The sequence below is a fragment of the Methylobacterium sp. D54C genome (assembly GCF_053345595.1).
This window is the reverse complement of record NZ_JBKFAK010000005.1, coordinates 109,549-222,285: the sequence shown is the minus strand read 5'-3', so window position 1 is coordinate 222,285 and position 112,737 is coordinate 109,549. Positions and strand designations below refer to the sequence as shown.

At 71.2% G+C, this 112,737-nt stretch carries 102 protein-coding genes and 3 tRNA genes (2 of these 105 cut by a window edge); 65 read left to right on the top strand and 40 right to left on the bottom strand.

Features of this window, described 5'->3' with window-relative positions:
- Window positions 1-1,991: the 3' portion of a methionine synthase gene (metH, locus tag ACLBYB_RS14455; protein ID WP_447699174.1), read on the top strand. Its footprint begins 1,762 nt before the window's first position; the window shows 1,991 of its 3,753 coding nt (coding positions 1,763-3,753); its start codon lies beyond the left edge, outside the window; it ends in the stop codon at window positions 1,989-1,991.
- Window positions 1,992-2,125: 134 nt separating this feature from the next.
- Here the strand turns inward: metH and ACLBYB_RS14450 are convergent, their stop codons facing one another.
- The 4 genes from ACLBYB_RS14450 to ACLBYB_RS14435 all read right to left on the bottom strand — a co-directional run bounded on the left by ACLBYB_RS14450 (window position 2,126) and on the right by ACLBYB_RS14435 (window position 7,037).
- The gene (locus tag ACLBYB_RS14450) at window positions 2,126-3,130 is read right to left on the bottom strand and encodes an SMP-30/gluconolactonase/LRE family protein (protein WP_447699173.1); all 1,005 of its coding nucleotides are present in this window, start codon (window positions 3,128-3,130) and stop codon (window positions 2,126-2,128) included.
- Window positions 3,131-3,181: 51 nt separating this feature from the next.
- Window positions 3,182-4,912 (bottom strand): L-arabinonate dehydratase, encoded by a 1,731-nt coding sequence (gene araD, locus ACLBYB_RS14445; RefSeq protein ID WP_447699172.1) that lies wholly within the window; start codon window positions 4,910-4,912, stop codon window positions 3,182-3,184.
- A 16-nt stretch (window positions 4,913-4,928) separates the two neighbouring features.
- Entirely contained in the window at window positions 4,929-6,236 is a 1,308-nt protein-coding gene (locus ACLBYB_RS14440; protein WP_447699171.1) for an MFS transporter, read from the bottom strand.
- 81 nt (window positions 6,237-6,317) lie between these two features.
- Window positions 6,318-7,037 (bottom strand): ribonuclease activity regulator RraA, encoded by a 720-nt coding sequence (locus ACLBYB_RS14435; protein ID WP_012319094.1) that lies wholly within the window; start codon window positions 7,035-7,037, stop codon window positions 6,318-6,320.
- 192 nt (window positions 7,038-7,229) lie between these two features.
- On the opposite strand from ACLBYB_RS14435, the gene ACLBYB_RS14430 reads away from it, so the two are divergent.
- From ACLBYB_RS14430 to ACLBYB_RS14405, 6 genes are all read left to right on the top strand, one after another.
- Window positions 7,230-7,931, top strand: a complete 702-nt coding sequence (locus ACLBYB_RS14430) for a GntR family transcriptional regulator (RefSeq protein WP_244526943.1) — start codon at window positions 7,230-7,232, stop codon at window positions 7,929-7,931.
- 129 nt (window positions 7,932-8,060) lie between these two features.
- The gene (locus ACLBYB_RS14425; protein ID WP_447699170.1) at window positions 8,061-9,731 is read left to right on the top strand and encodes a thiamine pyrophosphate-binding protein; all 1,671 of its coding nucleotides are present in this window, start codon (window positions 8,061-8,063) and stop codon (window positions 9,729-9,731) included.
- Window positions 9,732-9,790: 59 nt separating this feature from the next.
- Complete coding sequence (locus tag ACLBYB_RS14420; protein ID WP_447699169.1) at window positions 9,791-11,368, top strand: aldehyde dehydrogenase (NADP(+)); 1,578 nt, start codon at window positions 9,791-9,793, stop codon at window positions 11,366-11,368.
- Between the two features lie 82 nt (window positions 11,369-11,450).
- Window positions 11,451-11,525, top strand: a tRNA-Gln gene (locus ACLBYB_RS14415).
- A gap of 319 nt (window positions 11,526-11,844) precedes the next feature.
- Window positions 11,845-12,045, top strand: a complete 201-nt coding sequence (locus ACLBYB_RS14410) for a hypothetical protein (protein ID WP_056532440.1) — start codon at window positions 11,845-11,847, stop codon at window positions 12,043-12,045.
- A gap of 58 nt (window positions 12,046-12,103) precedes the next feature.
- Entirely contained in the window at window positions 12,104-12,652 is a 549-nt protein-coding gene (locus ACLBYB_RS14405; RefSeq protein ID WP_447699168.1) for a metal-dependent phosphohydrolase, read from the top strand.
- Between the two features lie 53 nt (window positions 12,653-12,705).
- On the opposite strand, the gene ACLBYB_RS14400 is transcribed toward ACLBYB_RS14405, so the two are convergent.
- Window positions 12,706-12,945 carry a hypothetical protein gene (locus ACLBYB_RS14400; RefSeq protein WP_447699167.1) on the bottom strand — a complete coding sequence of 80 codons (240 nt, stop codon included), beginning with the start codon at window positions 12,943-12,945 and terminating at the stop codon, window positions 12,706-12,708.
- 878 nt (window positions 12,946-13,823) lie between these two features.
- Between ACLBYB_RS14400 and ybaL the strand changes: the two genes are divergently transcribed.
- The gene (gene ybaL, locus ACLBYB_RS14395) at window positions 13,824-15,698 is read left to right on the top strand and encodes a YbaL family putative K(+) efflux transporter (protein WP_056532444.1); all 1,875 of its coding nucleotides are present in this window, start codon (window positions 13,824-13,826) and stop codon (window positions 15,696-15,698) included.
- 79 nt (window positions 15,699-15,777) lie between these two features.
- Here ybaL and ACLBYB_RS14390 read toward each other — a convergent pair whose 3' ends face one another.
- Together ACLBYB_RS14390 and ACLBYB_RS14385 are read right to left on the bottom strand one after the other, a co-directional pair.
- Window positions 15,778-16,956: a DUF1624 domain-containing protein gene (locus ACLBYB_RS14390; RefSeq protein ID WP_447699166.1), complete on the bottom strand. Its 1,179-nt coding sequence runs from the start codon at window positions 16,954-16,956 to the stop codon at window positions 15,778-15,780.
- Between the two features lie 375 nt (window positions 16,957-17,331).
- The gene (locus ACLBYB_RS14385) at window positions 17,332-18,237 is read right to left on the bottom strand and encodes a cupin domain-containing protein (RefSeq protein WP_447699165.1); all 906 of its coding nucleotides are present in this window, start codon (window positions 18,235-18,237) and stop codon (window positions 17,332-17,334) included.
- A gap of 96 nt (window positions 18,238-18,333) precedes the next feature.
- Here ACLBYB_RS14385 and ACLBYB_RS14380 point away from each other — a divergent pair, with 96 nt between their 5' ends.
- Entirely contained in the window at window positions 18,334-19,080 is a 747-nt protein-coding gene (locus tag ACLBYB_RS14380; protein WP_447681175.1) for an SDR family oxidoreductase, read from the top strand.
- An 86-nt stretch (window positions 19,081-19,166) separates the two neighbouring features.
- Here the strand turns inward: ACLBYB_RS14380 and ACLBYB_RS14375 are convergent, their stop codons facing one another.
- The 4 genes from ACLBYB_RS14375 to ACLBYB_RS14360 all read right to left on the bottom strand — a co-directional run bounded on the left by ACLBYB_RS14375 (window position 19,167) and on the right by ACLBYB_RS14360 (window position 26,668).
- Window positions 19,167-22,208 (bottom strand): PAS domain-containing protein, encoded by a 3,042-nt coding sequence (locus tag ACLBYB_RS14375; protein ID WP_447699164.1) that lies wholly within the window; start codon window positions 22,206-22,208, stop codon window positions 19,167-19,169.
- 208 nt (window positions 22,209-22,416) lie between these two features.
- Window positions 22,417-24,879 (bottom strand): two-component system VirA-like sensor kinase, encoded by a 2,463-nt coding sequence (locus ACLBYB_RS14370; protein WP_447699163.1) that lies wholly within the window; start codon window positions 24,877-24,879, stop codon window positions 22,417-22,419.
- A complete protein-coding gene (locus ACLBYB_RS14365) occupies window positions 24,876-25,904 on the bottom strand; it encodes a cytochrome-c peroxidase (protein ID WP_447699162.1) in 1,029 nt (342 codons plus the stop codon). The genes ACLBYB_RS14370 and ACLBYB_RS14365 overlap by 4 nt, the downstream gene beginning before the upstream one ends.
- Before the next feature lie 2 nt (window positions 25,905-25,906).
- Window positions 25,907-26,668 carry a response regulator gene (locus tag ACLBYB_RS14360; RefSeq protein ID WP_042669822.1) on the bottom strand — a complete coding sequence of 254 codons (762 nt, stop codon included), beginning with the start codon at window positions 26,666-26,668 and terminating at the stop codon, window positions 25,907-25,909.
- Window positions 26,669-27,042: 374 nt separating this feature from the next.
- On the opposite strand from ACLBYB_RS14360, the gene ACLBYB_RS14355 reads away from it, so the two are divergent.
- From ACLBYB_RS14355 to ACLBYB_RS14340, 4 genes are all read left to right on the top strand, one after another.
- Window positions 27,043-27,345, top strand: coding sequence for a hypothetical protein (locus ACLBYB_RS14355; RefSeq protein ID WP_447699161.1), 303 nt, complete (start codon window positions 27,043-27,045; stop codon window positions 27,343-27,345).
- 110 nt (window positions 27,346-27,455) lie between these two features.
- A complete protein-coding gene (locus ACLBYB_RS14350) occupies window positions 27,456-28,739 on the top strand; it encodes a glycosyltransferase (RefSeq protein ID WP_447699160.1) in 1,284 nt (427 codons plus the stop codon).
- The gene (locus ACLBYB_RS14345) at window positions 28,730-29,983 is read left to right on the top strand and encodes a multidrug effflux MFS transporter (RefSeq protein WP_447699159.1); all 1,254 of its coding nucleotides are present in this window, start codon (window positions 28,730-28,732) and stop codon (window positions 29,981-29,983) included. Before ACLBYB_RS14350 ends, ACLBYB_RS14345 begins: the two co-directional genes overlap by 10 nt.
- On the top strand, window positions 29,980-30,837 hold the full coding sequence (locus ACLBYB_RS14340) for an alpha/beta fold hydrolase (RefSeq protein ID WP_447699158.1): 858 nt from the start codon (window positions 29,980-29,982) through the stop codon (window positions 30,835-30,837). The genes ACLBYB_RS14345 and ACLBYB_RS14340 overlap by 4 nt, the downstream gene beginning before the upstream one ends.
- An 82-nt stretch (window positions 30,838-30,919) precedes the next feature.
- On the opposite strand, the gene ACLBYB_RS14335 is transcribed toward ACLBYB_RS14340, so the two are convergent.
- Window positions 30,920-31,159: a hypothetical protein gene (locus tag ACLBYB_RS14335; RefSeq protein WP_056532465.1), complete on the bottom strand. Its 240-nt coding sequence runs from the start codon at window positions 31,157-31,159 to the stop codon at window positions 30,920-30,922.
- A 244-nt stretch (window positions 31,160-31,403) separates the two neighbouring features.
- On the opposite strand from ACLBYB_RS14335, the gene ACLBYB_RS14330 reads away from it, so the two are divergent.
- From ACLBYB_RS14330 to ACLBYB_RS14315, 4 genes are all read left to right on the top strand, one after another.
- A complete protein-coding gene (locus ACLBYB_RS14330; RefSeq protein ID WP_447699157.1) occupies window positions 31,404-32,666 on the top strand; it encodes a cytochrome P450 in 1,263 nt (420 codons plus the stop codon).
- A 308-nt stretch (window positions 32,667-32,974) separates the two neighbouring features.
- Entirely contained in the window at window positions 32,975-34,276 is a 1,302-nt protein-coding gene (locus ACLBYB_RS14325) for a glycosyltransferase (protein WP_447699156.1), read from the top strand.
- Window positions 34,277-34,588: 312 nt separating this feature from the next.
- On the top strand, window positions 34,589-34,834 hold the full coding sequence (locus ACLBYB_RS14320) for a hypothetical protein (protein WP_042669809.1): 246 nt from the start codon (window positions 34,589-34,591) through the stop codon (window positions 34,832-34,834).
- A gap of 8 nt (window positions 34,835-34,842) precedes the next feature.
- Complete coding sequence (locus ACLBYB_RS14315) at window positions 34,843-35,799, top strand: adenylate/guanylate cyclase domain-containing protein (RefSeq protein WP_447699155.1); 957 nt, start codon at window positions 34,843-34,845, stop codon at window positions 35,797-35,799.
- Between the two features lie 63 nt (window positions 35,800-35,862).
- On the opposite strand, the gene ACLBYB_RS14310 is transcribed toward ACLBYB_RS14315, so the two are convergent.
- Window positions 35,863-37,467: an ATP-binding cassette domain-containing protein gene (locus ACLBYB_RS14310; protein WP_447699154.1), complete on the bottom strand. Its 1,605-nt coding sequence runs from the start codon at window positions 37,465-37,467 to the stop codon at window positions 35,863-35,865.
- A 237-nt stretch (window positions 37,468-37,704) separates the two neighbouring features.
- Here ACLBYB_RS14310 and ACLBYB_RS14305 point away from each other — a divergent pair, with 237 nt between their 5' ends.
- From ACLBYB_RS14305 to ACLBYB_RS14270, 8 genes are all read left to right on the top strand, one after another.
- Window positions 37,705-38,454 (top strand): SDR family oxidoreductase, encoded by a 750-nt coding sequence (locus ACLBYB_RS14305; RefSeq protein WP_447699153.1) that lies wholly within the window; start codon window positions 37,705-37,707, stop codon window positions 38,452-38,454.
- Between the two features lie 62 nt (window positions 38,455-38,516).
- A complete protein-coding gene (locus ACLBYB_RS14300) occupies window positions 38,517-39,455 on the top strand; it encodes a sigma-70 family RNA polymerase sigma factor (protein WP_447699152.1) in 939 nt (312 codons plus the stop codon).
- 86 nt (window positions 39,456-39,541) lie between these two features.
- The gene (locus ACLBYB_RS14295) at window positions 39,542-40,039 is read left to right on the top strand and encodes a peptide deformylase (protein WP_447699151.1); all 498 of its coding nucleotides are present in this window, start codon (window positions 39,542-39,544) and stop codon (window positions 40,037-40,039) included.
- Between the two features lie 129 nt (window positions 40,040-40,168).
- Window positions 40,169-40,936 (top strand): FkbM family methyltransferase, encoded by a 768-nt coding sequence (locus tag ACLBYB_RS14290; RefSeq protein ID WP_020092203.1) that lies wholly within the window; start codon window positions 40,169-40,171, stop codon window positions 40,934-40,936.
- 202 nt (window positions 40,937-41,138) lie between these two features.
- Window positions 41,139-42,257, top strand: a complete 1,119-nt coding sequence (locus tag ACLBYB_RS14285; protein WP_447699208.1) for a sensor histidine kinase — start codon at window positions 41,139-41,141, stop codon at window positions 42,255-42,257.
- Window positions 42,254-42,712: a response regulator gene (locus ACLBYB_RS14280; RefSeq protein ID WP_447699150.1), complete on the top strand. Its 459-nt coding sequence runs from the start codon at window positions 42,254-42,256 to the stop codon at window positions 42,710-42,712. The genes ACLBYB_RS14285 and ACLBYB_RS14280 overlap by 4 nt, the downstream gene beginning before the upstream one ends.
- 67 nt (window positions 42,713-42,779) lie before the next feature.
- Complete coding sequence (locus ACLBYB_RS14275; RefSeq protein WP_447699149.1) at window positions 42,780-42,974, top strand: helix-hairpin-helix domain-containing protein; 195 nt, start codon at window positions 42,780-42,782, stop codon at window positions 42,972-42,974.
- Window positions 42,975-43,280: 306 nt separating this feature from the next.
- Window positions 43,281-44,525, top strand: a complete 1,245-nt coding sequence (locus tag ACLBYB_RS14270; RefSeq protein WP_020092207.1) for a capsule polysaccharide transporter — start codon at window positions 43,281-43,283, stop codon at window positions 44,523-44,525.
- Window positions 44,526-44,786: 261 nt separating this feature from the next.
- Here ACLBYB_RS14270 and ACLBYB_RS14265 read toward each other — a convergent pair whose 3' ends face one another.
- The 3 genes from ACLBYB_RS14265 to ACLBYB_RS14255 form a co-directional block, all read right to left on the bottom strand.
- Window positions 44,787-47,510 carry an ATP-binding protein gene (locus ACLBYB_RS14265; RefSeq protein ID WP_447699148.1) on the bottom strand — a complete coding sequence of 908 codons (2,724 nt, stop codon included), beginning with the start codon at window positions 47,508-47,510 and terminating at the stop codon, window positions 44,787-44,789.
- Between the two features lie 85 nt (window positions 47,511-47,595).
- Window positions 47,596-48,633: an HD-GYP domain-containing protein gene (locus ACLBYB_RS14260; RefSeq protein ID WP_020092209.1), complete on the bottom strand. Its 1,038-nt coding sequence runs from the start codon at window positions 48,631-48,633 to the stop codon at window positions 47,596-47,598.
- Window positions 48,634-48,686: 53 nt separating this feature from the next.
- A complete protein-coding gene (locus ACLBYB_RS14255) occupies window positions 48,687-50,078 on the bottom strand; it encodes a TadE/TadG family type IV pilus assembly protein (protein WP_447699147.1) in 1,392 nt (463 codons plus the stop codon).
- 427 nt (window positions 50,079-50,505) lie between these two features.
- On the opposite strand from ACLBYB_RS14255, the gene ACLBYB_RS14250 reads away from it, so the two are divergent.
- Window positions 50,506-51,117, top strand: a complete 612-nt coding sequence (locus tag ACLBYB_RS14250) for a TadE/TadG family type IV pilus assembly protein (protein ID WP_447699146.1) — start codon at window positions 50,506-50,508, stop codon at window positions 51,115-51,117.
- The gene (locus ACLBYB_RS14245; RefSeq protein WP_056532499.1) at window positions 51,111-51,698 is read left to right on the top strand and encodes a TadE/TadG family type IV pilus assembly protein; all 588 of its coding nucleotides are present in this window, start codon (window positions 51,111-51,113) and stop codon (window positions 51,696-51,698) included. The genes ACLBYB_RS14250 and ACLBYB_RS14245 overlap by 7 nt, the downstream gene beginning before the upstream one ends.
- An 88-nt stretch (window positions 51,699-51,786) precedes the next feature.
- Here the strand turns inward: ACLBYB_RS14245 and ACLBYB_RS14240 are convergent, their stop codons facing one another.
- Window positions 51,787-52,008, bottom strand: coding sequence for a hypothetical protein (locus tag ACLBYB_RS14240; protein WP_020092213.1), 222 nt, complete (start codon window positions 52,006-52,008; stop codon window positions 51,787-51,789).
- Between the two features lie 467 nt (window positions 52,009-52,475).
- Here ACLBYB_RS14240 and ACLBYB_RS14235 point away from each other — a divergent pair, with 467 nt between their 5' ends.
- Window positions 52,476-52,631: a hypothetical protein gene (locus ACLBYB_RS14235; RefSeq protein ID WP_447699145.1), complete on the top strand. Its 156-nt coding sequence runs from the start codon at window positions 52,476-52,478 to the stop codon at window positions 52,629-52,631.
- Window positions 52,632-52,691: 60 nt separating this feature from the next.
- On the opposite strand, the gene ACLBYB_RS14230 is transcribed toward ACLBYB_RS14235, so the two are convergent.
- Complete coding sequence (locus ACLBYB_RS14230) at window positions 52,692-53,087, bottom strand: energy transducer TonB (RefSeq protein ID WP_447699144.1); 396 nt, start codon at window positions 53,085-53,087, stop codon at window positions 52,692-52,694.
- 87 nt (window positions 53,088-53,174) lie between these two features.
- Window positions 53,175-53,924 carry a sigma-70 family RNA polymerase sigma factor gene (locus tag ACLBYB_RS14225; protein ID WP_447699143.1) on the bottom strand — a complete coding sequence of 250 codons (750 nt, stop codon included), beginning with the start codon at window positions 53,922-53,924 and terminating at the stop codon, window positions 53,175-53,177.
- Window positions 53,925-54,223: 299 nt separating this feature from the next.
- Here ACLBYB_RS14225 and ACLBYB_RS14220 point away from each other — a divergent pair, with 299 nt between their 5' ends.
- Window positions 54,224-54,469, top strand: coding sequence for a hypothetical protein (locus ACLBYB_RS14220; protein ID WP_020092217.1), 246 nt, complete (start codon window positions 54,224-54,226; stop codon window positions 54,467-54,469).
- Between the two features lie 37 nt (window positions 54,470-54,506).
- Here the strand turns inward: ACLBYB_RS14220 and ACLBYB_RS14215 are convergent, their stop codons facing one another.
- From ACLBYB_RS14215 to ACLBYB_RS14205, 3 genes are all read right to left on the bottom strand, one after another.
- Window positions 54,507-54,839 carry a metal-sensitive transcriptional regulator gene (locus ACLBYB_RS14215; protein ID WP_447699142.1) on the bottom strand — a complete coding sequence of 111 codons (333 nt, stop codon included), beginning with the start codon at window positions 54,837-54,839 and terminating at the stop codon, window positions 54,507-54,509.
- A gap of 73 nt (window positions 54,840-54,912) precedes the next feature.
- Window positions 54,913-55,770: a manganese catalase family protein gene (locus ACLBYB_RS14210; protein ID WP_020092219.1), complete on the bottom strand. Its 858-nt coding sequence runs from the start codon at window positions 55,768-55,770 to the stop codon at window positions 54,913-54,915.
- Window positions 55,771-56,191: 421 nt separating this feature from the next.
- A complete protein-coding gene (locus ACLBYB_RS14205; protein WP_020092220.1) occupies window positions 56,192-56,473 on the bottom strand; it encodes a hypothetical protein in 282 nt (93 codons plus the stop codon).
- A gap of 327 nt (window positions 56,474-56,800) precedes the next feature.
- Between ACLBYB_RS14205 and ACLBYB_RS14200 the strand changes: the two genes are divergently transcribed.
- The gene (locus tag ACLBYB_RS14200; RefSeq protein WP_447699141.1) at window positions 56,801-58,000 is read left to right on the top strand and encodes a tyrosine-type recombinase/integrase; all 1,200 of its coding nucleotides are present in this window, start codon (window positions 56,801-56,803) and stop codon (window positions 57,998-58,000) included.
- Window positions 58,001-58,447: 447 nt separating this feature from the next.
- On the opposite strand, the gene ACLBYB_RS14195 is transcribed toward ACLBYB_RS14200, so the two are convergent.
- The 3 genes from ACLBYB_RS14195 to ACLBYB_RS14185 form a co-directional block, all read right to left on the bottom strand.
- Window positions 58,448-59,737 carry a hypothetical protein gene (locus ACLBYB_RS14195; protein ID WP_447699140.1) on the bottom strand — a complete coding sequence of 430 codons (1,290 nt, stop codon included), beginning with the start codon at window positions 59,735-59,737 and terminating at the stop codon, window positions 58,448-58,450.
- A 180-nt stretch (window positions 59,738-59,917) separates the two neighbouring features.
- Complete coding sequence (locus ACLBYB_RS14190) at window positions 59,918-60,154, bottom strand: hypothetical protein (RefSeq protein ID WP_447699139.1); 237 nt, start codon at window positions 60,152-60,154, stop codon at window positions 59,918-59,920.
- Window positions 60,155-60,791: 637 nt separating this feature from the next.
- A complete protein-coding gene (locus ACLBYB_RS14185; protein WP_447699138.1) occupies window positions 60,792-61,463 on the bottom strand; it encodes a recombinase family protein in 672 nt (223 codons plus the stop codon).
- Between the two features lie 127 nt (window positions 61,464-61,590).
- Here ACLBYB_RS14185 and ACLBYB_RS14180 point away from each other — a divergent pair, with 127 nt between their 5' ends.
- A complete protein-coding gene (locus ACLBYB_RS14180) occupies window positions 61,591-61,863 on the top strand; it encodes a hypothetical protein (RefSeq protein ID WP_447699137.1) in 273 nt (90 codons plus the stop codon).
- A gap of 292 nt (window positions 61,864-62,155) precedes the next feature.
- Here the strand turns inward: ACLBYB_RS14180 and ACLBYB_RS14175 are convergent, their stop codons facing one another.
- A complete protein-coding gene (locus ACLBYB_RS14175; protein WP_447699136.1) occupies window positions 62,156-62,326 on the bottom strand; it encodes a hypothetical protein in 171 nt (56 codons plus the stop codon).
- Between the two features lie 288 nt (window positions 62,327-62,614).
- Here ACLBYB_RS14175 and ACLBYB_RS14170 point away from each other — a divergent pair, with 288 nt between their 5' ends.
- The 5 genes from ACLBYB_RS14170 to ACLBYB_RS14150 all read left to right on the top strand — a co-directional run bounded on the left by ACLBYB_RS14170 (window position 62,615) and on the right by ACLBYB_RS14150 (window position 65,847).
- The gene (locus tag ACLBYB_RS14170) at window positions 62,615-63,070 is read left to right on the top strand and encodes a hypothetical protein (RefSeq protein ID WP_447699135.1); all 456 of its coding nucleotides are present in this window, start codon (window positions 62,615-62,617) and stop codon (window positions 63,068-63,070) included.
- A gap of 364 nt (window positions 63,071-63,434) precedes the next feature.
- Window positions 63,435-64,346 carry a helix-turn-helix domain-containing protein gene (locus tag ACLBYB_RS14165; protein ID WP_447699134.1) on the top strand — a complete coding sequence of 304 codons (912 nt, stop codon included), beginning with the start codon at window positions 63,435-63,437 and terminating at the stop codon, window positions 64,344-64,346.
- A gap of 441 nt (window positions 64,347-64,787) precedes the next feature.
- Entirely contained in the window at window positions 64,788-64,970 is a 183-nt protein-coding gene (locus tag ACLBYB_RS14160; protein ID WP_447699133.1) for a hypothetical protein, read from the top strand.
- 95 nt (window positions 64,971-65,065) lie between these two features.
- Window positions 65,066-65,431: a hypothetical protein gene (locus ACLBYB_RS14155; RefSeq protein WP_447699132.1), complete on the top strand. Its 366-nt coding sequence runs from the start codon at window positions 65,066-65,068 to the stop codon at window positions 65,429-65,431.
- Window positions 65,428-65,847, top strand: coding sequence for a hypothetical protein (locus ACLBYB_RS14150; protein WP_447699131.1), 420 nt, complete (start codon window positions 65,428-65,430; stop codon window positions 65,845-65,847). Before ACLBYB_RS14155 ends, ACLBYB_RS14150 begins: the two co-directional genes overlap by 4 nt.
- A gap of 196 nt (window positions 65,848-66,043) precedes the next feature.
- Here the strand turns inward: ACLBYB_RS14150 and ACLBYB_RS14145 are convergent.
- From ACLBYB_RS14145 to ACLBYB_RS14130, 4 genes are all read right to left on the bottom strand, one after another.
- A tRNA-Thr gene (locus ACLBYB_RS14145) sits at window positions 66,044-66,118 on the bottom strand.
- Between the two features lie 102 nt (window positions 66,119-66,220).
- Window positions 66,221-66,655 (bottom strand): NUDIX hydrolase, encoded by a 435-nt coding sequence (locus tag ACLBYB_RS14140; protein ID WP_020092221.1) that lies wholly within the window; start codon window positions 66,653-66,655, stop codon window positions 66,221-66,223.
- Between the two features lie 226 nt (window positions 66,656-66,881).
- Window positions 66,882-68,546, bottom strand: a complete 1,665-nt coding sequence (locus tag ACLBYB_RS14135; protein ID WP_447699130.1) for a heme biosynthesis HemY N-terminal domain-containing protein — start codon at window positions 68,544-68,546, stop codon at window positions 66,882-66,884.
- Window positions 68,547-68,671: 125 nt separating this feature from the next.
- Window positions 68,672-70,585 (bottom strand): translation initiation factor 2, encoded by a 1,914-nt coding sequence (locus ACLBYB_RS14130; protein ID WP_447699129.1) that lies wholly within the window; start codon window positions 70,583-70,585, stop codon window positions 68,672-68,674.
- Here ACLBYB_RS14130 and ACLBYB_RS14125 point away from each other — a divergent pair.
- Window positions 70,575-70,964 carry a hypothetical protein gene (locus ACLBYB_RS14125; RefSeq protein ID WP_447699128.1) on the top strand — a complete coding sequence of 130 codons (390 nt, stop codon included), beginning with the start codon at window positions 70,575-70,577 and terminating at the stop codon, window positions 70,962-70,964. The two genes, ACLBYB_RS14130 and ACLBYB_RS14125, sit on opposite strands and share 11 nt — an antisense overlap.
- Here ACLBYB_RS14125 and ACLBYB_RS14120 read toward each other — a convergent pair.
- The 5 genes from ACLBYB_RS14120 to ACLBYB_RS14100 all read right to left on the bottom strand — a co-directional run bounded on the left by ACLBYB_RS14120 (window position 70,961) and on the right by ACLBYB_RS14100 (window position 75,544).
- Window positions 70,961-71,668, bottom strand: a complete 708-nt coding sequence (locus tag ACLBYB_RS14120) for a uroporphyrinogen-III synthase (protein ID WP_091977256.1) — start codon at window positions 71,666-71,668, stop codon at window positions 70,961-70,963. The genes ACLBYB_RS14125 and ACLBYB_RS14120 overlap by 4 nt on opposite strands.
- Before the next feature lie 3 nt (window positions 71,669-71,671).
- Window positions 71,672-72,547: an aldose 1-epimerase family protein gene (locus ACLBYB_RS14115; RefSeq protein ID WP_447699127.1), complete on the bottom strand. Its 876-nt coding sequence runs from the start codon at window positions 72,545-72,547 to the stop codon at window positions 71,672-71,674.
- 76 nt (window positions 72,548-72,623) lie between these two features.
- Window positions 72,624-74,375, bottom strand: a complete 1,752-nt coding sequence (locus ACLBYB_RS14110; RefSeq protein ID WP_447699126.1) for an ABC transporter ATP-binding protein — start codon at window positions 74,373-74,375, stop codon at window positions 72,624-72,626.
- Between the two features lie 79 nt (window positions 74,376-74,454).
- Window positions 74,455-74,832: a hypothetical protein gene (locus ACLBYB_RS14105; protein WP_447699125.1), complete on the bottom strand. Its 378-nt coding sequence runs from the start codon at window positions 74,830-74,832 to the stop codon at window positions 74,455-74,457.
- A 25-nt stretch (window positions 74,833-74,857) separates the two neighbouring features.
- Window positions 74,858-75,544, bottom strand: coding sequence for a DNA-binding protein (locus ACLBYB_RS14100; RefSeq protein WP_447699124.1), 687 nt, complete (start codon window positions 75,542-75,544; stop codon window positions 74,858-74,860).
- 291 nt (window positions 75,545-75,835) lie between these two features.
- Here ACLBYB_RS14100 and ACLBYB_RS14095 point away from each other — a divergent pair, with 291 nt between their 5' ends.
- Window positions 75,836-76,501 (top strand): response regulator transcription factor, encoded by a 666-nt coding sequence (locus ACLBYB_RS14095; protein ID WP_043381882.1) that lies wholly within the window; start codon window positions 75,836-75,838, stop codon window positions 76,499-76,501.
- A complete protein-coding gene (locus ACLBYB_RS14090) occupies window positions 76,501-77,826 on the top strand; it encodes a sensor histidine kinase (RefSeq protein ID WP_447699123.1) in 1,326 nt (441 codons plus the stop codon). The genes ACLBYB_RS14095 and ACLBYB_RS14090 overlap by 1 nt, the downstream gene beginning before the upstream one ends.
- Window positions 77,827-77,835: 9 nt before the next feature.
- Here ACLBYB_RS14090 and ACLBYB_RS14085 read toward each other — a convergent pair whose 3' ends face one another.
- A complete protein-coding gene (locus tag ACLBYB_RS14085; RefSeq protein ID WP_091977247.1) occupies window positions 77,836-79,227 on the bottom strand; it encodes an aminotransferase-like domain-containing protein in 1,392 nt (463 codons plus the stop codon).
- A 210-nt stretch (window positions 79,228-79,437) separates the two neighbouring features.
- Here ACLBYB_RS14085 and ACLBYB_RS14080 point away from each other — a divergent pair, with 210 nt between their 5' ends.
- Together ACLBYB_RS14080 and ACLBYB_RS14075 are read left to right on the top strand one after the other, a co-directional pair.
- Window positions 79,438-79,677, top strand: a complete 240-nt coding sequence (locus ACLBYB_RS14080) for a DUF1127 domain-containing protein (protein ID WP_447699122.1) — start codon at window positions 79,438-79,440, stop codon at window positions 79,675-79,677.
- Between the two features lie 40 nt (window positions 79,678-79,717).
- Entirely contained in the window at window positions 79,718-80,620 is a 903-nt protein-coding gene (locus tag ACLBYB_RS14075) for an EamA family transporter (protein ID WP_447699121.1), read from the top strand.
- 101 nt (window positions 80,621-80,721) lie between these two features.
- Here the strand turns inward: ACLBYB_RS14075 and ACLBYB_RS14070 are convergent.
- Window positions 80,722-80,798 (bottom strand) — tRNA-Asp (locus ACLBYB_RS14070).
- A 383-nt stretch (window positions 80,799-81,181) separates the two neighbouring features.
- Here ACLBYB_RS14070 and ACLBYB_RS14065 point away from each other — a divergent pair.
- From ACLBYB_RS14065 to ACLBYB_RS13960, 22 genes are all read left to right on the top strand, one after another.
- The gene (locus ACLBYB_RS14065; protein WP_007560754.1) at window positions 81,182-81,547 is read left to right on the top strand and encodes an NADH-quinone oxidoreductase subunit A; all 366 of its coding nucleotides are present in this window, start codon (window positions 81,182-81,184) and stop codon (window positions 81,545-81,547) included.
- Window positions 81,548-81,589: 42 nt separating this feature from the next.
- A complete protein-coding gene (locus ACLBYB_RS14060; protein WP_010686017.1) occupies window positions 81,590-82,177 on the top strand; it encodes a NuoB/complex I 20 kDa subunit family protein in 588 nt (195 codons plus the stop codon).
- 9 nt (window positions 82,178-82,186) lie between these two features.
- The gene (locus tag ACLBYB_RS14055; RefSeq protein WP_056532537.1) at window positions 82,187-82,834 is read left to right on the top strand and encodes an NADH-quinone oxidoreductase subunit C; all 648 of its coding nucleotides are present in this window, start codon (window positions 82,187-82,189) and stop codon (window positions 82,832-82,834) included.
- A gap of 16 nt (window positions 82,835-82,850) precedes the next feature.
- Window positions 82,851-84,041 (top strand): NADH-quinone oxidoreductase subunit D, encoded by a 1,191-nt coding sequence (locus ACLBYB_RS14050; RefSeq protein ID WP_020092237.1) that lies wholly within the window; start codon window positions 82,851-82,853, stop codon window positions 84,039-84,041.
- A 10-nt stretch (window positions 84,042-84,051) separates the two neighbouring features.
- Window positions 84,052-85,413 (top strand): NADH-quinone oxidoreductase subunit NuoE, encoded by a 1,362-nt coding sequence (gene nuoE / locus ACLBYB_RS14045; protein ID WP_100252288.1) that lies wholly within the window; start codon window positions 84,052-84,054, stop codon window positions 85,411-85,413.
- Window positions 85,414-85,422: 9 nt separating this feature from the next.
- Window positions 85,423-86,724 carry an NADH-quinone oxidoreductase subunit NuoF gene (gene nuoF / locus ACLBYB_RS14040; protein WP_447699120.1) on the top strand — a complete coding sequence of 434 codons (1,302 nt, stop codon included), beginning with the start codon at window positions 85,423-85,425 and terminating at the stop codon, window positions 86,722-86,724.
- A 192-nt stretch (window positions 86,725-86,916) separates the two neighbouring features.
- On the top strand, window positions 86,917-88,998 hold the full coding sequence (nuoG, locus tag ACLBYB_RS14035; protein WP_447699119.1) for an NADH-quinone oxidoreductase subunit NuoG: 2,082 nt from the start codon (window positions 86,917-86,919) through the stop codon (window positions 88,996-88,998).
- Window positions 88,999-89,011: 13 nt separating this feature from the next.
- Complete coding sequence (nuoH, locus tag ACLBYB_RS14030; RefSeq protein ID WP_020092240.1) at window positions 89,012-90,034, top strand: NADH-quinone oxidoreductase subunit NuoH; 1,023 nt, start codon at window positions 89,012-89,014, stop codon at window positions 90,032-90,034.
- Window positions 90,035-90,061: 27 nt separating this feature from the next.
- Window positions 90,062-90,550, top strand: a complete 489-nt coding sequence (gene nuoI, locus ACLBYB_RS14025) for an NADH-quinone oxidoreductase subunit NuoI (RefSeq protein ID WP_007560744.1) — start codon at window positions 90,062-90,064, stop codon at window positions 90,548-90,550.
- 222 nt (window positions 90,551-90,772) lie between these two features.
- Complete coding sequence (locus ACLBYB_RS14020) at window positions 90,773-91,393, top strand: NADH-quinone oxidoreductase subunit J (protein ID WP_020092241.1); 621 nt, start codon at window positions 90,773-90,775, stop codon at window positions 91,391-91,393.
- 34 nt (window positions 91,394-91,427) lie between these two features.
- Window positions 91,428-91,733, top strand: a complete 306-nt coding sequence (gene nuoK, locus ACLBYB_RS14015) for an NADH-quinone oxidoreductase subunit NuoK (protein WP_010686008.1) — start codon at window positions 91,428-91,430, stop codon at window positions 91,731-91,733.
- An 82-nt stretch (window positions 91,734-91,815) separates the two neighbouring features.
- Window positions 91,816-93,939 (top strand): NADH-quinone oxidoreductase subunit L, encoded by a 2,124-nt coding sequence (gene nuoL / locus ACLBYB_RS14010; protein WP_091977237.1) that lies wholly within the window; start codon window positions 91,816-91,818, stop codon window positions 93,937-93,939.
- Between the two features lies 1 nt (window position 93,940).
- Window positions 93,941-95,461 carry an NADH-quinone oxidoreductase subunit M gene (locus ACLBYB_RS14005; protein WP_020092243.1) on the top strand — a complete coding sequence of 507 codons (1,521 nt, stop codon included), beginning with the start codon at window positions 93,941-93,943 and terminating at the stop codon, window positions 95,459-95,461.
- A 10-nt stretch (window positions 95,462-95,471) separates the two neighbouring features.
- Window positions 95,472-96,917, top strand: a complete 1,446-nt coding sequence (gene nuoN / locus ACLBYB_RS14000; protein WP_056532553.1) for an NADH-quinone oxidoreductase subunit NuoN — start codon at window positions 95,472-95,474, stop codon at window positions 96,915-96,917.
- Window positions 96,918-96,924: 7 nt separating this feature from the next.
- Window positions 96,925-97,728 carry a biotin--[acetyl-CoA-carboxylase] ligase gene (locus ACLBYB_RS13995; RefSeq protein WP_091680288.1) on the top strand — a complete coding sequence of 268 codons (804 nt, stop codon included), beginning with the start codon at window positions 96,925-96,927 and terminating at the stop codon, window positions 97,726-97,728.
- A gap of 16 nt (window positions 97,729-97,744) precedes the next feature.
- Entirely contained in the window at window positions 97,745-99,418 is a 1,674-nt protein-coding gene (locus ACLBYB_RS13990) for a ribonuclease J (RefSeq protein ID WP_012319023.1), read from the top strand.
- Window positions 99,419-99,690: 272 nt separating this feature from the next.
- A complete protein-coding gene (mce, locus tag ACLBYB_RS13985; protein ID WP_020092246.1) occupies window positions 99,691-100,095 on the top strand; it encodes a methylmalonyl-CoA epimerase in 405 nt (134 codons plus the stop codon).
- Between the two features lie 5 nt (window positions 100,096-100,100).
- Complete coding sequence (locus ACLBYB_RS13980) at window positions 100,101-100,427, top strand: DUF1467 family protein (RefSeq protein WP_020092247.1); 327 nt, start codon at window positions 100,101-100,103, stop codon at window positions 100,425-100,427.
- Window positions 100,428-100,934: 507 nt separating this feature from the next.
- The gene (proS, locus tag ACLBYB_RS13975; protein ID WP_447699118.1) at window positions 100,935-102,260 is read left to right on the top strand and encodes a proline--tRNA ligase; all 1,326 of its coding nucleotides are present in this window, start codon (window positions 100,935-100,937) and stop codon (window positions 102,258-102,260) included.
- Between the two features lie 9 nt (window positions 102,261-102,269).
- On the top strand, window positions 102,270-103,580 hold the full coding sequence (locus tag ACLBYB_RS13970) for a lipoprotein-releasing ABC transporter permease subunit (protein WP_091680286.1): 1,311 nt from the start codon (window positions 102,270-102,272) through the stop codon (window positions 103,578-103,580).
- A gap of 13 nt (window positions 103,581-103,593) precedes the next feature.
- Window positions 103,594-104,307, top strand: coding sequence for an ABC transporter ATP-binding protein (locus ACLBYB_RS13965; RefSeq protein ID WP_020092250.1), 714 nt, complete (start codon window positions 103,594-103,596; stop codon window positions 104,305-104,307).
- 299 nt (window positions 104,308-104,606) lie between these two features.
- Window positions 104,607-104,867 carry a hypothetical protein gene (locus ACLBYB_RS13960; protein ID WP_020092251.1) on the top strand — a complete coding sequence of 87 codons (261 nt, stop codon included), beginning with the start codon at window positions 104,607-104,609 and terminating at the stop codon, window positions 104,865-104,867.
- A gap of 174 nt (window positions 104,868-105,041) precedes the next feature.
- Here the strand turns inward: ACLBYB_RS13960 and ACLBYB_RS13955 are convergent, their stop codons facing one another.
- Window positions 105,042-106,310: a glycosyltransferase gene (locus tag ACLBYB_RS13955; protein WP_100252281.1), complete on the bottom strand. Its 1,269-nt coding sequence runs from the start codon at window positions 106,308-106,310 to the stop codon at window positions 105,042-105,044.
- A gap of 539 nt (window positions 106,311-106,849) precedes the next feature.
- Here ACLBYB_RS13955 and dnaE point away from each other — a divergent pair.
- Window positions 106,850-110,368 carry a DNA polymerase III subunit alpha gene (gene dnaE / locus ACLBYB_RS13950; protein ID WP_447699117.1) on the top strand — a complete coding sequence of 1,173 codons (3,519 nt, stop codon included), beginning with the start codon at window positions 106,850-106,852 and terminating at the stop codon, window positions 110,366-110,368.
- A 193-nt stretch (window positions 110,369-110,561) separates the two neighbouring features.
- Here dnaE and ACLBYB_RS13945 read toward each other — a convergent pair whose 3' ends face one another.
- Window positions 110,562-111,236: a L,D-transpeptidase gene (locus tag ACLBYB_RS13945; RefSeq protein WP_447699116.1), complete on the bottom strand. Its 675-nt coding sequence runs from the start codon at window positions 111,234-111,236 to the stop codon at window positions 110,562-110,564.
- 101 nt (window positions 111,237-111,337) lie between these two features.
- Here ACLBYB_RS13945 and ACLBYB_RS13940 point away from each other — a divergent pair, with 101 nt between their 5' ends.
- Window positions 111,338-112,249, top strand: coding sequence for a LysR family transcriptional regulator (locus ACLBYB_RS13940; protein ID WP_447699115.1), 912 nt, complete (start codon window positions 111,338-111,340; stop codon window positions 112,247-112,249).
- Window positions 112,250-112,313: 64 nt separating this feature from the next.
- Here the strand turns inward: ACLBYB_RS13940 and ACLBYB_RS13935 are convergent, their stop codons facing one another.
- A protein-coding gene (locus tag ACLBYB_RS13935) for a hypothetical protein (protein ID WP_447699114.1) crosses the window boundary here: on the bottom strand, window positions 112,314-112,737 show its 3' portion. It continues 200 nt past the right edge of the window; only the last 424 of its 624 coding nucleotides appear in the window; its start codon lies off the right edge, out of view — the gene reads right to left on this strand; it ends in the stop codon at window positions 112,314-112,316.

The window sequence follows — 112,737 nt, the reverse complement described above, 5'->3', positions numbered from 1 at the left end:
CGGTGTTCCTGTTCCACTGCATCAAGGCCGGCATGGACATGGGCATCGTCAATGCCGGCCAGCTCGCCGTCTACGACGAGATCCCGGCGGAGCTGCGCGAGCTGTGCGAGGACGTCGTCCTCAACCGCCGCGAGGATTCCACCGAGCGCCTGCTGGAGGCCGCCGAGCGCTTCAAGACCGGCGCCTCGGCCCAGGCCAAGACCGCCGACCTGACCTGGCGCGAGGCTCCGGTCGAGAAGCGGATCGAGCACGCGCTGGTCAACGGCATCACCGAGTACATCGTGGCCGACACCGAGGAGGCGCGGGCCTCAGCCGAGCGCCCGCTCCACGTCATCGAGGGCCCGCTGATGGCCGGCATGAACGTGGTCGGCGACCTGTTCGGCTCCGGCAAGATGTTCCTGCCGCAGGTGGTGAAGTCCGCCCGCGTGATGAAGCAGGCGGTCGCTTATCTCGAACCGTTCATGGAGGAGGAGAAGCGCGCCAACGGCGGCGACGGCAAGCGCCAGGCCGCCGGCAAGGTGCTGATGGCGACCGTGAAGGGCGACGTCCACGATATCGGCAAGAACATCGTCGGCGTCGTGCTGGCCTGCAACAACTACGAGATCATCGATCTCGGCGTGATGGTGCCGGCTGCCAAGATCCTGGAGACCGCCAAGACCGAGAAGGTCGACATCGTCGGCCTGTCGGGCCTGATCACCCCGTCGCTCGACGAGATGGTCCATGTGGCCGGCGAGATGGAGCGCGAGGGGCTCGACGTGCCGCTGCTGATCGGCGGTGCCACCACGAGCCGCGTCCACACGGCGGTGAAGATCCACCCGGCCTACGCCAAGGGGCAGGCGGTCTACGTCACCGACGCGAGCCGCGCGGTCGGCGTGGTGTCGAGCCTGATCTCGAAGGAGACCCGTGGGAAGACGATCGAGAAGGTCCGGGCCGAGTACGCCAAGGTGGCGGACGCCCACAGGCGCTCGGAGGCCGACAAGCAGCGGCTGCCCCTCGCGAAGGCGCGGACCAACGCCTTCAAGATCGACTGGTCGGGCTACAAGCCGGCCAAGCCGACCTTCACCGGCACGAGGGTCTACGGCTCCTACGAGGTCGCCGACCTCGTGCCCTACATCGACTGGACGCCGTTCCTGCAGACCTACGAGTTCAAGGGCCGCTTCCCGGCGATCCTGGACGATCCCGAGCAGGGCCCGGCCGCCCGCGCCCTCTACGAGGACGCTCAGGAGATGCTGAAGCAGATCGTGGAGGAGCGCTGGTTCAACCCGAAGGCGGTGATCGGCTTCTGGCCGGCCAACAGCGTCGGCGACGACATCGCGCTCTACACCGGCGAGAGCCGGTCGGAGCGGCTCGCCACCTTCCACGGCCTGCGCCAGCAGCTCTCGAAGCGCGACGGGCGGTCGAACACCTGCCTGTCGGACTTCGTGGCCCCGGCCGAGACCGGCATCGCCGACTATGTCGGCGGCTTCGTGGTCACCGCCGGCCTGGAGGAGGTGCGGATCGCCGAGCGGTTCGAGCGGGCGAACGACGATTACCGGGCGATCCTCGTGAAGGCGCTCGCCGACCGCATCGCCGAGGCCTTCGCCGAGCGGATGCACGAGCGGGTGCGCAAGGAGTTCTGGGGCTACGCGTCCGACGAGGCCTACGGGCCCGAGGAGCTGGTGCTGGAGAAGTACGACGGCATCCGTCCGGCCCCGGGCTACCCGGCCCAGCCCGACCACACCGAGAAGACCACCCTGTTCGACCTGCTGAAGGCGGAGAGCCGGATCGGCGTGAGGCTCACCGAGTCCTACGCGATGTGGCCGGGTTCGTCGGTGTCGGGGATCTACATCGCCCACCCGGAGGCGCACTATTTCGGCGTCGCCAAGGTGGAGCGGGATCAGGTCGAGGATTACGCCGCCCGCAAGGGGATGGATGTCCGCGACGTCGAGCGCTGGCTCGGCCCGATCCTGAACTACGATCCGGCGCGGTACATGCCGCAGGCGGCGGAGTAGGGGCGGGGCACCACCGTCATCGCGAGCGCAGCGAAGCGAAGCGACCCAGGGCATCGCGACATCGGTCGGCCTGACGCCCCTGGATTGCTTCGCTCCGCAAGGACGGCAGGGCGGCGCGAGCCGCCCATCCAACCTCAGCAGGTCCCCGCACCCCGCGTGTTCACGTACAGTGAATAGACCGAGTGCGTGGACGTCATCAGCAGCAGGTTGCGGTTGAGTCCGCCGAAGCACAGGTTGGCGCAGCGCTCCGGCAGGCGGATCCGGCCGATCAGCTTGGCCTGAGGCGAGAGCACGATGATCCCGTCCTCGGCCTCGCTCATCCCCCAGCCGCACCAGAGATTGCCGTCGACGTCGACCCTAAAGCCGTCCGGCGTGCCGGTGCCGGCATCGTAGAAGACGCGGCCGTTCGCGGCCTTGGTGCCGTTCTCGACCACGTCGTAGACGCGGATCAGGCGGTTCGGCTTCGCCCGCGCCTCGATGAGGTAGAGCTTGGACTCGTCCGGCGAGAAGCAGAGCCCGTTCGGACCCGCCACGCCCTCGACCGCGACGCTGGCCTGTCCCGTCCTCGGATCGATCCGGTAGACGTTGCCGGGAAGCTCCGGCGCGGCCATCGACTCGTGCGGGTTCGGCCCGAAGGCCGGGTCGGTGAACCAGACCGCGCCGTCGGAATGGCAGACCACGTCGTTCGGCGAGTTCAGCGGCTTGCCGTCGAACCAGTCCATCAGCGTGGTCAGGCTCCCGTCGTGCTCGGTGCGGGTGACGCTGCGGGTCCTGTGCTGGCAGGTGATCAGCCGGCCCTGCCGGTCGCGGGTGTTGCCGTTGGCGTAGTTCGACGGCTTGCGGAACACCGAGAGCTTGCCGGACGCCTCCTCCCACTTCATGATCCGGTCGTTGACCACGTCGCTGAACAGCAGCGATCCCATGTCGCCGAACCAGACCGGCCCCTCGGCCCAGCGGAAGCCGGTGGCGACCCGCTCCACCGTTGCCGAGGCGAGCCGGTACTTGGCGAAGGCCGGGTCGAGGATCTCGACGGCCGGGTCCGGCACCCGCTGCGACGGCTCCCAGCCGGCTCCGGCCGCCCGCGCGGCACCGAGCAGGGCCGCCCCGGCGAGCAGTCCCCTGCGTGCGATCATGACCATGGTACCTCCCTGTGGTGTGACCTGCCGCCTGTTGCCGACGGCTCGGGCCGGTCAGTGAATCTCGGGTTCCGGAATACCGCCGGCGCCCTCCAGAAAGTCGAAGTCGCAGCCCTCGTTGGCCTGCCGCACGTGCTGGGCGAACAGCCGGTTGTAGCCCCGCGGATAAGACCGGTCCGGCGGCCGGAACGCCTTCACCCGCGCCGCGATCTCGGCGTCGTCGAGGTGCAGGTGGATCCGCCGCCCGGGCACGTCCACGGTGATGAGGTCACCGTCGCGCACGGCCGCGAGCGGGCCGCCCGCGGCCGATTCCGGCGCCACGTGCAGGATGCAGGCACCGTAGCTGGTCCCGCTCATCCGCGCGTCCGAGATGCGGACCATGTCGCGCACGCCCTGCCGGAGCAGGACCTTCGGGATCGGAAGCATGCCCCATTCGGGCATGCCGGGGCCGCCGATCGGGCCGGCATTGCGCAGGATCATCACGTGGTCGGGCGTGACGTCGAGGTCGAGGTCGTTCACCGCCGCGCTCATCGCGTCGTAGCTGTCGAAGACCAGCGCGGGACCGGTGTGCTGCAGCAGCCGCGGGTCGGCGGCCGGCGGCTTGATCACGCAGCCGTCGGGAGCGAGGTTGCCGTACAGGATCGCGGTCCCGCCCATGGCCACGATCGGTCGGTCGAGCGGGCGGATCACGTCGTCGTTGAACACCCGCATGCCGGCCAGCCCGTCGCCGATCGTGCCGCCGGTGACCGAGCGGGCGTCGAGGTGGAGGAGGGGGGACAGGCGCGCCATCAGGGCGCGGATGCCGCCCGCGATGTGGAAATCCTCCATGAGCCACTGACCCGAGGGCCGGAGGTTGGCGATGACCGGCACCTTCTGGGCGAACTCGTCGAACTCGGTGAGCTTGACCGGGATACCGGCGCGCCCCGCCATGGCCACCAGGTGGATCATCGCGTTGGTGGAGCCGGCGAGCGCGTTGTGGACCACCAGCGCGTTGTCGACCGAGCGGCGGTCGAGGATGTCGGACGGCTTCAGGTCCTCCCAGATCATCTCGACGATCCGCCGGCCGCAGGCGCCGGCCATGCGCGGATGGTCGGCGTCGGCCGCCGGGATCGAGGCCGAACCGGGCAGCGATAAACCCAGGGCCTCGGTGATCGCCGTCATGGTCGAGGCCGTGCCCATGGTCATGCAGGTTCCGGCGGAGCGGGCGATGCCCGCCTCCATGTCGTTCCATTCCTGCGTGGTGATGTTCCCGGCCTCCTTCTCGGCCCAGTACTTCCAGACATCCGAGCCCGAGCCCAGGATCGTCCCGCCGAAGTGGCCGCGCATCATCGGTCCCGCCGGCAGGAACACCATCGGCAGGTTCATGGAGATCCCGCCCATCACTGTGCCGGGCGTGGTCTTGTCGCAGCCGCCCATCAGCACCGCGCCGTCCACGGGGTGCTGGCGCAGCAGTTCTTCCACCTCCATGGCCAGGAGGTTGCGGTAGAGCATCGTGGTCGGCTTGACGAAGTTCTCCGACAGCGACAGCGCTGGCAGCTCGATCGGGAAGCCGCCCGCCTGCCAGACGCCGCGCTTCACGTGCTCGACGCGCTCGCGGAAATGCTGGTGACAGGGGTTGATGTCGCTCCAGGTGTTGATGATGCCGACGATCGGCTTGCCGGTGAAATCCGCCCGCTCGTAGCCCATCTGCAGCATGCGCGAGCGGTGGCCGAAGCTGCGCAGGTCGGTGGCGCCGAACCAGCGCTGGCTGCGCAGATCCTCCAGGGTCTTCTTGCGCGCGGTCATCGCTCTGTCTCCGGTCTCACGCGTTCGACCCGGCCGGGCGGCCCGCGACGAGCGTGATCGCCGCGGCGGCGAGCGCGCAAGCCGCCAGGAAATAGAGGCCGGCCTCGTAGGTCCCGGTATAATCCTTCAGCCAGCCCAGGACGTAGGGGCCGACGAAGCCGCCGAGATTGCCGATCGCGTTGATCAGCGCGATCCCCCCGGCGGCCGCGGGCCCGGCCAGGAACTCCCCCGGCATCGCCCAGAAGGCGGGCTTGCTCCCGTAGAGCCCGATCGTGGCCACCGACATCGCCGCGAGCGCCCAGAGGCTGCCGAGCATGGGGCCGGAGACGACGAGGCCGAGGGCGGCGACCAGCGCGGCGATCGCGAAGTGCCAGCGGCGCTCGTCGCGCCGGTCCGACGACCAGCTCCAGGCGATCATGCCCAGGGTCCCGACGCCGTAGGGCACCGCCGTCGCGACCCCCGTCTCCCAGTCGGTGAGGTGCAGGCTCTTCAGGATCGGCGGCAGGAAGAAGGTGATGCCGTAGGTGGCGGTACCGATGCTGAAGTACATCGCGCCCAGCGCGAGCACGCGCCGGTCGGTCAGGACCTGCCCCAGGGTGAAGGGCCCGTGGGCCCGGACCGTGTCGTCCCGCTCCGCCGCGATCGCGGTCCCGAGCCACAGCCGCTCCTCGGACGTGAGCCACGCGGCCTGTTCGGGCCGGTCGGTCATCAGCGCCAGGACCGCGAAGGCCAGCAGGATCGAGGGCGCCGCCTCGAGGAGGAACAGCCACTGCCAGCCGTGCAGGCCGAGCGCCCCGTCGAGCTGGAGCAGCGCCCCCGAGATCACCGCCGTGAGGGCGTTCGAGCCCGGGACCGCGAGGAACAGCGCGGCGACCACGCGCGCCCGGTACCGCTTCGGGAACCAGTAGGTGAAGTAGAGGATCACGCCGGGGAAGAAGCCGGCCTCGGCCACGCCCAGCAGGAAGCGCAGGGCGAGGAAGCTCGCCGGGCCGGTGATGAGCGCCATGCTGCCCGCCACCAGCCCCCAGGTGACCATGATCCGGGCGATCCAGAGCCGCGCACCGGCGCGCTCCAGGAGGACGTTGCTCGGCACTTCGAAGATGACGTAGCCGAGGAAGAAGATGCCGGCCGCCCAGCCGTAGACCGTGGCGGAGAACCCGAACTCCCGGCTCAGCCCGAACGCCGCGAAGCCGACGTTGGTCCGGTCCATGTAGGCGACGAAGTAGATGAGGACGATCAGCGGCAGCAGACGCCGCGACACCTTGGCGACCGTCCGCCGCTCGATCTCCGGCGCCGCATCGCCCCCGCGCAACCCCGCCGCCATGGCGTCCCCCCGAGCCGAATCCGACGCGTCCCGGCCCTTTGCCGATCGCGGGCCGGGCCGGAGCGGGCCGGTGCGGCACGCTCAGCGGCCGGTCCGCGTCCGCCAGGCGGCGAAATCGGCGAGGCTCTGCTCGTCGGTGGCAGGGTAGAGGCCGAGGATTGTGCGGCCCTTGCGTACCTCCTCGGTGACGAAATCCTCGTAGGCGGTCATCTCCACGGCCTCGTCGGCGACCGCGTCAGCGAGGTGGGCCGGGATCACCGCCACCCCGTCGCCGTCGCCGACGATCACGTCGCCGGGAAAGACGGGCGCGTCTCCGCAGCCGATCGGCACGTTGATGTCGATCGCCTGGTGGACCGTGAGGTTCGTCGGTGCCGACGGGCGCGCGTGGTAGCTCGGCATCTCGAGCCGGGCGATCTCGTCGGCATCGCGGAAGCCGCCGTCGGTGACGAGCCCGGCGCAGCCGCGCACCATCAGCCGGGTCGCCAGGATCGAGCCCGCGGAGGCGGCCCGGGCGTCCTTCCGGCTGTCGATCACCATCACGGCGCCGGGCGGGCACTCCTCCACGGCCTTGCGCTGCGGGTGCGCGCGGTCGCGGAACACCGTGATCGGGTTCAGGTCCTCCCGGGCCGGGATGTAGCGCAGGGTGTAGGCCTCGCCGACCATCGTCGGGCCGCCGGCCTTCAGGGGCAGCACGCCCTGGATCATCTGGTTGCGGAAGCCGCGCTTGTAGAGGGCGGTCATCAGCGTGGCCGTGCTGACGGTCTTCAGCTTGGCGCGCGTCTCAGGGGACAACCCGGACATCCGCTTCTCCTCCCCGAGCCTCGGTCTCGGCAACCGCGGACGGTGACAATCACGCGTCGCTTGCGCCGGCCTTGGCTCCCGTCCGCGCTGGGCGCAGACTGATATCCCAGCTCTTGAGTAACACGGGGCGCCGCGCCATTGTCAACCGGCGCGGGTCGCGACCGACCCGGGCAGAGATCGACGGGGAAGCCCTTGGCCGAATTGGACTTTGCGGGCGGCGGCAGCGCCTCGGCGGCGGAGGCGCGCAGGCCGCGCTCGCTCGCCGAGACCGCCTACGACGCCATCGAGCAGATGATCATCAGCCGCCGTCTCGCGCCCGGCGCGATGGTCTCGGAGGGCGAACTCGGCGCGGAGCTGGGCCTCGGCCGGACCCCGGTCCGCGAGGCCCTGGCACGGCTGAAGACGATCGGGTTCGTGGAGGTCCACCCGCGCCGCGGCGTCCTCGTCACCCAGGTCGACATCATCAGGCACCTCGAGCTGCTGGAGGTGCGGCGGCCCCTCGACGAGACCGTGGCCCGCTGCGCCATCGCGCGGGGCACCGAGGACGACATGGCGCGGCTGCTGGACCGCGTCGGCGGGCTGCGCCGCACCGCGGAGGCCCGCGACCGGGAAGCGTATTTCCGGCACAAGCGCGCCCTGCACGAGGGGCTGGTCGGCGCCGCCTACAACCCGACGCTCGCCGGCACCATGGCGGCGCTGCACGCGCAGTCGCGACGGTTCTGGTACACCTACGAGCCGACCGCGAGCTTCCCGGACTGCGCGGCGATCCACGCGGCGATCGTGTCGGGCATCGCGGCGCGCGACGCGGGGGCGGCCCTTGCCGGGATCGGGACGCTGTTCGACTTTCTCGACCGGATGACACGCCGGGCCCTCGACCGGCGCCCCCTGGTCTGACAGGTTGACCGCCCCGAACCCGCCCCTATCCTGAGACTGGGATATCAGACGCATCTCAGCGGCGGGCGGATCCACGGCCGATCCCGGCGCCATGTCCCGGACGCGGCCCGAGCGCCAGGGAGGAACGGCTTGAACGGATTGCCCCCACGCACCGGCGCGCAGGTGCTCGTCGACCAGCTCCGCGCGCAGGGCGTCGCGCGCGTGACCTGCGTCCCCGGCGAGAGCTATCTCGCGGTGCTCGACGCCCTGCGCGACAGCGGCATCGACGTGCTGGTCTGCCGGCAGGAGGGCGGCGCGGCGATCATGGCCGAGGCCGCCGGCAAGCTCACGGGCCGCCCTGGCATCTGCTTCGTGACCCGGGGCCCCGGCGCCACCAACGCTTCCGCCGGCGTGCACATCGCCCGCCAGGATTCGACGCCGATGATCCTGTTCGTCGGCCAGATCGCCCGGCGCATGCGCGACCGCGAGGCCTTCCAGGAGGTCGACTACCGCCAGATGTTCGGCGGCGTCGCCAAGTGGGCGGTGGAGATCGACGACGCGGCGCGCATCCCGGAGATCCTCGCCCGGGCCTTCCGGGTCGCACTGCAAGGCCGCCCGGGCCCCGTCGTGGTCGCCCTGCCGGAGGACATGCTCGACGACGTCGCGGCCGTGCCGGACGCGCCGCGCGTCGTCCCGGCCGCGCCGGCCCCGTCGGGGGACGACGTCGCGCGCCTGCGGGCCATGCTGGCGGAGGCGCGGCGGCCGGTGGTGCTGCTCGGCGGCTCCCGCTGGACGGAAGGCGCCGTCGCCGCTCTGGCCGCCTGGGCCGAGCGCCACGACCTGCCGGTGGCGGTCTCGTTCCGGCGGGCCCAGCTCTTCCCCGCCGACCACCCGAACTTCGCGGGCGAGCTCGGGATCGGGCCCAACCCGGCGCTGCTCGCCCGGATCCGGGAGGCCGACCTGCTGCTGATGGTGGGCGGGCGCCTCTCCGAGATGCCGGCGCAGTCCTACGGCCTGCTCGGCATCCCCAATCCCGGCCTGCCGCTGGTCCACGTCCACGCCGACGCGGCGGAACTCGGCCGGGTCTACCAGCCGGCGCTGGCGATCGAGGCGGCGCCCGAGACCTTCTGCACGGTCCTGCCGGAGTTCGAGGCCACCGGCACCGGCCGCGCCGCCGAGGCCCACGCCGCCTACCGCGCGTGGTCCGAGACGCCGGAGCCGAAGCCCGGCGCGTTCCAGTACGGCGCGGCGATCGCGTGGCTGCGCGAGCGGCTGCCGCCGGACGCGGTGATCTGCAACGGCGCCGGCAACTTCGCCACCTGGGTCCACCGCTATTACCGGTTCCGCGCCTTCGGCACGCAGCTCGCGCCGACCTCCGGCTCCATGGGCTACGGCCTGCCCGCCGCCGTGATGGCGAAGCGCAGCCGCCCGGAGCGGATCGTCGTGGCGCTCGCCGGCGACGGCGACGTGATGATGACCGTGCAGGAATTCGCGACCGCGGTTCAGTACGGGATCGCCGTCGTGGTGGTGGTGCTCGACAACGGCATGTACGGCACGATCCGGATGCACCAGGAGCGCGAGTATCCCGGCCGCGTCTCGGCGACCGAGCTGCGCAACCCCGACTTCGCGGCGCTGGCCCGCGCCTTCGGCGGCCACGGCGAACGGGTGGAGCGCACCGAGGAGTTCGCCCCCGCCTTCGAGCGCGGCCTCGCCTCCGGGCTGCCGGCCATGATCCACTGCCTCGTCGATCCCGAGGCGCTCACCCCGACCATGACCCTCGCGGCCATCCGCGAGAAGGCCCTGGCGGCGCAGCGGGGCTGACCGCCCGCACGCGCCGTCCCGGTGCGGCCCGCCCGCACCCCCACCGAGAGGAGCAGCTCATGACCCTGCGCGGCGAGAACCTGATCGGCGCCGAGGCGCGGCGCGGCACCGAGGCGGCCTTCCGGGCCGTCGAGGCGGCCACAGGACAGACCCTGGAGCCGGACTTCCCGGGCGCGAGCCGGAGCGACCTCGACCGGGCCTGCGCGCTCGCCGAGGCCGCCTTCGACACCTTCCGCGAGACCGACCCGGAGGCGCGGGCCGGCTTCCTGGAAGCGATCGCCGCGAACATCCTGGAGATCGGGGACGACCTCGTCACTCGCTGCATGGCCGAGACGGGGCTGCCCCGGCCGCGGATCGAGGGCGAGCGCGCCCGGACGGTCGGCCAGCTGCGCCTGTTCGCCGGCGTCGTCCGCGAGGGCAGCTACGTCGAGGCGCGGATCGACTCGGCCCTTCCGGACCGCAAGCCGCTGCCCCGTCCGGACCTGCGCCTGCGCCGGATCGCCGTCGGCCCGGTGGCGGTGTTCGGCGCCTCGAACTTCCCGCTGGCCTTCTCGGTGGCGGGGGGCGACACCGCCTCGGCCCTGGCGGCGGGCTGCCCGGTGGTGGTCAAGGCCCATCCCGCCCATCCCGGCACCTCGGAACTGGTCGGCCGCGCCGTCCAGAAGGCGGTTGCGTCCTGCGGCCTGCCGGAGGGGACCTTCTCGCTGCTGTTCGATGCCGGCCAGTCGATCGGGCAGGGGCTGGTGGCCGATCCCCGGATCGCGGCCGTCGGCTTCACGGGCTCGCGCCGGGGCGGCACCGCCCTGATGGCGATCGCGGCCGGGCGCCCGTCGCCGATCCCGGTCTACGCCGAGATGAGCAGCATCAACCCGGTGCTGCTGTTCCCCGGCGCGCTCGCCGCGCGGGGCGCCGCGATCGGCAAGGCCTTCGCGGCCTCGCTGACGCTCGGCGCCGGGCAGTTCTGCACCAATCCCGGCCTGATCCTGGCGCTGCCGGGTCCGGGTCTCGACGCCTTCCTCGAGGCGGCCGGCGCGGCCCTTCGCGAGAGCCCGGCCGCGACCATGCTGACGCCCGGCATCCAGCGCGCCTACCGCGAGGCCGTGGCGCGGGTGGCCGGCCACGCCGCCGTCACCCGCATCGCCGAGGGCGCGGAGGGCGGGGCGACCCAGGGCCGGGCGACTCTGTTCGCCGCGGATTCGGACGTGTTCCTGGCGGATCCCGAGCTGCAGGAGGAGATGTTCGGCGCCTCGGGGCTCGTGGTGCGCTGCGCGGACTTCGCCGCGATGCGGGCGGTCCTGGAGCGTCTGGAGGGCCAGCTCACGGCCTCGCTGCACCTCGTGCCGGAGGATCACGCGGCCGCCCGGGACCTGCTGCCGCTCCTGGAGCGCCGCGTCGGCCGGATCCTGGTGGACGGGTTCGGGACCGGCGTCGAGGTGGCGCACGCCATGGTGCATGGCGGGCCCTACCCGGCGACCTCGGACGGGCGCACGACCTCGGTGGGCAGCCTCGCGATCGACCGGTTCCTGCGGCCGGTGAGCTACCAGGACGTCCCCGACGCCCTGCTGCCGGCGGCGCTCCAGGCCGCCAACCCGCTGGGCCTGCCCCGCCGGATCGACGGCACGCCCGAGCGCCGCTGAGCCGCTTCGGGCAGGGGCCGGACGGCCGCGATCCGCCGCTTGCCAGGGGCGGGCGCGGCGTCTAGACAGCCTCCGCTCACCTTGGGGCGTCGCCAAGTGGTAAGGCAGCGGTTTTTGGTACCGCCATTCCCAGGTTCGAATCCTGGCGCCCCAGCCAAATTTCCCAAGGGAAACAGGACCTTCGGTGCCGGGACTGAGCGGGCCCGCCGGAACGCGCGGTGTCGCCCCGCGGCACGAGAATCCGCACGGTCCCGAACGGCCCGCGGGCCGTCCGGCGCCGGCGCTCCGCACCGTGAGGCCGAGACGACCGCTGTGGAGAGCGAGACCGCGACGGCTGAGCCCATCACGTTCCCGACAGGCCACCACGTCGACGTGGGCCAGGCCATCGAAATGCGCTCTCAGGCGAGGAGCCTCCGCGCCGACGCTGCGCCGCTCGTGGCCGAGAGCGCGATCAACATGAGTTTCCCGAGGACGACATGAGCGACGTGCCCGATCCGAAGCGGAAGACGATCGCCGACAGCGTGCTGGTTCGTCTCAGCACGTTCGCGTTGGGCATCGGCCTGTACGACGGCATCGCCCGGAGCATCGTCGAGAAGGCGGTCGCCGACATGCCGGAGGCCACCGTCGAGCAGATCGCGGCGGCGGCGCGGATGATGATGCTGTTCGTGTCGGGCTGAGAGCGGTACATGGCCGGGACAGCGACCCTGCTGGCGTATCCGGTGAAGGGATGACCGCGTGATCCTGCCTCCCCTCCGCCGGACGGCGGCCGACGCGCGGACGGTGGCCACCGTCGCCCACGACGGCCAGGTCGACAAGGGCGGCAGGCCGTATATCGAGCATCTTGCGCGCGTGGCTGCCGGCGTGCTCGGGCTGTCGGAAGGGTGCCCGTTCTGGTCCGACCTGGAGCGGGACGAGGCGCTGCAGGCCGCGTGGCTGCACGATGTGGTCGAGGACACCCGCTACGGGTTCGGCGACTTGGCCAAGGAGGGATTCAGCGACAACGTGCTGACCTCGGTCGCCATGCTGACGAAGCCCGGAGGTCGCGTCACCTACGCGGCCTGGATCAACAACATCGCGAAAGTGGGCACCCTCCGGGCGACCCTCGTCAAGCTCGCCGACCTCGAGGACAATTCGGATCCCGGGCGTCTGGCGCTCCTGCCCGCGGAGACCCGCGAGCGGCTTCATCTCAAGTACGAGCCGGCCAAGGCAATCCTGCGCGCGGCGGCGGCGGCGAAGGGCTGGCTCGGTTCACCGACGACGGTCGAAGGCAGCGGGCCGCGTTAGCCCCGCGCCTTGCCCATGCGGCGAAGCTTCGCGCGACCGGCACCGTCCCGCTGTCACGGCCGCGGCATGCGCGGCGACCCGCGCCGCGACACCCCTGATAGCTCGGCGCCGAACCGCCCGCGCGCGTGCACCGCAACAGCGAAGCCGCCGTCGACGGTCAGATGGAGAAGCCGCTCGTCCATCTCGGTCAGCATGGTGTCGGGCTTCACGCGATCGACCAGCCCGTCATTGATCGAGGTCGGCCAGACGACGTGCACCTCCCGGAATGTCTCGGCGAACAGGATCGTCAGCATGAACGGCGCCCGGTGGCCGAAGCTGTCCCCGAAGAGCAGCGGCCGCCCGCGACCAAGGCCCGGACAATCGAGGGAAGGTCAAATCATCCTCTTCCCAGATCTTGGACGTGCGCCAGCGCACGCGATTTACAATGCTCGCGGTTCGCGCGCGGATGAAGAGCCGATCATGTGAACGTTAATACAAGGGGCCTCGATCTCTGGGGGCATCGCGTGAGCCGCACGTATCCGAACACTCGCAGAGGGCGAGCTTTGCTGTTCAGCCGTCAAGCTGAGCCGACCATTCGGACGTCGGATCTGGTGGGAGCCACGGCCGGGGTCGCACTCCTGGGCGGCCTGTGCTTGCTGCTCGTGGCCCTGCTCACGAGCGAGGCCCAGGGATTTACGGATCTCACGTCGATCCTCACGGACAGCTAGAGCAATACCCGACCCTGTTGCGGCCGGACGCGCGCGCGCTTCCGGGCCGCGTGACGGAGTCGCGCATCCCGGTCAGGCTGCCGCACCTCGCGCGGGCGGCACCGCTCCCCCGGCGCGGGCTCCGGCGAGGCGCCCGTTCCCGGCAGCGGCGAGGCTGCGGGTTCCAGGTCCCGGCCGTTCGTCCCGCCCCGACCCGCCTCGGCCCTCGACCGCGCGCCGGATTCCTGCACGATGGGCGATCGGGACGCGCGGACGAGGGCAGCGCCCGCTGCCCTGGCGCGGGACAGCACTCCAGAAGACCATCGCGGCTCGGCGGGAGGCGGTTTCGCGGCGCCCGAGGGGCACGCGGCGATCGCCGACGGCGGTTCGCACAGGCGTTCGGTCGGAAGAGCGTTGAATCGCGGCCGCCATTCGGAAAGGCTCGCTCCGCCCGATCCGCATCGCCCCCCGGAGGTGAAGACCCTGTGCCGCACGCGACCGAACTGATCGCCATCATCGCCCTCGGGCTGACCCTCGCCTTCATCTGCGGGATGGTCGCGCAGCGCCTCAGGCTGCCGCCGCTGGTCGGGTACCTGGTCGCGGGCGTCCTCGTCGGCCCCTACACGCCGGGCTTCGTGGGCGACAGCAACCTCACGGGCCAGCTCGCCGAGATCGGCGTCATCCTGCTGATGTTCGGGGTCGGGCTGCACTTCTCGTTCAAGGACCTGATGGCCGTGCGCGCGATCGCCCTGCCCGGAGCGGTGGTGCAGATCGCGGCGGCGACCGCCATGGGGATCGGCCTCGCCTTCGCCTGGGGCTGGACCCTCGGGCAGGGCCTGGTCTTCGGCCTCGCCCTCTCCGTCGCGAGCACGGTGGTCCTGCTCCGCGCGCTGGAGGAGCGCGGCCTCCTCGACACGGACAACGGCCGCATCGCGGTGGGCTGGCTCATCGTCGAGGATCTGGCGATGGTGCTGACCCTCGTGGTCCTGCCCGCCCTCGCGCCCTCGCTCGGGGGCGAGGCCCGGGGCCTCGGGCACGGCACGGCCCACGCCCTCACGGACCTCGTCGCCCAGCTCGTCGGACCGGAGTACGCGCAGAGCCTCGCGCTCACCGTCGTTCTGACGCTCGCCAAGGTCGCGGTCTTCGCGGGGCTGATGCTGGTGGGCGGACGCCGCTTCGTGCCCTGGCTGCTCGACCAGGCGGCGCGCACCGGCTCGCGGGAGCTGTTCACCCTCGCGGTCCTGGCCCTGGCCCTGGGCATCGCCTTCGGCTCGGCGGAGCTGTTCGGGGTCTCCTTCGCCCTCGGGGCCTTCTTCGCCGGGATGGTGCTCGCCGAGTCCGATCTCAGCCATCAGGCGGCCGCCGATTCGCTGCCGCTGCAGGACGCCTTCGCGGTCCTGTTCTTCGTGTCGGTCGGGATGCTGTTCGATCCGGGGATCCTCCTGCGCGCGCCGCTCTCGGTCCTGGCGGTGCTCGGCGTCATCATGGTCGGCAAGTCCCTCGCGGCCGTCGCCATCGTGCTGGCCTTCCGGCACCCGCTGGGCACGGCCCTGACGATCGCCGCGAGCCTCGCCCAGATCGGCGAGTTCTCCTTCATCCTGGTATCGCTCGGCCTGTCGCTGAAGCTGCTGCCCGAGGAAGGGCGCAACCTGATCCTGGGCGGAGCCCTGCTGTCGATCACGCTGAACCCGCTCTTCTTCGCCCTGGCAGCGCGGATCGAGCAGGTCTTCGCCGACCGGCCGGACCTCGCCGCCCGCTTCGCGCGCAAGGGCGCGGCCGACGTCGCCATCTCGGGCGGGGAGCCGCCGCGACGGGACCACGTCGTGATCATCGGCTTCGGGCGCGTCGGCAGCAGCATCGGCGCGACGCTGGAGACCTGGGACCTGCCCTACGTGGTGGTGGAGCGCGACCGGCGCCGCGTGCTGGCCCTGCGCGCGGCCGGCACGCAGGCCGTGTTCGGCGACGCGACCGCGCCCGGCATCCTCGAAGCGGCCGGTATCGGCACCGCGCGCCTGCTCGTCGTCGCCACGCCCGACGCGCATCAGGCCCGTCGCCTCGTCGAGGCCGCGCGCGCCGCCAACCCGGGGATCGACACCGTGGTCCGCACGCACAGCGAGGCGGAACGTCGGCATCTCGAGGAGGACGGCGTCGGCCTCGTGCTGATGGGCGAGCGGGAGCTTGCCCTCGGCATGTCCTTCTACGCGCTGCGCAGTCTCGGCGTGCGCGAAGGCGAGGCGCGCGTCTTCATCGACACGGCGCGCGCGGAGAGCCGGAGCGACGCGGAGGTCACGGTCGGGCCGGTGAAGGGGACCCCCGAGCTGCGCCATCAGCACGACCGCGACGGGGCGGACCTGTCGTGACGCGGGACCGCGGGGGCGGCCCGGTCGTGGCCGCTCCCACACGGGGCCGCGGCGGATGTCGGCAGCCGGGGGGCCGCCGTCAGAGGTAGCTCAGGACCGGCGATGTCGAGGCCCGCTTCAGGCGCACCATGGCGCGGCACGCCAGCCAGAGGGGAACGCTCACGGCGGCCGCGACGAGCCAGAGCGCGAGGGGCGAGCCGGCCTCCACCCGTCCCGACGCCCCGGCGAGGCCCAGCGCCACCGCGCCGTCGTAGAGGACGCGCAGCAGCGCGAGGTGGAGCAGGTAGAAGAACAGCGGCGCGCCGCCGAAGACGCGCAGGCCGCCGAGGAGCCGCTGCGGCATCACCTCGAACAGCGCCAGCAGGCCGAGACCGAGGCCGAGGGTCAGCAGCAGGAAGTCGGCCGAGGGCGGGTACTTGGTCAGGTTGACGAAGGACAGCACCGTGGCGAGCGGCGTGGCCCCCGCCTGCCACGGCACCGGCTCGCCGTAGCCGTTGAGCCCGCGCAGGACGAGGAAGCCGACCAGGGCGGCCGCCCCCAGCCCGAGGAGCCCCGCGCGTCGGCGCGCGGCGTCGACACCGCCGGCGAAGAGCCGCCCCAGGGCGTAGCCGGCCGCGATCACGCCGATCCAGGGCAGGAGCGGGTACGAGGTCCGCGCCAGCCCGCCCCAGGGCAGCGCGATCATCCCGCGCTGGTGCAGGATCGACCAGAGCACGTAGCCGGACTCGTCCGCCCGGATCGCGACCCCGTCCAGCAGGTTGTGGCCGAGCATGAGCACCAGGGCCCCGGCCACGAGGGCGGCCCGCGGCAGCCAGAGCAGGCCGGCCAGCGCCACCATGCAGAGACCGATCACCCAGATCACCTGCAGGTACAGGATCGGCGGCCGGACGCTGCCGGCCCAGGCGACGTTGACGAGCGTCACTTCCAGCAGGATCAGGAGCAGACCGCGCTTGAGCAGGAAGGCGGCGGTCGCCCGCGCGCCGTGCCTCTGCCCGTAGAGGCACGCCGAGAGGCCGGTGAGCAGGACGAAGACCGGCGCGCAGAGGTGCGAGGCAGCCCGTGTCAGGACCAGGTCGGGCGGCGTCGCGGCGAGGTCCATCGGGTCGCGGACCTGCGCGTGAAGGTAGAAGAACTCCCGCACGTGGTCGACGAGCATCAGCAGCATCACCAGCCCGCGCAGGGCGTCGATGGAGCCGACGCGCCGCGATGCCGCCGGACCGCCGGGCGCGGCGGCGGGCGCCCAGGACGATGCGACCATCAGGAGCGCGCCACCGTGCCGAGGGTGCCCCGCGGGGGAGTGCCGATGTCGGCTCGGACACCGCCGGCGATCGCGCGGAATGCCGGCGTCCATCGAGCGGCGCGGTCCTGGCGGCGGCTCGCACGGGCACCGGCCTGCGCGCGGAGGGCCTGCGGATCGGTGATCAGGACGTTCTCCTGCGCGAGGGGCCGTGGCGCGTCGGTCGCGCCGCGGCGGGTGACGGGGTCGAGCGCTCTTCCGTCTGGTAGCCGAACTCGGCTTCGGGGCGAAGGGCCGGCTGGCACCGTCGATGCCGGTGCCGGACCGGAAGGAAGCCGCCTCGCCGTGTCCGGGCCTGGCCCGGGGCTCGTCCGCGGCACGGCCAGCCGGCCCGGATCACGGCACCGGCCGCTCGCGGGCGTACCGGATCGGCGGCCGGCCGACGTGCCGGGCGAAGGCGACGCTGAAGGTACTCGCCGAGCTGTAGCCCACCCGCGCGGCCACCTCGGCCATCCCGACCGCCTCGCGGCGCAGCAGATCCTTCGCCAGCGCCATCCGCCACGCCAGCAGGTACGCCATCGGCGCGACCCCGACCGCGCGGCGGAACCGCTCGAAGAAGGTGGACCGGGAGAGGCCCGCCTCCCGCGCGAGCGCGGCTACCGTCCAGTTCTCCGTCGGCCGATCGTGCATCCGCCGCAGGGCAGCGGCGAGCCGGTCGTCGGCGAGCCCGCGCAGCAGTCCCGAGGGCGCCGCCGGCCCGGCGGTGGCGCGCAGCGCCTCGATCAGCACGACCTCCAGCAGGCGCGCCAGGACCACGTCGCGGCCCGGCCGGTCGGCGCGGGTCTCCTCGTTCACGAGGCCGAGCAGAGTGGTCAGCCGGGCGGCGCCGCGCACGTGGACATACCGGGGCAGCAGCGAGACGAGCAGATCCGCGTCGCTCGACGCGAAGACGCAGTGGCCCACGAGCATCCGGACATTCGGCGGCCCCTCGGCGTCGCCGAGCCGGAACACGCCGGGGCTCACAGCGACGGGACGCTGCGCTGCGCGCCGCGGGGGCGGCGGCTCGAGGCTGGTGGTGGTGAACGCGTGGGCCGCGGGGATGAGGACGAAGTCGCCCTCTCCGAGCACGATCCCGGCCTCGCCGTCGATCGCGAGGCGGCACCCGCCCTCGAGCACGGCGGCGTAGAACGGAAGCCCGGAATCCGTGCGCCGCACCGCCCAGTGACCGGAGCCGGTGACGAGCTTGGACAGCGGGGCGCTCGGCCGGAGGAGGCCGACCACCTGGGTGAGCGGATCGGGCATTCTCGGACGCTCGCCAATGCGAAACGGACTTGCGCACGTATCAGGTCCGGCCCGCGCTCCCTATCACCCCGTTGCCGCTTCTGCACGGGAGTTCCCATGAACACGATCCTGATCACCGGCTGCTCGTCCGGCTTCGGCCTGGAGACGGCCCGCACCTTCCTCGAACGGGGCTGGCGCGTGGTCGCCACGATGCGCGGGCCGCGGAGCGACCTGCTGGCGCCCTCCGATCGTCTGAGCATCCTGCCGCTCGACGTGACCGACCACGACAGCATCGACCGCGCGGTCGCGGCGGCCGGACCGGTCGACGCGCTGGTCAACAACGCCGGCGTCGGGCTCCTGAACGCGCTGGAGGGCGTCTCGATGGACGCCGCGCGGGAGGTGTTCGAGACCAACACCCTCGGCAGCATCGCGATGACCCGGGCCGTGGTGCCGCAGTTCCGGGCGCGCCGCGCGGGCGTCGTCGTCAACGTGACGTCGAGCGTGACGCAGCGCCCGCTGCACCTGCTGTCCGTCTACACGGCGAGCAAGGCGGCGGTGAACGCCTTCACCGAGTCCCTGGCGCTGGAGCTCGAACCGTTCGGAATCCGCGCCCGGCTGGTCATTCCCGGACGGGCCCCGGAGACCGCGTTCGGCGCCAACGCGCGCGCCCGCATGGGCATGGACATCCCCGAAGCCTACGCGGCGGTGGCCGCGAAGGTCTTCGCCGGCATCCAGCAGGCGGACGGGGACCTGACCCGGTCCTCGGACGTGGCGGAGGCGGTGTGGCGCGCGGTGACCGACCCGTCGTGCCCCATGCGTCTGCCGGCCGGCGCCGACGCGGTGGCGTGGGCCAAGGCGGGCTGAGGGCGAGTCGAGAGCTGGCTGAGGGCGGCGGCGAACCGCGCAGGCCCCAGGCCGGAGATCCGGGATCCCGACGCGGGAGCCCGGATTCAGGACGGATCGGCGCGCGCGCCGGCCTTCCGGCGCGGGCCCAGGGCCCGATGCAGAATGCGGCCGAGCTGCTCGGCCGAGTACGGCTTGTGCAGCAGCGTGAAGTCGTGGGTGTCCGACTGCGCGAGCACGTGGCTGTAGCCCGAGGTCAGCACCACGGGCACCTGCGGCGCGCGCCTCCGGAGCTCCTGCGCGAGCGCGACGCCGCCCATGCCGGGCATCACCACGTCCGAGAAGACCAGGTCGTATCGGTTCCCCACTCGGCCGAGCTCCTCCAGCGCCTCCTCGGCGTTGGCCGCCCAGGTCGGCCGGTAGCCCAGATCCTCCAGGATCTGCGTCGCGAACTGCCCGACGCCGACATTGTCCTCCACAACCAGGACGCGCTGCCCGCTCCCGAGCGGCGCGAGATCCGCATCCGGCAGGCGGTCGCCGGCCGGCCGGTCCTCGGACGCCACCTGCGGCAGGTAGAGAGTGAACGCGGTGCCCGCACCGAGGGTGCTGCGCACGTCGACGTCGCCGCCCGACTGCTTGGCGAAGCCGAAGACCTGGGACAGGCCGAGGCCGGTCCCCTTGCCCACCTCCTTGGTGGTGAAGAACGGCTCGAAAATCCGCCCGATCCGCTCGGGCGGGATGCCCGTGCCGGTGTCGATCAGCGACACGGCCGCGAAGGGCTTCCGGGACCCGGCATGGCCGCGGATGGCCGGCAGGGCCGCGCCGCAGGTCACGCGCAGGGTCAGCGTGCCTTCCCCGTTCATGGCGTCGCGGGCGTTGACCGCCATGTTGACGAGCGCGGTCTCGAACTGGCTCACATCCGCCCGGATCAGGCAGGTCGCCTCCGGCACCTCGGTCACGACCTGCACCCGCGCGCCCGTCAGGGTGTCGAGCATGTCGGCGATCGCCCGCACCCTCTGGCCGACCTCGAACACCTCGGGCTTGAGGGCCTGCCGGCGGGCGAAGGCCAGCAGCTGGCCGGTGAGCTTCGCGGCCCGCTCCACGGTCTCGGAGACCGCGTCGAGGTAGCGGCGCTTGCGGACCTCCGGCAAATCGGGCCGGCGCAGGAAGTCGACGGACGAGCGGATGATGGTCAGCAGGTTGTTGAAGTCGTGGGCGACGCCGCCGGTGAGCTGGCCCACCGCCTCCAGCTTCTGCGACTGGCGCAGCGCCTCCTGCGCCTGGGCCAGCTCGGCCTGACCGCGCAGCCGCTCGGTGACGTCCATGACGAACTGGTAGCAGCCCGTGCGCTCGCCCCGTGCGTCGCGCAGGGTGCGGAAGCTGATCTCGTAGGAGGGGCGCGCCCGCTCCGCGTCGCCGAACGCCTCGACCAGGGTGATCTCCTCGCCGGCGAGCCCGCGCCCCCACCCCGCCCGCACCTGCGCCTGATGCTCGGGCTGGTCGGCCAGCAGGTCGAGCATGTTGTCGCCCACCTTCGGCCTCACGCCGTAGATGCGCGCGAACTCGTCCGCATTCGCCTTGTTGATCGCCAGGATGTTGTAGTCGAGATCGGCCGCCATCACCATGATGTCGGTTCTCTCGACGATCGTGGCGAAGAGATTGCGCTCCGCGGTGCGCTCGGAGACCTGCAGCTCCAGGGTCTCGTTCAGGTGCTGAAGGCGGCGCTCGCTCTCGGCGAGCCGCGTCTCGGCCTCCTTGCGCCGGCTGAGATCGGCCGTGACGATCAGCAGGCTCTTGAGCCTGCCGTCCGCGTCGTCGAGGCGCCGGATGCTGCTGCTGGCCCAGATCGCGCTGCCGTCCGGGCGGAGATAGCGCTTGTCGAGGGCGACGTCGCGGTCGGTCTCGAGGGCCCGCGCCAGCGCGGCCGCGCTCGGCGCCCGGTCCGCGGGATCGGTCACGTCGGCGACGCCGAGCCGCAGCAGCGCCTCGGCCGGGCGCCCGAGGATCCGGCACAGCTCGGTGTTGACCCGCAGGAAGCGCCCCGCGGCATCCACCTCGGACAGGCCGACCGAGGCGCCGGCGAAGATCGCCGCCAGGTGCTCCTCGCTCGTGCGCAGGGCCGCCTCGGCGCGGGCGCGCTCGATCGCCGCCTTGACGCGCTCGCCGACGTCGCGGATCAGGTTCCCCTCGGCGGTGGTCCAGGCGCGCGGCACCGCGCTCTGCACCGCCAGCAGGCTCACCCACTCCGCGCCGCGGAACAGCACGACGTCGACGAAGGCTGCGACCTCGCGGGATCCGAGGCCGGCGCGCGCCGCCTCGCTGAAGCGGGGATCGGCGGCCACGTCCTCGACCGCGACCACCGTCCCGTCGCGGTAGGCGGCCAGGAGGTCGGGGCCGAACGCCGCCAGGGAATGCTCCCCGACGATCGAGCCGACGCCCCGGACGTATTCCCGCTCGACCTTCATCAGGCTGCCGGCGATCTCGGCGTAGAAGACGCGGCTCGCGCCGACGCGCTCGCCGAGGCGCCGCGAGGCCACCGCGACGATCTCCGCCGACGCGGTCAGCGGACGGAGCGTGTCGCTGAGATCGAGCAGGAAGGATTGCCGCTCCTCGTTGTCCCGGCGCGACGCCTCCGTCTCGCGCGGACGGCGGGCGGCGGCCGCCTGGCCGGCGATCGCCGTGCAGGTCCCGACGAGGCCGGTGACGCGCCCCGCCGTGTCCCGGACCGGCACCAGGGAGAGCGCGAAGCGCGCCGCGTCGGCACCGCCGTCGCCGTGGAGGAGGGGCTCACCCTCCGCCGTGTGGACCGGCCGGCCGGCATAGGCCCTGTCCACGAGGGACGCGAGACCGGCCCCGACCCCGCCCCAGACCGCGAGACAGTCCCGGCCGAGGGCCGCGGGATGCCGGTCGCCGAGGATCTCCGCGTAGAGATCGTTGTACAGGAGCCGCCGCTCGGGGCCCCAGAGGATGAACGTCGGCCGGTTCGCGCCGAACATGACCCCGACGAGGGTCGTCAGCGATTCGGGCCAGGCGAACAGCGCGCCGAGGGGCGTGCTGTCCCAGTCGTGCGCGCGCAGGAGCACGGCCATCGCGCCGCCGTCGGCGAGGAAGGCCGGGTCGCAGATCGGGGCGTCAGATCTCCCGTGCATGGCGTCCTGACGCGGCTTCGACGGGCATCGGGGGTTCCTCGCGCGACGGGGTCTCGGCGAGACTCGACCCGGCCCGTTCGATCGTCGGGGCGGCATCGCGCATCTGGCCGCCCGGCATGCCAGACCGGTCCCACGTGACGCCGAGCTTGTCAAAGCCGGGATAGCGCCCGCGTGGCCGGATCGCAGGATCCTGATGCCGCCGGTGCCCTCAGGAGACGGCGGCCGGGCGACGCGCCGGGTCGGCGGAGGCGAGATGGCGCCGCAGCGTCAGCGCCAGGGCGTTCGAGCGCCACGGCCGCCGGACGATGTCGGCGACGGGAACCGCCGCGAGGAGTTCCGGCTGCACCGCGTCGGTCGACGACAGCGAGAGCACGATCGGCCGCCCGGAGATCCGCGCGGCGCGGTGCGCGAAGGCGAGGCCCGAGAGATCGGCGAGACGGTTGTCGACGATCAGCAGATCGAACCGCCCCGGCTCCCGCCGCAGGACGGCCAGGGCCGCCTCGGGGTCCGCGTAGCCGACCGGCTCGTAGCCGAGCGCCGCCAGCGTCTCCTCGTCGTCCTGGACCGACCGGCGCGTGCGCCCGACCAGCATCACGGTCCCGCCGGCCGCCGCGCCGGCCGCGGCCTGCGGGATCACGGGCAGCCACACCGCGAAGGTGCTGCCGCTGCCCGGCGCGCTGCGCACGTCGAAGGCGCCGTCGTGCTCCTGAACGAACTCGAAGGCGGTGGCGAGCCCGAGGCCGGTCCCGGCCGGTCGGGTGGTGAAGAACGGCTCGAAGATCCGCGCGAGCGTGGCCTCGTCCATGCCGCGGCCGGTGTCGGACACGCGGATCCGGACGTAGGCGCCGGGCCGCAGGGTGCCGTGGGTCAGGGCGCTCGACCGCGGCAGGGCGACGTGGTCGAGTCGCACGTCGACGGCCGCGCCCGGCGCGGAGGCCTGGACGGCGTTGCGGATCAGGTTGTGGACGACCTGCTGCAGCTGTGCCGGCTCGCCGCCGACGCGGGCGCCCGCCGCGGTGCCCGAGAGCGCGATCGTGGCCGGTCCGGCCGTGGAGGCCCGGATCTGCGCCACGGTCTCGTGGACCACCGCGTCCGCCGCGCTGGTGCACTGCGCGGAGCGCGCGGGGCGGCCGAAATCGAGGATCTGGCCGGCGATCTCGCGCGCGCGGCCGCCGGCCTGGACCAGCAGCCCGATATGCTCGGCCGCCCGCCCCGGATGGGCCGGCAGGGCGTCCCCGGCGATCTCGGCGTGGCCCAACATGACGTTGAGGACGTTGTTGATGTTGTGGGCGACCCCGCTGGCGAAGGTCCCGATGGCCTCGAGCCGCTGGGCGCGGCGCAGCGCCGCCTCGATCTCCCGGCGCTCGGCCCAGACGTGCTGTCGCTCCAGGGCGGCCGCGAAGCTGTCGGCGACGACCTGCAGCAGGCCGCGCGAGTGCCGCAGCCAGGGCGGCAGGCCGGAGGTGGTGCGCTCGAAGCAGAGCAGGCCGACGATCCGATCGCCCCGGCGCAGCCGCGCGCAGGCCCACGAGACGACGCCGCGCTCGGCCAGGGAGCGGCGCAGGGCCGGCGGCCCGGTCTCGTCCGCCACCTCGACGAAGATGAGGTCGCTGGCGGCGGCCGCGACGTCGTGAACGAGGGCCTGCTGCGCCGCCGGCCAGCCGCTCGGCGGCGCGAGGCCGGGCCGGTTCCAGAGATGCACCGCGCCGGTGCCGTCGAGCATGAGAACGTAGCCGTGATCCGTGTCGAGCCCTTCGCCCACCATGGCGAGGACGTCCACGATGCGCGTGTCGGTCTCGTCGGGCTGGATCGCCAGGAAGCGGTTGGCCGCCTGCGCCACGACGGTCTGGAAATCCACGGTCCGGCGCAGGATTCGGGTCCCGGCACGCATCAGCACCCCCACGCGGACCACGAGGGCGAGCAGCGCGAGGGCGACGGCGTAGAGCGCGAGGCGGAATCCGTCCGCCCGGGCCTGGCGCCGGTCGCGGAGGCTTCGCCGGGATTCCAGGAGCGCCTCGCGGGCCGCCTCGCTCGACGAGGCCGGCAGCGAGCGCGTGACCGCGTCGACGTGCGGCAGCAGTTCCAGGAGCTGGCGCCCGTGCAGGACGATGGCGTCGACGTCGCCGGCCCGGGCGGCCGCCCCGTCGGCGGCGTGCAACGTCTCGAGACGGGTGCGGATGTCGGCGAGGCGCGCGGGCGTCGAGTCGCGCACGAGCTCCGAGATGCGGATCTGGAGCGCGGCCACCGCGCGCGCGAGGCCGGGAGCGATGTCCGACTCGGACAGCCGGTCGCTGAGCGAGTCGAAATAGGCGATCGAGTTCTGCACCAGGGCGTTGCCGGTCTTGAACCGTTCGACCATCGCGGCCTCCCGCTCCACCGCTTCGGCCAGCGCCTGGACGTCGGGATCCCCGGCATTGCTCGCCTGCAGGTCGGCCCCGGCCTTCTGCATCTCGCGCAGGTGCGCGACGATCGGGTCGTAGTTGCGCAGCAGGCCGGTCCGGGCCCGCAGCACGTCGTGCTGCATGCGCGACTCGGCCAGAGCCAGGGCGTCGACGGTCCGCTGGGTCGCCAGGTAGGCGGCCTCCATCCCGCCGTTGCCGTTGATCAGCAGCCACGTCAGCAGCGCCGCGAGCAGCGCGCCGAGCGTGACGGCCTGCAGGGTCAGTCTCATAGCTGCGGCTTGCCGTCCTGAGAGGCTGCGCTGGGCGCTGGCGGCGCGGTCAGGGGCCGGCCCTGGTAGGTGCCGGTCAGGGTCCCGAGGAAGGCGACGATCCCGTCGATCTGCGCGGGGGTGAGTTCCCGGCCGAGCTGCGCCCGCGCCATGAGCCGCACCGCCTCGGGGAGCGTGGCGATCCCGCCGTCGTCGAAGTAGGGCGCCGTGACGGCGACGTTGCGCAGGCTGGGCACCCGCAGCACCTCGGCGACCTTGTTGGGGATCGTGACGAAGATCCCGACCTTCTCGAACAGGTTGCCGCCGACATTGACGCCCTGGTGGCAGGACGCGCAGCCGATCCGGCGGAACAGGTCGTAGCCCGCCTGCTCCGCGCCGGTGATGGCGTGGGCGTCACCGCGCAGCCAGCGGTCGAAGCGGCTGTCGGGTGTGAGGAGCGTGCGCTCGAAGCTGTTGATCGCGTCGATCACCGTCTCCCGGTCGGCCGCGCGCCCGTAGGCGGCCTGGAACATCGGGGCGAGCACCGGGTCGCCGCGCACCGTGTCGAGGATCCGGGGCCAGGAACCGCCCAGGAACTCGGGCCGCGTCAGGGCGAGCTCGGCCTGCTCGCGCAGGCTCGGGATGTCGCCGGCCCAGCCCAGCCGGAAGCTGAGCGCCGCATTGAAGGCCGTCGGCGTGTTGCGCGGAACCGGCGTGCCGTCGGCGGTCAGGTTCCGGGGCACCGCGCTCGCGCCGCTGGTGCGGATGTCGTGGCAGGTGATGCAGGCCCGGTCGCCTCCGCGTGACAGCCGCGTGTCGGTGAAGAGCAGGCGGCCGATCGCGGCCCGGGCCGGGTCCGCCTCCAGGGTGTCCGGCACCGGGGTGATCACCCCCAGCGCGTCCGCCGCCTCGGCGGAGAGCGCGGTGTCGGCCGGCCTGTCGTGGCCGGCTGGCCTCTCGTGGGCGGCCGCGGCGAGGAGCGCCGCGGCGCTGCCGAGGAGCGCCGCGACCGCGACGCGCCATCGGCCGGCCCGGAACCGGGTCACGGCTACAGCTTCTCGACGGTCGCGGCGAGGACGTAGCCGACGCCGCGCTCGGTGACGATCAGGCGCGGCGCGCTCGGATCCACCTCCAGCTTGCGCCGCAGCCGCAGGATCTGGACGTCGATGCTGCGATCGAACACGTCCTCGTGGACGCGCGTGGCCTGCAAAAGCTGCTCGCGGCTGAGCGGGCGCTGGGGCGCGTCGAGGAAGGCCACCAGCAGGGCGTACTCGCCCTTGCTGAGCGCGACATCCGCGCCGTCGGGATTGGTGAGGCGCCGGCGACGCCGGTCGAGCACCCAGCCTTCGAAGCGGCTGCGGTGGGATTCCTGGACCCGCGCCGGGGCGGGCGCCACCTCGGCCCGGCGCAGGATGACCCTGACCCGCGCGAGCAGCTCGCGCAGCCCGTAGGGCTTCACGAGGTAATCGTCGGCGCCGAGCTCGAGGCCGATCACCCGGTCGATCTCGTCCCGGCGATGGCCGGTGGTGATGATCACCGGCAGGTCGCTCCGGGCCCGCAGGTCGCGCAGCAGGTCGAGCCCGTTCTCCGAGCCCAGCCGCAGGTCCAGCACGACGAGGTCGAATTCGGCCTCCGCGAGCCGCTTCTCCGCCTCCGCCCGGTCGGTCGCCGCCGTCACGGCGACGTCGTGGTCGGCGAAGTGGTCCGAGACGATGCGCTGCATGCCCGCGTCATCCTCGACGAGGAGGATGCGGGTCGTGCCGGCGCGCGCGCTCCGACCCTGACTCCGGTCCAGACTGGATTCGATCATGGCCACCTCCGGTTCGCGGCGGCCCGCCGCGACGGCACGATCTCGACGCGCCGGTTCGGGGAGCGGGAGGAGCGTCCGGTCGGGCTGATAGCGCCACCCGGATGTCCTTCGCGTCCGTCGCCGGCCCGCCCCGGCGGCCAATCTGAGCGCGTCCGGTCATCGGGCCTTACACGGCTGAGTTGATACCACGCCCCCTAAAAGATTGCGCGCTCCATATTGTGCGTGGCAGCACAGCGCGAGCATTCGTCCCAGCACGTACCGTATCGAACAAACGATATCGCCACCGTTACGGCTGTAACCGAGATCATCTTGTTGAGATACCGGGATGTAACCCGCGGAAATCAGGATCATGCTCTCGCAATAGAGAGGTGATCATGACTGACGCCGCGATCCCGGAGATCGGTCCGCACCTTCACCGAAATCTCTGCAAGTCCGAGCCCGACTGTCGGAAGCCCGCCGCGGGTCTTCCCGGTCCGTCGGGACGCCCGGCGCGGGAGCGCGGCGGCCCGGCTTCGTCCCCGATCGCCGCGCCGCGACCGGCGCTCGCCCGCCACGGACGATGGCTGCTCGACGCGCTGATAATCAGCTTCGCATTCGGCGGATGCATTCACAGTATCCACCCGGACTACGTCGATTTTCTGCGCGATATCAGCAGCAGAAATCGGCACCGAACCTGACGCTCCTGTCGTCGAGAGCTCCACGTCGTCTTTCAAACCGTTCCAGGGAGGTCAGCCGAGTCGCGGCCTCCGCGCGTCTCCGCGCGCGATCATCTCGGGATATCCAGATCATGTCGCTCAACGTCCTCTGCATCTCGTGGGGCACCACCGGCAATCTCAGCCCCGTGCTCACGGCGGCCCGGCAGCTGCGCCGGGCGGGGCACCGCCCGCGCGTCATGGCCGACCCGGCGATGTGCGGGGAGGTCGAGGCGGCGGGCTTCCCGTTCGTCGGCTGGCGCCGCGCGCCGACCGGCCTCGACGCCGACCCGGCCGATTTCTCGGATCTCGCGGACTGGCTGCGGCAGACGATGTTCTCCCCGGCCGGCGCCTACGCGGCCGACACGCTCGACGAGATCCGCCGCCTCCCGACCGATGCCGTCCTGAGCCTCGACCTCCTGCCCGGCTGCGCCCTGGCGGCCGAGGCGGCCGACCTGCCGCACGCGGTCCTGTCGCCGCATATCAGCATCCGCCCGCTCCCCGGCATTCCGCCCGCCGCGAGCGGCCTGACGCCGCCGCGGACCGAGGCGGAGCGGGACGCGGTGGACGCGGCGACGGCCGCCATCGTGTCAGCGATGGAGCGGGGCCGGCCGGCGCTCAACGCCGCGCGGCGCGCCTTCGGGCTGCCGCCGGTCGCCAGCGCCTTCGCCCATTTCGATCGCGCCGACCGCGTCCTGCTGGCCGTCAGCCGGGCCTTCGACTTCGACACGCAGGCGCTGCCCGCCAATTACCGCTACATCGGCCCGCTGCTCGACGAGCCGGGCTGGTCCCGCGGGACGGGGCACGCGTGGTCCGGTACGGGACGGCGGCGGATCCTCGTCGCCGGCAGCACCGGCGCCCAGAACCAGACCAACCTGCTGCGGCGCGTCGCGCGCGCCGTCGGCGCGGTCGAGGCCGAGACCATCGTGACGACCGGACCGAATGTCGGGCCCGCGGACCTGGCCGCCCCCGCCGCCGTCCGGGTCGTGGCGGCCGCCTCCCACGACGCCCTCATGGCGCAGGCCGACCTGGTGGTGTGCCAGGGCGGTCACGGGACGGTCAGCCGCGCCCTGCTGCACGGCGCGCCGCTGCTGGTGATCCCCCTGGCCCGCGACCAGGCCGACAACGCCGCCCGCGTCGCCCTGCGCGGCGCCGGCCTGCGCCTGCCCGCCGACGCGGGCGAGGCCGAGATCGCCGCGGCGGCGCGCCGGCTCCTGACGGAGCCGGGCTTCCGCAGGGCCGCCGCAGTTCTCGGGGCGGCCGTGCGGGCGGATCTCGACGCGGGCGGCCTCGTCCGCGAGATCGACGCGATGGTGGCGGCGCGCCGGGCCTCCGCGGACCGGGGCGGCGCCCGGGGCGGAGACCGGCTTTGGGCCTGATCCGCGCGCCCGCGCCGGCGCGGCCCCGCATCCGCCCCGGCTCGGCCGCCTTCTCGGCGCAGCTCGGGCTGCTGGCGGCGCTCCCGACCTTCGGGATCGACATGATCCTGCCGAGCCTGTCGGACACGGCGGCCGCGCTGCACGTCCCGGCCACCGCGATGGGCGCGGCCATGGGCGTCTACCTGCTCGGCTTCGGCGGCGCGCTGCTGGTCTACGGCCCGGTCTCGGACCGGCTGGGCCGCAAGCCGGCCATCGTCTGCGGCTGCCTCCTCCTCGTCGTGGGCAGCCTCGGCTGCGGCGCGGCGCGGACGCTGCCGGACTTCCTGCTGTTCCGGGCCCTCCAGGGGATCGGCGCGGCGGGACCCGGCATGGCGGTCCTCGCGATGGTCCGCGACCTGTTCGAGGGCGAGGCCGCGCGCGCCCGGATGTCCTTCGTCGTCCTCACCATCAACGTGGTGCCGATGGTGGCCCCGACCGTCGGTGCCGGGCTGATGGATCTCGGCGGCTGGCGCCTGATCCACGCCGCGCCGGTCGCCGCCGCCCTGGCGGCCCTGGTGGCGATCCGGCGCATCGACGAGCCCCTGCGGCGGGCCGCGGGCCCCGGGCCGGCCTCGGGGATCCTGCGCGGCTACGGGCGGATCCTGGCGAGCCGGGTCTTCCTCGGCCACGCCCTGTGCAACGCCGCGGCGGCCGGGGCGGTCTTCGCCTACATCACCGGCTCGGCGCTGGTCTTCATCGACGCCCTCGGGCTCAGCCCGCTGGCCTACGGGCTGGTCTTCGGGGCGAGTTCCCTGTCGGTGATGGTCGGCGCCTTCCTGAACGGGCGGCTCGCGGCCCGGGGCGTCCCCCCGCCGCGGGTGATCGCCGCCGGCCTCGTTCTGGCGACCGGCGCGGCTTCCCTGCTCCTCGTCGCGGCGCTCGCCCGGCCGCCCGCGGGCCTGCCGGTGGTCGCCGCGATGGTCGGCGTGGCCCTGGCCTTCGGCCTCGTGTCGCCCAACGCCGTGCACGGCGCGACGGAGCGCAGCCCGGAGGCGTCGGGCGCGGCCAGCGCCGTCGCGGTCTTCTTGCAGATGCTCGGGGCGGCCGTCGCCAGCGACCTCGTCGCCCGGTTCTTCGACGGCCGGTCCGCCCTGTCGATGGCCGCCGTGATGCTCGGCTGCTGCCTCGCGGCCACCGCCGCCCACGCGGGTCTCGCCCGACCGGCGACCCGCGCCCCATCCCAGCCCCACGGAGAACCCGCATGATCTTCGACCCGCCCCCCTGGCCGCCCCTCCACCTGGAGCGCGACGGCGGCCGGCTCGCCCATATCGAGGCCGGGCCGCTCACCCCCGAGGGGCAGCCGCTGCTGCTGATCAACGGCTGGACCGGCGACCACGGCATCTTCACGCCGCAGATCCGGCACTTCTCGCGGACGCGCCGCGTCGTGGCGGTCGACCTGCGCGGTCACGGCGCCAGCGACGCGCCGGAGCGCGACTACACGGTCGCGGGCTTCGCCGAGGACGTCGCGTGGCAGAGCCGGACGCTGGGCCTCGTGAAGCCGATCGTGATCGGCCACAGCTTCGGTGGCGCGGTGGCGCTGGAGCTGTGCGGCCGCCATCCCGACCTCGCCGCCGGCCTCGTCATGATCGACTCGATCGTCCTGCCGTCGGCGGACGCGGCGGGCGGCGCCGCGATCGAGGGGCTGCTGGCGGGCGTCGGCGGCCCGGATTACCGGTCCGTCGTGCGGGAGATGGCCTGGGCGATCGGCGGCGCCTACGACCACCCGGCCCGGCGGAAGGCGATCTTCGAGACCTTCATCCTCGGCCCCTGCCAGCGGACACCGCAGCACGTGGCCTACGCGGCGCTGCGCGACATGGTGCTGGCCCACGATCCCGTCCCGGCCGCGCGCGCCTGCCGGGTCCCGATGGCCTACATCTCGGCGGACGTACCGCTCGTGGCGGAGGCCCGCGACCTCGACCGGCTGCGGGAGCTCTGCCCGCAGCTCGTCACCGCCCAGACGCTGCTGGCGGGCCACTTCAACACGATCGAGGTGGCCGAGCAGGTCAACGCGATGATCGAGCGCTTCCTGGCGGTCGGCCTGCGGCCGCGCGCGCGGTAGCGGGACGCCGCGGGACCAACGCCCGTCAGGCGGGGCGGGCCCCTCCGCGGAGGCCGTCCCGCGACCCGTCGCGCGGGGCGCGTCAGGACGCCCGGCCGGCCTCCGTCCGGTCGCCCAGGAGGCGCCGCGCCGACGAGATGACCTGGAGCGTCTGGGAGCTCAGCTGCTCCTGGCGCGCCCGCTGCTCGTACTGTCTCAGGCGGACGATCAGGCCGTCCTCGTCCGGGATCCCGTGGTCCATACCGCCGATCACGAAGTCCGTGATCGTCCGTCGGAGCAGCGTCTCGAAGACGTCGTCCGTATTCGCCAGCCCTGCAACCATGAGGACTTCTCCTTCTGCGAAGCGGCGCCTTTTTCGAAGGGTCAAGTTACGGCATGATTTCGGAACATCTCACACACCATCCGCGCGGCGACCGGCGTGCTCTTCCGCACAAGGCGGCCGCAGCGGCGACCGGGCCGCCGGCGCGCCGCATGTTATGGCTGTAATGTTCGACCCAGCTCCCGCAATCATCCTGTAGTCCGGGCTTCCCAGAGTTCTCGCGCAACACAGCAGCGAGAACGCACAGATGAATGCGACCGAAGATCTGACGCGACAGGCCGGCCCGCCCGAAGCCCCGACCGGCACCCCGACCCGCGTCCCGACCGGCGTCCCGACGCTCACGGTGGCGGAGCTGGAGGCCGACCCGCACGGCGTCTACCGCGCCTGGCGGCCGCGGTTGCCCTTCGTCGGCCACGAGGTCGCGGGCGTCCTCGTCCTCCGCGCCCGCGACGTCGATCTGCTGATGCGCGACCCCCGCGCCCAAGCCACGGAGACGCTTTATCCGGAGTCGCGCGCGATCCCCGAGGGGGCGCTGTTCGACATCTTCGCGCACGGCATGCTCACGGCCAACGGCGCGGTCCACCGCCGGCGCCGCTCGCCCTTCACCCGCACCTTCGCGGCGCGCCTGATCGAGGGCCTTCGGCCCCGGATCCGCGTCGCCGCGGAGGGCCTCGTCCGCGACTGGCTGGGGGACGGGGAGGTCGACCTCGTCGCGCGCTACACCGCGCAGATCCCGGCCCAGGTCATCGCCGACATCCTCGGCCTGCCGCGCGACGACATCCCGCGGTTCACGCACCTCGCCTACGAGGTCTCCCGGGTGCTGAGCTTCACCTTCGGACCGGAGGACATCCCCGATCTGGAGGCGGCGGCGGTCGCGCTGCAGGACTACGTGGCCGGGATCCTCGCCGCGCGCCGGTCGGCGCCCCGCGCCGATTTCCTGTCGCGCTTCCTCGCGGAGACCGAGGCGGCCGGCGAGCTCACGCAGCAGGAGGTGGTGATCCAGCTCGTGCAGATGATCATCGGCGGCACCGACACGACCCGGGTCGCCGGCGCCATGCAGGTGGCGCTGCTGCTGCAGCATCCCGAGCAGTGGGCGGCGGTCAGCCGCGATCCCGACCTGATCCCGGCCGCGGTGGCGGAGTCGCTCCGCTACGAGCCGAGCGCCGGCTCCGCCGGCCGGGTCGCCCGGGAGGACATTCCCCTCGACGGGCACGTCGTGCCGGCCGGAAGCCTGATGCTGCTCTCGACGCTGTCGGCGATGCGGGACGAGACGGTCTACGCGCGTCCAGACACGTTCGACATCCGGCGCACCGACCTCCCGCGCCTCCACCCGGTCTTCGGCGGTGGCGCGCACCGGTGCATCGGCGAGGCCCTGGCCCGTGTCGAGCTGGAGGAGGGACTGGGCGCCGTGCTGCGCCTCGCCCCGAGCCTGCGCCTGACCGGCGCGATGCCGGTCCTCCGCGGCCACAGCGGCATCCGCCGCATCGACGCGCTGCGGGTCGCCGCCTAGCGCCGTTCCCGACCGGATAGGGACGGCGGCGCTCGCCGAGCCCTTCGCCGCGCGTAGCGAGGTCCCTCTCCCGCACGGAAGGGGGACCAGGGCGCGGCTGCCTCGACCGGATCGCCGCCCCTCCGGACCGCTGCGACCCTGTCGCGCCGTCTCCCGCGCGTCCGACGCGCGCCCGTTGCAGCCGTAGCCGCTTCGGCCCCGCGCCGCAGCGACGCCGTAACGGACCGCTCCCAGCCTCGCTCCCGGACGCCCCGGTGATCGCGCCGCGATCGCGGCGCCCTCACGCCCCCCCACGGAAAGGACAAGCGATGAAGGTCCTCCTCTGCTCGACGCCCGCCACGGGCCATCTGAATCCCCTCCTCGCCATCGCCCACATGCTGATCGCGGACGGCCACGAGGTCATGGTCCTCTCGGGCTCGGCCTTCCGCGACCGCATCGTGGCGGCCGGCGCCCGCTTCATGGCGCTGCCGGGCGCGGCGGATTTCGACGGCCGTGACCTCCGCGCGGTCGTGCCCGAACTGGCCGAGATCGCGCCGGGACCGGACTGGCTGCGCGTCGCCATGGAGCGCGTGTTCGTCGACCGCATCCCCGACCAGGCGCGCGGCCTGCGCGCGGCGCTCCGGGCCTTCCCGACCTCGCTGGTGATCGGCGACGACATGTTCTTCGGCGCCCTGCCGCTGCTGCTGGGGCCGCGCGCGGAGCGCCCCGCCATCGTCCTGTGCGGCACGTCGATCCTGCACTGCGCGCGGCCCGACCGGGCTCCGGCCTTCCTGGGTCTCCCGCCGGCCGAGACGCCCGAGCAGGAGGCCGCCTACGGCCGCATCGCAGAGGCCTACGAGGCGGCGGTCGACCGGCCGGTCGGGCTGAGCCTCGCCGCCAAGCTGGCGGAACTCGGCCGGGCCGCCCCGCCCTGGCCGCTGTTCGACGCGGTGGTCCGGCTCGCCGACACCTACCTGCAGCTCACCGTCCCCAGTTTCGAGTACCCGTTCCCGCTGCCGCCGACGGTGCGCTTCATCGGGGCGCTGCCGATCGTCCCGGGGCAGGCGGCGCTCCCGCCCTGGGCGAGCGACCTCGACGGCGCGCGCAAGGTCGTGCTGGTCACGCAGGGCACGGTCGCGAACCACGATTTCGGCCTGCTCGTCGGCCCCGCCCTCCGGGCCCTCGCCGATGAGCCCGACATCCTGACCGTGGTGACGGGCGGCGGCCGGGGGCTCGACGCGATCCCCGGCCCGATCCCGGCCAACGCGCGGCTCTCGCCCTACCTGCCCTTCGAGTGGCTGCTGCCCCGGGTCGACGCCATGGTGACCAACGGCGGCTACGGGAGCGTGAACCAGGCCCTGAGCCACGGGATCCCCCTCGTCGCCGCCGGCCTCACCGAGGACAAGGCCGACGTGAACGCCCGCATCGCGTGGTCGGGGGCCGGGATCGACCTCGCCGCGAACGACCCGACGCCGGAGGCGATCCGGAAGGCGGTGCGGACCGTGCTCGACGCGCCCGGCCATCGCCGGGAGGCGCGGCGCCTCGCCGCCGAGTTCGCCGCCTACGACGCAAAGGCCGAGATCCTGCGGCTCCTGTCCAGCCACGGCGGCCGCGCGCGCAGCGCCGCCTGAGCGTCCGCCGCACCCGGCGCGGGACCGTCCCGGGACCGTCCCGGCGGGGACGGCCCCCGCATCCGCGCCCATCACGGCACCCGGTCCGGCGGACCGGGTGCCGTTCGCGTGTCGGGGCGACCATTGGGGCGACTGTCGGGGCGACTGTCAGGGCGACGAGCCCGGACCCGGGCCACGACCGTCCCGGCAACGATCCCGCGCCCGCCCGTCGTTCGCGCCGCATGTCTGCTGTCATTGTTTTCCGATCCGCCGAAATCGCGGCGAAAGATCGGATTTTTACTTCGGACGCTCCACCACGAGGAGCACGAGATCATGATCTCACACCGCACACGGGCCGCCGCAGCCACCGCGCTCGGGACGATGCTGACAGTCCTGGCGGCCCCGACCGCCGCGCCGGCGCAGCCAATCCCGCGCTTCGCGCAGCCCGACGTCCCGAGCGTCGCGGCGATCGCCCGGGCACGCCCGTTCCGGACGGATCTAGACCTCCGCTCCCCCGCCGTGGAGCGGGAGCATTCCCGGGCGCAGCGCATCATCGCCCGCGTCTGCTCGCGCTGCTGATGCCCGCGATGGCGCTGCGGGAGCCCCGCGCGGACACGGCGGACGCCTGTTCCGGGCTCGCTGGCGGTGTCGGGCGACGGGCGCGGGCCGTTCCCCTCCGCCGACACCTCGCCGTCGCGGCGGCGGGGCGCGGCCGGCTCCTCGCCGCGGCGCCGCTGCCGCTGCTCCTGGCGCTCGCGGCCACGACGACGCCCGAGCCCGTCACGGTCGGGCTCGGCGGGCTCGCCCTGGCATGGCTCTCGCTGCGGGTGCAGCGCCTGCGCGGGGCCGCGTGCGCCGCGACGCGGCAGCGGAACAACCTCGCGCGCCTGACCGCGCCGACGGTCGCCCGATGGGTCGCCGAGACGGATCGCGCCGCCCGGCGCCCCGGCTGGGAGCAGGAGGCGACGGTGCTCTTCGCCGACATCCGCGGCTTCACCCGCCTCTGCGAGGGCATGGCGCCCGGCGAGGTCGCGGCGTTCCTCGCTGCGTTCCGGTCCCGCGCCGCGCGGGCGATCGAGGCGGCGGGCGGCTTCGTCGACAAGTTCGTCGGCGACGAGGTGATGGCGGTGTTCGGCGTGCCGGACGCGGCGCCCGGGGATGCCGGTCGCGCCGTCGCGGCGGCCCGCGCGCTCGCGGCCGCGATGGCGACCTGGAGCCGGGAGCGCGGGCAGGCCGGCCTGCCACCGGTGCGGGTCGGCATCGGGCTGCATCGCGGCCCGGTCTTCATCGGCGTCATCGGGGCGGAGCGGGTCGAGTTCACGGCAGTCGGCGACACCGTCAACGTGGCCCGTCGGCTGGAACAGATGACCCGCGCGCTGCCCTGCGACTGCCTCGCCTCCGAGGCGGTCGTCCGGGCGGCGCCGTCCGGCGGGGCGCGGATCGTGGCCGTCGGGCCCGTGCGCGGCACCCGCACCGTCCTGCGCCTGTTCACCCTCCGGCTCGATCCGGCCGGGACGCGTGCGGACCGAACCGACGCCTCCTGAAGACCCGGCGGGGCAGGGGGGCGGCGACCGCGGCCCGTCCCGCCGCCATTCCGGATACCGCCCTCAGGCGCGGGGCCGGTCGGCGAGGTCGTCGAGGTCGACGCGCCGGGTGATCCCCAACGCGTCCAGGAAGGCCGCGTCGTGGCTGACGACGAGGAGCGCGCCGTCATAGGCCGCCAACCCGGCCTCGAGGGCCTCGACCGCGTCCAGGTCGAGGTGGTTGGTCGGCTCGTCGAGGATCAGGAGGGGCGGGGGCGCGCGGTTGCCGAGCACGCAGGCGAGGGCGGTCCGGACCTGCTCGCCGCCGCTCAGCGCCGCGACGGGGCGGTCCGCGGCCGCCGCCCGGAACTGGAACCGCGCCAGCGCCGCCCGGCACCCGTTCGCGTCCTCCTCCGGGTTGAGACGCGCGAAGTTCTCCGCCACGGTCCGGTCGCGATCGAGGAGGTCGAGGCGCTGGTCGAGCAGCGCGGCGCGCACCCCGACCGAGACGCGGCCCGACCACGGGCTGAGGCGGCCGGCGACCAGCGCGAGCAGGGTCGACTTGCCCGAGCCGTTCCTCCCGCAGAGGGTGACGCGCTCCGGACCCGTGACCGCGAGGGACACGTCCCGCAGGACCGGCTGACCCGGCCGGTAGCCGACCGTCACGTCGGTGAGCGCGAGGACGCGCCGGTCGGCGTGGAGCCCGCTCGGCGGGAGCGCGATCGCGGCCGGCTTCACCGCCGCGATCCGGTCCCGGGCCTCCGCCAGATCGGCCTCGGCGCCGGCGCGCTGGCGCTCGGTGAGGCGCGCGCTCCCGCCCGCCGTCCGCTCCGCGTTGTCCCGGCGAGCCCCTGCGAGGATCCGGGGCAGGTCGCCCTTCGCGGAGCGGCGGTGCCCGGCCGCGTCGCGGCGCTGCTGGCGCTCGACGCGCTCCTGCGCCCGGCGGGCGAGGTCCGTCGTCCGCTTCTCGGCGACCGCGAGGTCGTGCTCGGCCGCGGCGAGATGCGTCGCCTTGGCCCGCCGGAAGGCGTCGAAATTGCCCCGGTAGCGGGTCGCCTCCGCCGGCGCGAGGTCCACGATCGCGTCCACCGCGTCGAGCAGGGCCCGGTCGTGGCTGACCACGATCGCGCCGGCGCGCCATCCCTGCAGAAGTTCCAGGACCGCCCGCCGCCCGTCGCGATCGAGGTCGTTGGTCGGCTCGTCGAGGAGCAGGACTTCCGGCGCGGCGAAGATCGCCGCCGCCAGCGCCGCGCGGGCGCGCTGCCCGCCGGAGAGGCGCCAGAGCGGCGTGTCGGGGTCCACCGCCACGCCCATCCGCGCCAGCGCTCCCGTCAGGCGCTCCGCGAGCGTCCAGTCGGCGACGGCGAGCTCGTCGGCCTCCGCCGCACCGCCCTCCGCGCGGCGGAGCAGCGCCAAGCCCGCCGTCGCGCCGAACAGGCCGGCGACGGTCTCGTCGGCGGTCGGGCCCGCGAACTGGCGCAGCAGGGCGACCGTGCCGTCGCGGTGGATGCTGCCGCCCGTCGGCGCGAGGCGGCCGGCCAGGAGGTTCAGGAGCGTGCTCTTGCCGGCGCCGTTGCGGCCGACGATGCCGGTCCGCTCCTGCCCGAAGCTGGCGGTGATGCCGGAGAGGACGGCGCGCCCGTCAGGCGCGGTCCACGCGAGGTTCAGGAGGGAGAGCTGTGCTGGCATGCGGAGAGACGGTCCTGGCGGCAAGGCGTGGCGGCGTTGCAGTCAGGGTCAGTCTCATCGGCGTCTCGGCTCCGGCGGGGGGCCTCCGTAGCGCCGGTCGCGGCCTCTCGCAACGCCGCGGCCGTCGCTTTTTGCGGCGGGATGTCACAAACCGGGATGCTGCATCGTCCTGTCACCGACCGGGACGCCGGAGCGGCAGGGTGCCCCTCGGCCCGGTCCGCGCGGGAGACAGACGTCATGAAGATCGTGGTGATCGGCGGCAGCGGGTTGATCGGCCGGCATCTGACGGCCGAGCTGAAGCGCGCGGGCCATGAGGCCGTCCCCGCCTCCCCGAGCACGGGCGTCGACGCCGTGACCGGCGCCGGCTTGGCCCAGGTTCTCGTCGGCGCCGACACCGTGGTCGATGTGGCGAATGCGCCCTCCTTCGAGGAGGCGGCGGTGCGCGACTTCTTCGAGCGCTCGAGCCGCAACCTCCTCGCCGCCGGCCGGCAGGCGGGCGTCAAGCACCACGTCGGCCTCTCGATCGTCGGCGCGGACCGCGCGGACGGCAACGGCTACTTCCGGGCGAAGGTCGCGCAGGAGCGGCTGATCGCGGCGTCGGGCCATCCCTACACCATCGTCCGCGCCACCCAGTTCTTCGAGTTCGTCGCGACGATCGCCGAAGCCTTCGCGGTCGGGGACCGGATCCTCGTGCCGGACGCGGATTTCCAGCCCGTCGCGGCGGCGGACGTGGCCGCGGCGCTCGCCGCGGTGGCCGTCGGCGCGCCCGCCGACGGGAAGATCGACGTCGCGGGGCCGGAGCGGCTGCCGTTCCGGGCGTTCATCGCCCGGCGCGTGGCCGCCGCCGGCGACGGCCGCGCGGTGACGGTCGACGCCGCGGCCCGCTACTTCGGTGCCGCGCTGGCGCGAGGCTCCCTGGTCCCCGACGACGCGGCCGCGGCCCGCCTCGGGGATACGCGCTTCGAGACCTGGCTCGCGACGGCATGACGGGACCCGACCTTCCCCGCGGGCGGGCTCCGCCCCGACGCGATCAGGCCTCCGGTCCGGTCATGCCGCCGGGGCGCGGGGACGGGACCGCCGCCTTCGAGGCCCACCGTCCCCGGCTCCTGCGCATCGCCTACCGCATGCTCGGCTCGCGCAGCGAGGCCGAGGACGTCGTGCAGGACGCGTGGCTGCGCTGGGTCGCGGCCGACCGGAGCGGGGTCGCGGCGCCCGACCGGTTCCTCGCGCGCATCGTGACGCGGCTCTGCCTCGACCAGATCAAGTCGGCGCGCGCGCGCCGGGAGAGCTATGTCGGCCCCTGGCTGCCGGAACCGCTGATCGAGCCGCTGGTCGAGCCGGGGGCGGACGGCGTGGACGAGGACGACCTCACGCTGACGCTGATGCTCGCGCTCGAGCGGCTGTCTCCCTTGGAACGCGCGGCCTTCCTGCTCCACGACGTGTTCGGCCTGCCGCTCGGCGACGTCGCGGAGACGCTCGGGCGAACGGCGCCGGCCGTGCGCCAGCTCGCGGCGCGCGCGCGCCGGAACGTCCGGGCCGCGCGCCCGCGCTTTCCCGTGACCCGCGACGAGGGCGAGCGCGTCGCCCGGGCGTTCTTCGAGGCCTCCGCGAGCGGCGATGTCGCGGGGCTGCGGACGCTGCTCGCCGACCGCGTGACGCTCTCCTCGGACGGGGGCGGCAGGGTGCTCGCCTTCGTCAACCCGATCCGGGGGCTCGAGCGCCTGCTCCGGCTCTACGCGGGCGCGCGGCGCAAGTGGGGCGACGGCCGGGCGGCGCTGGTCGGGTTCGTGTGGATCGACGGGCTTCCGGGCTATGTCACCCGCGAGCGCGGCGGCCTCCTGCAGACGACGGCCCTCGCGATCGAGAACGGCCGGATCGACGCCATCTACATCACGCGCAACCCCGACAAGCTCCGCCACGTCGCGCGCGCCGTCGCGGCCGGCCCGGGACCCGGCGACGCGGGCGGGCCTGCGGCGCGCCGATCTTGACGATCCGCCCCGCGGCGCGGCTTGCATGGCGCGCGGCGGGCCCTCGCGGCGCCGCTGGTGAAACGACCCACGCGGATTGATCAACCATGCCGGCGCGCCCGCTCGTCCTGTTTCCCGATCCCCGCCTGACGCGCCCGGCCGAACCGGTCGACGCGTTCGACGCGGCCCTGCGGGCCCTCGCCGACGACGTCCGGGACACGCTCATGGCCGAGAGCGCCATCGGCCTGACCGCCCCGCATATCGGCGTCCCCGCGCGCCTCGTGGTGGTGCGGATGTCGCCGGACGAGAGCGCACGCGTCTACGTGAACCCCGTCGTGTCCTGGGCGTCCCCCGACTCGGAGGTCCACGACGAGGGCAGCGTCAGCATGCCGGGGGTGCGCGAGCGGGTCACCCGGGCCGCCCGCATCCGCCTGAGCTACCGCGACCTCGACGGATCCGCCCACGAGGAGGAGACCGAGGGCTTCCCGGCCGCGGTCCTCCAGCACGAGATCGACCAGCTCGACGGCGTGTTCTGGATCGCCTGCCTGTCGCGCCTGAAGCGCGAGCGACTGCTGAAGCGGTTCGGGAAGGGCCGGCCCGCCTGACCCGGTCGGGGCTCGCGGCGGGCGTCGGCACCCCGCCGCTGCGCGCTGGCAGAGCCGGCACGGGGCGGGCTACCATGGGCGCGACCTCGCCGACCCTCCGGTCTCGCCTCCTGTGAACGGACCCTGCGCATGCATCCTGCCGTGGCCGCCGCCAACGCCTTCAGGGCGGTTCATGACGCCGGTCAGGTCCCGGACTACGAGCGCATCCTGCGGCAGGGCTACAGCCGCTTCCTCGCTCCGGGGGATGTCGTCGTCGACGTCGGCGCCCATACCGGACTCCACCTCGTCGCGTTCGTCGACATCGTCGGCCCGACCGGCAAGGTCCACGCCTTCGAGCCGATCCCGTTCCTGATGAAAGATCTGGTGGGGCGTTTCGGCCGACGACCCGAGGTCGAGCTGCACGACGTCGCCCTCTCCGACGCGGCGGGGCGCACCGATTTCACGGTCGCGAGCGTGCCCGGCGAGAGCGGGCTCCTCGCCCGCTACTTCAGCAGTCCCGCCATCACGTCCAAGACCATCAAGGTCAGGACGGAGAGGCTCGATACCGCCCTCAGTCACGTCCCCGCGGTTGCCTACATCAAGATGGACATCGAGGGCGGGGAGTTGAACGCTCTGAGCGGCGCGGCCCAGCTCCTCCGGCGATGCCGCCCGATCGTCAGCGTGGAGTACGGCTGGGCCGGCTACTCAGCCTACGGGCACGCGCAGGATTCCCTCTACCGGTTCGCCGAGAGCCACGGCTACATCTGCGCGGACATCACCGGAAACCTGATCGACGATGCGAGCACGTGGCTCGCGGTCAGCGACTACGTGACGTGGGATTTCTTCCTCGTCCCGCAGGAGCGTCGAGCCGACTGGGCCGCCCTGTTCGCGCGCCGCCCGGAGCCCGGACCCGCGTGATCCGGACCCGCGTGATATGGACCCGGGCGGAACGACGCGGCCGGACCGTCCGCGCGGCGGAACAACGGCTCCGCATGGTGCGTTGCACGCTCCCACCTCTAGGCCGTCCGGCGCGGCCAGCCACCCACCGTGCCCAGTCCCGAAGGTCCACCAGGATCGCGCGCAGGGTATCTCAGATCAACCCGCGTAAAGGGTCGTGACCGTGCCGAACTCGCGGCAGCCGTTTCAATCCTCGTCCGCCGCCAGCGCGCCGCTGGCGAGCCTGCGGCGCGGGTCGGGCCAGCTCTTCGAGAGCGAGCGTCGCCTCAACGCGGTCCTCGACAACGCCTCGGTGTCCATCTTCCTGATGGATGACCGCCAGCACTGCATCTACATGAACCGCGCCGCCGAGCAGTTGACCGGCTGGACGCTGCGGGAAGTCCTCGCCCGCGATTGCCCGCTGCACGACATCGTCCACCACACCTACCCGGACGGAAGGCCCTTCCCGCTGGAGGAGTGCGCGATCGACCGCGCCTTCCCGGAGAACAATCAGGAGCGCGGCGAGGAGGTGTTCGTGCACAGGGACGGGCACTTCTTCCCCGTGGCGTTCACTGCCAGCCCGATCCGCGACGACGCGACCAACATCATCGGGACGATCATCGAGGTCCGCGACATCAGCGAGGAGAAGGCGGCCGCCGAGCGCCAACGCCTGCTGATCAACGAGCTCAATCACCGGGTGAAGAACACTCTCGCCACGGTGCAGTCGATCGCCGCGCAGACCTTCCGCGGGCAGACGGACCAGACGACGCGCGCCGTCTTCGACGCCCGGATGGCGGCCCTGTCCAACGCCCACAACGTGCTGGTCGAGGACAATTGGGAGAGCGCCAGCCTGCGCGGCGTGGTCGAGCGCGCGCTCGCCCCCCACCTTTTGGCAGAGGTCGATGCCAGCCGCTTCCGGTTACAAGGGCCGGACGCGCGACTGCACCCTAAGGTGGCAGTGACGCTGGCAATGGCCCTCCACGAGTTGATGACCAACGCGGCGAAGTACGGCGCTCTGTCGACGCCGGAGGGTGGGGTCGCGGTGACGTGGTCCCTGCACGATCGCGATGACGGCCGTCAGCAGCTCGACCTGCTCTGGGAGGAGCGGGGTGGCCCGCCAGTCACGCCCCCGACCCGGAAGGGGTTCGGCTCACGGCTCATCGAGCGGCAATTGCCGCTGGAGTTCGACGGCAGCGCGGCGATCACCTTCGCGCCGGCGGGCGCGACCTGCCAGATGCGGATCCCGCTGACCCGGCTCGGTTGGATCGGCCAGGAGGCGGTCGAAGGGCCGCGCGCGCCATGACGCCGCTCGCCGGACGCCGGGTCCTGCTGGTCGAGGACGAGAGCCTCGTCGCCATGCTCGCCGAGGACATGCTGCTGGACCTGGGCTGCGAGGTCGTGGTGGCGATGCGCCTCGACCAAGCCCTGGCCCATGCCCGGACCGAGGCGTTCGATCTGGCGGTGCTCGACGTGAATCTCGGCGAGGCGCGCAGCTACCCGGTCGCCGACCTGCTGCTGGCGCGCGATACGCCGTTCCTGTTCGCCACCGGGTACGGGCAGCACGGCCTGGACGCCGCCTATCAGGCGGTTCCGGTGCTCCAGAAGCCCTATCAGGCGGCGCCGCTCGAGCATCTTCTGCTGGGCCTGTTGAGCCGTGAGGGGCCGTACCGCACGGGCCCGACCGGCCTGCCGCCCGCCTGCCGCTGTCGGGCGGCCGAGCCCGCCAACGGGCAGTTCCGCGCCGATCCGATCCGCTGAGGCGCCCGGGCCGGCGCGCGCCCGGAGCGACCAGGTACGGCGCCGACCGGCGCGGAAGGGCACCACCGTGATCGATCTCAACACGGCGACGGCCGAGGAGCTGGACAGCGTTCCGGCACTGAAGGGCCACGGCTTCGAGATCGTGCGCTACCGGGAGGAGCGCGGCCGATTCACCAGCCTGCGGCAGCTCGACGAGGTGCCGGGCCTCAGCGGCAAGACCGACGGTGTCGCCGGTCAGGTCACCGTCGCGGACAGTCCTTAGGGCCGGTCCCGACCGGTCCGGCGCGGATCTCGGTCAGGCCCGAGATCCGTCGGGAGAGGTCTGCTCTCGCGGAGCGCCCGGTCGGGGATCAGGTCCGTCCGGACGAGGCACATCCGGACCCAGCGGCTTTACGGCGCGCTCCACCTCGAAGCGTCCTGCCGCTCCCCAACGCCCTCCCGCACGGGGGAGGGGGCACGGCGCGGCTGACATGCTTTCGCCGCCTGTCCGTGTGATGGGCTGCGCGAGCGGCGTGAAAGCCGCGCGGGTCGACGACGCCCGCGCAAGCCCGAGCTTCGAGAAGCAACGATGGACATGCAGGTCGAGAAAGCCCAGGGCCGGCCTCTGAAAGGCATCGACCGGAACAAGGTGATCGCGCAGTCGCTGCGGCAGTTCGCGCGCCTCCCGGGCCTGCCCGACACCAAGAAGGGCGTGCGCTCGTACCAGAGCCACGTCAAAAGCGACCCCTGGCTGCCGCTCCTGTTCGTCGTCTGCTTCGTCCTGCCGACCCTGGCCGCCGGGATCTACTACGGGCTGATCGCCTCCGACCGCTACGTCACCGAGGCGCGGTTCGCGATCCGGCCGACCATCGGCACCGCCGACAAGGCGACGCCCGACACGGTCGGCACGAATGCCGGTGTGATCAAGGCGACCGTCGCCCAGGAAACGCTCATCGCGCAGGAATACATCCACAGCCGGCCCATGGTCGAAGCGGTCGCGGCGGAACTCCCGATCCGCGCGTGGTTCGGTCGGGACGACATCGATATGTTCTCCCGCTTCAACCCGGAGAAGCCGGTCGAGAAGTTCCTGCGGTACTGGCGCCGCCGGGTCGACGTCGACGTCGAATCGGCGTCCGGCATCATGTCGCTGACCGTCGAGGCCTTCGATCCCGACGAGTCGCTCGCCATCACCAAGGCGGTCATGACGGATACGGAGCGGATGCTGAACGACCTCAGCCTGCCGTCCCGGAAGGACGCCCTCGACGTGAGCACGCGCGTCCTGAAGCTCGCGGAGGAGCGCGAGGCCAAGGCCAACGCCGCCCTGAACGAGCTGCGCAACCGCGAGGGCGTGCTCGACGTCATCAAGTCGAACACCGCCACCATCAAGTCGGTCTCGGAACTGCGGGAGACGCGCACCAAGCTCGCCGTCCAGCTGGCGGTGCTCCAGCGGGACCTCGGCCCGCAATCCCGCAGCATCGTCGACCTGAAGCAGCAGATCGGCGATCTCGACGCGAACATCGCGCGGGTCCAGCAGCAGCTGGCCGGCACCGCGCCGACCGAGAAGCGGCGCCTCTCGGACGCGCTCACGCGGTTCGAGGATCTCGAGCACGAGCGCGAGAATGCCGAGAAGTATCACCGCGACGTGCAGCTGGCTTATGACCGGGCCCGCATCGTGGCCCAGCAGCAGGTCGTGGCCCTGGTGCCGATCGTCGAGCCCATCAAGGCCGGATCCTCGACCGAGCCGCGCCGCATCCTGATGACGAGCATCATCACCGCCGGCGCCGCCGTGCTGTTCGCGGCCGCGATGTTCACCCGCCGCATGCTCATCACCTGATCCCGAGCCGGGTCGGCGCGCGGACGCGGTCGGGACGGTCCGCGGCCCGCCGGCAGCGCCGACGAAAAAGCCCGCCGCGGCGAACCGGGCGGGCTGAGGGAGTGCTTGGGAGGAAGCGCAACCGTACGGCGGGCCCTGCTGGCATGCCAGATGCCGAATCGCAGGGCAGGTCTGCGAAATCGGGCGGTCTCCCGATGGAATACTTTTCCTGAACGGCTCGACTTGCCGGGCCGACGGCCGCCGGGGCCGCCCGCGATGATCCTAGGCGGCCGCCGCGCGGGAACGCGTCCGCTCCTCGAGGCCGCGGATCGTCGCGGCGAGCAGGCTGTCCAGGGCGTCGCACGCGTCCGCCCGCTCGACGCAGGCCGCGTTCCGCGCGTCCTCCTCGATGACGCGCAGCCGCGCCACGAGGACGCGCGCGCCGACATTCGCGCTCATCGACTTGAGGCTGTGCGCGGCCCGGGCGATCGCCGGCTGGTCGGAGGCGGCGAGGGCGGCTCTCAGACCGGCGAGCGCCACCGGACCCTGCGCCCGATACAGATCGAGGACGCGGTCGAGGAAGGCGCCGTCCCCGAGGCCGAGCAGCCCGTCGATCACCTCGGCGTCGATGAGGTCGTCGGCGGCGTTCGCGACGGCCGGCGCGGCGAGCGGAGCGACCGGGGCCGGCGTCACGGTATGCGCCGCGGCGGCAGCCGGCGCGACGCGGAGCGCCGGGACCTGCGCCTGCAGCAGGTCGGCGAGCTGCCGCAGCGTGAAGGGCTTCAGGAGCGTCCCGTCCATGCCGGCCGCCGCCGCGGCGTCGGCGGCCTCGCCGAGGACGTGCGCCGTGAGGGCGACGATCGGGACGCGCCCGCCGGTGGCCGCCTCGCGCTGCCGGATCCGCCGCGCGGCCGCGAAGCCGTCCAGGACCGGCATGCTGCCGTCCATCAGGATCAGGTCGAAGCGTTGCGTCTCGGCGGCCGCCACCGCCGCGGCCCCGTCCTCGACGGTCACCACATCGGTCACGCCGCAGCGGGCCAGCGCCTCGAGGGCCACCTCGCGGTTGACCGCGCTGTCGTCGGCGACGAGCACCCGCGCGGCCGGGAATCGCGGGAGCGCCTCGTCCATGCCGGCGGGCGAGGCCGGGGAGGCGGCCGCGGCGAGGGCGTCGCCCGCCGCCAGCGCCGCCAGGACGGGCTGCCACTCCACCTGGGTCACCGGCCAGCGCAGCACCGCGTCGGCGAGACCGGCGCGGAGCGCCGCGTCGGCCGCGCCGTCGCCCGGACCCGCGACCGCGAGCACCCGCACGGCCCGGTCCGGCCGGCGGCCCGCCGCCATGAGGGCGGCCGCGTCGCCGATCCAGTGGTCGGCGGCGCTCCCCGGCGCGACCGGCGCGAAGCCGGCCGCGCGCAGGCCGGCCGCGAGGGCGGCGCGGGTGGCGGGACCGGCCGTGTCGAGCGCGATCGCGGCCGGCACCGCGTCGCGGCGCCGGACCGGGCGGGCCGGCTCGGCGACCGTGACGGGGATGCGCACCGAGAAGGTCGAGCCCGCGCCGACGCGGCTCGTCACCGCCACGGTGCCGCCCATCGCGGCGACGATCTGCTGGGCGATCGAGAGCCCGAGGCCGGTGCCGCCGAACCGGCGGGTCGTCGACTGGTCGGCCTGCGAGAAGGCCGAGAAGATCGTCGCCAGCTTGTCCTGCGGGATGCCGATCCCGGTGTCGGAGACCGCGACCACGAGGCACCCGTCGGCGGCATCGACCGTCATCCGAACGGCGACGTGGCCGGCCTCGGTAAACTTCAGCGCGTTCGACACGAAGTTGCTCAGCACCTGCCCGAGGCGGACCGGGTCGCCGAGGATCGCCCGCGGCACCTCCGGCCCGACCTCGGCCGCGAGGTCGAGCCCGGCCGTCCGGGCCCGCTCGGCGAAGAGCGTCACCGCGGTGTCGGCGAGTTCGGCGGGGCTCACGGGCACGCGCTCGAGCTCGAGCTTGCCCGCCTCGACCTTCGCGAAGTCGAGGATGTCGTTGATGATCGCCAGGAGCGACCGGCCGGACCGGGCGATGACCTCGGCGTAGCGGCGCTGGCGCGCCGGCAGGTCGGACCCCGCCAGCAGTTCGGCCATGACCAGGACGCCGTTCATCGGGGTCCGGATCTCGTGGCTCATCGTGGCCAGGAAGGCCGATTTGGCGGCGTTGGCGGCGTCGGCGGCCTGCTTGGCCTCGCTCAGGTCGGCCGTCCGGGCGCTGACCTCCGCCTCGAGGTGGGCGCTGTGGGCGGCGAGGCGGTGATCGCGCTCGTTCACCGCTGAGAGCAGGTCGTTGAAGGTCCGCGCCAGCGCGCCGACCTCGTCGTCGCCGCCCACGGGCGCGCGCTGCGCGTAGTCGTGGCGCAGGCGGACCGCCTCCATGGTGCGGGCGAGGGCGGCGAGCGGGCGCGTGACGCTGCGCTGCAGGTAGAGCGACACGCCGACGCCGATCGCGACGGCGAGCAGCGCCGCCAGCGCGGCGTTCTGCGCGGCGGCCCAGAGATGGCCGAGGATGTCGTCGGTCTCGCCGATCAGCACGACCCGGCCGACGGGGACCCCGTTCTCCACGATGGGCGCGGTCGCCTGGAGGCTGCGGGTGGCGAGCAGGTGCAGGAGCGACAGGTCCGCGCCGTCCTGGGCGGCGTCCCGGGTCAGGCGCAGGCCGATCCCCTGCTCGGCGAGCACGGACCCGTCCGGACGCTCGATCGCCCCGTAGACGATGGACGGCACCTTGCCGATCGCCCGCAGCGACGCGTCCGCCCCGTCGGCGTCGCCCGCCGCGGTGGCCCGGGCGCCGCCATGCGCGAAGACCTGAGCGACGGCCTCCAGCGCCGCCTGCTTGTCGGCGGCGTAGCGGGCGACCTCGCGCCAGACCGACAGGGCCGCCGCCAGGACGAGCGCCGCCGTGACGGCGCCGGTCACCGCCAGAGCCAGCCGGCCCGCCAGGGAGCGCCTCGGCCTCAGCCACGCGAGATGCACGCTCGGCTCCTTCAGGTGGCCCGGTCGGGCCCGGTCGCGGGGAGGGACGGGGAGGGGCGGTAGGGCGAGGGTACCGGGGAGCGGATCAGGCGGCGGCGCGCAGGCAGGTCCGCGCCACCGCGTCCCAGCCCGCGAGGAACGCCTCGACGCAGCGCGGGTCGAAGTGGCGGCCGGCTTGGTCCGCCACGAAGGCCCGCGCCCGCTCGAGCGGCCAGGCCGCCTTGTAGGGCCGCTCGGTCACCAGGGCGTCGAACACGTCCGCCACAGCCACGATGCGGCCCGAGAGTGGGATCCCCTCGCCGCGCAGGCCCTTCGGGTAGCCGGTGCCGTCCCAGCGCTCGTGGTGGCTCTCGGCGATCTCGGCGGCGAGCCGCACGACGTCGGAGGTGCTGCCCTCCAGGATCCGCCGGCCGCGCTCGGCGTGCTTCTCCATCTCGGCGCGCTCCTCGGCGGAGAGCGGTCCGGGCTTGAGCAGGATCGCGTCGGGCACGCCGATCTTGCCGACGTCGTGCATCGTGGAGGCGAGCTTCAGGATCCGGATCTCCTCCGGGCCGAAGCCGAGGTTCCGGGCGATGACGCCCACGTAGCCGGCCACCCGGGCGATGTGGTCGCCGGTATCGGTGTCGCGGTGCTCGGCGGCCCGCATCAGCAGGGCGATGATCTCGCGCTCCCGCGCCTCGATGACGGCGACCGCCGCCGCGACCTCGCGGGCGAGCCACGCGGCCCGGTCCTGCTCCTGCCGGTGGGCCGCGCTGATCTTCATCAGGTTGGTGATGCGGGCCTGGATCTCCACGGGATCGCAGGGCTTGCCGAGGAAGTCGGTCGCGCCGGCGCGCAGGGCCTCGTGGCGCAGGCTGCGCTGGTCGAGGCTCGTCACCATCACGATCGGCACGTGCGCGAAGCCTGGGACCGCCCGCGCCGCCGCGATCACCTCGAGGCCCGTCAGGCCGGGCATGTCGTAGTCGGTGACGACGACCCCGATCCGGTCGACATGCGCCCGCAGGAAGTCGAGCGCCGTCACGGGGCACGTGAAGGCGACCGGCTCGCAGTCGGCCACGGGCTTGAGCGCCTGCATGATCAGCAGGTTGTTCATCTCGGAATCGTCGAGGATCAGCGCGAGCACCGTGTCACTCCCAGGCGACGAGTAGTCGACGCAGGATCCGCATCGCGTCCTCCCTACTGGGACAGCAGCAGCTTGCCCGAGAGGGGTCCGACCCCCTTCGGCACCGGCACGCTGGTCCCGTCGTAATTCGCGTTCAGATAGAGGTTCGGGCCCTGGTACAGGTTGACCTGCTGGGCCACGATCACCGTGTAGGCCGACTGGTCGGCGACGGGCTTGTCGGCGTCGATCACCACGCGGCCGGCCGGCAGGTAGAGCGTCCCCAGCATGGTCCGCGCGTTGTCGCTGATGATGCGGTAGGTCCGCATGGGCTTGGTCGCGGCCAGCGGCGGCGGGGTCGGCGGCGGTGGCGGCGGCGCAGGCAGCAGCGGCGTGACGATCTGGTCCACCAGGCCGGCGAGGATCGCCGCGGGGTCGACGGGATCGCTGACCGTGCGCTCTTCCATCATCAGCAGGCCGGCCATGGGGCCGGTGGTCGGCGCCGACAGGCTGATCGTGGTCTTCTTGTCGAAGAGCAGACCGCCCTTGTTGCCGGTGAAGTAGAAGGCGACGTCGGTCCCCGTCATGGCGGCATTCTTGTCGACGATGAGCGGGCCGTCCTTCATCACGTAGATGCCGGCGCGCAGCGTCACGGAGGCGTTCTTGGTGATGTACAGGCCGCCGCAATAGGTGCCCGGATCGAGGGTGACGCTCTGGTCGACGAGGTTGCCGGAGGTGGCGCGCTTGCTGTTCGCCGAGGACGGGATCGCCGTGCACGCGCCGACCGGCGGCGCTGCCCGGTCCTTCAGGGGGTCCTGGATCGGCGGGCAACCCGTCTGCGGCGGCGGCGCGAAGTTCGCGCGGGCGCCGTCGAAGCCGCCCGCCGTGCAGATCGTCTGCGCCCGGGCATAGGCGCTGTCCTTGCCGACCATGCCGCGCGGGCTCTGCGAGTTGCTGTAGAGCGAGCAATCCTGGGCGGTCACCTCGGCGCTCTTCTCCAGCTCGAACGCGCCGGCGGCGAGCGGGTCCAGCGTCAGGAGGCACAGGCGCATCTTGCCGACGACGCGGACCGTCGAGCGGACCGAGACCTTGACGGTGGGCACCCCGACGAAGCCGCCGAAAGCGAGCTTGACGGTCTCGTCGACCGTCGTGGCGACGCTGGTCTTGTCGTCCGCCACGTCGACCCGGAGGGCGTAGGGACTCTCCGGCCGCGGCGCCGCCTGGGCGTGGACCGTGTCGACCACGATGCTCTTGGCCGCCGCCGAGGTCGAGACGGCGAGCTTGAGGTAGTTGCCGGCCGCGAGGACACCGGCATCGGCCGCGTTCTGGAGCTGGCTGCGCCGCGAGGCGAGGCGGGCGTAATCGATGCCGCCCCCGGTCAGGCCGAGCAGCACCACGGCGCTCAGGCCGAAGGTCAGGGCGACCGAGCCGGACCGGTCCGTCAGGGCCCGCGGGCCGGCGCGGAGCACTCTCCAGAACAGGGAAATGGACGCGTCTCCCAGGGCGGGACCGATCGGCGGCTGCGGCGGCACCGGCCACCGAACCGTTGGCCTAAGGCACAGCTCCTAAAAATCCGTGGCGTCCGAGCACCGCGAAGCTATCGCCACGCGATAGAGCCGCCTTTAGCTGTGAACAACTTCTATATGCGGCCGCACAACGCCCGGCACCGTCTCGACGACTGATCGCCTCACCGGCCTGCCGCCGAATGAACACAACAGCACACAACCTCAGGGTGAATTTGCGTCCTCATCACAGATCGCGGCCGCAAAATCTTGCTGAACCCGCAATTTCTACCCAGATTTGAACCGTTTTTAAACGGCCTCATCATAGGGTTATTTCTGTCCGCGCCTCTACGGCCGGACGGCGGCAGGCACGGACCTGCAGAGTTCGTTTGGCATGATGGGCATCTTTCGGCGCGTCGCGACCGTCCGCCGTCCGGGCGGGACCGAGGGCCGCGCCGGCACGGCCGGACGCGTCCAACGGTTCGCCGGCCACCGGACCGGCGCCTCAGCGGTAGAGTTCGCGCTCCTGGCCGCGCCGTTCCTGGCTCTCCTGGGCGTCGTGGCTGAATCCGGCGTCATCGCCATCGAGCAGCAGACGCTGGATATCGCGGTCGACCGGAGCGTCCGGCAGCTGCGAACCGGCACCTTCCAGGACGGCTCCGACGGCAGCGATCCGAGCGAGCGCCTCCGCAGGATCGTCTGCACCGGCCCCTCGGCGCTGTTCCCCTGCGCCGACCTGCGCCTCGACGTCTCCCGGACGCCCTCGTTCTCGACCTCGCAGCCGGCGGAGCCGTTCGACAAGACCACGAAGACCTGGACGCCGGGCTTCGGCCAGCGCTTCGAGTGCCCGCAGGGCGGCGACACCGTCACGGTCCGGGTCGCCGTGCCGGTGATGCGGCTGTTCCAGATGCTCGATTTCACCGGCCGGATCATGGCCGACAAGACTCAGCTGCTGGTCACGACCGAGATCTTCCGGGCCGAGGATTACGAGCCCAAGCCGTGCTGAGCGGTCGCCTGCGCGCCCGCCTGATCCGCCTGATCGGCGACCGGGAGGGCGTGAGCGCGATCGAGTTCAGCGTGATCGCCCCGATCCTGCTGCTGATCCTGATGGGGTCGATCGAGCTGCCCCGCGCCTACATGATCGGGAAGCGGCTCGACAACGCGGCGGCCACGATGGCGGACCTAATCTCGCGCGGCAGCTACGCCGATCTCAAGCCGGTCTTCGCCGCGACGAGCGCCATCTCCAACCCCTACGACGTGAGCCGGGCGAGCATCGTGCTGACGGCGGCGGGCACCTACAGCGACGGCAGCTCGGCGGCGACCAAGGTCTGCTCGAGCGCCGAGTCCAACGGACAGGCCCGCACGGCGGGCTCCTCGCTCGGCGCACCGCCCGCCGGGATGACCCGGAACGGCGACCGCTTCGTCGTGTCGGAAGTCACGATGACCTACCACCCGATCTTCCCGGTCCTCTCGAACCTGACGCGGTGGACCTTCCGGTACAAGAAGATCTGGCCGGTGCGCGGCGGCGAGATCTACAACGGGCAGAGCGAGGTGGTTCTGCCGGGGGGAAAACCCTGCCCGGCCTGACGGCTAGGCTGACGCTTCGTACCGGGCCGGCGCTGCGGCCGGCGCCACCGGATGGCCCGATGACGCCGGATCGCGGACACGCCCCGCCTCAGCGGGCCGGGACCGCGGTGGCGACGACCCGGCGCGAGGCCGGGCTCGCCGGGACGAGACGCGGCGTCGTGGCCAGCTCGGAGGCGGGCCGAACGGCGGCCGTGGGACGCGCCTGCTCGCGATAGAGCGGCGGGGTCAGCGCGATGCTCTCGTCGGCGCGGGCGGCCCCGATCATCGGAACGGCAGCGAGGGCGGCGAGAACGATGGTGCGAACGGTCATGATCAGAAATCCTCTCGTTGTCCGGGGCGTGCCCGGCTTCGAGGGGATATCTACGCTGCAGAGCAACATGATCCAAACAGATGCGATCGATTTCTATTATCGATCTTGTCAATGATGGATCGCCGGTGAAACTGCCGGTCGGCGCCGCCGTCTGCCTGGCTCGCATTCTGCATCCCCGGCCCGCCGAGCGGCCGGCGCGGAGTGGAGGCGTTGCTGGACTCGGACCGTGACCGGGTCGTCCTATGACGGACGGCCCCAGCGGACGGGCCGAGTTAATGAAAAATCAAAACTCCCCCCCGAATGTCGGGCACGCGGTCGAAAATCTTCGAAATGTCAGAGGTTTAGCGCGTAAAATTTTATCTGTTCGCGCGGAAGGAGACGGCCCGTTGCTGGTTGCGGCCCTGCTTTTCGCGGTGGGCATATGGGAGGGCTGGCGGTATCGGGCATCGGTTCTGATCGCCAGCTCGATGCTGGTCACCCTCGGGTGGCTGGCCCTCTCGATCTTCGTCTGGGCCCAGTTCGACGCCGAGAAGGTGCTGCTGCTCTTCGCCTACCTCACCGCCCTCCAGGCCGGCTATCTCGTCGGGGCCTATATCGGCGCCGATACCGGCCCGAGCCGCTGACCGGTCCGGCGGCGCCGCCGGGATTGGAGTCCGGCCGGCAGACGCATACTCGGCGCGGACTCAGTGGCCGAGTGCGACCGGGATGCTGAGATCGACGATCCCGTCCACACCCAGGAGTGCGGTGGGCGGCGCGGGCGCCGGACTGATGCCCTGCACGGCGCGGAGCGCACGCTGATCGAGCTTCGCCGAGCCCGAGCTCTCCTCGATCTCCGCGCCCTGAACCGCACCGTCCGCGGCGATCTGCACGTGGACGACCACGGTTCCGCGGCCACGGCCCGGTCCCGGCCGCGTCCCGGCGCGGTCCGCGGCATCGATCCGCGTGACGAGGTCGGAGAGCCAGGCCCGCGCTGCGGGTCCCGGTGCGGTCCGCGCCGCCACCGCCGCCGACGAAAGGGCGAGGCCGAACACGACGGCAGCGGCGATCACGGCGCGCGGCAGCATGGGGAGCGGCGACATGGGGAACGGCGGCTCCTCGAGCCCGGGATCGGGGATCGACCCTACGCGCAGAGGCGGGTCCCTAGCGACCCCGTCCGCCGGTCGCCGTCACGAGACAGCGGTGGATTTCCGGCCCTTCGGTCCCGCGGCGGCCAGCATGATGTCGTCGCTGCCGACCTCGAGGCCGGTGTAGCCCAGCATCTCGGCGAGCTGCGTCCGAGCCCGCCATACCCGGCTCTTCACCGTGCCGATGCGGCACTGCATGAAGGCGGCGGTCTCCTCGTAAGTGAGGTTCTCGATCGCCACGAGCACCAGCGCCTGCCGCATCGGCGGCGCCAGGCGGTCGAGGGCGGCCTGGACGTCGCTCAGGTCGAGATGGCCGCCCTGCTCGGGCAGCGAGACCATCCGCTCCGCCTGCACGCCGTCCTCGTCCTGCACCTCGCGCCCACGCTTGCGGTGCTCGTTGTAGAACTGGTTGCGCATGATGGTGAACAGCCACGCTTCAAGGTTCGTGCCCGGCGCGAAACTCGCGCGCGAGCGCCAGGCCCGGAGGAGCGTGTTCTGCAGGAGGTCGTCGGCACCGACATGGCTGCGCAGGAGCGAGCGGGCGAAGCGCTGCAAGTTCGGCACCAGGGCGAGGAGCGAGGCCTGGAACGCCTTCTCACGCCCGTCCTGCGCCCGGCCGAAGGCGCCGTCGAGCAGCCTCAGCAGTTCGGCGAAGCGATCCGCGATGGGCGGCTCGACGTTGTCCTGCGCGTAGGTCGCCGCGAGCAGATGGCCGAGGTGATACTGCACGCTGTCGGGGAGCCGGGGGCCCTGCGCGTCGATTGTATCAGCGTCGAGCGAGAGTTCGAGCATGATAGCCGATCACCTGAAGGGTATGAAAAATCGCGAGGCGCCATTAATCCCCGATCACGGCGCATCCGCCGCAACATAGATCAGCGGATAGGCGCATATTGGGACCAATATATGCTGGCGTCCGCGACAATCGCGACAGAGATGTCGACGGAAAGAGGGAGTTCGATGAGGTCATACGCACCGGAAAACTGTTCTCCGCGCGGCCGTATCTGCGGCACTGCACGCGGAGGTCTCGCTGCTGCGAATGCCCGTCCTGTGCGGGGCGGGTGCGGGACGCTCTCGACCGCGGGATCGCGCCCATGACACGGCTCTCGGATCTCGAGGACGATCCCGCCTTCCAAGAGGCCGTCCTCGCCGTTCGGGGCGCGGCCAGCACCCTGAGCGGCCGGGCCGTGACCGTCGAGGAGGCCCGGTTCCTCGTCGGCATCGCCCTGACGACCTTCGCGCATGCCGGCGGTCTCGAGGAGCCCAGCCGCAGCCGTCTGGCCCGTTTCTCGGCGCGCATCGGGCCAGGCACCGTCGTCGAGACGCTGACCAAGCACTGAGCGTGGGCGCCGGGGGGTGCGGGCCGGCCGCCCGCGCCTATCCGGCCTCCGCCATGGCCGCCCGCAGAACCCGAAGGAGGTCCGCCATCACCGCCTCCCGGTCCGGATCGCGCGCCGCGAGGCGGAGCCCCGCGGCGACGTGCTGGTCGATGATCAGGAGGCCGACCTCGCGCAGGGCCGCTGTGGCGGCCCGGATCTGCTGGACCTCGTCGAGGCAGTGCCTGTCGGCCTCGACCATCGCCCGCAATCCTCGAACCTGACCCTCGATCCGCGCCAGTCGCCGGACCAGCGGGGCGCGCTCCGCGTCGGTCCGGGCGAGGCAGACACGACCGTCGACGAGCGTGCCGCGTGTCACCGTCCTGCGAGCCACCTGTTCCCGTCCGCGCGCGGGTCGCGGCGCACCGGAGCGCCGCGACCTCGGGTGAGCCGTCCCGGCCGGCGGATCAGCCGATCTGCTGGCTCTCGGCACCGCTGTCGGGCCGCGCCGGGCCGAGCACCGGCTCCTCGCCCATCGGCTGGTTCTGGACGACGCTGAACTCGCCCTTGCCGTCGAGCGACGGGCCCTGGGTCCAGCGCCCGGCCGGCGGCGGCGAACCGTCCGCCGACGTGGAGAAGAAGTTGTAGTTGAACTTCTGGTTCTCCTTCTCCTGCGGGAAGGAGTTCGGGATCGGCAGCGTTCCGGCGTGGCCGCCGAGTTCCTCGATCACCGCCAGCCATTGCTGCTGGTGCATCGTGTCGCGGGCGATGAGGAAGCTCCACATGTCGCGCATGCCCGCATCGTTGGTGGCGTTGTAGAGCCGCACCGCCAGGACGCGCCCGGTGCTCTCGGCGGCGACGTTGCAGTACATGTCGGCCGCGATGTTGCCGCTGGCGTAGATGTGGCTCATGTCGAAGGACTGGCCGTCGGAATTGCCCGGGAAGGCGGCCATGCCGGTCGACAGCAGCGTCTTGTGCAGCATGCCCTCGGCGATGTGGCGCGGGTTCTCGCCGCCCATCACGGCACCGACGATCGCGTCGGCCGCCCCGGCCTCCTGGACCTTGGTGGGGGCGTTCTCGAGGTTCAGCGCCACCGCCGTCGCGAGCATCTCGATATGGCCGATCTCCTCGGTGGCCGTATTGAGCAGCATGTCACGGTACTTGGTCGTCGGGGCGCGGTTCCCCCAGGCCTGGAAGAAGTACTGGAAGGCGACCCGGATCTCGCCCTCGATGCCGCCGATCGCCTGCTGGAGCATGCGGGCGTAGATCGGGTCGGGGCTGTCGACCTTGACCGGGTACTGAAGCCGCTTGTCGTGATAGTACATGATGTCTGTCCCTCGCGAGAGGCACGGCGTGCTCAAGCCCACCGCACGATCGGCCGTCGGCCCGGTACTCCGTGGGAGCATCGCGCCTCGCACTCTGTTCAACCCCGCCTCGGGACCACGGTTCGATCTTTCGCGAATTTATAACGATCAATATTTGACCGAACGCATTTTCCCGCGCCGTGCCAGGGTATTGTCGTAAAAATCCACGATCAGGGCCGCGCTTAACCGGCCAGAATTACACAATGTAAGTTAAGGGCGCCTCACCCATGTTAAGGGGGCGCCGCGAATGACCGGATCAGCGGCCCCTTTCTCTGCCCGCGATGCGCCGCGTGAGGGCACTCGGTGGTCGGACAGGGGACGGTTCTCTCGGGATCGCCGGGCGCGCGCGGCGCGGCCGCGGAACGCGCCGCTCTACGGGCGCCTACAGGAGCCCTGTGCGCCGGGCGAGCATGATCCCGAAGGCGAGGCAGGCGGCGAGGCTGACGGCCAGCATGGCGACGTTGGTCCAGAACCGGACCGGTCGGCTGGACCCGTCGATCCCGCTCGCCCGCAGCCGCACCCACGGCACGTAGAGGTAGAGGGCGATCAGCGTCAGGATCAGGAACGCGAAGGTGGCGACCCGCCCGGTGATCAGGGCCGCGCCGGCCAGGACTGCCCATCCGATGACGAGGCCCAGCATGGTGAACAGGGCTGTCGAGTTCACGTCCGCGCGTCCCCTTCAGCGGATGGTGTCGGCCGGGCAGCCGACGCGATCCTCAGTCTGCGACGAGTTCCGCTAGGGAACCGTTAGCATCGTCCGGACTGATTGCGAGATCGGGAAGGTTTCTGGTGCTGCGAGAGAGGATTGAACTCTCGACCTCTTCATTACCAAAAACCCGGTGGATACGGCCATGGATGGCCGGGGTGCAGCCCATCTGTTGAAATCACTTGGCTTTTTGCCCCTACCACCTCATTCTCATGGACATCCGGGGACAGAAAGGGTCGCTGCTTTGCACCCCCACTGCACCCCCAAACCACGGGAGATGCCCTTATGCCACGTCGGGCGGACGCTGAAAACGTCATCCGGTTCACCAAGCCGGCCATCGCCGCCCTGTCAGTCCGAAGCGGCCAGACCGAACGAACGGTCTGGGACACTGAGGTGCAGGGCTTTGGCATCCGCATTCGAGCCAGCGGAAACCGCGCGTGGGTGATCCGGCCTCCGCGATCTGGCGGCGCCTCACGCATCCATACCATCGGATCGGCTGACAGCATCGATCTGGCGACCGCCCGGCGAACCGCTCGCGAGAAGCTTGCCGAGACGGCGCTTGGCGGCGATCCGACCAAGGCGCGTCGAGAAGCAAGGGCTCAAGCGGCCGTCACCTTCGGCAGCCTCATTGACCGCTACGTCGCGCACAAGGAGGCCCAAGGCCGGCGTGGAGCAACGATCTATGGCATCAAAAACCATCTTCAAGCCCACTGGCAGCCGCTTCACGACCGGCCCCTGTCGGCGATCACCAAGGCCGAGATTGCCAGCCGGCACCGGGAGATCGCGGCAGACAGCCCACATGCCGCCGACCGGGCACTCTCGATCCTCTCGACATTCTTCGGATGGGCGATGCGGGATGGATTGGTGGATGCGAACCCGGCAGCCAACGCGAACAAGGCAACCGTCCCAACCAAGCGAGATCGGGTCCTGACGAACGCCGAGCTTGCCGCCGTGTGGAAGGCGTGCCGAGACGACGACTACGGCCGGATCGTCCGCCTCCTCATCCTCACCGGCCTACGGTTGCGGGAGGTTGCCGAAGCGCGGTGGTCGGAGATCGACCTCAACTCCGGCCATTGGGACATTCCCGCCGAGCGCATGAAGAACAAGCGACCGCACGATGTGCCGCTCCCCCCCGCTGCGCTGGCCATCCTCAAGGAGGCACCCGCGCATGTCGGGCGTGACTTCGTGTTCGGATCAGGGGCGGGGCCGTTCAAAGGCTTCAGCAAGGCCAAGGCGGCGATGGACAAGAGGCTTGGCGCGTCGGTCGCGAAGTGGACGCTGCACGATCTGCGGCGCACTGCCGCCACCGGCATGAACGGCATCGGGATCGCGCCTCACATCGTGGAAGCCGTGCTCAGCCACGTCTCTGGCCACCGCGCCGGAGTCGCCGGCATCTACAATCGGGCCACCTACCTACCAGAGCGTCTAGACGCGCTGGAGAGATGGTCCTCCTACGTGACATCATTGTGCGTCAGAGAGGTCTGACCATAATGTTCAAATCAGTCAGACATGTATGACGACTGAAGAACCAGCGTCCAAATGCTGCAACTTCGACGGCCTTCATCTTCAAATGGATCGGCCTCGGTCCCATCTTATGGGCTCACATGACCATCCAAGAGGATAGATGAGCATTCTTGCAAGCTTACCGCCCGAACTCGCCAGACGTAGCATCGTCGGCACGCGAGATGCCGCCGCGTACTGTGGCGTCTCGGAGAAGACCTTTCGCCGGATGCTGGCGGCGGGTGCCATCCCGACACCTCTGAAGCTATCTATCCGCAAGCTCGGCTGGCGGATCGGAGACCTTCTCGATTGGCAGGATTGCCGAGAGAGCGGCAGGACATGGCGAGACTGCCAGGACTCGAAGCCCCTCTCCGCAGCGGCTTGAGCAGTGCGGGTCGGCGGGGCATACCGCCGGCCCGTGCCAATGTACGCTCAATCTATACCAAGCTCGGTGAGTAGCTCATCTCGATCTTGGTGCATCAGCCAGATCAAGAAGCTTTTATCAACAGTCGTGAGAACTCGCGTCGTTTGATCATAGTCGAATATAATCGGTCTAATGCTTTTAAGAACTTGAAGAGAAGCTGTGTTCTGAAGGGCTTGCGTGATATTTCCTTCATTCAGCCTTGCTCCTTCAGGATGCTTCGCCTTGATAATGCTGGCCACCTGCTGTCTTCGGAGCCCGTTTTCCAAATCTTCAATCGAACTAGCTAAGACGGCGTAAGTCAGCCACTTGTACATTTCCATGTAAGTAGACTGAAATCCTTCACTGAAATTAGTGATAAACGCATTGTAGCGTCCGGCCTGATCGTTGACAATTTCACGAACAATTGCCTCTGCGTCGAGAGTTGCACCAACCTCTTTTGTCTTATCTTGTGTCTCGCTGACGCCGGAACGTTCGCAGATGCGGTAACAAGCCTCTTGAATAAGCGCAACACTATCGCCGCAGTGCCTAAGCAACGCATCTATTGTTCTTTTGTCGAATGAAACATTTAGGAGTTGCTCTCCCGCAATTATAACTTCACGCAGATGTTCTTCTTTCCACACATCCACATCGACACTAATCACGCGGTTCGTTAAATCACCATTGTAGTAAATCAAACGATTTTGTTCGCGCCATACGCCCACGACAACGAAACAGAGACCAGAATTTTCGTGAAAAGCTTTTAATGAAAAGGAAAATGCTCGTTGAGTATCAGCTGACAGATAATGGAAATCCTCAAGGATTATGTACTTGGTAAATCCGATCTCATTAAGCGCAGTTATGATGTCGTTTACATCATTCAAGTCGATTTCGAGTCGTGCGGCAACTAATGCGTCGGTAGTAGTCGTCTCGCGGTTGATCGTGCCTTTTCCAGCTGCTTTTGCGATGAAAGGCACCTTACCTTCCCCAGCAAACTCCGCGCCATATTTCCAAGCCCCAGCAACTGTTTTTGTTGACGTTTGCTCAATTCGGTATCCCGCAGACTTCAGGATTGCACCATTTAATTCAGATAGCCCCATTGTGTTCAGGCAACTCACGACAATAAAATCGTCGTCTCCTAAACAGTGCTTGCGAAGAGTTGTCTTGCCTTGCTTGGACGAGCCATAGATAACCACATGCTTGTCGCGCGTGAGGCTGTCAACGAATTTACCATCTACCTCATTGCGTGCCACGTAGTTCAGCGGGATTTCGCGGCCGACACCAAAGGCGTCACGCAGCTTTACAATCTGTTCTGGCATCATCGTCCCTTCCTGATACCGAAGATAACGGACGCCGCCGGAGTCGTCACGCCGACCGTTGGGCAACCTTGGCCACCGCAGAGGCACCGGCCGCCTTTGCGACGACGGCCACGCCCAAGACCGAAGGCGACAGCGCGACCAGCCCTGTGCAACTCGACACGACCACGATCACAGCGGTCTAGGTCACTCGACGGTCCGCCACTTCACAGGCGGCAGGGCTTTTCCGGGCGTAGTCGCGTCGCGCTGGTAGAACCGTCGCCGGTCACCGGCCACGACCTCGGCCACGCCGTCGATAGCCTCCACCAGGGCCGAGACGGCGTTGTAGAGATCGCCTTGCGGCTTGGCCCTAGATAGGACGTCGACGCACTGCTTTCGCCAACGGCCGGCTTCTTCCAGGAAGTGGACCTCCTCGGCTCTCACGTATACGCCGCGCCGCGCCATCGCCCGTCCTCCGATCCTGTGCCAGGATCTAGAACAAGTCGTGAACATAGCTGGGCCGTTGTCGAGAACGTCGGCATCAAGGCGTGGCGTGTCACGGATGGTGGCGAACAGAACAGCACCCGTTGACGGATCGTTTACCATACCGTGCCAGGCTGCCCGCAGCGATCGTCCGGGGGGCGAGCGCCGGCAGCAGCATCGAGCCTTGGGGGATGGTGCGGCCGCGGCTTCGCAATCGCTGGCAGGCCCGTCTCGCGCGACCGAGGCGGGCCTCGCTCATTGACCATTGGCCTCATTGCGCCACACTACGGCGCGTCCTCCCAAGGGACGCCCATCGGCCCGGCTCAAACGGCCCCCCCGACCACGGGTCGGGTCGGTGGACTTATGGATCCGTGCCGAACCGCTCCGTATAGGCGGCATCTAGGGCCGCGAACTGCCCATCCATCTCCAGGATTTGCACCCGCTGCCGCCCGCGCGACATCGCGCATGGCCGCTGCTACGGGCTGCCCTTCGAGCCGGACGGCAGATTTTACCAGTTCGTCGGCGCTCGCGTTCGAGGCCGCGATACGGAGGCTGAGGGCGGCCATCAGCTCAAGCATCTTCTCGGGTAGATCCTCGCTCATGCTGCCCGCGCTTCGATCCTCTGGACTTGAACCGGAGACCACTGGCCACCCCTGGCAGTGGTGATGCCCTTGGCGTTCAGAGCATCGGCCACGGCCTGGAGCGTAGTAGCACCGGCCGCGCGGATGTCCTGGATAATGGGCAGGAGATCAGCCGCCCGGCTGTCGGCCTTGGCGATCCTGACGGCCGCGCCCTTGGCCTTGGCCTCGGCGGACAGGACGACACCCCGGTCCCCGCCCAACCGCACGCCTCTGGCCTTCGCGGCGGCCAGGGCGGCCTTGGTGCGCTCGCTGATGGCCTTGGCCTCGTGCTCCGCGACGGCGGCCAGGATGTGGACCGTGAGCCGGTTGGCCTGCGGGAAGTCCACCGCCACGAACTCGACCCCGCTTTCCATGAGAGCCGAGACGAAGGCGACGTTACGGGCCAGCCGGTCCAGCTTGGCAATGACGAGCGTGGCCTTGTGCAACCGGCAGAGGCGGAGAGCTTCGGCCAGCTTCGGCCGGTCCGACCGCTTGCCGCTCTCGACCTCGACCACCTCAGCCACCAGGGACCAGTCCCCACCGTTCAGGTAGCCGTGAACGGCAGACTGCTGTGCCTCCAGACCGAGACCGGACCGACCCTGCTTGGCGGTGGACACCCGGTAGTAGCCGACGAACCGCCCCTCAGCCATTTCGATCTCGACTCTTACGTCTCAGTCCACGTTCGTTGACTGATTTGTAAAAGGTCCTGACTCCCTCCGCAACCCCCTTCCGGCCTCCCTCGCGAGGAAATCGCGTCCGGCCCAACACCAAGAAACGATGATGACCACTGCCGACACTTGGGGGCCGTTCGCCCTCGACATCGATGACTGTGAGCGCCGGGCGCGCCTCCGGTCCCTCTGCGCGATCGTGCGCCTTCTCCTGGGACCACGGGGCGCCGTTCTCGAACGGGCGTTGACCTGCGCCGAGACCGGAGCCGTCTCGCTCGAAGCCCTTCACGGGGTGCTGTCCCGGCTCCCCTCGCTAGACTTCCGGAAGGTTCTGGCCAGCTACGCCGCCCTGACCCGGCCAACTGAGCCGTGCCGGACGTGACCGGCCTGGCGTCTCGCCGCCGACTCGGCCGGCGCTACATCGCTCGTATGATCCGCGCCGGCCTCATCTCCCTCGCTGTCTCCCTGGCGACTGCTCCGGTGCTGGCGCAGGGCTTGGACGACACGCGGGCGGTCAACGCCATGCGGGACATGGCCAGGGAACAGGAGCGGCAAGCGGATGAGCTACGCCGGCTCCGGCAGGTAGAGGCTGACCGCGCCTTGCAAGAGGACCGAGACCGCCGGAACGCTGCGAGGGACGCGCGTTCGTCCCGACGCTTCGATAGGCCCTGAGCTTACGCCTCGACGCGGCTCTCGTATCGTTCAAGCAGGTCAATCAGAGCAGCCAGAGCGTCACGGGCGACAAGCTCGCCGTCGCAGTCCCCAGCCTCGTGCATGCGGTCGGCAGCCCTGCCGAGATCCCATGCGAGATTGGCCAGCTTCGAGTAGATCTCGTGATCCAACATCTGTGTGTCTCTGAACCTACGGCATCCATTGTCGAATTACAAGAGTAATATGAAACATTCCGCAGTGCTCAGTAAGTAATAAGGCACACACCTTCGCTTGCATGTAACACACATCGCTCGCAAGAATGTAAGTCAAAGTTTTTCTACGGACATAGGGCGGCGGTCGGGAAAGTCGTTCCGAAAATTTTTACCCTAAAAGCCCCCTATTAATGCACTACCTTCCCTCAGTTCATTCAGTAGACTTCAAAGTCCAGAAACGATCGCGCAAACTAAAAGGTCCCGATTACCATGAACAGTGACCATCCAGTCATCGTCTCAATTCGCGAGAACACGAAGATCCGTCCGGCCGACCTCGATTTCATTCTGGAGAACGGCCAGAACTACAGGGGCGTCACGCTCCCTGCTGGCGTGCGCCGCTGGCCGCTCGGAGATTGCATCATCGGAGCCGAGGAAATGGCCAGTCGTGGTCTCGGGCGCGTTGTCACCGGCTTCGTGCTCCGGGCAGGCACCCGCAAGCCGATACCCCACACCTGGGCCACACCGGACCACGTTCGCGCCTTCGATCCGACCCTCTCGGCCCCGCAGGACCACGACTATTGGGGGCTGCCTGAGAAGCACCGCGGCCGGGTTAACGACATCGTTGCACGCGCCTTCCGGGGAGCAACATCGTCCGGCTTGCCTGTGGAGTTGATGCGGGGCGGGTTGAAGATCCCCGGCCTCCGACCGTTCACGATCCGCTTCTAGGGCCGCTGACACCCACGGCGATCATCAGGGAAGGGCGCAGACGGCGACGAGGATAATCCGGCAGGATCTGGCCAGAATGGTCTCGCGCCCGCCTGTGACTCGCTCTGGCGATTGCGGGGGACAGGAGAGGGAGAGGCGTCCGTATTTCGCCAGCTCGATCCCGTCACTCCTCAAAAGATCATGCATGAAAATGCAGAAATAGGGATCGATCAGAAAAATAGTGCAACATCAGCCAGTTAGTGCAATTTCGCCGATCACCTACCACATGAAATAGGGAGCTAAAATACGGCTCCAACAGAAAAGGCCCTCAACCGCATAAGACGGTGAGGGCCGAAGGTGAAGACCTCGTGCAAAGGATCGACAAATGACAGATGGTAACACCGCGCCTGCAGCACAAGAGGCGCCCCGTGCTCACCCAACCATCGTGGGCAAGGCGTTCTGGATGGAAAAGCTCCTCGCCGACAAGAACCTGAGCCAGTCAGCGAAGCTCATCGGGGTCCGGCTGGCACTGCACCACAACAGTCAGACTGGCCGATGCTTTCCGACTGTCGAGACGCTGATGGACGGAACCACGAACTCCCGCGCTACGGTCCACCGGGGACTGACGGCCCTGCGGAAGGCCGGCTACATCGACTGGAAGACCGGCAACAGCAAGTGGAGCAACAGCTACGAGCTGAAGGGCGTCCCAACGAGGCAGTCCGGCGAACGTCCGGCTTCCAAGGTTTCTCACCTCCGGCTTGCCACCTCAGAGGGCATGCCGGTCTCCGAGATCGAGGGTCCAACCGTCTCACCAGTCAGACCGTCAACCGTCTCATCAGTGAGACCCCAACCCCTGAAGAGTAACCCTGGAAAGGGTTACGATGAAGGGAGAGAGAAGGAAGAGAAAGCGACTGCACCGGATAGTCCTGCCACCCCCTTCCGCCCTGATGGGCTCAAGGGGGCGCAGGACAGCGCAGGCGGTGAGCAGCCGGACAAGCAGCCGGAGCCGGTGAGCCAGCCCATAGACGGCAAGTTCACCTTCGACCAGATCGCAACCCCCGAGTGGATCGAGCAACGGCTTGAGACAGCCGCCGACACCGAGTCGCGCTACGCCAGTTCAGGCCGGACATCCAACGATCCAAGCGTCGCCAAGGAACTGCTTCAGCAGCTTCGAGACTGGTCGATCAGAGCTGGAAAGCGGGGAGACGAGTTCGATTGGAGCGCGATGTGGATCAGCTTCTACAACCAGAAGCGGCCATCCGAGCCCTACAAGCCAACCAAGGGTCCACAGATCTGACGGCCTCGACGGTGGAGGGCTGGCAACAGCCCCCATCATCCTGAAAGGCCGGAGCAAGCGCGAAGCGCGCAAGAGCCACTATACCCACCACGGCCAAGCTTCTCACCCACCAGATCGACGCTGATGTCAATGGGGTGGCTTGAATTTTCCACAGTTTCGTGCATGATGCAACGGAAGCCGGAGATCGGCAGGACGAATAAGGGGGGGGGCTCAACCCCCTCGACGGTGACGGGATCGAAGGCCCGGCGCACCGCAGCCCGCAAGAGCACGCACCAGCCCCGACACGGCACCTTCGACAGGCAACGAGACCCCCGGCCAGCCACATGCTGGTGCGCGACCCAACACGGCAGTAATCGCGGGGCCGATCCACCACCCATCTACCCTGTACAGGGAACGTCTTCGCCTGTCGTTTCTCCGTCTAAATCAGATTGGAGAACTACCATGAACACCAAGAAACTCGATTTTCGAGTGAACCTCGGGGTTGATCCCGAGTTCGAGGCGGCGATTGACGCCGCTCGACTCTCCAAGCGGATGACGAAGACCGGCTACATCCGCTACACCCTCGTGAATGACTTGATTGCGAAGGGTTTCCTCAAGACGAAGACGGCAGAGGATGCCCGATGACTCTGAGTATCCTCTTTGCTCCCCAGATCCGTGCCTTCGGCAAGGCCGCTGGCCGGGAGTTCACCAGGGCGGAAGTCGAGACCATCGAGACGACCATGAACGCGGTCGCCAGCCTCGATGACGCCGGCCACGTCCAGTTCGACCTTGGCGCCGGTCCTGTCGGCACCCTGGACGATGCTCTCACGATGATGAGCGTCGGCATGGGAGCGCCGGTCACGGCCTCGACGCCGGCCAGCTCGATCCCGATCGGCTCGAACGCCACAGAGCGCGCGGTGGCGATGAACGCCGCGATCCGCTCCGGAGCCGACGCCCGCAAGCGCGATCAAGCCGAAGCTCTGGCCGCAACCTGGGGCAACCCCTGGCGTGAAGGCCGGACGAACCGGAGCCACCAGGGCTTCATCACGAACACCCACCCACAGTTGGCCAGCCGCCTGAAGCGCGAGGCCGGAGTAAGAGCATGAGCAACGCAATGATGGGCATGAACCTGGGCGAGGCCCGCCGCCGCCAGGAGGCAGCCAAGAAGCGCGGCGAGCGGTTCAAGGTCTCGGACGACGTGAGAGCCGCGCGTGCCGCCCTGCTACAGGCGAAAGAGGAGGCGGCCACCGCCGCACAGGCCGCGCGAGATACCGAACGCCAAGCCCGGCCGGACGCAGTTCGCGCGGTCCTGCAACACGCCTCGATTGACGAGTTGTTCGAGTTTCAGCGCGCCGCTGGCCAGCTCGACGGCCGACGCCTCGCCGGGATCGTTGCTGACGTTCTGCAAGAACGGCGACGGACCACTTACGTTGCCCCGGCGGCGATGGTCGAAACGGCTCCAGAATTGGCCGCTGAGTCCCCTCCAGTGGCGAAGGCATCATCCGGCCGTCCGGGACGCTGAACGGCGCCAGCGAGTCTCCTGGGCGATCTGAGGGGATACCTACACGCGAGAGGCGCTTGAACCCTACGTCACGCACCATGGACAAGGAGCGCCAGACAGCCGGGGAGCAATTCCTCAGACTGCACCCCCACTGCACCCCTGGCCAAAAACGGGGGGTGCAGAGCTTTGAGGATTTGGGCTAAGTGCTTGATCTGAATGGTGCTGCGAGAGAGGATTGAACTCTCGACCTCTTCATTACCAATGAAGTGCTCTACCACTGAGCTACCGCAGCAGGTGACCGGGGCGCTCCCGCGGGGGCGTCTCCGTCCGGCCGAGTGGGGCCATAACGGATCGCCGCCGGGTTGGCAACGCCGTGTTGCGCTTCCGCGCCGTTTTAGGTGCGCGATGCGGCCCGGATCAGGGCGGCGAGCCCGGGCTCGGACACGGCCTCGGCGGCGTCCGAAGGGGTGAACCATCGGAGTTCCCGCTGGCGCGCCTCCGGGAAATGCTTGAGCTGCTTGCGCACCTCCAGCGGAAACACCTTCACCTGGCACAGGACGGTGTCGAGGTTCCTCAGACGCTTCTGGTAGAGGTAAAGCCCGATCGGCCGCTTGCCGACCGCACCGCGCAGGCCGGCCTCCTCGTAGGCCTCCCGCGCGGCCGCCTCGAACGGCTTGCGACCCTTCATCGGCCATCCCTTGGGGATGACCCAACGGCGGCTCTCCCGGGAGGTCACCAGCAGGATCTTGGTCTTGCCGTCCCGCCCGTGCCGGAACGGCAGGGCCCCGACCTGCCGGCGCGGCTCGCCGTCCTCCTCGAGGACGGTCACGGGCGCACCCGGCGACGCGGGACGCCCCTCCGATCCGACCGGATCGACGGCGCGCGCGGGCTGTGAGCGGGCTGGGGGATGATCGGATCCTCGGTCGGCAGCTCACGACAAGCTACACGGCGCGCCGGCTCGTTCAACTTGCAATAGTCGAACGCCGCGGCGTGTCCGTGACCCCGCGGCGCTCCTGTCATCTCGCGCTCGGACGGCCGGCGCGCCGTGAAACCGGTCACCCGATCCGACGAACCGGCCGCCCACCCGAGCCGGAAGGCGGCAGCGCCGCGGACGCCATCCCGGCCGAGACCGGGTCGGCACCGGCCGCCTTCGAGGCGCTCGCCTTCGCCGGAAGGACGGTCGGGATCGGGCCGGTGGAGGTCGACGCCGCGGACGCGACCGAGGCCGAGGACGCGGCCTGGGCCGACGCGGAGGTCGACGCGGGTGTCGGCGACGGGACCGGAGCAGTCGCGGCGGCGGGGGACACGGTCGGAGGCGACACGGGGACCGATGAGGCGAGCGGTCTGGCGCCCGGCGCCGCGGCGTTCGGGGCCGCCGGCACGAGGGCCGGGCCGGCGGCGTCCGCCTCCGGCTCCACCGCGGGCGCGGCACCGAGCGTGTTCGGAGGCTCGCGCCACGCGAAGGCGTCGAGGCGCCCGGTCACCGGCGAGACCGGCGCCCAGGTATCGGTGGCGATGCCGTCGGCGATCCACACGCGGTCGCGCGGGGCGCGGGCGGCCCGGGCCAGCCACTCGCGGGCCTGACCGGAGGCGGCCCCGTGCTCGGCCTCCTCGATGGCCGCCATCATCAGGCAGGCCCGGGCGGTCGGACGGTCGGAGAGCAGGGGCTTCACGGCCTCGCGGGCCCGCTTGTAGTCCCGCGCGTCGAGGGCGGCCTGGCCCAGGGCGAGGCGGGATTCGGGGTCCCAGACCGACAGCTTCGCCAGGACTTCGGCGCGGGCGAGGCGGTCGCGGACCGAATCGCCGGGACGCAGGCCCAGATAGACCTTCGCGAGGTCGGGATGGGGATTGGCCTTCCAGGCCGCCTCGACGATCCGGGCGGCCTTCTTGACGTCGCCGCGGCGGGCGAGGAGGCGGCCGGCGATGCAGGCCGCCGGCACGAGGTCGGGGGCGAGCTTGACCGCCTGCAGGGCCCGCTCCGTGGCGATTTCCGGCTCGCCGGCCTCGCGCTCGCCAGCGATGGCGGTGAGGAGCACCGCCCGCTGGCGTCGGGCCGCGGCCTTGTCGATCAGTCCGAGGGACGAGCGGCGCTCGATCGTCTCCAGGGCGGCCGCCCAGTCGCCGTCGGCGCTCTGCGCCTCCAGAAGGGCCTCGTTGGCCCAGGTCACGCTCGGGGCGAGGCGGGCGGCCTCGGTGGCATAGGCGCGGGCGGCCGTCTCGTCCTCGCGGCGCCGGGCCTCGACGAACAGGCCGCGCAGGCCCAGGACCCGGGTCTCGGGATCGTCGACCATGCGCTGGAAGGCGCTCTCGGCCGCGTCCCGGTCGCCGGAGATCTGCGCCGCCTGCGCCTTCAGCAGCAGGGTCAGCGGCTCGGTGCCGAGGAGCCGCTCGGCGTCGCCCGCGAAGCGGCGGGCCGCCAGGGGATCGCCCGAGCCCACCGCCACCATGCCGCGGGAGAGGGCCGAGAGGCCCTTGGCCCGGCGCCGCTCGGCCGAGCCGCGGACCAGGGCCTCGGGCAGGCCGATGACACCGCGCACGATCGCCCAGAGGACGCCCAGGACGATCGCCGCCGCGATCACGCCGACGAGGGCGACCGCGAGGCTGGTGCCGATCTGGTAGCCGTTCCAGACGACGGTGACGGTGCCGGGCCTGTCGGCGATCCAGACCGCCCCGAAGGCGGCGAGTGCGAGCAGGGCCAGGAAGGCGAGGGCGCGCCACATGGGGTCAGTATCTCCTGTCGGCGGCCGGCTGGCGGCCGTCGCGGGGTGCGGGAGGAGCGGGGCGCCTGCGCGCCCGCTCGGAGATGGTGCGGCCGCGCAGCGCGCGGATCGGGGCCCTCACCGGCCTAGCGCCCGGGGGCGGCCTGGGCCGGCTGGGCGGCGCCGACCGGCAGGGCCTTGAAGGCGCCGTCGAGCAGCGCGCGCACGGCCTGCTCGGCCTCGGCCCGGGCCTTGAGCTTGGCGCCGAAATCCCCGGCCTGCTCCCGGGCCTCGGCCGGGAGCGCCGCGAAGGCCGCCGAGGCCGCCGGCAGGTCGCCGCGGTCGAGGGCCGCCTGGACCTTGCTCTCCGGATCGTCCGCGGCCTCGGGAGCGGGTGCGTCCGCCTTGCGGATCTGCACGAGACCGTCGGCCATGCTGAGGAGCTTGGTTCGGAAATCGCCGGTCTCGGCCGCGCTCTTGGCCCGCTGCGCCTGCCGCTTGGCCGCGATCCGCTCGGCGATCGGCCGGAACGTGTCGGCAAGATCCCCCGCCGAGGGAGCACCGCCGTCGGCGAAGGGCGCCAGGGCCTTGGCCTGCGCGTCGGTCCCCGGATCGAGCTTGCGCAGGGTCGCGAGCGGCTCGGCGTAGCTCGTCCCGGATTCCAGGGCGGCCGCCACGCGGTCGGCGACGACGACCCGGAGCGCCGCCTGGACGGTGCTGGCCTCGGCGCGCTGCGCGACGCTCTTGTCCAGGGCGGCGATCTGGTCGGCCTGCTCCTGCAGCCGCCGGTCGACCGCCTTCGCGGCCTCCGCGGCCTGGGCCTGTCCGGCCTCGGCGGCGGTGCGGCTCGCCTGGGTCGCCGCCTGGACCGCCTCGGTCGCGGCCTTCACCCGCGCGTCGACGGCCTGCTGCAGCGCGTCGAGGCGCTGCCCCAGGGCCGCGTCGGCCTCGGCGTTCGCCTTGGTCTTCTGCTCCACCTCGCTCTGCAGCGCCGCGACCTTCCGGGCGGCCTCCTCGGCCGCGCCCTTGTTGGCGCCGCCATCCTCCACCGCCTTCAGGCGGGTCTCGAGGTCGGCGATCTGCTTCGCGTTGTCCTGGACCACGCCGAGCTTCGAATCGGCCGGCTGGTCGCGACCGGGCTCCTGACCCGGCTCCTCCTGCAGGGCCGCGACGCGCTGGTCGAGGCTGTCGAGGCGGGCGACGAGATCCGGCGGCACGGCGGGGGCCTGACCGGCCGCTTGCCCGTCGGCGGTGGACGTGGGCACCGCACCGGACTTGTCCAGGGCCTGCTTGGCGCTCGCCTCGGCGGCGGCGACGCGCTTGTCGAGCGCCGTCACGGCGTCGCGCGGGGCCAGCCCGTCGAGACGCTTGTCGAGGGACGCGAGCTGGCTGGAGAGCCTCTGGTCCAGGGCGCTCAGGCGCGGGTCGGGACCGATCCCGGCCTTCTCGGCGCCGAACAGCAGGCCGGCGCCGATTACGCCGCCGAGCAGCCCCGCGGCCGCGAGCGAGCCGAACCCGGCCCGGGCCCGGCCGGTGGGCGCGGCGGCGCTCCTGCCGGGATCGACGGCGGCCACCGCGGGGATCGGGCCCTTCGGCGGCTCCTTGCCGTCCCTGGAGGCGTCCTTGGAAGTATCCCTGGAAGCGTCCTTGGAAGCGTCCTTGCCCGGCTCCTTGCCGGCGGCCGGCGGATCCGGGATGCGCTTGGCCTTCAGGTCGATGATCGGGCCGGCCGTCACCGCGCTGGCCGCCGCCGGGCCCGCGGCGCCGGGTGCGGGTCCGCCCGGACGGGGACCGCCCTGCGTTCCGGCTCCGGGCTGCGCGGCCTTCGGATCGATCTTCGCGCCGGACGTCCCGGACGCGGCGGTGGAGGCCGTCGACGACGAGGCGGACGCTCCGGTCCTGCCGTCGGAGGCCGACGACGCGGCGCCCGCCGTCACGGGATCGGGCTTCGCACCGGCCGACTGGGCGGCCGGGCCGGTCGACGGCTTCAGGCCGTCGGTCCCGGAGACCGGCTTGCCGGCGTCGGCCTTCGGATCGGTCGTGCCGGGCTTGGCGGTCACGACCGGGTCGGTCGCCGACCTGGGCGGCGTTCCGGACGCGGATCCCTGCGGCCCCCGCACGCCGCCGGCGGCGGTGGAAGAGGTGGAGGCCGACATCGAGGCCGACGTGGAAGCGGACGTCGAGGCCGACGTGGAGGCTGTGGACGCCGACGTCGCGGCCGGTCGGGACGCGCCACCGGGCGGGCTGGACTGCCCGGGCTTGCCGGGCGCGGCGTCCGGCTTCCGGCCGCCGGGGCCGGGCTTGTCGGCGTCGCTGGGTGGTGGCGTCACGGGCAAGTCCTCCAACTCTTCGGCGTCGCCGCGCCCCCCTAGCACCGCGGCGGCGCCGGGCGCGAGGGCGAGATACGGCGGCCCGGCCTCCCTGTCACCGCGCGGTTAGCCCGGTCGCCCTGTCAGGGCGCCGAGCAGGTCCGCTTCGCGCGGGCGTGCCGCGACGAAATGGACCGGAACACCGGCCGCTTCCAGGGGTGCCGCAACATCCGGCGATAGGCAGTAATGCCTCAGCCGGCGGAAAGCTCCGCCGTGCTCCGATCCATCCGCGAGGGCAAGGGCGACGGCGGCGCTGCGCCGGGAATAGTGAAGGGCCGCCTCGAGGCGGTTCCCGGCGAGTTCGCGGCCGACCGCCGGCGGCAGGCGGTCCAGCGGTTCGGCCCGGTACGCCACGAAGGCCGTGACCCGGAATCCGGCGGCCGTGAGCGTCGCCGCCGGTTCCGGCTTGCGCTCGGCTCCCGTCGCGTGGAGGAGCGGCTGGCTGGGCGGCAGCGTCGCCGCCACCAAGCCGGCGAGGCCCGCGGCGTCGCCGGGGCCCTCCCGGACGGGGCCGAGACCGGCCGCGCGGGCCAGGGCGGCCGTCCGAGCGCCGACGGCGAAGACCGGGAGGCCGCGCAGGGCCGGCGCGTCGCGGATCGCCGGAACCGCGTTGGCGCTGGTCAGCAGCAGCGCGGCGAAGGGTCCCATGGGCGGGGCCGCCGCGGTCGGCCGCACGGCCAGGACGGGCGCCACGAGCGGCGCGTGGCCGAGTTCGGCCAGGGCCGTCCCGGTCCGCGTCGCTCCCGGCTCGGGCCGCGCCACCCAGATCCGCAAGGGCTAGGTCTCCAGCGTCAGGCGGACGCCGTGGCGCGCCGCGGCGCCCGGGGCGAGCAGGCGCTGCGAATCGCGCGCGGCGAGGTCGCCCGCGAAGTCCGACCAGTCGGCGTAGCCGGTCCAGCACTCAAGCGACAGGAAGGGTGCGGTCGGCTTGGTCCAGACCGCCAGGTGGGGGAAATCCGCCATCTCCATGCGGATCGATCGTCCGGGGCCGGTGAAGCGCATCCAGCGGCTGCGGGCGTTCCGGAACACGAAGGCCTCGGTGAAGAGCGCCGGATCGAGGGTCAGCGTGTCTCCGGCGAGGGGGATCGGCTGCTCGTCGCGCAGCAGCAGGCCGCCCGGGCCGACCTGGGGGGCGAGGGGCCGCTCCGCCTCCTCGAAGGCGACCGCGTAGCCGCCGTCGCGGGCGCGGGTGCCGCCCGCGAAGGGCCACGGGAAGGCCGGGTGGAAGCCGAGGGCGTAGGGCAGGGGGACGGCGCCGGGATTGGCGACGGTCACGTCGAGGTCGAGCCCTGCCGGGCGAACCCGCGCGGCGATGTCGAGCCGGAACGCGAACGGGTAGTGCGCCCGCGTCTCGGGCCCGTCGGTCAGGCGCAGGGTCACCGCGTCGGCGCTCCGATCGACCACCGCGAAGGGCAGGTCCCGGGCGAAGCCGTGCTGGGCCATCGGGTAGCGCTCGGACCCGACCGTCACGTGCCCGCCCGCCGAGGCGCCGACCACCGGGAAGAGCCAGGGCGCGTGGCGGTTCCAGTGCTCGGGATCGCCGCTCCAGAGATACTCGGTCCCGCCGACCCGCCACGAGACCGGCTCGGCCCCGTCAGTCGCGAGCGTCGCGGTGGTGCCGTCCGGTGCGGTCAGCTCGATGCGCGTGGTCACGGTGCTCTCCCGGTCTGCCTCGGTGAGCCGAGGTAACGGAGGCGGGGCCGGACGCAAGGCCCCGGCGCGCGGTTGCTCAGGCCGCCGTTCCGAGCCCCGGCAGGACCGTCTCGGGCGGCCCGGAAGCGACGATCCGGCCGGCCTCCAGGACGTGGACCGCGTCGGCGCCCTCCAGGGTCGAGAGGCGGTGGGCGATCAGGATCAGCGTCCGCCGGCCCGAGAGGGCGCGCAGCGCCCGCATCACGGCCGCCTGCGTCTCGTCGTCGAGGGCCGAGGTCGCTTCGTCGAAGACGATGACGTCCGGGTCGTGGTAGAGGGCCCGGGCGATGCCGACGCGCTGGCGCTGGCCTCCGGACAGCCGCGCCCCGCGCTCGCCGACCCGCTCGGCGTAGCCGTGCGGCAGGGCGGCGACGAAGTCGTGGGCGCCGGCGAGCCGCGCCGCCCGCTCGACGGCGGCGAGGTCCGGCGCGTCGAGGCCGAGCGCGATGTTCTCCGCCACCGTGCCGTCCACCAGGAACACCTCCTGCGGGACGTAGCCGATCCGGTTCTGCCAGGCGGGCAGGGTGTCGGCATCGAGGGCCCGGCCGTCCACGGTGATCCGCCCGGCGGTCGGGCCCAGCACGCCGAGGATCAGGCCCGCCAGCGTCGACTTGCCCGAGCCGGTGCGCCCGGCGAGGCCGACCGTGGCGTTGACCGGGATCGTCAGGTCGATTCCGGCGAGGGCCGGACGGCCGGCGCCGTAATCGAAGCCGAGGCCCTCGAGCCGGATCGCCCGCGCGAAGGGCAGCCGCTCCGCGGTGCGGGGCCGGGGCTCGCGCTCGTCGGCGAGCTCGTCGACGATCACCCGCACCGCCGGCAGGGTGAAGCGCATCAGCGCCACCGAGGTGAAGATGTTCTGGAAGGCCGGCAGCATGCGGTAGCCCGCGAAGGCGAACAGGCCGAGCAGCGGCAGGATGCCGGCGACGTCGAGCCCCTGGGCGAGCGCGAACAGCACCACCACGATCACCCCGCCGAAGGCCAGGGCCTCGATGACGAAGCGCGGCATCTGGCCGGTGAGCTGGCTCGCCGCGGTGGCGAGGGCGTAGGCCCGGGCCGGGGCGTCGAACCGCGACGCGAACGCCTCCGCGCGCCCGTAGAGCTTCAGCTCGGTGAGCGCCCCGAAGGTCTCCTGCACGATCCGGAAGCGGGCCTCGTTGTCGGCGACGGTGCGGCCGCCCAGCCGGGCCAGCCGGGCGCGCATCACCAGGTAGATCCCGACATAGAGGCCGCCGAAGCCGCCCCCCAGGATCAGCGCGAGCTGCGGCGCGTAGGCCAGCAGGAACGCGATCACCGCGAGCGCCGAGCTCGCCCGCGAGGCGAGCACCGTGGCGGGGGTCAGCGCGCCGATCACCAGCCGGTCGGTCTCGGACAGCACGTTCTTGGCGAGCTCGGCGCTGTTGGCCTTCGCGAAGAACAGCCGCTCCCGGTCGAGGTACCGGAACAGCAGCCGCCGGCTGAGGCTGTAGCCGGCCAGGTGCGTGAACCGGAGCTGCGCGTAGGTCAGCCCGGCATTCACCAGCGCGGTGACGAGGATCGCCGCGAGCGCGGCCCCGCCGGTCACCAGCAGGAAGCCGCGCTCGTCGGTCAGGCCGAGGGCGCTCCGGGCCTGGGCCAGATAGGGGATCCGGGTCGCCGCCGACGGGTCCCCGACCAGCGTCAGGAACGGGATCACCGAGGCGACGCCCACCACCTCGAGCAGCGCCGCCGCCGCGAGGCCGAGGGCGATCAGGGCGAGCCGGCGCCGGTCGGCCGACCGCATGGCGCGGACGAGGTCGATCAGCGCGCGCATGGCATCGCGGGGTCTGGCGGGACGGCTCGCATGGTCGGGCCGGGCTTAAGCGCGCCGTCCCGGCCTGTCCACGCCGGGCTCAGTCGAGCTTCTTCAGGGAGCCCAGGTCGACCTCGCCGTCCTGGCCGGTGAAGGTCAGGGTCTTGGCCGCCCCGTCCGCCTGCGCGACGCCGCCGATCCGGTGGTCGCCGCTGTCGTAGGTCGAGACCTGCCCGTCGCGGTCGACGAGGAGGCGGCGCTTGTCCGGGAAGAACGCGTACCTCATCCCGTTCTGCGCGCCGCTGGTCGCGGGCTCGCCGAGATCCTTCGGCCACCAGGGCTCCGCGCCCTTCATCGGTTTCATCGGCTCCATGGGCTTCATGGGTTCCATCGGCTTCATCGGCTTCATCGGCTCCACGGCGCGCACCTCCTGTCCGGCGAGAGACAGGAGGACGCGGCAGGCGCGGAAGGGTTGCACGCGGGCCCGCCCGCCCGGGCCCGGCTCAGAGCGGCGGCAGCCCCGGCGCCGGGCGCTCCCGCACCTGGCCGTCGAAGCCGACATGGAGCTGGTGCTCGCGGCCGTCCCGGTCCTTCGCGGCCACCTCGAAATGGCGCGGCCCGCGGCCCGTGACCCGCACGTCGCCGTAGCCCGCCGCCTGGAGCGAGGCGGTCAGGGCGGCCATGTCGGGCTTCGGCCCGAGACCGAGCCGGTCCTTGGCCCAGTCCAGGCTGCCGGTCGGAGGGCCGCCGGCCGGCCCGAGCAGCAGCGTGCGCCCGTCCCCGTGGGTCAGGACCCGGGCGCGCAGGAAGCCGGTCTCGAAGCGACCCTGCACCGTCACGGTCTCGCCCTTGGCGACGAGGCCGCCGCCCTCGCCCTCGCGGCCCGTCTCCACGAGGGCCCGCCCGGTCCCGTCCTGCACCACGAACTTGTTGCCGAAGATCTCCGCGACCTCACCCTTGATAGCGGTCGCGCCGGAGGGGACCAGGGCCTGGATCGCCACCGGCGCGACCGGCGTCGGCTGGAACGGCGTTCCCTGCGCCAGGGACAGGCCGACGGCGCCCAGGGCCAGCGGCAGCGCCACCGCGCCCACCACCCAGGTCCGCCGCGGCACCGCCCGCGACGCCGGCTTGGCGGCCTCGGTCTCGCGGACTTCCCGCGCGGTCCCGTCGATGGTCTTGTCGTCGCTCATGATCTCATCCTCTGAAGGGTCCGGATCGGCTCGATCCGATGCCCCTTCCTAGGGAGGCGCCGGCAATCCGGTCTGAACCGCGCGGTTCAGGCCCGGTTAAACGCGCCGCCCTAGAGCGCTCCGTGTGGAACCCGTGCGGGTTCAGAGGCTTGGCAGCGGGCGTTGATGCGGGCCGACAGGTCGGCGCCCGCGCGGCCGTCCCGGGAGCCGACGTGAGACCACGGCCCTAAGTGCCGGCGGCAGCGGGCGAAACCGGCCGGCCGCCGCGGTCCAGACGGGGAGGTGAGACCGGTGAAGATCCTGCTGGTGGAGGACGACGCCGCCCTCGCGGCGGAGGTCGCCAAGGTCCTGCGCGCCGAGAACTTCGTGCTCGACCACGCCGCCACCGGCGAGGACGCCCAGCATCTCGGCGAGACCGAGGGCTACGACGCCGTCGTGCTCGATCTCGGCCTGCCGAAGGGCGACGGCGTCTCGGTGCTGCGGGCCTGGCGCGGGGCCGGCCGGACCCTGCCGGTGCTGGTGCTCACCGCCCGGGACGGCTGGAGCGACAAGGTCGCGGCCTTCAAGGCGGGGGCGGACGACTACCTCGTGAAGCCGGTGCGCGTCGAGGAGCTGGTGATCCGCCTGCGCGCCCTCGTGCGCCGGTCCCAGGGCGGGGGCGCGAGCCGGATCACCTGCGGTCCCCTCAGCTTCGATCCGGGTCTCGGCGCCTTCGAGCACGAGGGCCTGCCGCTCAAGCTCACCGGCCTGGAATGGCGGGTCCTGTCCTGCCTGATGCTGAACCGCGAGACCGTGGTGCCGCGCCTGCACCTGATCGAGCGGGTCTACGAGGGTGACGCCGACGTCGATTCGAACTCCGTCGAGGTGATCATCACGCGCCTGCGCCGGAAGATCGCGCCGGCGCGGATCGAGAGCGTGCGCGGCCACGGCTACCGCCTGCACGCGGAGCCCGCCTGATGGCGGCGACGGCGCGGCGCCGCTCGCTCCGCACACGGCTGCTCGCGGCGGCCCTGGTGATGGTGCTGGCGGCCCTGGTTGTGGCGGGCCTCGCCATCGGGGTGATCCTGCACCGCTTCGTGCGCGGGCAGCTCGACGGCCGGCTCGACGCGCAGATCGTCGCCCTGCGGGCCGGGCTCGAGGCCGGGATCCTCCCGCAGGGTCTCGACGCGCCGCCCTTCGACCGGCCCGGCCCCGGCTGGGCCTGGGAGGTACGCCGCGGCGCCGAGACGATCCGATCCGGCTCTCTGCGGGGCGGGGACATCCGCCTGTCCGATCCCGGACCGGACGACGATCCGGGCCGGCCGCACCCGGCCTCGGGCACGGGGCCGCGCGGCGAGCCCCTCGTCGCCCGCGTGCTGGCCGTGCCCGGGCCCGAGCCGGCAACGATCGTGGTGGCGGCGCCGGAGGGGGAGCTGCGCGGGCCGCTGCGCGAGGCGCTGACGAGCCTCGCCCTGGCGCTCGGCATCCTCGGCCTGTGCCTGCTCGCGGGCCTGGCCTTCCAGGTGCGCCTGGGCCTCGCGCCGCTGACGCGCCTGCGCGCGGACCTCGCGTCGGTCCGGGCAGGGCGGCGCGAGCGCGTGCCGGCGGACCAGCCGGCCGAGATCGCGCCGATGGTGGCGGAACTCAACGCGCTCCTCGACCAGAACGCGCAGAACCTGGAACGCGCCCGCGGCCACGTCGCCAACCTCGCCCACGCCCTCAAGACGCCGCTCGCCACCCTGTCGATGGCCCTCGCGGAGCCGGCCCGCGACCCGGACGGCGCCCTGCGCCGGCAGGTGGACGACATGGACCGGCGGGTGCGCCATCACCTCCGGCGCGCCCGGGCCGCGGCCCTGGCGGGCTCGGCCCGGGGCCGCACGGCCCTGGCGCCCCGGCTGTCGGACCTGCGCGCGGCGCTGACGCGGATCCACGCCGAGAAGGGCGCGGCGATCGACCTCGACGTCCCGGAGACCCTGTCGGTCTCCTGCGAGGGCCAGGATCTCGACGAGATGCTCGGCAACCTCGTGGACAATGCCTGCCGCTGGTGCCGCGGCCGCGTGCGGGTCTCGGCGGCGGCGCGCGACGGCGCGGTGGCCGTAGTCGTGGAGGATGACGGACCCGGCCTCGACCCGGCGGCGGCCTCCGCCGTCATGGCCCGGGGCCTGCGCCTCGACGAGGGCGTGCCGGGCCACGGCTTCGGGCTGCCGATCACCCTGGAGCTCGCCGAGCTGTACGGCGGCGGCCTGAGCCTCGGGCGGTCGGATCTCGGCGGCCTGCGGGCGGAGCTGCGGCTGCCGGCCTGACCAAGCCCCTCAGCCCAGCGCCTCCCGGAGGATCGGCCGGATCCGCGGATCGGCGCAGTGGGCCACGTTGAAGCGCATGTAGCCGTTCCACGCATCCGACAGGCTGAACGAGGTCCCGGGCGCCAGCACCATGCCGCGGGCCAGCGCCCGGCGGGCGACGTCGGCCCCGTCGCGCCCGTCGGGCAGCCGCATCCACAGGAAGAAGCCGCCCCGGGGCTGCGCCCAGGTCTCGAGGCCGCAGGCGCGCAGCTCCGCGGAGGCCTGCACCATCGCGCCGGCGAGCCGGCGGCGGGTCTCGGCGAGGTGCCGCCGGTAGGCGCCCTCGGTGATCAGCGCGTGCACCAGTGCGGCCGTGATGTGGCCGTTGCCGAGGCTGAGGGCGAGCTTGAGATCGACCAGCGGCTCGACCCAGTCGGCCCGGAGCGCGATCCAGCCGCAGCGCGCGGCCGCCGACAGGGTCTTGGAGAAGCTGCCGATCTGGATCACCCGCTCCAGCCCGTCGAAGCCGGCGAGCCGCGGGGCGGCCTCGGGCTCGAGGTCGCCGAAGATCTCGTCCTCGACGATGAGCGTGTCGTGCGCCTCGCACAGCTTGAGGAGCCGGTGCGCAACGGTCGGCGCGAGGCTCGCCCCGGTCGGGTTCTGGAGGGCGGCGTTGGTCAGGTAGAAGCGCGGCCGGTGCTGCTCCAGCAGGGTCGCGAGCGCCTGCAGGTCCGGCCCCTCCGGCGTGATCGGCACGCCGACCACCGCCACGCGCTGCGCGCGCAGCAGCGCCAGGAAGTTGAAGTAGCAGGGATCGTCGACCAGCACGGTGTCGCCGGGCTGGAGCAGGAACCGGCAGACGAGGTCCAGCGCCTGCGTGGCCGATTCGACCAGCACGATCTGGTCGGGCTCGGCGCCGACGCCCTTCTCGCCGACCTTGCGGGCGATCTGGTGGCGCAGGGGCTCGTAGCCCAGGGGCCGGTCATAGTTGGTCATCTCGGCGAGGTCGGCCCGGGCCACCCGGCGCAGGCCCCGGCGGATCGCCTCGTGGGGCATCCAGGAATCGGGCAGCCAGCCGGCCCCGGGCTTCAGCTGGTCGGAGCCGGCCTGCTGCGCCTGACGGGTGATCCAGAGCGGGTCGACGATCCGGTCGAGCCGCGGCCCCATCGCCTGGAGCGAGAGCGGCCGGGTCTTGCCGGCGACGTAGAAGCCCGAGCCCGGCCGCGGCACCACGGCGCCCTCGGCGGCGAGGCGCTCGTAGGCCTCCACGACGGTGGATTTCGAGACGCCCATCGTCTCCGCGAAGGCCCGGACCGAGGGGATCCGCACGCCCGGGACCAGCCGCCGCGCCGCGATCCGCTCGCGGATCTCGCCGACCACGGCCTCGACGCGCGTCCCTGGGCTTCTGACTGCGACCGCCATCCGTACTGCTCTTTCGTCCGGACAATTCTTCTGAACCGTACCGAAGTGTTCCTGTCGCCGCCAGCCCCCGCCCGCCAGGATCGCGACGCCCCGGAACGATGGAGGAGGGGATCCATGACTCAGTGCCTGACAGAGACCGCCGCCCTGGAAACCCGGATCAGATCCCGGATCGGATCCCGGATCAGATCGCGCGGCGGATGGCTCGCCCGGATGGCCGGGCCCGTGCTGACGGTCGCCGCCGAGGTGCGCGCGGGCCTGTCGCGGGCGGCGATGAACCGTCGCGTGCTCCAGCGCCTGTCGACCCTGTCGGACCGGGAACTGAAGGATATCGGCCTGACGCGGCAGGACGTGGCCGATGCCTGCGTGCCCGGCACGGGCGACGCGATCCACCTGCTGGTCGGCCGGCGCGACGAGCGACGCCACGCTCGGGCGGCCGTGCGGCCTTGGTGATGCGGTGGTGACGCGGCGGCGTGCGGCGTAGGGTGCGCGCATGACGCTGCGCGACGGGCTCGCCGCAATCCTGGTGGTCACGATCCTCGGGCTGGCCTTCGTGGCCATCAAGGTCGGCCTGGAGACGGTGCCGCCGCTGATGCTGTGCGCCCTGCGCTTCGGCTTCGCGGCGCTGCCGGCGGCGCTGGTGATCCGGCCGCCCCGGGCCCCCGTCGCCCTGGTGGCGGGGTTCGGCCTCGCCCTCGGGGTCGGCCAGTTCGGGCTGCTCATGACGGCGATCCGCCTCGGCATGCCGGCCGGGCTGTCGTCGCTCCTGATCCAGGTCCAGGTCCCGTTCACCGTGGCGCTCGCCTGGGCGCTGCAGGGGGAGCGCCCGCGCCGACGACAGATCCTGGGCGGCAGCATTGCGCTCCTCGGCGTCGCCGCGGTGGCGCTCGGGCGGGGCGGAGGCGCCCCGCTCGGCCCGCTGATCCTCGTCGTCGGCGCGGCCCTGTCCTGGGCCAGCGCGAACGTCGTCGCGAAGCGGATCGGCCGGGTCGACCGCTTGGCGCTGATGGTCTGGAGCAGCCTCGCCACCACGCCGCCCCTGCTCATCCTGTCGCTGATCGTCGAGGGGCCCGGGGCGCTCACGGCGCTGGCGCATCCGAGCTGGGGGGCGATCGGATCGGTCGCGTTCCAGGCCTACCCGACGACGCTCCTCGCCTTCGGCCTCTGGAACGGGCTCCTGACCCGCTACCCGGCGGCTGCCGTGACCCCCTTCGCCCTGCTGGTGCCGGTGGCCGGCATCCTGAGCACGCATCTCGTCCTGGGCGAACCGCTGAGCGCCGACATCCTGGCCGGGGGAGGCCTGATCCTGACGGGAATCGCCCTCAGCCTGCGCGGGACGCGGCCGGGCGCGGTCGCTCCACCGGGTCCTTCTCCCGAATCGTCGAAGGTGGCCTGACCGCACGGTCGAGCCATCACCCGTCCCGCTCGGGCAGGCGCGACTGCGCGTCGGCACGATGCACCGCGAGACGAAGTCTGATGGTGATATCGGGGGGGACGTGGCGCGGGCGACGGGGCTCGAACCCGCGACCTCCGGCGTGACAGGCCGGCACTCTAACCAACTGAGCTACGCCCGCACGGCGTGGTCGCTTCGAAGGGGCGTTTCGCCCGGCGACGGGGCGGGGTTTATGGGGCGCCCGGTGCCCTGTCAAGCGCGTCCCGCACGGATTCGCATCCGCCTCGATCCGCGACCGCCGCCGCAGGCATACCAGCCCCCCGACTCGGACCTGCGCGCTTCCGTCGTGTTGCGCCGGCGCCGCGCAAGCCCATCTCGGACATGACCGACAGGACGACCGACAGGATGGCTGACAGCGCGCTTTGTGCGACGCGACAAGCCATTGTCACGAGCCGGCGGCTCGACTAAGCCTCCGGCCGCGCGCATCCTGGCATAAGAACAATTCCACGGGCGGATCCGGGTCGGCGTCGCACCGCGGTTTCACTCGTCTCGCGAGGCCCTGGCATGACCGGATTGTTGGCGGATTACCTGCCGCTCATCGTGTTCATCGGCGTGGCGCTGTTCATCGCCACGGCGCTCCTGGTCGTGCCGTTCCTGGTGGCCTTCAAGAGCCCCGATCCGGAGAAGCTCTCGGCCTACGAGTGCGGCTTCAACGCGTTCGACGACGCCCGCATGAAGTTCGACGTGCGCTTCTACCTCGTCGCCATCCTGTTCATCATCTTCGACCTCGAGGTCGCGTTCCTCTTCCCCTGGGCGATCACCTTCGGGGATCTGGGCTGGTTCGGCTTCTGGTCGATGATCGTCTTCCTGGGCGTGCTGACCGTCGGTTTCGTCTACGAGTGGCGCAAGGGCGCCCTCGAATGGGATTGATCTCCCGCCGCTCGCCGCCCGCACAGAATTCTTGAGTCGCCGATGGCCCTGATCACCGACACCAACCGCGCCCCCGCGATCGCGCCCCAGCCGAAGGGGATCATCGATCCCAACACCGGCCGCCCGATCGGCGCGGACGACCCGACCTTCCTGTCGATCAGCGACGAGCTCGCCGACCGGGGCTTCCTGCTCACCACCACGGACGAGCTGATCAACTGGGCCCGCACGGGCTCGCTGATGTGGATGACCTTCGGTCTCGCCTGCTGCGCGGTCGAGATGATGCAGATGTCGATGCCGCGCTACGATTGCGAGCGATTCGGCTTCGCACCCCGCGGCTCGCCGCGCCAGTCCGACGTGATGATCGTCGCCGGCACGCTCACCAACAAGATGGCCCCGGCTTTGCGCAAGGTCTACGACCAGATGCCGGAGCCGCGCTACGTCATCTCCATGGGCTCCTGCGCCAACGGCGGCGGCTACTACCACTACTCCTACTCGGTGGTGCGCGGCTGCGACCGGGTGGTGCCGGTGGACATCTACGTGCCCGGCTGCCCGCCCACCGCCGAGGCGCTGCTCTACGGCGTGCTGCTGCTGCAGAAGAAGATCCGCCGGACCGGCACGATCGAGCGCTGAGGAGCGGCCATGACGAACGGCATCTCGATCCTGCCCCACACCCAGCCGGCCTACGGCGACGACGCCGTCTCGGCCCTGGCCGAGCGCGTCCTCGGCGCCCTCGGCCCGGCGGTCGTGTCCCACACCGTCGCGTTCGGCGAGCTGACGCTGGTGGTCCAGGCCTCCGACATCGTCTACGCGCTGACCTACCTGCGCGACGATCCGGCCTGCGCGTTCCGCAACTTCATCGACATATGCGGCGTGGACTACCCGCAGCGCGAGAAGCGCTTCGACGTGGTCTACCACCTGCTCTCCCTGCGCCATAACCTGCGCATCCGGGTGAAGGTGCAGACCGACGAGGTGACGCCGGTCCCCTCCGTGATCGAGGTCTTCCCGGCGGCCAACTGGTACGAGCGCGAGACCTACGACCTCTACGGGATCCTGTTCTCGGGCCATCCCGACCTGCGCCGCCTGCTCACCGATTACGGCTTCGAGGGGCACCCCCTGCGCAAGGACTTCCCGCTCACCGGCTTCGTCGAGGTCCGCTACGACCAGGACCAGGCCCGGGTCGTCTACGAGCCGGTGCAGCTGACGCAGGAATTCCGGAACTTCGACTTCTTGTCCCCGTGGGAAGGCACCGACTACGTGCTCCCCGGCGACGAGAAGACGTCGGCTTGAGCCGCGGAGAGCGTCCGTGACCGAACACAACATCCGCAACTTCGCGATCAACTTCGGCCCGCAGCACCCGGCGGCGCACGGCGTGCTGCGCCTCGTGCTGGAACTCGACGGCGAGGTGGTCGAGCGGGTCGACCCGCATATCGGGCTGCTCCACCGCGGCACCGAGAAGCTGATCGAGTACAAGACCTACCTGCAGGCGACGCCCTATTTCGACCGGCTCGACTACGTGTCGCCGATGAACCAGGAGCACGCCTTCTGCCTGGCGATCGAGAAGCTCGCCGGGATCGAGGTGCCGCGCCGCGCGCAGCTGATCCGTGTGCTGTTCTGCGAGATCGGCCGCCTGCTGTCGCACCTGCTCAACGTCACCACGCAGGCGATGGACGTCGGCGCCCTCACGCCCCCGCTCTGGGGCTTCGAGGAGCGCGAGAAGCTGATGATCTTCTACGAGCGGGCCTCCGGCGCCCGGCTCCACGCCAACTACTTCCGGCCCGGCGGCGTCCACCAGGACCTGCCGCCGAAGCTCATCGACGACATCGACGCGTTCTGCGACCCGTTCCTGCAGGTCGTCCAGGACCTCGACGACCTCGTCATGGCCAACCGCATCTTCAAGCAGCGCAACGTCGATATCGGCATCGTGTCGGTCGACGAGGCGATGGAGTGGGGCTTCTCGGGCGTGATGGTGCGCGGCTCCGGCATCCCGTGGGACCTGCGCAAGGCGCAGCCCTACGAGTGCTACGAGGAGATGGAGTTCGACATCCCCGTCGGGAAGAACGGCGACACCTACGATCGCCAGGTGATCCGCATGGAGGAGATGCGCGAATCCGTGCGCATCATGAAGCAGTGCGTCGCCAAGCTGCGCGAGCCCGCCGGCCAGGGGCCGATCGCCTCCGTCGACGGCAAGTTCGCGCCGCCGCCGCGCCGGGAGATGAAGCGCTCGATGGAGGCGCTCATCCACCACTTCAAGCTCTACACCGAGGGCTTCCACGTGCCCGAGGGTGAGGTCTACGCCGCGGTCGAGGCGCCGAAGGGCGAGTTCGGCGTGTACCTGGTGTCCGACGGGACCAACAAGCCGTATCGCTGCAAGATCCGCGCGCCGGGCTTCGCGCACCTGCAGGCGATGGACTGGATGTGCCGCGGGCACCTCTTAGCCGACGTGTCCTGCGTGCTCGGCACGCTCGACATCGTGTTCGGCGAAGTGGATCGGTAAGACAAAAGCGATGGCAAACCGCAGACTCGCCCCGGCCTCGGAGCAGCCCGAGAGCTTCGCGTTCTCCCCCGAGAATGCCGAGTGGGCCAAGACCCAGATCGCCAAGTACCCGGAAGGCCGCCAGGCCTCGGCGGTGATCTCGCTCCTGTGGCGGGCGCAGGAGCAGAACGGCGGCTGGCTGCCGCGGGCGGCCATCGAGGCGGTGGCGGCCGAGCTCGGCATGCCGAACATCCGCGTGCTGGAGGTCGCGACCTTCTACACGATGTTCGCCCTCGAGCCCGTGGGCCGCTTCTGGATCCAGGTCTGCGGCACGGTCCCGTGCGATTCCTGCGGCGCGCGGGGCCTCAAGGAGATGCTCCAGGCCCGTCTGGGCCCGGCCGGCCACGTCTCGGCCGACGGCAATTTCTCGTGGCTCGAGGTCGAGTGCCTCGGCGCCTGCTGCAACGCGCCGATGGTGCAGATCAACCAGGATTACTACGAGGACCTGACGCCCGAGTCCCTCGGCCAGCTGATGGACGACCTCGCCGCCGGCCGGCCCGTGAAGGTCGGCTCCCAGACCGGGCGCGTCTCGTCCGAGCCCCAGGACGCCGTGAACACCCTCACCGACCCGACGCTGTTCGACGGCTCGCGGGTCGGCGCGTGGCGCAAGCGCTTCGAGGAGGCCGGCAAGGCGGAGGAACCGGCCGCCAAGACCGGTGAAGCCGCGTCCAGCACGCAGCAGGCCGCCGAGAACCCGAAGCCGGCCCGGCCCGACGCCGGCCGCCCGGTCGAGCGTCCCGTGAGCGACGCCCCGGCCCAGCGCGCCGCCAACGGCGAGAGCCCGGTGAAGCCCGAGGATCGCGCCGACGCGGCCGAGCGCGGCCGCTCCACCGCCAAGCACGGCGCCGCCCGGCCGGGCGACGCGGACGTGCTCGACACGCCGGCCAAGCGCGTCGCCGAGGGCGAGCCCGCCGCCGGCGAGCAGGGCCACCAGGCGGTGCCGAACCGCGACGCCGTCCCGCAGCAGCCGGAGGCCTCCGGCGCCAGCGAGGGCGAGGTGGCGGCCGAGACCGAGGAGGCGCGCATCGCCGGCGCGCTCGCGGCCCTGCCGAAGGACGCGAGCCCCGAGCAGAAGGCCGACGCCGTGGGCAAGCGACCGCCGGGGCTGGAGGCCGCCCGCGCCGGCAAGCCGGACGAGCTGACGCGCATCAAGGGCATCGGCCCGGGCAACAGCCAGCGCCTGAACGGGCTCGGCATCTACCATTTCGACCAGATCGCCGCCTGGTCCCGCGACGAGATCGCCTGGGTCGGCACCTACCTCGCGTTCCCGGGTCGCATCGACCGGGAGAACTGGGTGGGGCAGGCCAAGGCCCTGTCGGCGCCGGCTCAGTGAGGACCTGACATGCTGTCGGATCAGGATCGCATCTTCACCAACCTCTACGGCCTGCACTCGCCGGGCCTGGAGGCCGCCAAGAAGCGCGGCGCGTGGGACGGGACCAAGTTCCTGCTGGAGCAGGGCCGCGACTGGATCATCGAGGAGATGAAGGCCTCGGGCCTGCGCGGCCGCGGCGGCGCGGGCTTCCCCACCGGCCTCAAATGGTCGTTCATGCCCAAGAAGTCCGACGGGCGCCCGCACTACCTCGTGGTCAACGCCGACGAGTCGGAGCCGGGCACCTGCAAGGACCGGGAGATCATGCGGCACGACCCGCATCTCCTGATCGAGGGCTGCATGCTGGCCTGCTTCGCGATGAACGCGCATGCCTGCTACATCTACATCCGCGGCGAGTACGTCGCCGAGAAGCACGCCCTCCAGAAGGCCGTGGACGAGGCCTACGCGGCCCGCCTCGTCGGCCAGTCGAACGTCCACGACTACCCGTTCGACATCTACGTCCACCACGGCGCCGGCGCCTATATCTGCGGCGAGGAGACGGCGCTCATCGAGAGCCTCGAGGGCAAGAAGGGCATGCCGCGGCTGAAGCCGCCGTTCCCGGCCAATATGGGCCTCTACGGCTGCCCCACGACCGTGAACAACGTCGAGTCGATCGCGGTCGCCGGCACGATCCTGCGCCGGGGCGGCGCATGGTTCGCCGGCCTCGGCGGCAAGAACAACACCGGCACCAAGCTCTTCTGCGTCTCCGGGCACGTCAACAAGCCGTGCAACGTCGAGGAGGAGCTCGGCATCACCTTCCGCGAGCTCATCGACCGCCATTGCGGCGGGATGCGCGGCGGCTGGGACAACCTGCTGTGCTCGATCCCGGGCGGCTCCTCGGTGCCGCTGGTGCCGGCCGAGCAGATCGTCGACGCCAAGATGGACTTCGATACCCTGCGCAACCTGGGCTCCGGCCTCGGCACCGCGGCGGTGATCGTGCTCGACAAGTCCACCGACATCGTCGCGGCGATCACCCGGATCTCGTACTTCTACAAGCACGAATCCTGCGGCCAGTGCACGCCCTGCCGCGAGGGCACCGGCTGGATGTGGCGCGTCATGCAGCGCATGACCGAGGGTCGCGCGCACAAGCGCGAGATCGACATGCTGTTCGAGGTCACCAAGCAGATCGAGGGGCACACGATCTGCGCGCTGGGCGACGCGGCGGCCTGGCCGATCCAGGGCCTGATCCGGCACTTCCGCCCCGAGATCGAGAAGCGCATCGACCGCTACACCGCCAACCCGCACAGCGAACCTGTGCCGATGGCCGCCGAGTAAGGGCGCTATGCCGGTGTCCAACCCACAGCCTCATCCTGAGGTGCCTGCGTCAGCGGGCCTCGAAGGAGTCCTCCAGAGGTCGCGAGGCGGGCTGGACATCTCCTTCGAGGCTCGGCTGCGCCTCGCACCTCAGGATGAGGGCGTGGGTGGGATCCGGCCTCGCGCGTTTGGGCCAGTTTACGAGACGATCCGATGACAAAAATCCTCGTCGACGGCACCGAGGTCGACGTCCCCGCCGATTACACGCTGCTCCAGGCCTGCGAGGCCGCGGGGGCCGAGATCCCGCGCTTCTGCTTCCACGAGCGCCTGTCGATCGCCGGCAATTGCCGCATGTGCCTCGTCGAGCTGAAGGGTGCGCCGAAGCCCGTGGCCTCTTGCGCCTACGCGGTCAAGGACTGCCGCCCGGGCCCGAACGGCGAGCCGCCGGAGGTGCTGACGCGCTCGCAGGGCACCAAGAAGGCCCGCGAGGGGGTGATGGAGTTCCTCCTTATCAACCACCCGCTCGACTGCCCGATCTGCGACCAGGGCGGCCACTGCGACCTGCAGGATCAGGCCATGGCCTACGGGGTCGATTCGACCCGCTACACGGAGAACAAGCGCGCGGTCGAGGAGAAGCATATCGGTCCGCTGGTGCGGACCGCGATGAACCGCTGCATCCACTGCACCCGCTGCGTGCGCTTCCTCGCCGAGGTGGCGGGCGTGCCCGACCTCGGCGCCATCGGCCGCGGCGAGGACATGGAGATCACCAGCTACCTCGAGCAGTCGATGGCCTCGGAGCTCCAGGGCAACGTCGCCGACCTCTGCCCCGTGGGCGCCCTCGTGCACCGGCCGCAGAGCTACAACGTCCGCCCGTGGGAGCTGAACAATACCGAGTCGGTCGACGTGATGGACGCGGTCGGCTCGTCGATCCGCATCGACACACGCGGCCGCGAGGTCATGCAGATCGAGCCGCGGATCAGCGAGGAGATCAACGAGGAGTGGATCTCCGACAAGACCCGCTACCACATCGACGGGCTGCGGATGCAGCGCCTCGACCGGCCGTACCTGCGCGAGAACGGCCGGCTGCGGCCCGCCTCCTGGGGTGAGGCCTTCCAGGCCATCGCCGCCAAGGTGAAGGGCGCGGATCCGAAGCGCGTCGGCGCGGTCGTCGGCGACCTCGCGGGCGTCGAGGAGATCTTCGCGCTCCGCGAGCTGATCAGGAGCCTCGGCTCGCCGAACCTCGACTGCCGCCAGACCGACGCCGGCCTCGACCCGGCGCTCGGCCGCGCCTCCTACATCTTCAACCCGACCATCCCGGGCATCGAGGCGGCGGACGCGATCCTGATCGTCGGCGCCAACCCGCGCACCGAGGCCTCGCTGCTGAACGTCCGCATCCGCAAGCGCTGGCGCATGGCCCCGCTGGCGGTGGGCGTGATCGGCGAGCCGGTCGACCTGACCTACCCGAGCCACTACATCGGCGCCGGCCCCGACTCGCTCGCGGCGCTCGCCCGCGGCGAGCACAGCTTCCTCGAGATCCTCAAGGAGGCGAAGGCGCCGCTCGTGATCGTCGGCGCCGATGCTGCACCGGGCATCCTGGCCGCTGCCGCCTCCCTCGCGAAGGAGATCGGCGCGGTCTCGGCCGAGGGGAACGGCTTCGGCGTGCTGCACACGGCCGCGGCCCGGGTCGGCGCGCTCGATCTCGGCTTCGTGCCGGGGGAGGGCGGCCTGACCTTCGCGCAGATGCTGGAGCCGGGCGCGCTCGACGTCCTGTTCAACCTCGGCGCCGACGAGCGCGACGTCGCCCCGGGCGCCTTCGTGGTCTACCAGGGCAGCCACGGCGACCGCGGCGCCGCCCGCGCCGACGTGATCCTGCCGGGGGCCGCCTACAGCGAGAAGTCGGCGACCTGGGTGAACACCGAGGGCCGGGTCCAGATGGGCAACCGCGCCGCCTTCCCGCCGGGCGACGCCCGCGAGGACTGGGCGATCCTGCGCGCGCTCTCGGACGTGCTGGGCAAGCGCCTGCCGTTCGACTCGCTGACCGCGCTCCGCCGCGCGCTCTACGCCGCCCACCCGCATCTCGCGGCGGTCGGCGCCGTCGAGCCGGGCAACGTGACCGAGGCGGTCGACCGGCTCGCCGGCCTCGGCGGCACCGCGACCGGCCCGGCCTTCGCGTCGCCCGTGACCGACTTCTACCTCACCAACCCGATCGCCCGCGCCTCGCGGATCCTCGCGGAGTGCTCGCGCCTCGCCCGGGAGCGCGCTGCCGAGGCGCGGCCCCTCGCGGCGGCCGAGTAGGAGCTCAAGACCGATGACGCCGCTCGAAATCCTCGGGACCGTGCTCCTGATCGTGCTGAAGAGCTTCGTGCTGCTCTCGGCACTGCTCGTCTTCATCGCCTACGCGCTGCTCGCCGACCGCAAGATCTGGGCGGCGGTGCAGCTCCGGCGCGGCCCGAACGTGGTCGGGCCGTTCGGCCTGTTCCAGTCCTTCGCCGACCTGATCAAGTTCGTGATCAAGGAGCCGGTGATCCCGGCGGGCGCCAACAAGGCGATCTACCTGCTGGCGCCGCTGGTCTTCGCGATGCTCGCCCTGTCCAGCTGGGCGGTGATCCCGCTCGCGGACGGCTGGGCGATCGCCGACATCAACGTCGGCATCACCTACATCTTCGCGATCTCGTCGCTCGGCGTGTACGGCGTCATCATGGGCGGCTGGGCGTCGAACTCGAAATACGCCTTCCTCGGCGCGCTGCGTTCGGCGGCGCAGATGATCTCCTACGAGGTCTCGCTCGGCTTCGTGATCATCTGCGTGCTGCTCTGCGCCGGCTCGCTCAACCTCTCGCGCATCGTGATGGCGCAGGACACCAGCCTCGGCCTGTTCGGCTGGTACTGGCTGTGGCTGTTCCCGATGTTCGTGGTGTTCTTCGTCTCGGCGCTCGCCGAGACCAACCGCCCCCCCTTCGACCTGCCGGAGGCCGAGTCGGAGCTCGTGGCCGGTTACATGGTCGAGTATTCCTCGACGCCGTACCTGCTGTTCATGCTCGGCGAGTACGTCGCCATCATGAGCATGTGCGCCCTCGGGACCATTCTGTTCCTGGGCGGCTGGCTGTCCCCGATCCCATTCGCGCCCTTCACCTGGGTGCCGGGCGTGATCTGGTTCACCCTGAAGGCGAGCTTCCTGTTCTTCCTGTTCGCGATGGTGAAGTCCATCGTGCCCCGCTACCGCTACGATCAGCTCATGCGCCTCGGCTGGAAGGTCTTCCTGCCGATCTCCCTGATCTCGGTCGTCGTCGTCGCCTTCGTGCTCAAGCTGACCGGCCTCGCGCCGGGCGCCTGAGCCCCCCTTCGCATCGGAGATCCGGGCATGAAGCTCGATCAGGTCGCCAAGAGCCTCCTCCTGAAGGAGTTCGTGTCCGGGATGATCCTCGGCATGCGCTACTTCTTCAAGCCGAAGGCCACGATCAACTACCCCTTCGAGATGGGCCATCGCGGTCCGCGCTTCCGGGGCGAGCACGCCCTGCGCCGCTACCCGAACGGCGAGGAGCGCTGCATCGCGTGCAAGCTCTGCGAGGCGATCTGCCCGGCGCAGGCGATCACCATCGAGGCGGGCCCCCGGCGCAACGACGGCACCCGCCGCACGACGCGCTACGACATCGACATGGTGAAGTGCATCTACTGCGGCATGTGCCAGGAGGCCTGCCCGGTGGACGCCATCGTGGAAGGGCCGAACTTCGAGTTCTCGGTGGAGACCCGCGAGGAGCTTCTCTACGACAAGCAGAAGCTCCTGCTGAACGGTGACCGCTGGGAGCGCGAGATCGCCCGCAACATCGCGATGGACGCGCCGTATCGCTGAGCCATCGTCCCGGGCACCGGTTGCCGGTGCCCGGCAGAAGATGACGCGAAAACAAGGCTCTAGAGCGTCGCGCCGGTTCCCGGTTCCGGTGCGATGCTCTAGAGCCATGCCGGGGGCGCTGTTGTGCCCCCGTCGACCGGGTTCTATAGACGGGCCGCCCGCCGCGGACCGTCTCCACGCACGGCAGAAGGGGCCGCTCCGGCGGCCGATCCCGATCAGCGCATGACCGCAGCAGCCGCCTTCTTCTATCTGTTCGCGAGCATCACGGTCGCGTCGGGCTTCATGGTGATCGCCTCGCGCAATCCCGTCGCCTCGGTGCTGTTCCTGATCCTCGCCTTCGTGAACGCCGCCGGACTGTTCGTCCTGATGGGCGCCGAGTTCCTCGCGATGATCCTCGTGGTCGTCTACGTCGGCGCGGTCGCGGTGCTGTTCCTGTTCGTGGTGATGATGCTCGACGTCGATTTCGCCGAGCTGCGCCAGGGCTTCCAGCAGTATCTCCCGATCGGCGCCCTGATCGGCGCGATCTTCCTGGTCGAGATCCTGCTGGTCGTCGGCTCGTGGAGCATCGATCCGGGCCTCGTCCAGGCCCCGCTCGGCAACGTCGCCTCGGCCGAGAACCTCACTAACGCCCAGGCGCTGGGCCGCGTGATCTACACGGACTACGCCTACTTCTTCCAGCTCGCCGGCCTGATCCTGCTGGTCGCCATGATCGGCGCCATCGTGCTGACGCTGCGCGACCGGCCGGGCGTCAAGCGCCAGAACATCGCGGTCCAGAACGCCCGCACCCAGGCCATGGCGGTCGAGACCCGCAAGGTCCCCTCGCGCCAGGGTGTCGAGGTCTGATGCGCGCGCTGATGAGAGCCGGAGGAATCGAACGATGATCGGCCTGAGCCACTACCTCACCGTCGCGGCGATCCTGTTCACGCTCGGCGTGCTCGGCATCTTCATCAACCGCAAGAACATCATCGTCATCCTGATGTCGGTCGAGCTGATCCTGCTCTCGGTCAACATCAACCTCGTCGCCTTCTCGACGCAGCTGAACGACATCACCGGACAGGTCTTCGCCCTGTTCGTGCTGACCGTCGCGGCCGCCGAATCGGCGATCGGCCTCGCCATCCTGGTGGTGTTCTTCCGCAACCGCGGCTCGATCGCGGTGGAAGACGTCAGCATGATGAAGGGCTAGGGCCTTCCCCTTCGCGCGCCCCGAGTGACATCCGGACGCCGCCGCTTCGCGGCCGGCCCGGAGGACGGACTGCAAGAGAGCGATGTATCACGCGATCGTCTTCTTCCCGCTCATCGGCTTCCTGATCGCCGGCCTGTTCGGCCGGTACATCGGGGCGCGGGCCTGTGAGTACATCACCACGTCCTTCCTCGCCTTCACGGCGCTGATCGCCTGGGGCGTGTTCATCGACGGCGGGCCGGCCGAGCGCGTGCAGGTGGCGTCCTGGTTCGCGGCCGGCGACCTCCAGGTCGACTGGGCCTTCAAGGTCGACACCCTGACCCGGGTGATGCTGGTCGTCGTGACCACCGTCTCGACCCTCGTGCACCTCTACTCCGTGGGTTACATGGAGGAGGATCCGCACCGGCCGCGCTTCTTCGCCTACCTGTCGCTGTTCACCTTCGCCATGCTGATGCTGGTGACGGCCGACAACCTCGTCCAGATGTTCTTCGGCTGGGAAGGCGTGGGCCTCGCCTCGTACCTGCTGATCGGCTTCTGGTACGAGAAGCCCTCGGCCAACGCCGCCGCCATGAAGGCGTTCATCGTCAACCGCGTCGGCGATTTCGGCTTCTCGCTCGGCATCTTCCTGGTCTTCGTGCTGACCGGCTCAGTGGCGTTCGACGCCGTCTTCGGCAAGGTCGACGCGATCAAGACGCTGAGCTTCCACCTCCTCGGCTACGACTGGAACGCCCTGACGCTGGCCTGCCTGCTTCTGTTCATGGGCGCCATGGGCAAGTCGGCGCAGTTCCTGCTGCACACGTGGCTGCCCGACGCCATGGAGGGCCCGACCCCGGTCTCGGCGCTGATCCACGCCGCCACGATGGTCACCGCCGGCGTGTTCATGGTCGCCCGCCTGTCGCCGCTCTTCGAGGAGGCGCCGAACGCGCTGATCGTCGTGACGGTGATCGGCGGCATCACGTCCCTGTTCGCGGCCACGATCGGCCTCGTGCAGAACGACATCAAGCGGGTGATCGCCTACTCGACCTGCTCGCAGCTCGGCTACATGTTCGTGGCGCTCGGCGTCGGCGCCTACGCGGCCGGCGTGTTCCACCTGTTCACCCACGCCTTCTTCAAGGCGCTGCTGTTCCTCGGCGCCGGCTCGGTCATCCACGCGATGCACCACGAGCAGGACATGCGGAACATGGGCGGCCTGCGCCGCTACATCCCCTACACCAGCGCCATGATGGCGATCGGCTCGCTCGCGCTGATCGGCTTCCCCTACACGGCCGGCTACTACTCGAAGGACGCGATCATCGAGGCGGCCTACGCCTCGACCCGCCCCGGGCACACGCTCGCCTTCCTGTGCACCGTGGTGGCGGCGTTCTTCACCTCGTTCTACTCCTGGCGCCTGTTCTTCATGACCTTCGAGGGCCCGGCCCGCTGGGGCGCCCACGCCGCCCACGACCAGCACCACGCCCCCGCGGTCGCCCACGCGACTACGGCCCACGCGACCATGGCCCACGAGGCCGACGGCGCGCCCGGGCACACCGAGGGCGTCGCCCACGACGACAAGGGCCACGACATCGAGCCGGCCCACAAGAGCGACCTCGTCGCCGACGACCACCACGGGCACGGCCACCACGGCGACCACACGCCCCACGAGAGCCCGCTGGTGATGACGATCCCGCTCGCGGTGCTCGCCTTCGGCGCGCTGTTCGCCGGGATCATCTTCCACAACCGCTTCATCGGCGAGGGGATGGAGGCGTTCTGGGGCCACGCCCTGGCGCACGGCCCGAACAACCACATCATGCACGAGATCCACGACGTCCCGGCGCTGGTCTCGTACTCGCCGCTGATCATGCTGATCCTCGGCTTCGTCGTGGCATACTGGATGTACATCCGCCGGCCGGAACTCCCGGGCGCGCTCGCCGCGCAGCAGCCGTCGCTGTACCGGTTCCTGCTCAACAAGTGGTATTTCGACGAGATCTACGACCGGATCTTCGTCCGCCCGGCCAAGGATTTCGGCCTGTTCCTCTGGAAGCAGGGCGACGGCCGGATCATCGACGGCCTCGGGCCGAACGGGATCGCTGCGCGCGTCGTGGACGTGACCCGCGGGGTGGTCCGTCTCCAGACCGGCTACGTCTACCACTACGCCTTCGTCATGCTCATCGGCGTCGCCGGCCTGATCAGCTGGTACCTGATGTCCGGCCTGCCCAAGGGTGCACACTGACATGCTCGGCCTCGGCATCCTCTCCGGCCTGCTGATCGTGCCGCTCTGCGGCGCGGCCTTCATCCTCACGCTGAACGGCGACGAGGAGTCGGTCGCGCGCAACAGCCGCTGGGCCGCGCTCGCCACCACGATCGTCACCTTCCTGCTCTCCCTGGTGGCGTGGAGCCGCTACGACACCGCCTCGTCGAGCTTCCAGCTCGTGGAGAGCCACGCGTGGCTCACCGAGACGATCCGGTTCAAGCTCGGCGTCGACGGCTTCTCGATGCCGCTGATCCTGCTGACCACGTTCCTGATGCCGTTCTGCATCGGCGCCTCGTGGCACTCGATCCACTTCCGGGTGAAGGAGTACTTCGTCGCCTTCCTCGTCCTCGAGACGACGATGATCGGCGTCTTCGCCGCCCTCGACCTGGTGCTGTTCTACCTGTTCTTCGAGGCCGGCCTGATCCCGATGTTCCTGATCATCGGCATCTGGGGCGGCGCGCGCCGGGTCTACGCCAGCTTCAAGTTCTTCCTCTACACCCTGCTCGGCTCGGTGCTGATGCTGCTCGCCGTGATGGCGATGTACTGGCAGGCCGGCACCACCGACATCCCGACGCTGCTGCAGTACCGCTTCCCGGTGCAGATGCAGACCTGGCTGTGGCTCGCCTTCTTCGCCTCCTTCGCGGTGAAGATGCCGATGTGGCCGGTCCACACCTGGCTGCCCGACGCCCACGTGGAGGCGCCCACCGCCGGCTCGGTGATCCTGGCGGGCATCCTCCTGAAGATGGGTGGCTACGGCTTCATCCGGATCTCGCTGCCGATGCTGCCGGTGGCGAGCCACGACTTCGCGCCCTTCGTGTTCGCGCTGTCGGTGATCGCGATCATCTTCACGTCGCTCACCGCGATGATGCAGACCGACATCAAGAAGCTGATCGCCTACTCGTCGGTGGCCCATATGGGCTTCGTGACGCTGGGCCTGTTCACCCTGAACGAGCAGGGCATCCAGGGCGCGCTGTTCCTGATGATCTCCCACGGCATCGTGTCGGGGGCGCTCTTCCTCTGCGTCGGCGTCGTCTACGACCGGATGCACACCCGCGAGATCTCGGCCTATGGCGGCCTCGTGAAGCGGATGCCGCTCTACGCCGTGGCCATGATGGTGTTCACGATGGCCAATGTCGGCCTGCCGGGCACCTCGGGCTTCGTCGGCGAGTTCCTGGCCATGCTCGGCGCCTTCAAGGCGAACCCGAACGTGGCGTTCTTCTCGACCTTCGGCATCATCCTGTCGGCGGCCTACGCCCTGTGGCTCTACGCCCGGGTGATCTACGGGAAGCTGGAGAAGCCGAATCTCCAGGGCATCCTGGATCTCGACACCCGCGAGAAGATCATCCTGGCGCCGCTGGTCGTCCTGACGATCTACTACGGCGTTCACCCGGCCCCCGTGCTCGACGTGTTCGCGCCCTCGACCGACGCGCTGATGGCGAGCATCAAGACCGCGCTCTCGAACACCCAGACGGCCGCCGCGGCGCTGCCGATCCCGCGCTGAGGCGGACACCATGACAACCGTCCACTCCGTCCTGCCCTCGCTGGCGCCGCTCATGCCCGAGCTGATCCTCGGCGTCGGCGTCATGGGCCTGATCCTCTACGGCGCGTGGCGCGGCGACCGCTCCGCCGAGACCGTGAGCATCGGCGCCCTCGCCCTGCTCCTCGTCGCCCTGTCGGTGGTGATCTCGCAGCCGGTGCACGGCCGGGTCACGACCCTGTCGGGCGCGTTCGTGTCCGATTCCTTCGCCAAGGTGATGAAGTCGCTGGTGCTGCTCGGATCCTCGGCGACGATCCTGCTAGCGCACGACTTCTTCAAGCGCGAGCGCATCGACCGGTTCGAGTTCCCGGTCCTGATCGTGCTCTGCACCATCGGCATGATGGTCATGGTCTCGGCCAACGACCTGATCGCGCTCTACCTGGGCCTGGAACTGCAGTCGCTCGCCGCCTACGTAATCGCCGCCTTCCACCGCGACGACGTGAAGTCCACCGAGGCCGGCCTCAAGTACTTCGTGCTCGGCGCGCTCTCCTCCGGCATGCTGCTCTACGGCGCCTCGCTGGTCTACGGCTTCACCGGCACGGTCTCGTTCCCCGGCATCGTCTCGGCGCTCAACGAGAATGCCGGGTTCGGCATCGTGCTGGGCATCGTGTTCCTGGCGGCCGGCGTGTGCTTCAAGCTGGCGGCCGTGCCGTTCCACATGTGGACGCCCGACGTCTACGAGGGCTCGCCGACCCCGGTGACGGCCTTCTTCGCCTCGGCGCCCAAGATGGCCGCCGTGGCGATGACCGTGCGGGTCTTCATCGGCGCGATGCCGGACGTGACGGCGATCTGGCAGCAGATCTTCATCTTCGTCTCGATCGCGTCGATGGCGCTCGGCTCGTTCGCGGCGATCGGGCAGACCTCGATCAAGCGCCTGATGGCCTACTCGTCGATCGGCAATATCGGCTACGCGCTGATCGGCCTGGCCTCCGGCTCGGAGGAGGGGATCAGCGGGCTCGTCACCTACATGATCATCTACCTCGCGATGACGCTCGGCACCTTCGCGATCATCCTGTCGCTCCGGCGCCGGGACGTGATGTTCGAGAAGATCGAGGACCTGTCGGGCCTGTCGCGGACCCATCCGTGGCTCGCCTTCTGCCTCGCCGCGATGATGTTCTCGCTGGCCGGCATCCCGCCGCTCGCCGGGTTCTTCGCGAAGTTCTACGTCTTCGCCGCCGCCATCAAGGCGGGTCTCGTGACGCTGGCGGTGATCGGCGTGGTGACCAGCGTGGTGGGCGCCTACTACTACCTGCGCGTCGTGCGGATCATGTACTTCGACGAGCCGAAGGAGCCGTACGAGGCGATGGCCCCGGGCCTGCGCATCGTGCTCGCCCTGTCGAGCGTCGTGGTGGTGCTGTTCTTCCTGCTGCCCGGGCCGCTGGTCGGCGCCGCCGGCCGGGCCGCGAAGTCGCTGTTCTAGGACGGCCTTGACCTACCGACTCGGGCCCTCGGCGCGCGCCGAGGGCCACCGCCTGCACGTCCACGACACCCTCGGCTCCACCAACACGGAGGCCGTGGCGCGCGCGCGCGCCGGCGAGACAGGCCCGCTCTGGGTGGTGACGCACCGCCAGGAGGCGGGCCGCGGTCGGCGGGGCAACAGCTGGTCCTCGCTCCCCGGCAACCTCGCGGCGAGCGTGCTCTGGCCGGTCGCCGGGGTCGCGCCGGACCACCTCGCCGAGTTGGGCTTTGTGGCCGGCCTCGCCCTGATCGAGGCGCTGGAGGCGGCCTGCGGCACCCTGCCGGATACCGGATCCGGCGCCGGGGCCCGATCTTTTCAGCTCAAATGGCCGAACGACGTGCTGCTCGGCGGGGCGAAGCTCGCCGGCCTGCTCCTGGAGGCGGAGACGCTCCCGGGCGGGCGGCGCGCCGCGGTCATCGGCTTCGGCGTGAACGTCGCGGCGGCGCCGGAGGGCCTCGGGGCCGCGAGCCTGGCGGCGGCGGGTTACGCGTGCGGCGCCGAGGCGCTACTGGAACATCTCTCGGACCGGGTGGCCGCGCGGGCGCGCGCCTGGGACCGGGGACGGAATTTCGCTGACCTGCGCGCGGCCTGGCTCGCGCGGGCCGCGGGTCTCGGATCGGAGATCGCGGTGCACAGCGGCGGTCACATCCTGCGGGGCGTGTTCGAGACGATCGACGAGGGGGGGCGGCTCGTGATCCTCGCCCCCGACGGGAACCGGCATACCGTGACGGCGGGCGAGGTGCATTTCGGATCGGCCGCGACGGCGGCCTGAGTTTGGACGACGACAGATGGTTAAGGGACAGGAGGAGCTGGTCTTCCTGCCGCTCGGCGGCGTGGGCGAGATCGGGATGAACGCGGCGCTCTACGGGTTCGGCCCGGAGAAGGGCCGGAAGTGGATCATGGTCGATTGCGGCATGGGCTTCGCCGGCGAGGAGCAGATGCCGGGCGTCGACCTGATGTTCCCCGACCTCTCCTTCATCGAGGAGCGGCGCAAGGACCTGCTGGGGATCTTCATCACCCACGCGCACGAGGACCATATCGGCGCGATCTCGGAGCTGTGGCCCCGGCTCAAGGCGCCGGTCTACGCGACCCGCTTCGCCAAGAACCTGCTGGAGACCCGGCGCCTGTCCGAGCCCGGCGCGCCGAAGGTCGAGCTGCGGGAGGTGAAGCCCGGGCGGCGCGTGACCGTCGGGCCGTTCGAGCTCGAGTACGTGCCGGTCTCGCACTCCATCCCGGAATCGAACGCCATCGCCATCCGCACCGCGGCGGGCCTCGTCCTCCACACCGGCGACTGGAAGATCGACCCGACCCCGGTGGCCGGCTCGGTGACGTCGCCGGAGGCGTTCACGGCGCTCGGGGACGAGGGCGTCCTCGCCATCGTCTGCGACTCGACCAACGTCGTGCGCGAGGGCTTCTCGCCGAGCGAGAAGACCGTCGCCGAGACGCTGAAGACGCTGATCGCGGACGCGCCGCACCGGGTCGCCGTGACGACCTTCGCGTCCAACGTGGCGCGCATCCGCGCGGTCGCCGAGGCCGCCGCCGCCTGCGGGCGCGAGGTGATCGCGGTCGGCCGCGCCATGGACCGGGTGATCGACGTGGCCCGCGAGTGCGGCTACCTCGACGGCCTGCCCGAGTTCCGCCGCTCCGATTCGTGGAAGAGCCTGCCGCGGGAGCGCGTCGTCGCGCTGCTCACCGGCTCACAGGGCGAGCCGCGGGCGGCGCTCGCCCGCGTCTCCCGCCGCGACCACCCGGATATCAGCCTCACCGCCGGTGACCAGGTGATCTTCTCCTCGCGCGCCATCCCGGGCAACGAGCGCGATGTCGGCTCGATCATCAACGACCTGATCGAGCAGGGCGTCGAGGTGATCACCGACCGCACCGACCTCGTCCACGTCTCCGGCCACCCGCGCCGGGACGAGATGGTCGAGATGTACCGCTGGACCCGCCCGGGCACCGCGATCCCGGTCCACGGCGAGGCCCTGCACCTCGACGAGCACGCCCGCTTCGCGCGGGCGCAGGGCGTGCAGAACGTGGTCAAGGCCCGCAACGGCAGTCTGATCCGCCTGAGCCCCGGCAAGCCCGAGGTGATCGACCACGTGAAGGCCGGCCGCCTGTTCAAGGACGGCGACGTCCTGATCGACGAGAAGGACCGGGCGATCCCGGAGCGGCGCAAGCTGATGCAGGCCGGCCTGGTCTCGGTGGCGATCGCCATCGACGAGGACGGCGTCGTGCTCGGCGAGCCGGCAGTGGACATCATCGGCCTGCCGAACCGCGGCCGGTCCGGCGAGCCGCTGATCGAGACCGTGGTGGACGCCGTCTCCCGCACCCTGTCGGGGATGTCGCGGGGCAAGCTCAAGGACTCCGAGAGCGTCGAGAAGACGGTCGACCGGGCGGTGCGCACCGCGGTCAACGAGGTGTGGGGCAAGAAGCCGGCCTGCCACGTGCAGGTGGTGGAGGTGTGAGGCTGGCTGCCGATAGCGGTTGGCTGTAATCTAGACGGAGCCGAAGCAGCCGATCATCCGATCGGCTGCCGGACAGGGCCCGGGTTCCCTCTCGCGCACGGGAGAGGGACAGGGTGAGGGGGACAGGTTCTGCCGGAGAGGGCTCGTCCCTCACCCCAACCCTCTGCCGCACGGGAGAGGGGGCCGGTCGCGTCCGCGCGTACGGGCGGAGCCTTCCCCGCGAACGAACGAAGCTCCCGGACAGGGGGCCAGAACGCCGGGGAGGAAACATCATGATCGGCCGTCTCAACCACGTGGCCATCGCCGTGCAGGATCTCGACGCCGCCTGCGCGGTCTACCGCGACACGCTGGGCGCGACGATCACCGCGCCCCTGCCGCAGCCCGAGCACGGCGTCACCGTCGTGTTCGTCGAGCTGCCGAACAGCAAGATCGAGCTGATGTCCCCCCTGGGCGAGGGCTCGCCGATCGAGTCCTTCGTGGCCCGCAACCCGGGCGGCGGCATCCACCACGTCTGCTACGAGGTCGACGACATCCTGGCCGCGCGCGACCAGCTCAAGGCGCAGGGCGCCCGGGTGCTCGGCACCGGCGAGCCGCGGATCGGCGCGCACGGCAAGCCGGTCCTGTTCCTTCACCCCAAGGACTTCCTCGGCACCCTGGTCGAGCTGGAGCAGGTGTGAGCCTGATGATGAACGCGCTGGCCCGCTCGACGCCGGTGACCCTGGCGGCGATCACCGTCCTGATCGCCGCCTTCGTGGCGGCGGCGGTGAGCCTGTTCAAGCTGACGGTGGGCGGGGCGATCGCCCTCTACTTCGTGGTCTGGTGGACGCTGCTCTTCGCGGTCCTGCCCCTGCGCAACCAGCCGGAGACGCGGCCCAGCCACGTGGTGCCGGGCCAGGATCCCGGGGCGCCGGCGGCGCCGCGACTGCGCGAGAAGGCGATCTGGACGACGCTGGTCGCGGGCGCGGCCTTCCTCATCGCCCTGGCGGTGTTCCCGCTGACCGGGCTCTAGGACGGCTCGGAGCGGCGATCCGGGAAGCGCCGCCGCGGCGGGCCACCGCCCGAAACCAGATGGGCGCGGGCCTAGCGGGTGGTTCGACACGGCCGCGCCGACCGGACCCAAGAATAAAAAAAGCAAGGCCCGAGGCCTTGCTTTCAAGCTTCACTGGCTCGACCTTGAAATATCCCTCGCATTGGCTGCGGGGCGGTCGCTTTTCCTCCCGAGACTCGGACCTTGCGCCACCTCTTCCGGGCGTCGCAAACATCGCCGGACGCTTATAGGAACAACAATTCGTGTTGTCACCGGGTCTGCGAGAAAAATCTGCGCTTTCTTGCCGGCAAATGGGCATACCGCTTTCCGCCTAGGCAGCGGCCTCAGCGCGGCCGGGCCGCCGCCTCCGGTTCGCCGCGATTACGCCCCGCCGTGGTCGCGCAGTGCTTGTAATTTGCGTCTCCGGCGTGTTGTGTGCCGGCGCGCCGCGGCTCCTCCCGGCCGATCCTCTTCCAAGACTCTGACGACATGCGTCTCTCCCGCTACTTCATGCCGACCTTGCGCGAGACGCCCAAGGAAGCCGAGATCGTCTCGCACCGGCTGATGCTGCGCGCCGGCCTGGTCCGCCAGGAAGCCGCCGGCATCTACGCCTGGCTGCCGCTGGGCCTGCGGGTGCTGGAGCGCGTCTGCGCGGTGATCCGGCGGGAGCAGGACCGGTCCGGCGCCGTCGAGATCCTGATGCCGACGGTGCAGTCCGCCGAGCTGTGGCGGGAATCCGGCCGCTACGACGCCTACGGCAAGGAGATGCTGCGCCTGAAGGACCGGCACGACCGCGAGATGCTCTACGGCCCCACCGCCGAGGAGATGGTCACCGAGATCTTCCGGGCGAGCGTGCGCTCCTACAAGGACCTGCCCAAGAACCTCTACCAGATCTCGTGGAAGTTCCGCGACGAGGTGCGGCCGCGCTTCGGCACGATGCGCTCCCGCGAGTTCCTGATGAAGGACGCCTACTCGTTCGATTTCGACCAAGCCGGCGCGCGCCACGCCTACAACCGGATGTTCGTGGCGTACCTGCGCACCTTCGCGGGCCTCGGCCTGAAGGCGATCCCGATGCGCGCCGATACCGGCCCGATCGGCGGCGACCTGTCCCACGAGTTCATCATCCTGGCCAAGACCGGCGAGAGCGAGGTCTTCTGCGACAAGGCCTATCTCGACTTCGACATCCCGCCGGCGACCGTCGATTTCGACGACGTCGCCGCCCTCCAGGGCATCGTCGATGCCTGGACCTCGCACTACGCGGCCACCGAGGAGATGCACGAGCCGGCGGCCTTCGCGGAGGTCCCGGAGGACAACCGCATGGCGGCCCGCGGCATCGAGGTCGGGCACATCTTCTACTTCGGCACCAAGTATTCCGAGCCGATGGGCGCCAAGGTCGCCGGTCCGGACGGGATCGAACGGCCGGTCCATATGGGCTCCTACGGCATCGGGCCGAGCCGGCTGGTCGCCGCCATCGTCGAGGCCAGCCACGACGAGGCCGGGATCATCTGGCCGGACTCGGTGGCGCCGTTCGACGTCGCGCTGATCAACCTCAAGGTCGGGGACACGGCCACCGACGCCGCCTGCGCGCAGATCCAGTCCGACCTCGAGACCGCCGGCCTGTCGGTGCTCTACGACGACCGCGACGAGCGCCCCGGCGCGAAGTTCGCCACCGCCGACCTGATCGGCCTGCCCTGGCAGGTGATCGTCGGGCCCAAGGGCCTGGCGGAGGGCAAGGTCGAGCTGAAGCGGCGTGCCGGCGGCGAGCGCGAGAGCCTCGCGACCGTCGATCTGCTGGCACGCATCCGGCGCGTCTGAGGCGTGCCGATGGCCGCCTCAGCGAAGCTGGACCGGGTTCGGACTTTTGCGGCCTCGTTCGCGGCCTCGTTCCGCCAGGGCACCGCGCCCTTCGCGCCGTTCGAGTGGATCCTCGCGGGCCGCTACCTGCGCGCCCGGCGCCGGGGCGGCGGCGTCTCGGTGGTGGCGTTCTTCTCGGTGCTCGGCATCGCGCTCGGCGTCGCCACGCTGATCATCGTCCTGTCGGTGATGAACGGCTTCCGCGCGGAACTGCTGTCGAAGATCGTCGGCATCAACGGCCACCTGTTCGCGACGCCCATCGACCGGCCGTTCAACGACTGGACCGACCTGTCGGAGCGCCTGTCGAAGGTGGCGGGCGTGCGCGCCGCGGTGCCGCTGGTCGAGGGCCAGGCCTTCGCCTCGTCGCAGTACGGCGGATCCGGCGTCATCATCCGCGGCGTGCGGGCGGCCGACCTCGACGCGCTGGCGGCCGTGTCCTCGGCGATCCGCGGCGGCACCCTCGAAGGTTTCGACGACGGCACCGGCGTGCTGATCGGGCGGCGGCTCGCCGACACGCTGGGCCTGCAGGCCGGCGACACGATCACGCTGGTCACGCCCAAGGGCTCGTCGACGCCCTTCGGGACGGCGCCGCGCACCAAGAGCTACACGGTCAAGGCGGTGTTCGAGGTCGGGATGACCGAGTTCGACCAGACCTTCGTGTTCATGCCGCTGGCCGAGGCCCAGGCGTTCTTCAACAAGGACGGCGACGTGAGCATGATCGAGATCTACGTCGACGATCCCGACCATGTCGGCGACATGCGCGAGCCCCTGGAGATGGCGGCCGAGCGCCCGATCCTGCTCACCGACTGGCGCCAGCGCAACCGGACCTTCTTCGGGGCCCTGGAGGTCGAGCGGAACGTCATGTTCCTGATCCTCAGCCTGATCGTCGTGGTGGCGACCCTCAACATCGTCTCCGGCCTGATCCTGCTGGTGCGCGACAAGTCGAGCGACATCGCGATCCTGCGCACCATGGGGGCGACGCCGGGCACGATCATGCGGGTGTTCCTGATCAACGGCGCGCTGATCGGCGTCGTCGGGACGCTCAGCGGGCTCGGCCTCGGCATCCTGATCACGCTGAACATCAAGCCGATCCAGCACGTGCTGTTTCCGGGCGCCTGGGACCCGACGGTGCGGTTCCTCGCCGAGATCCCGGCCCAGATGAACCCGAAGGAGATCACCGCCGTGGTGATCACCTCCCTGCTGCTGTCGCTCGCGGCGACACTGTATCCCTCCTGGCGCGCCGCCCGGCTCGATCCGGTGCAGGCCCTCCGCTACGGCTGACGGGCCGCATCCGATGAGCGATTCGAGCCAGACCGCCGGCGACCAGCCGGTGCCGGCGCTGTTCTTCTCCCGCGTCGAGCGGCGCTACGCCCAGGCCGAGGGTGCCCTCGAGATCCTGCGCGGGGCCGACCTCGCGATCTGGCCGGGGGAGTTGGTCGCGCTGGTGGCGCCGTCGGGTGCCGGCAAGTCGACCCTGCTGCACCTCGCCGGCCTCTTGGAGCGGCCGGACGGGGGCGAGATCTATATCGGCGGTCAGCCCACGGCCGCGATGGCGGATTCCGAGCGCACGCGCCTGCGGCGCGAGGAGATGGGTTTCGTCTACCAGTTCCACCACCTGCTGCCGGAGTTCTCGGCGCTGGAGAACGTGGTGATGCCCCAGCTCATCCGCGGCCTGAAGGCCCCGGAGGCGAAGGCCCGCGCCACGGAACTCCTGAGCTTCCTCGGCCTCAAGGAGCGGCTGCCGCACCGCCCGGCGGAGCTGTCGGGAGGCGAGCAGCAGCGCGTGGCCATCGCCCGGGCGGTGGCCAACGGCCCGCGGCTGCTGCTCGCCGACGAGCCGACCGGCAACCTCGATCCCGGAACGGCGGGCCACGTCTTCTCGATCCTGATGGCCCTGGTCCGCGCCTCGGGGCTCGCCGCCCTGGTCGCGACCCACAACCTGGAATTGGCCGCCCGCATGGATCGGCGGGTCACCATCCGGGACGGGCTGATCACGCAGCTCGACTGAGCGGGCCACCCGCTGAGCAGATCTCCCGTGTGCCGGCGCAGCGACGGCACGCGCGGCGGCGCGCCCCTTACACGCCGCGCCGCGGCAGCCTCGATCAACCACAAGGCGCATCGCTCCCGGCCCGCGACGCCAGCCGGCCCGCGAACCTCCGAGTCCCGCAAGTGCACGCGATCTTTAATCCGTCGCGCCGCGTGCGACGCGTCACGTCGCGGAAGACACCGGGCCCCTATCTTGTGATCACGCAAGACAAAACAGAGCCGAACAACGGGCCTGTACTGGGTTATCTCTGGAGCCTGACCATGAAGACCCGTATCGCCGCAGCCGTCACCGCACTTGTCCTTGGCGTTGCCCCGATCTCGTCCGCTCTGGCGGCCAACGGCGCCCGCTGGACAGGCCTCGCTCCCTACGAGGTCGAGACCACGGGCTCGCTCGGACTGGGGGTCCACGACAATCCCAACTACGTCGGCTGCCCGCTGAGCTCGGCCGCCGAGGGCAACGCCGACCAGCAGACCCGGCCGGTGAAGCAGTACGGCCAGACCTCCGGCGGCTACCGCTGCTGAGCCGACGCGAGGACGGATGAAGCTCAAGGCTCTCTCCTACGTCATGATCGGCGCCTTCGTGAGCGGCCTGCTCATGACGTTCGTCGGTTCGGCCACCGCGCTGCTCGGGCAGTAATCGAAAGGGCGCCGCTTCCGTCGGAGGGGGCGCCCCCCCGCGTTCGGGCAGCCGGCGGGTCAGGACGCGCGGGACGGGCCGGGACCGGACTCGGCGGCCGTCAGCCGCTCGACGTAGTCGCAGGCGTCGAGGACGGCGTCGCGGCCATTGGCCATCCGCGCCCGGGCCGCCGCGCAGGCCCGCGTCACCGCGGGGTCGGCGAGCAGCCGGCCGAGGACCCGCGCCGCCCGCGCGGGCCGGAAGGCGCGGCGGCTCAGGGTGGCGCCGAGATCCCGATCCTTCAGCCGCCGCCCCTCGTCGAAATGGTCGAAGGCCACGGGCACCACCAGCTGCGGGACGCCCGCGGCCAGCGCCTGCGCCACCGTGCCGACGCCGCCGTGGTGGACCAGCGCCGCGCTGCGCGGCAGCAGGGCGCTCAGGGGGGCGTAGGGCAGGTGGATGATCCCGGCCGGCAGCGGCTTCGGGATCTGCCCCCCCTGCGGGGCGAGCAAGACGCCGCGCCGGCCCATGCGCCGGCACAGCCGCACCGCGGTGTCGAAGAAGCCGGCGCCCTGGCGCATGGCCGAGCCGTAGGTGAACACGATCGGCGGGTCGCCCGCCTCGAGGAACGCTTCCAGCTCCGGCGGCATGGACGCCACGTCGCCGAACCGGTCGACCAGCGGGAAGCCGAGCTGCACCGCCTGGCCCGGCCAGTCGGCCTGCGGCTCCGCGTACCAGTCGGGGAACATCAGGAGCATGCCGGTCGGGCTGTTCCACCAGTGCCGCAGCCGGTAGACCGGATCGAGGCCGAGACGCGCCCGCAGGGCGTTCAGCGGCGGGAGGGTGAACGGGCCGACCGCCACCTTGTCGACGCCGAGATTCACGTAGGCCCGCAGGGCGGCCGGCAGGACGCGCGGCAGCGGCAGGCCCGGCAGGCGCGGCGGATCGTACCGGCTCTCGATCAGGAACGGCATGACGTGCAGCGTCGCGGTCGGCAGATCGTAGAGGTCCTGCGCGAGCCGCGCCCCCCAGCCCAGCGGCGAGGCGACCACCCGCAGGTCGATCCCCCGGGCGCGGGTCGCGCCGAGCCACAGGCAGGCCGGCTCGGCCACCCGCAGGGCGTAATCGAACATCGGGCGGAACCCCTGCTGCGGGTGCCACAGATCCGGCTGGCGGATCACCGCCTCGTAATCGGCAACCGTGCCCAGGGGCTGGAAGGCGAGGCCGGCCCGGCGGGCCATCGCCTCGAACGGGGCCGGGGCCGCCAGCGAGACGCCGTGGCCGCGCTTCAGGAGCTCGTGCCCCAGCGCGATGAACGGAAGCACATCGCCGTGTGTGCCGACGGCCACGAGGGCGACGTCGAACCGTTCGACCGTCCGGTGCTCGGGAATGGCTTGCTCCTTCGAACTCCCCAGCCGGTGACGAGCTCGTCTCGAAGGCGGGGGCATGCCAGCCCGCCCGATCCGCATCAAGACACTTTTTACCCTGTCGAAGAAACGGGGCCGCCCTGTGACCCACAGACCCTTTCCATAGAACAAAACATGAACATACTAGGGCCGGAACACAGGAGGCAGGTCGATGCTCAAGCGGGTGATCCTGACCGGAATGGTCGAGTTCATGGCGTTCGGGATGCTGTTCGCGGCGGTGGGCGCCTGGGCGATAGCCTTGGCACCGGTTCGTTAGCCGGATTTTTCCGAAGACTGCCCGGTTCCGTCCGCGGACGGGTTATGCACAGGCGATCGCGCCGCGGGCGCCGATTGTCCACAGGGCCGGGCCGAACTGGTGCTTCCGGGGCACGACCGGTGGATATCGTCCGCCGGCGGCGCGGCGCACGTCGACTTGAGGCCGGCGAGCGGGGATGCTGCCCGACCCCGGAACAAGGTCGGCCATGCCACGCCAGCTCAAGGAGGTCGGATTCGTCCACCTCCACGTCCACTCGTCCTATTCCCTGCTCGAAGGGGCGCTGAAGGTCGGCTCCCTGATCAAGGCGGCGGTCGCCGACAGGCAGCCGGCCCTGGCCCTGACCGACACCAACAACCTGTTCGGCGCGCTGGAATTCTCCGAGAAGGCGGCCGGGGAGGGCGTCCAGCCGATCGCCGGCGTGCAGCTCTCGGTGGCGTTCGAGGCCGCGGACCCGCACCAGCGTCAGGCGCCGACCAGCCACGGCATCGTGCTCCTCGCCCAGGACGAGACCGGCTACGCCAACCTGCTGCGGCTGGCGAGCCGCGCCTATTTCGACACGGCCCTCGGCGAGGCGCCGCGCCTCGATGCCGGAGCGCTCGCGGGCGCCTCCGAGGGGCTGATCGCGCTCACCGGCGGGATGGCGGGCCCCCTCGACGCGGCCTTTCGGGCGGGCCGGCCGGAGCTCGCCCTCAACCGCCTGAAGCGCCTGAAGGAGACGTTCGGCGAGGACCGGCTCTACGTGGAGATCCAGCGCCACGGCCAGTCCGAGGAGGCGCGGATCGAGACCGCGCTCCTCGACCTCGCCGGCCGCCACGGCCTCGGGATCGTGGCGACGAACGAGCCCTACTTCGCCAAGCCCGACGACTACGACGCCCACGACGCGCTGCTCGCCATCGCGGAGGGCCGCCTCGTCTCGGACGAGCGCCGCCGCCGCCTGACACCGAGCCACGCCTTCAAGACCCGGGCCGAGATGGCCGAGCTGTTCCGCGACCTGCCGGACGCGCTCCAGGCGACGGTCGAGATCGCCATGCGCTGCGCCGTCCGTGCGCGGACCCGCAAGCCGATCCTGCCGAATTTCGGCGCCGTGGCGGCCGGCGAGACGCCGCCCATGGCGGAGGCCCTGGCGGAGGCGTCCGACGCGGGCGCGCGGGCGGTCTCGGCCGACGAGCCGACCGAGCTGCGCCGGCAGGCCGAGGCCGGGCTGGAGTTGCGCCTGAAGCAGCACGGCACGGCGCCGGGCTTCTCCGAGGAGGATTACCGCAAGCGCCTCGAGTTCGAGCTCGACGTCATCGTCAAGATGAAGTTCCCGGGCTACTTCCTGATCGTCTCCGACTTCATCAAGTGGGCCAAGGACCACGACATCCCGGTCGGTCCGGGCCGCGGCTCGGGCGCCGGCTCGCTGGTGGCGTGGTCGCTGCTCATCACCGACCTCGACCCGCTCCGGTTCGGCTTGCTGTTCGAGCGCTTCCTCAACCCCGAGCGCGTCTCGATGCCGGATTTCGACATCGACTTCTGCGTCGAGGGCCGCGAGCGGGTGATCCGCTACGTGCAGCAGCGCTACGGCGAGGGGCAGGTCGGGCAGATCATCACCTTCGGCACGCTGCTCGCCCGCGGCGTGCTGCGCGACGTCGGCCGCGTCCTGGAGATGCCCTACGGGCAGGTCGACAAGCTGACCAAGCTCGTGCCGCAGAACCCGGCCAACCCGGTGACGCTCGCCCAGGCCATCGAGGGCGAGCCTAAGCTCCAGCAGGCCATGGAGGAGGAGCCGATCGTCGGCCGCCTCATCGACATCTCCAAGAAGCTGGAGGGCCTGCACCGGCACGCCTCGACCCACGCCGCCGGCGTGGTGATCGGCGACCGGCCGCTCGAGGAGCTGGTCCCGCTCTACCGGGACCCGAAGACCGGCATGCGGGTCACCCAGTTCAACATGAAGTGGGTCGAGCAGGCGGGGCTGGTGAAGTTCGACTTCCTGGGCCTCAAGACCCTGACGATGCTGCGGTGCTGCACCGATCTGCTGAAGCAGCGCGGCATCGACATCGACCTCGCCTCGCTGCCGCTCGACGACCCGAACACCTACGGGCCGATGGGCCGGGGCGAGACGGTCGGCGTGTTCCAGGTGGAATCGGCCGGCATGCGCAAGGCGCTCTGCGAGATGCAGGCCGACCGGCTGGAGGACATCATCGCCCTGGTGGCGCTCTACCGGCCGGGCCCGATGGCCAACATCCCGGTCTATTGCGAGCGCAAGCTCGGCCGCGACGCCGGCAACGAGGCGTCCTGGTACCCGGATCCGAAGCTGGAGCCGATGCTGAAGGAGACCTTCGGCATCATCGTCTACCAGGAACAGGTGATGGAGATCGCCAAGGTGCTCGCCGGCTACTCGCTCGGCGAGGCCGACATGCTCCGGCGCGCCATGGGCAAGAAGATCCGCGCCGAGATGGACGCGCAGCGCGACCGGTTCCTCAAGGGCTGCACCGAGCGCGGCCTGACCAAGGCCAAGGCCAACGAGATCTTCGACCTGCTCGCCAAGTTCGCCGATTACGGCTTCAACAAGAGCCACGCGGCGGCCTACGCGCTGCTGACCTACCAGACCGCCTACCTGAAGGCGAACTTCCCGGTCGAGTTCCTGGCCGCCGCCATGACCCTCGACATCGACAACACCGACAAGCTGGCCGAATTCCGCCAGGACGCGCAGCGCCTGAAGATCGTGGTCGAGCCACCCTCGATCAACACCTCCGGCGAGGTGTTCGCGGTGCGCGACGGCAAGATCTTCTACGCGCTGGCAGCGATCAAGGGCGTCGGCCGCGAGGCGGTGCGGGCGCTGGTGGAGGCCCGCGGCGACCGGCCGTTCAAGGATCTCGCCTGCCTCGCCCGCCGGCTGAACCCGCGGATGATCAACAAGCGCACCCTGGAGAGCCTCGTCCAGGCCGGGGCGCTCGACTGCATCGAGCCCGACCGCGCGCGCGCCTTCGCGGCGGTGGAGCCGATGATGAAGCTCGCCGCCAGCGCGGCGGAGGCGGAGTCGGCCGGCGTCACCGACATGTTCGGCGGCGTGGTGGCGGACGACGTGTCCCTGCGGATCCCGCCGCACGAGATCTGGCCGATGGCCGACACGCTCAAGCGCGAGTACGCGGCGATCGGCTTCTTCATCTCGGGCCATCCGCTCGACGAGTACGGCGACCTCTTGGACAAGCTGCGGGTGCAGAGCTGGACGGATTTCTGCCGCGCCGTGCGGGCCGGGACGTCGAGCGTCGGCCGCGTGGCGGCCTCGGTGCTCGACCGGGCGGAGCGGCGGACCAAGACCGGCAACAAGATGGGCATCGTCACCCTGTCGGACCGGACCGCGCATTTCGAGGCGATCATCTTCTCCGAGGGGCTCGGCCAGTATCGCGACATCCTGGAACCGGGCCGACCGCTGGTTCTGCAGCTCCAGGCGAATCTGGAGGGCGAGGACGTGCGCGCCCGCATCCTCACCGCGGAACCCCTCGATCAAGCGGTCGCCCGCCACCAGAAGGGCATCCGCATCCATCTGAGCGACCCGCGCGGCGTCGCGCCCGTGCAGCAGCGCCTGTCGATGCGGGGCGAGAGCGAGGTCTCGCTGATCCTCAAGCTCGACGGCGGCGAGCGCGAGGTGGAGATCCGGCTGCCGGGCAAGTTCCAGGCGAGCCCGGCGCTCGCCGGCCAGCTCCGGACCGTGCCCGGGGTGGTGCAGGTGGAGGTGAGCTGAGGGGCGGCTGATACCAAGCGCCTGTGGGTTCGGTCGGCCCGCGCCGTCTTCGCGAGCGGAGCGAAGCGATCCAGGGACGCGCCACGCTCGATGAGGGCGCGCGACACGGGGTTGCTTCGCTCCGCTCGCAAGGACGGGTGGGCTTTTGTGAGTTCTGTCGCCGGGAATTGTAGGTGCGTGCCCGTCGAGGCCCTCAGCTCGCCGCCGTCCCGCTGGCTGCCAGCACCACCGCCCGGCTCCCCACCGGCACGCGGGCGTACAGGTCGATGATGTCCTGGTTCAGGAACCGGACGCAGCCCGACGACACCATCGTGCCGATGGTCTGCGGCTCCGTGGTGCCGTGCAGGCGGTAGAGCGTGTCGCCGCCGTCCCGATAGAGGTAGAGCGCCCGCGGACCGAGCGGATTGCCGGCCCCGCCGGGCAGGCCGCCGGCATAGGGCCCGTAGCGCTCGGGCTCCCGCTTGATCATGGCCTGGGTCGGCGTCCAGCGCGGCCATTCGGCCTTGCGGGCGATGACGGCCGCGCCTCGGAAGTTGAACGCCTCATCGCGCCCGACGCCCACGCCGTAGCGGATGGCGCGCCCGCCCTCGCGCACGAGGTAGGCGTAGCGCGCCGAAGGATCGACCACGATCGTGCCCGGCGGCTCGGCCGTGGCGTAGGCCACCTCCCGGCGCAGGAAGCGCGGGTCTATCGCGGACAGGTCCACCGCCGGCACGGGGAAGGGCTCGCCGTCGAGCGCGGCGTAGAGGGCCGTGTAGGCCTGGTCGACGGGCGGGCGCAGCGCGGCGACGGGGCGCGGCTCGCGGGTGACGCAGCCGGCGACGAGCAGGGGCGTGCCGGCGAGCAGGCTGCGGCGGGTCGGAAACATCGATGCTGCGCTCCAAGGTCTGGCGACGACGCACAGAACCGCCACGCGGCCGCCCCGTCCATCGGCTATGGGGTGATCGCACCCATAACCGGATGGCATCCATGGATCTGACGCTGGCCCTGCGCGCGTTCCTCCGGACCGTCGAGCGCGGCTCGATGACCGCGGCCGCACGCGACCTCGCGGTGTCGCAGCCGGCGATCAGCAAGCATCTGCGCAATCTGGAGGCCCAGGTCGGCGCGCGGCTCCTCGAACGGTCCGAGCGGCTGGTGCGTCCGACCCAGCAGGGCCAGCGGCTCTACGCGGCCTGTCAGCCCGCGCTCGCCACGATCGACGCCGCCCTGGAAGATGCCCGCACCGAGGCCGGCCGCATCGAAGGCCGGCTGCGGCTGCACGCGCCCGCCTGCATCGGGGCGGCCCATCTGCACCGGATCGTGGCGGCGTTCCAGGCCGAGAATCCGCGGGTCACGGTCGATCTCGTGCTGGACAACCGGCTGATCGACCTCGTCTACGAGGATTACGACCTCGCGCTCCGCTACGGCCGGCCCCACGGGCAGGACGTCGTGACGCGGCGGCTCGGCTGGGTGCGCCGCATCCTGGTCGCCGCCCCGGCATACTTGGCGCGGGCCGGCGGCATCGACGCGCCCGGGCAGATCGCCGACCGGGCCCTCGTGACGACCACGTCGGCCCTGGACGACCGGAACACGCTCGTGCTCCAGCACGGGCGCGAGACGCTGAGCCTCGCCGTCCGCCCGGCCCTGCGGACCAACAGCGCGGAGGTGCTGTTGGCCGAACTGCGCGCGGGACGGTACATGGGCCCGGTCCAGCACCTGCTGGTCGCCGAGGACTTGGCGGCCGGACACCTCGTCCGCGTCCTGCCCGCGTACGAGGTGCGCTCGACGGACGCCTATCTGGTCTACCCGTCCGTCCGCCACATGCGCCCGGTCGTCCGCGCGTTCACCGACTTCGCCGTGCCGCGCATCCGCGCCATCGAGGGGATCAGCCACGCCGGTTGACCGGCTCCGGCGCGCTGCGGCCGCGACGAACGGGCCGGGGTGGCCGACCGCCGCGATCGCGACCCTAGAACGGCGCCGCGAGGCAGCCGCTCAGGGCGCCCTTCAGCGCGGCGGCGTCGGCCTCCGCCACCGTGAACGTGGCCGTCAGGGTCGAGTCCTCGCCGCGCGGGCTCGCCTGCGTCCAGGTCAGCTTCGTCCCGGGCTGGACGAGGGCCAGGGCGACCCCGCGCAGCGGATCCTCGCCGCGGCGCGCGCCCGCCACCGTCAGCGTGAAGCCCGCATCGGCCCCGGTCGCGGCGCCGCGGACCGGCATGCGCACGGAGCGCACGCTGCCGGCGCTGGAGACCAGGAGGCCGGTCAGGGGCTTCTCGCTGTCGGCCCCTTCGAGGCCCGCGAAATCGAAGCGCGGCGCCAGTTCGGCGAAGCGCGGCACGGTCAGCGCCGCCGACAGGCCGGTGCCGCCCGGATCGCAGGCGACGTGCAGGGTC

Excerpts from the sequence above, each read along its gene's own strand:
- ACLBYB_RS13945 (WP_447699116.1), bottom strand. The coding sequence starts at position 111,236 with ATGTTTCCGACCCGCCGCAGCCTGCTCGCCGGCACGCCCCTGCTCGTC.
- nuoF (WP_447699120.1), top strand. The coding sequence starts at position 85,423 with ATGCTGTCGGATCAGGATCGCATCTTCACCAACCTCTACGGCCTGCAC.
- ACLBYB_RS14055 (WP_056532537.1), top strand. The coding sequence starts at position 82,187 with ATGACGAACGGCATCTCGATCCTGCCCCACACCCAGCCGGCCTACGGC.
- ACLBYB_RS14195 (WP_447699140.1), bottom strand. The coding sequence starts at position 59,737 with ATGATGCCAGAACAGATTGTAAAGCTGCGTGACGCCTTTGGTGTCGGC.
- ACLBYB_RS14330 (WP_447699157.1), top strand. The coding sequence starts at position 31,404 with ATGAATGCGACCGAAGATCTGACGCGACAGGCCGGCCCGCCCGAAGCC.
- ACLBYB_RS14355 (WP_447699161.1), top strand. The coding sequence starts at position 27,043 with ATGACTGACGCCGCGATCCCGGAGATCGGTCCGCACCTTCACCGAAAT.
- ACLBYB_RS14315 (WP_447699155.1), top strand. The coding sequence starts at position 34,843 with ATGGCGCTGCGGGAGCCCCGCGCGGACACGGCGGACGCCTGTTCCGGG.
- ACLBYB_RS13965 (WP_020092250.1), top strand. The coding sequence starts at position 103,594 with ATGAGCGATTCGAGCCAGACCGCCGGCGACCAGCCGGTGCCGGCGCTG.
- ACLBYB_RS14170 (WP_447699135.1), top strand. The coding sequence starts at position 62,615 with ATGAACAGTGACCATCCAGTCATCGTCTCAATTCGCGAGAACACGAAG.
- ACLBYB_RS14290 (WP_020092203.1), top strand. The coding sequence starts at position 40,169 with ATGCATCCTGCCGTGGCCGCCGCCAACGCCTTCAGGGCGGTTCATGAC.
- ACLBYB_RS14150 (WP_447699131.1), top strand. The coding sequence starts at position 65,428 with ATGAGCAACGCAATGATGGGCATGAACCTGGGCGAGGCCCGCCGCCGC.
- mce (WP_020092246.1), top strand. The coding sequence starts at position 99,691 with ATGATCGGCCGTCTCAACCACGTGGCCATCGCCGTGCAGGATCTCGAC.
- ACLBYB_RS14410 (WP_056532440.1), top strand. The coding sequence starts at position 11,845 with ATGAGCGACGTGCCCGATCCGAAGCGGAAGACGATCGCCGACAGCGTG.
- ACLBYB_RS14020 (WP_020092241.1), top strand. The coding sequence starts at position 90,773 with ATGACCGCAGCAGCCGCCTTCTTCTATCTGTTCGCGAGCATCACGGTC.
- ACLBYB_RS14220 (WP_020092217.1), top strand. The coding sequence starts at position 54,224 with ATGACACGGCTCTCGGATCTCGAGGACGATCCCGCCTTCCAAGAGGCC.
- araD (WP_447699172.1), bottom strand. The coding sequence starts at position 4,912 with ATGACCGCGCGCAAGAAGACCCTGGAGGATCTGCGCAGCCAGCGCTGG.
- proS (WP_447699118.1), top strand. The coding sequence starts at position 100,935 with ATGCGTCTCTCCCGCTACTTCATGCCGACCTTGCGCGAGACGCCCAAG.
- ACLBYB_RS14240 (WP_020092213.1), bottom strand. The coding sequence starts at position 52,008 with ATGACCGTTCGCACCATCGTTCTCGCCGCCCTCGCTGCCGTTCCGATG.
- ACLBYB_RS14165 (WP_447699134.1), top strand. The coding sequence starts at position 63,435 with ATGACAGATGGTAACACCGCGCCTGCAGCACAAGAGGCGCCCCGTGCT.
- ACLBYB_RS14185 (WP_447699138.1), bottom strand. The coding sequence starts at position 61,463 with ATGGCTGAGGGGCGGTTCGTCGGCTACTACCGGGTGTCCACCGCCAAG.
- ACLBYB_RS14180 (WP_447699137.1), top strand. The coding sequence starts at position 61,591 with ATGATGACCACTGCCGACACTTGGGGGCCGTTCGCCCTCGACATCGAT.
- ACLBYB_RS14155 (WP_447699132.1), top strand. The coding sequence starts at position 65,066 with ATGAACGCGGTCGCCAGCCTCGATGACGCCGGCCACGTCCAGTTCGAC.
- ACLBYB_RS13970 (WP_091680286.1), top strand. The coding sequence starts at position 102,270 with ATGGCCGCCTCAGCGAAGCTGGACCGGGTTCGGACTTTTGCGGCCTCG.
- ACLBYB_RS13940 (WP_447699115.1), top strand. The coding sequence starts at position 111,338 with ATGGATCTGACGCTGGCCCTGCGCGCGTTCCTCCGGACCGTCGAGCGC.
- ACLBYB_RS14360 (WP_042669822.1), bottom strand. The coding sequence starts at position 26,668 with ATGATCGAATCCAGTCTGGACCGGAGTCAGGGTCGGAGCGCGCGCGCC.
- ACLBYB_RS14375 (WP_447699164.1), bottom strand. The coding sequence starts at position 22,208 with ATGCACGGGAGATCTGACGCCCCGATCTGCGACCCGGCCTTCCTCGCC.
- ACLBYB_RS14350 (WP_447699160.1), top strand. The coding sequence starts at position 27,456 with ATGTCGCTCAACGTCCTCTGCATCTCGTGGGGCACCACCGGCAATCTC.
- ACLBYB_RS14340 (WP_447699158.1), top strand. The coding sequence starts at position 29,980 with ATGATCTTCGACCCGCCCCCCTGGCCGCCCCTCCACCTGGAGCGCGAC.
- ACLBYB_RS14085 (WP_091977247.1), bottom strand. The coding sequence starts at position 79,227 with ATGGCGGTCGCAGTCAGAAGCCCAGGGACGCGCGTCGAGGCCGTGGTC.
- nuoE (WP_100252288.1), top strand. The coding sequence starts at position 84,052 with ATGGCAAACCGCAGACTCGCCCCGGCCTCGGAGCAGCCCGAGAGCTTC.
- ACLBYB_RS14280 (WP_447699150.1), top strand. The coding sequence starts at position 42,254 with ATGACGCCGCTCGCCGGACGCCGGGTCCTGCTGGTCGAGGACGAGAGC.
- ACLBYB_RS14235 (WP_447699145.1), top strand. The coding sequence starts at position 52,476 with ATGCTGGTCACCCTCGGGTGGCTGGCCCTCTCGATCTTCGTCTGGGCC.
- ACLBYB_RS14420 (WP_447699169.1), top strand. The coding sequence starts at position 9,791 with ATGACCCTGCGCGGCGAGAACCTGATCGGCGCCGAGGCGCGGCGCGGC.
- ACLBYB_RS14400 (WP_447699167.1), bottom strand. The coding sequence starts at position 12,945 with ATGCTGACGATCCTGTTCGCCGAGACATTCCGGGAGGTGCACGTCGTC.
- ACLBYB_RS14385 (WP_447699165.1), bottom strand. The coding sequence starts at position 18,237 with ATGCCCGATCCGCTCACCCAGGTGGTCGGCCTCCTCCGGCCGAGCGCC.
- nuoI (WP_007560744.1), top strand. The coding sequence starts at position 90,062 with ATGAAGCTCGATCAGGTCGCCAAGAGCCTCCTCCTGAAGGAGTTCGTG.
- ACLBYB_RS14300 (WP_447699152.1), top strand. The coding sequence starts at position 38,517 with ATGCCGCCGGGGCGCGGGGACGGGACCGCCGCCTTCGAGGCCCACCGT.
- ACLBYB_RS14065 (WP_007560754.1), top strand. The coding sequence starts at position 81,182 with ATGACCGGATTGTTGGCGGATTACCTGCCGCTCATCGTGTTCATCGGC.
- dnaE (WP_447699117.1), top strand. The coding sequence starts at position 106,850 with ATGCCACGCCAGCTCAAGGAGGTCGGATTCGTCCACCTCCACGTCCAC.
- ACLBYB_RS14110 (WP_447699126.1), bottom strand. The coding sequence starts at position 74,375 with ATGCGCGCGCTGATCGACCTCGTCCGCGCCATGCGGTCGGCCGACCGG.
- ACLBYB_RS14310 (WP_447699154.1), bottom strand. The coding sequence starts at position 37,467 with ATGCCAGCACAGCTCTCCCTCCTGAACCTCGCGTGGACCGCGCCTGAC.
- ACLBYB_RS14335 (WP_056532465.1), bottom strand. The coding sequence starts at position 31,159 with ATGGTTGCAGGGCTGGCGAATACGGACGACGTCTTCGAGACGCTGCTC.
- ACLBYB_RS14080 (WP_447699122.1), top strand. The coding sequence starts at position 79,438 with ATGGCCGGGCCCGTGCTGACGGTCGCCGCCGAGGTGCGCGCGGGCCTG.
- ACLBYB_RS14380 (WP_447681175.1), top strand. The coding sequence starts at position 18,334 with ATGAACACGATCCTGATCACCGGCTGCTCGTCCGGCTTCGGCCTGGAG.
- ACLBYB_RS14210 (WP_020092219.1), bottom strand. The coding sequence starts at position 55,770 with ATGTACTATCACGACAAGCGGCTTCAGTACCCGGTCAAGGTCGACAGC.
- ACLBYB_RS14230 (WP_447699144.1), bottom strand. The coding sequence starts at position 53,087 with ATGTCGCCGCTCCCCATGCTGCCGCGCGCCGTGATCGCCGCTGCCGTC.
- ACLBYB_RS14100 (WP_447699124.1), bottom strand. The coding sequence starts at position 75,544 with ATGAGCGACGACAAGACCATCGACGGGACCGCGCGGGAAGTCCGCGAG.
- ACLBYB_RS14090 (WP_447699123.1), top strand. The coding sequence starts at position 76,501 with ATGGCGGCGACGGCGCGGCGCCGCTCGCTCCGCACACGGCTGCTCGCG.
- nuoN (WP_056532553.1), top strand. The coding sequence starts at position 95,472 with ATGACAACCGTCCACTCCGTCCTGCCCTCGCTGGCGCCGCTCATGCCC.
- ACLBYB_RS14295 (WP_447699151.1), top strand. The coding sequence starts at position 39,542 with ATGCCGGCGCGCCCGCTCGTCCTGTTTCCCGATCCCCGCCTGACGCGC.
- ACLBYB_RS14440 (WP_447699171.1), bottom strand. The coding sequence starts at position 6,236 with ATGGCGGCGGGGTTGCGCGGGGGCGATGCGGCGCCGGAGATCGAGCGG.
- ACLBYB_RS14325 (WP_447699156.1), top strand. The coding sequence starts at position 32,975 with ATGAAGGTCCTCCTCTGCTCGACGCCCGCCACGGGCCATCTGAATCCC.
- ACLBYB_RS14135 (WP_447699130.1), bottom strand. The coding sequence starts at position 68,546 with ATGTGGCGCGCCCTCGCCTTCCTGGCCCTGCTCGCACTCGCCGCCTTC.
- ACLBYB_RS14450 (WP_447699173.1), bottom strand. The coding sequence starts at position 3,130 with ATGGTCATGATCGCACGCAGGGGACTGCTCGCCGGGGCGGCCCTGCTC.
- ACLBYB_RS13960 (WP_020092251.1), top strand. The coding sequence starts at position 104,607 with ATGAAGACCCGTATCGCCGCAGCCGTCACCGCACTTGTCCTTGGCGTT.
- nuoK (WP_010686008.1), top strand. The coding sequence starts at position 91,428 with ATGATCGGCCTGAGCCACTACCTCACCGTCGCGGCGATCCTGTTCACG.
- ACLBYB_RS14270 (WP_020092207.1), top strand. The coding sequence starts at position 43,281 with ATGGACATGCAGGTCGAGAAAGCCCAGGGCCGGCCTCTGAAAGGCATC.
- ACLBYB_RS13980 (WP_020092247.1), top strand. The coding sequence starts at position 100,101 with ATGATGAACGCGCTGGCCCGCTCGACGCCGGTGACCCTGGCGGCGATC.
- ACLBYB_RS14005 (WP_020092243.1), top strand. The coding sequence starts at position 93,941 with ATGCTCGGCCTCGGCATCCTCTCCGGCCTGCTGATCGTGCCGCTCTGC.
- nuoL (WP_091977237.1), top strand. The coding sequence starts at position 91,816 with ATGTATCACGCGATCGTCTTCTTCCCGCTCATCGGCTTCCTGATCGCC.
- ACLBYB_RS14305 (WP_447699153.1), top strand. The coding sequence starts at position 37,705 with ATGAAGATCGTGGTGATCGGCGGCAGCGGGTTGATCGGCCGGCATCTG.
- ACLBYB_RS14160 (WP_447699133.1), top strand. The coding sequence starts at position 64,788 with ATGAACACCAAGAAACTCGATTTTCGAGTGAACCTCGGGGTTGATCCC.
- ACLBYB_RS14320 (WP_042669809.1), top strand. The coding sequence starts at position 34,589 with ATGATCTCACACCGCACACGGGCCGCCGCAGCCACCGCGCTCGGGACG.
- ACLBYB_RS14175 (WP_447699136.1), bottom strand. The coding sequence starts at position 62,326 with ATGTTGGATCACGAGATCTACTCGAAGCTGGCCAATCTCGCATGGGAT.
- ACLBYB_RS14435 (WP_012319094.1), bottom strand. The coding sequence starts at position 7,037 with ATGTCCGGGTTGTCCCCTGAGACGCGCGCCAAGCTGAAGACCGTCAGC.
- ACLBYB_RS14060 (WP_010686017.1), top strand. The coding sequence starts at position 81,590 with ATGGCCCTGATCACCGACACCAACCGCGCCCCCGCGATCGCGCCCCAG.
- ACLBYB_RS14200 (WP_447699141.1), top strand. The coding sequence starts at position 56,801 with ATGCCACGTCGGGCGGACGCTGAAAACGTCATCCGGTTCACCAAGCCG.
- ACLBYB_RS14075 (WP_447699121.1), top strand. The coding sequence starts at position 79,718 with ATGACGCTGCGCGACGGGCTCGCCGCAATCCTGGTGGTCACGATCCTC.
- ACLBYB_RS13990 (WP_012319023.1), top strand. The coding sequence starts at position 97,745 with ATGGTTAAGGGACAGGAGGAGCTGGTCTTCCTGCCGCTCGGCGGCGTG.
- nuoH (WP_020092240.1), top strand. The coding sequence starts at position 89,012 with ATGACGCCGCTCGAAATCCTCGGGACCGTGCTCCTGATCGTGCTGAAG.
- ACLBYB_RS14390 (WP_447699166.1), bottom strand. The coding sequence starts at position 16,956 with ATGGTCGCATCGTCCTGGGCGCCCGCCGCCGCGCCCGGCGGTCCGGCG.
- ACLBYB_RS14370 (WP_447699163.1), bottom strand. The coding sequence starts at position 24,879 with ATGAGACTGACCCTGCAGGCCGTCACGCTCGGCGCGCTGCTCGCGGCG.
- ACLBYB_RS14225 (WP_447699143.1), bottom strand. The coding sequence starts at position 53,924 with ATGCTCGAACTCTCGCTCGACGCTGATACAATCGACGCGCAGGGCCCC.
- ACLBYB_RS14250 (WP_447699146.1), top strand. The coding sequence starts at position 50,506 with ATGATGGGCATCTTTCGGCGCGTCGCGACCGTCCGCCGTCCGGGCGGG.
- nuoG (WP_447699119.1), top strand. The coding sequence starts at position 86,917 with ATGACAAAAATCCTCGTCGACGGCACCGAGGTCGACGTCCCCGCCGAT.